This window comes from Acidovorax kalamii, from assembly GCF_002245625.1.
Classification (GTDB): Bacteria; Pseudomonadota; Gammaproteobacteria; order Burkholderiales; family Burkholderiaceae_C; genus Acidovorax; species Acidovorax kalamii.
In genome coordinates, this window is the sequence record NZ_NOIG01000012.1 from 1 (window position 1) to 113,130 (window position 113,130).

The following is a 113,130-nucleotide window of genomic DNA, read 5'->3' on the forward strand; positions in this document are numbered from 1 at the left end:
CACGGCGCGCGCCAGGGTGGTGCGGGCGGCATGCAGGTCGCCCCGCTCCTGCAGCGCACGGCCCAGGCCCCGCAGCGCAGCGGCCTGCTGCGCTGTGCCTGCGGGCGCCGCATCGGCCGCCTGGCGGTACAGGGCCAGGGCGGCGTCGCCCCGGCCCTCCAGGCGGTGCCAGTCGGCATCGGCCAGCAACAGCTCGGGCGCGGCGGGGGCGGCGGTGCGGGTGGTGTCCAGCCAGGCGCGGGCCTCGGCGGGGCGGTCCAGCGCCATCAGCAGCTCCGCACGGCGGGCGGCGATGCGCGGGTCTTGTGTGCGCGGCCAGGCAGCGGCCAGGCGGGCCTGGGCGGCGTCCATCTGGCCGTTTCGCAGGTCCAGGTCGGCCAACACCAGGGGCACCACGGCGCTGGCGTCGCCCCGCGCGGCCATCTGCTGCAGCTGGGCCTGCGCGGCATTCCACTGGCCTGCCTGCAGCGCTGCGCGCAGGTCGGCCAGCGCGGGTGCGATGTCGGGGCGCTGGAATTCGGCCCAGCGGGTGGTGTCCGTGGGGTAGGCCGCCACCCACTGCACCCGCTCGCGGGGGTTGACCAGCACGCGTTTGACGGGCGCCCGCCCCGGCTCCACAAAGCCCTGCTCGGCCGGGCCCAGTTGCACGCTGCCCTGGGCGTTGGACAGCTCCACCAGACCTGAGAGCACGGTGAGCGTGGTGCGCCCAGCCGCGTCCACCTCCACATCCCAGTCGGTGCCGCGCACCACGGCCAGGGCGGCGGGGGTTTGCAGCTGCAGGGTGGCCGGGGTTTTCTTGGTGCGGGCCCAGAGGCGCCCGGCTGCCAGTTCCAGCAGGGTGCGCTGGGGCTGCGACTCGCACAGCCGCACCTGGGCGCTGGCCGACATGCGGATCTGGGTGCGGTCGGCCAGCAGCAGGGCGGCGGACGACAGCGCCAGCGTGCGCATGTCGGCTCCCGCCCCGAGCTGCTGCGCCAGCGCGGCGGGGGACCAGGGCTCCACACCGGGCGCGCGGGTCTGGCCCTGGCCCGCCAGCGCCACGATCTGCGCTGCCGACGCGCCGGGCACGGGTGCGCCGCCTGCGCACTGCGCCCAGGCGGAGGCACTGCCCATCGCACCGAGCGCGAGGCCCAGACGGGTCCAACGGAAGAAGCGGCGATGGGATGGCATGGTGTGGCCTTTCATCGGGAGGTTCGGGGTCTTCTATTTGTCGATTGCACGGGCGCCAAAAAACGGTGGCGCGGCCGGGGCCTGCTCTGCGGCATCGGCCAGGGCCAGCACCCGGGCGTGGAGCTGATCGGCATGCAGCGCCCACTGTGGCGCCTTGCGGTGCGCGTGGGCCTGCCATTCAGCACAACACGCCAGGGCCGGGGCCCATTCGGCGGCTTGCAAATGGTGGTGCAGCGCCTGGCTCATGGCCACCAGCGTGGCGTCGTCGCACGGGGTGTACACATCCAGCCCCGTGCTGCGCCCGGCCAGCACCACGGTGTCGAGCCAGAGCAGGTGCGCGTGCTCGGGGGCCCCGGCGGGCAGGGCCGCACGCGTGGCGCCGGAGAGCAGGATGCTGGAGCCAAAGGCCTTGTTGGCCCCTTCGAGCCGCGCGGCGGTGTTCACTGCGTCGCCCACGGCGGTGTAAGTAAAGCGTTCGTGCGAGCCCAGGTGGCCCACCGCCGCCTCGCCCGTGTGCAGGCCGATGCGCAGCTGCACCTGCGCAAACGGTGTGCCCGCCCATTGCGCGCGCAGGGCCACCATCTCGGCCTGCATGGCCTGGGCGCAGGCCAGTGCGCGCGCCGCATGGGCAGGCTCGGGCAGGGGCGCATTCCAGAAGGCCATGACGGCGTCGCCAATGAACTTGTCGAGCGTGCCGCCATGCTGGTGCACGGTGTGGGTCATGCGCGAAAAATAGGCGTTGAGCGTCTGGGCCACGGCCTCGGGCGGCAGGCGCTCGCTGGCGGCCGTGAAACCGGCCAGGTCGGAGAACAGCAGGGTCAACACGCGGCGCTCGCCTTGCAGCACCGGGGCCGCGCCTTCGGCCACCAGCGCATCGACCACGGCGGGTGGCACATAGCGGGCAAAGTCTGCGCGCAGCTGCTCGCGGCGGCGGTGTTCGCGCCAATAGCTGTCAGCCGCCCCCACGTTGAAATGCAGCGCCAGGCCTGCCAGCGTGGGCAGCGCGCTCCACCACAGGCCCGCCACCAGGGCCCACCACCCGCCCGCCACGGCCAGCAGCGCCAGCACGGCGCTGAGCCATGCGGCCCGCGCCCCGCGCCAGCGGCGTGTGAGCGCTGCCACCGCGCCCACCGCCAGCACGGCCTGCACGAACGGCCCCAGGGGGTGCGCGGGCCGGATCCAGTCGCCAGCAAGCCCGTTGATCAGCGCCGTGGCATGCACCAGCACACCCGACTGGGTGCCCGCCCCCAGCATATGCAAGGGGGTGGCGAACTGGTCCACGCCGTCCACCGGCGTGTTCTGCCCCAGCAGCAGCACCCGGCCTTGCAGGGCGCCCGGCGCCAGCATGCGCGCGGGCTCCAGCGCCTGGGTGTAGTGGGCGTAGGGCAAAGGCAGCTCGGGCGCGTAGTAGCGCAGCAGCGCGCCCTCGGGCGGCGGAATGACCACGCGCCCTGCAGCCTCGGCCAGCACGCGCCACAGTGCGGCGTCGTGCCCCGGGGCGCGGCGCAGCACGCCGTCGCCATCCGGCTCGACGGCCACACTGCCAAACCGGGCATGGGGGAACACGGAGGGCACAGTCTGCCGGTATTGCGCCACCTGCGAGCTGGGCACCTCCACCTCGGCCGTGGCCAGCACCACGGGCAAACGCCCTTGCAGCGCCAGGGCCAGGGCCGCGTCGTCCTCGGTCGTCTGGGGTGCGGCAAACAGCATGTCGATGCCCAGCGCGGCGGCGCCTGCGGCCGATACGGCGTCCACCAGCTGCGCATGCAGGCGGCGCGGCAGGGGCGGGCTCATGTTCAGCGCGGCCAGGCTGGGCTCGTCGAGCCCCACCACCAGCACACCCACATCGGGCCGCACCGGGGCGGTGAGGCTGGCCAGCAGGTCGTATTCCAGCCGCTGCAGCGGGGCCCACACCGGCAGCGCCTGCAGCAGGGCCAGCAGGCCCAGTGCCCACAGCACCCGCAGCGCCCAGGCGCGCCAGGCGTCTTGTGTGACCGGTGATTGCGTGCCTGCCATCCCGCCCCCTCTTTGGCTGGCGCCACACGATGCAGCCCAGCATGGTGAACACACTGTAGTGCGTCCCCCGCCCCGTGCACAGCGGGGATATACGCAAACGTGCCCAGCGGCCGCTTCCTTGCACCCGGCCCTTAAACTGGACGCCTGGACTGATCTGGAGAACCCTATGAAACTGCTGTTTGCCTCGGTCTCTGTGCTGGCCCTGCTCGCCGGTTGCAATGCCACCCAGCCCCACCACCCCTCCGGGCCCATGGCCTCGGGACGGGACCGCACCTTCAGCGTGCCGGTGTACGGCCCCGACACCTCCCAGGCCTACGCCACCGCCAGCCGCGAATGCCAGCGCCTGGCGCTGCACGCCAAGCTGCTGCGCAACGACGGCTCGCGCCTGGTTTTTGAGTGCGTGAGCGAACTGCCCGACAAACCTTGATGCCCGCAGCCCGCACCGTACGCACCCGCCGTGCGGGCGCCCGTGGGGCCCTGATGGCTCTGGTCGCGCTGCTGGCGGGATGCCAGCACGCACCTCGCCCGGTGCCCCCGGCCGCCTCGACCTGGGTCAACAGCCTGGGCATGGTGTTTGTGCAAGTGCCTGCGGGCCGGTTCTGGATGGGGGGCGTGCCGCCGGTGGAGATGCTGGCCCAGACCTACCCGCAGCTGGAGAAAAAACGCTTCACCGACCTGATCGATGAAGCGCCCACCCATGAAGTGCACATCCGCCGCGCGTTCTACCTGGGCCAGCACGAGGTCACGGTGCGGCAGTTCCAGCGGTTTGTCGAAGCTTCGGGCTACCAGCCTGAATCCGAGGCCGATGGCACGGGGGGCTATGGCTACAACCCCCAGTACGACCCGGCCACCACCCAGCGCGGCGACGCGTTCGAGGGGCGCTTGCCCCGGTACTCATGGCGCAACCCCGGGTTTGCGCAGGGCCCGGACCACCCGGTCGTCAACATCACCTGGAACGACGCGCAGGCCCTGGCGCGCTGGCTGAGCCGCACCGAAGACCACCGCTACCGCCTGCCCACTGAGGCCGAGTGGGAATACGCCTGCCGCGCGGGCACCCGCACCCTTTATCCCCATGGCGACGATCCGCAAGGCCTGGTGCGGGTGGCCAACACTTTTGACCAGGACGCCGCCCCCCTGTGGCCACGCTGGCGCAATCATGCGCTGGCGGGCAGCGACGGTCATGCCTTTACCTCCCCTGTGGGCAGCTATGCCGCCAATGCCTTTGGCCTGCACGACATGCTGGGCAACGCCTGGGAATGGGTGGCAGACTGGCACGACGACAACTACTACGCCCACTCGCCAGAGGCCGACCCCCAGGGCCCGGCCGAGGGCGGTGTGCGGGTGCGCAGGGGCGGCTCGTGGCATACCTGGTCGTTTTATGCACGTTGCGGCTTTCGCAACTGGAACACGCCACAGACGCGGTATCCGCTGGTCGGCATGCGGCTGGTGCGCGAAATCGCCCCCATGGCAGCACCCCGGCCGCCATCGCCCTGATGGCGCCCCCTGCGTCTGCCACACACAACAAAGGGTTAACAAATGTCAAACCACCTGCCCACGCGCGCGGGGCCACTAGGCCAGGCGCGGGATATAGCGAATAATTCCCGGCTTCGATTTCGATGGGAGACACCATGCGCATAGCCGCTCTGGACGACGATGCGCTTCAGCTGGATCTGATCAAGCAGGCCACAGAGGCGATGGGCCATGTCTGCCACACGCATTTGACGGGCGCCGAGTTGCTGCGCACGCTGCGCCGCGAGACCTTCGACCTGCTGATCGTGGACTGGCACCTGCCCGACACCACCGGACCCGAGGTGGTGCGCTGGGTGCGCAAGAACGTGGCCGCACAGCTGCCCATCCTGTTCGTAACCAACCGGCAGGAAGAACGCGACATCGTCGAAGGGCTGGCCAGCGGGGCCGACGACTTCATGGTCAAGCCTGTGCGCATCGGCGAACTCAACGCCCGCGTAGCCGCGCTGCTGCGCCGTGCCTACCCCGACAACGCAGCCAGCGTGCTGGAGTTTGGCCGCTACCGGTTTCTGCCCGAAACCCGCGCCATCGAAATGGACGGTGTGCCCGTGGAACTCAAGAACCGCGAATACGACCTCGCGCTGTTCCTGTTCCAGAACATGGGCCGGTTGCTGTCGCGCGACCACCTCAAGGAAATCGTCTGGGGCCAGGTGGCGGACGTCATGTCGCGCTCGCTGGACACCCACATCTCGCGCCTGCGCACCCTGCTGGACCTGCGCCCTGCCAATGGCTTCATCGTCACGGCGGTGTATGGCGTAGGCTACCGTTTTGAAGCCGTCGAAGCCCAGCGCAAAGGCTGACCCAGACATGAAAGAACCCCGCAGGCCCCGCCACAAGCGGCCTCGCCTGTTCCGGTCCGCCTGAAGGAGACTTGACTTGACCCCCACCATCCCGCACATCCGCTGGACCCCCTGCACTGCCGCTGCGCTGGCTCTGGTGACCCTCACAGGCCTTGCAGCCCGGGGAGCACAGGCCAGCCCGCACTCCTCCCTGGGGGATGAGGTGGCCCACATCGTCAAGGAGGGGGACACCCTGGAAGGCCTGGCCCGGGACTACCTGGCCGCACCCCGGCAGTGGCAGCAGCTGCAGACCCGCAACAAGGTGGCCGATCCCCGGCGCCTGCAGCCGGGCTCGGTGATCTGGATCCCGGTGCGCCTGCAGCCCAGCGAGTCGGCCACGGTGCAGTTCGTGCAAGGTGCCGTCACGGCACAGGCGCGGGCCGGTGATGCTCCCGCACCTGTCAGCCCTGGCGGCAAGCTGGAGGAAGGCACGTCGCTGCAGGTGGGCCCGGAATCCTTTGTGGCCGTCAAGCTGGCCGATGGCACGGTGGTCCGGGTGCAGGCGCAGTCTGAGCTGCAGCTGCGGCAGTTGCGCCGCCGTGGCCGCGCGGGCAGCGTGCAGTCTGTGCTGGAGATGCACAAGGGCGGCGTGGAATCGACCGTGCCCCCCAGCAACGAACCCCTGCGCCGGTTCGAAATCCGCACCCCGCTGGCCGTGACCAGCGTGCGCGGCACCCACTTCAGCGTGGCCATGGCGGACTCGGGCCAGACCACGGCCTCGGTGCTCAACGGCTCGGTGGCCGTGCAGTCCCGGCGCGACACCGACAGCCACCCCGGCGCATCGCTGACCGCCCCCACCGCCTTGCTGGCGCCGGGCCAGGGCCTGGCCGTGGCCACCGATGGCACCGTGGGCCCAGCCCGCCCCCTGCTGCCACCGCCCGACACCTCGGGCATGCCCACCATGCTGGGCGATGCCAGCCTGCTGGCCATCGACCTGCCCACCACCCCGGGCGCCACGCGATATGTGGCCCAGGTGGCGCAGGACGAAACACTCACCCAGGTGCTGCGCCACGGCAGCTTTGCCGATGGGCGCCTGCGTTGGAAAACACTCGAAGACGGCCGCTATTACCTGGCCGTGCGGGCCGTGGACGAGGCCGGGATTGCAGGCCAGCCCGCCGTGCAGCCCTTCACCATCAAAACCCGGCCCGTGGCACCGCTGCACCAGTCCCCCGCGCCCGGCGCCGTGGTGCCCAGCGGCGCGGCCGAGCTGCGCTGCACCGAGGTGCCTGGCGTGCGCTGGTACCGCGTGCAGGTGGCCGCCGATGCGAAGTTCTCCGAGCCCCTGCGCGACGAACAGCGCCTGGACGAATGCCGCCTGCCCATTGGCGCCCTGCCCGTGGGCAACTACTTCTGGCGCATGGCCAGCGTTCAGCAGTTGCAGGGCGGCCAGGCCGACCAGGGCCCGTTTGCCCCGCCGCAACCCTTCACCGTGGCCGAGCGCCCGGCCACGCTGTCCCTGCAGGCCTTGCAGGCAGACGACGGCGAACCCACGGTGCGCCTGCACTGGCCGGCCCAGCCGGGCCAGCGCTTCCGGCTGCAGCTGGCCGCTGCCTCGGACGCAGCTTTTGCCCAACCCGCCCAGGACACAGTGCTGGACGCCCCCAGCTGGACTGGCAGCAACCTGCCCGCAGGCGAGTACCTGGTGCGCATCCAGGTGCTGGACCCCAGTGGCCTGGAAAGCGAGTTCTCGCAGCCCCGCAAAATCCGCGTAGGCACGGGCATCCGCACCGGCGCCGGGCTGCCGGTGTCCACCTCCAGCGGAGCGCCGGTGGGGCGCCCTTGAGCGCGCATTGCAGCCGCTGTGCCCTGGCGGGCACCGACGGCACATGCCCCTTTGCAGCGCCCCGCCCGGGCGCTAACACCGCCCCATGCTGAGCATTGCCCACAGCCGCCGCCGCAGGCGCCGCCTGGAATGGTCGGTGCTGGCCCTTGTGCTGCTGGCCCTGGTGGCATGGCTCAGCACGCCTGAGAGCCTGGGCCGGGTGAACCACCTCGTGCAGGACGCCGGGCTGCGCCTGGTCTCTCGCGCCCCGCACCCGGACATCGTGCTCGTGGCCATTGACGACCCCAGCATTGCCGCCATCGGCCGCTGGCCCTGGCGCCGGGCCCTGCATGCCGAACTCATCACGCGGATCTCGGCGCAGAACCCGCATGTGATCGGCATGGACGTGTTGTTCAACGAAGCCGACCTGGACTACCCCGAGGACGACCTGCTGCTCACCGACGCCATCCGGCGCAGCGGGCGGGTGGTGCTGCCCGTGCTGCGGCGCGGCTACGGCCCCACAGGCAACGCCACCGACCTGCCCTGGCCCGCATTTGCCCAGGCCGCCGCCGACCTGGGCCATGTGCATGTAGCCCCCGACGGCGACGGGGTGGTGCGCAGCCTGTACCTGCGCGAAGGCCCGGCCGCCGCGCCCTGGCACCACTTCAGCATGGCCCTGCAATGTGTGGCGCAGGCGCGGCAATCTGGCGCGGCGCCCTGCCCCCGCCCAGCAGCCCTTGCCGCCGATGCAGGCCCCTGGGAGCGCACCGACCGGGCCCTGATCGCCTACGCAGGCGGCCCCTCGCAGTTCACCACCTACTCTTACATCGACGTGCTGCGCGGCGCGGTGCCTCCCGATGCCTTCCGGGGCAAATACGTGCTGGTGGGCGCCGCCGCATCGGGGCTGGGCGATATGTTTGCCACGCCGGTCAGCCAGCAGTCGCGCCTGATGCCGGGGGTGGAGGTGGTGGCCCATGTGCTGGATGCACGCCTGCTGGACGAGCAGATCGTGCCTGCCTCGCGCACGCTCAATACCCTGTTCAACCTGGTGCCTGTGGCGGCAGCCCTGCTGGCCCTGTTGCTGATCGGCCCCCTGGCAGCGCTGCTGACCAGCGCAGCACTGGCCGTGGGCACCCTGGTGCTGAGCGTTTGCCTGCCCTGGTGGGCGGGCCTGCAGTTTGCCCCGGCGGCCGCCCTGCTGGGGCTGGTGCTGGCCTACCCGCTGTGGAGCTGGCGGCGTCTGAGTGCTGCGGCGCACTTTCTGCGGCTGGAGATGGAGAACCTGCAACGCCAGGGCCTGTCGATGCGGCTGCGCAGGCGCCCCGGGGACTCGGCCGATTTTCTGGAACGGCGCATCAACGCGGTCGAGCGCGCGTCGCGCCAGTTGCGCGACCTGCACCATTTCGTGAGCGAAAGCCTGCAGCAGTTGCCCTCGCCCAGCCTTGTCTGCGACCCCGAGGGCCAGATCCTGCTGGCCAACCGGGCTGCCCGCGAGCACCTGGGCGGCGGCGCAGAGGCCCCGCTGCAGGGCCAGTCGGTGGTCGATCTGCTGGCCGACCTGGTGCATGCGGGCAGCCGCCTGCCGCTCGTCACACTGGAACACCTGCAACAACGGTCCATGCTCGAGCACAGCGAAGGCACCGATGCGCAGGGCCGCAGCCTGCTGGTGCAGTGCAAGCCCTTCACCGACCTGGCCAACGCAGGCTGGCTGCTCACGCTGGTGGACCTGACCGACATGCGCCGCGCCCTGCAGCAGCGCGACCAGGCGATGCACTTCATCTCGCACGACATCCGTGCGCCCAACGCCTCCATCCTCACGCTGCTGGAGATGCAGCGCGCCTACCCCGGCCGCATGGCAGACGATGAACTGCTGCGGCGCATCGAGCGCTATGCACACGCGTCCCTGGGCATGGCCGAGAGCTTCGTGCAACTGGCCAGCGCGCAGGCACAGGAATACCGCATGGCGCCGATCGATCTGGTCGCGCTGCTGGCCGAAACCACCGACGACCTCTGGGCCTTGGCCCGTGACAAGCAGGTGGATGTGCGCACCATCGCCTCCCCCGACGCCGCCCTGTGCCTGGGGGACCAGGCCCTGCTGCGCCGCGCCCTGGCCAATGTGATCAACAACGCCATCAAATTCAGCCCGGAGGGCGGCGTGGTGCAGTGCGCCATCGCAGAACGGGGCCCGCACTGGGTGGTGTCGGTGCGTGACCAGGGCCCCGGCATTGCGCCCGAACTGCAGGACAAGCTCTTCACCCCTTACCAAAGGCTTCACGACCGCAGCCACCCTGCCGTGCAGGGCGTGGGCCTGGGCCTGGCGCTGGTGGCCACCGTGGTGCAGCGCCACGGTGGCAGCCTGGAGGTGGACAGCGACACAGGGCTCGGCGCCGAGTTCCGGCTGGTGCTGCCCCGCAGCGACCACGGGCCGGAAGGCAACGGCGGCTAAACCGCCCCCCAGCCTGCGGCACCTGCCGCGCCTACCGTACCTCCGGTGGAGGCAGATGCACCCAAATACTCCAGCACCGCCTGCCGGTCGCCCTGGAACACGATGCGGCCCGCCCGCTGGCGTTGCTGGTAGGCATACATCGGGTCATAGTAATCGCGCACCAGCGGGGCGATCCAGCCCCGGTGCAACGCGGGGTCTGCGTAGTCCTTTTGCCGCGCCAGCGCCGCCAGCATGGTCGCGCGCAGCGCCCGGTGCCGGTCGCCGCCCAGGCGCTTGGCGAGTTTGTCCAGGCTTTCGAGCAAGCGGGCCGCAAACAGATCGGTGCCCACCGCCTCGCCATGGGCCGCCACGAAGTCGGCGCATTGCAGCACCACATAGTCCTGCAGGATGCGTTCGACCCGGGCATCAAAGCCGTCGTCCAGGCACACGATGGGGGCTTGCTCCAGCCGCTGCCGCAACGCCAGCGGCACGGAGCAACTGCCCACATGCCGCCCCTCGTCTTCGATCACAAACGCTCCATGCCCTCGGTCGCGCTTTTTCAGCAGGTCAATGGCCAGCCGATTCTCGAAATCGATCTGCGAAGGCTGGCCGCTCACACGCTGGCCAAAGCTGGAGCCCCGGTGGTTGGCAAACCCCTCCAGGTCCAGCCCGTGGGCCAGTTTCGCAATCACCTCGGTCTTGCCGGTGCCGGTGAGACCGCCCAGCACCACAAAACCGCACTGCGCTGAGGCCACATCCAGGGTGTCGATGAGAAAGCCGCGCAGGGCCTTGTAGCCGCCCTGGACGCGGGGGTAGTCGATGCCCGCTTCGGCATGCAGCCACTGCTGGACTATCTGGGACCGCAGGCCGCCCCGAAAGCAATACAGCACGCCCCCCGGATGGTCCTGCGCAAACTGTGCCCAGGCAGCTATGCGGGCCTGTTTGGTGGCACCGGACACCAGCTGGTGCCCCAAGGCGATCGCCGCGTCCTGCCCCTTGTGCTTGTAGCAGGTACCCACCTGCTGGCGTTCGCCATCGTCCATCAGCGGATGGTTGACCACCCCGGGGAACGCGCCCTGCGCAAACTCCACCGGCGCACGCACGTCCATCATGGGCACACCGTTCAGGAACAGGTGCCGGTAGTCCGACAAAGCGGCCAGCATCAGCGCAACACCACGGCCAGGGCGCGCCGCTCCGTCATCTGGCCAATGGGCGCCAGCGCCAGGCCCAGCCCGCTTGCCACCGCCAGAAAATCGGCCTCGCCTTCGGGGCTCACCGCCACCAGCAACCCACCGCTGGTCTGCGGGTCGCACAGCAGGTGCTTCTGCTCTTCGGTCAGCGGCGCAATTTTGGCGCCGTAGCTGTCGAAGTTGCGCAACGTCCCGCCGGGCACGCAGCCCTGGTCCATGTAGTACTCCACCCCCGCCAGGCGTGGCACGGCGGCGTAGTCGATCTCGGCGCTCAGGCCGCTGCCATCGGCCATCTCGACCAGGTGCCCCAGCAGCCCAAAGCCCGTGACATCCGTCATGGCCTTGACCCCCGCCAACCGGCCAAACCGGCTGCCGGGTTGGTTCAGCGTGCACATCAGGTCGCGCGCCACACCCACGTCCTGCGGGCGCAGCCGGGCCTTCTTCTCGGCCGTGGTCAGGATGCCAATGCCCAGGGGCTTGGTCAGGTACAGGCGGCAGCCCGCCGTGGCGGTGTCGTTGCGCTTGAGGTGGCGCTTCTCCACCACCCCGGTCACGGCCAGGCCAAAAATGGGCTCCGGCGCATCGATGGAATGCCCGCCCGCCAGCGGAATGCCCGCCGCATCGCACACGGCCCGCCCGCCGCGCACCACCTCGCGTGCGACCTCGGGCGGCAGGACATTCACCGGCCAGCCCAGGATGGCAATCGCCATCAGCGGGTCCGCCCCCATGGCGTAGATGTCGCTGATGGCATTGGTGGCCGCGATGCGGCCGAAATCGAAGGGGTCGTCCACGATGGGCATGAAGAAGTCGGTGGTGGACACCACCCCGCGCTCACCATCCAGCGCATACACGGCCGCATCGTCGCGCGAGGTGTTGCCCACCCAGAGCCGGGGGTCCAGGTTCTGCGCCCCGCTTCCCGCCAGGATCACGTCCAGCACCTGGGGACTGATCTTGCAGCCGCAGCCTGCGCCATGGCTGTATTGGGTCAGGCGGATGGGAGGGTTTGTCGGCAGTTCTGGGGACATACAGGGTTCTTTCCGGGCATGAGGCGCAAACCGCGCAGCCCTCCATTCTGGCGATGAGGGCCCGGCGGCTCAACACGCCAGCCCCACCCCCCGTGCCCGTGAGCAATCCGCAAAAGCTGCTGGACGGTATACCAAGCTGGACATACCCCAGCCCGATCAGCCCCCTAGAATTGCACCAGGACGGTGCAATGGCGCTGCATGACTACCCCAGGCGATGGTCGCGCCTTGCAGGCCCTCGTCCCCCAACCCAGGCATTTCGCCAGCCCCCTCCCTCATTCATGCTCAGTCTTGACCTTCGCTCCCTGACCATCATGGCGGGTCTGATCGGCATCGTGATGGGGCTGGTCTTGCTGGGCTTGCGACGCAGCTACCCGCCGTCGATCCGGGGCATGCGGCTTTGGGGCGCTGCGCCCCTGCTGTGCGCCAGTTCCACGCTGTTTTATGGCCTGGACGGCGTGCTCCCACCCACCCTCGTGGCCCTGACGGGCAACGCACTGCTGCTGGTGGGCGTCACGCTGTTCCTGCTGGGAAGCGAGCAGCTGTATGGCCTGCCATCCTCAGGGCGCCGCTGGGCTGCGGTGATCGCGGCGGTTTTGCTCACCCTTGCCTTCTTCATGCATGCTTACCCCGACTACCGCATCCGGGTGCTGGTCTTCAGCGGCACCCTGGCAGCGATCGTGGCAGAACATGCGCGCCTGCTGGGCCGCCATGGCAGCCAGGACTTCGCCCCCCGCTTCACGGCCATGGTGCTGTGGGGGCAAGCGGCTGTGCTGGTCTGCCGTGCCATCTCCACCCTGTGGCTGGACCAGGCCGACACCCACCGCTTCGCACAATCCTTCGTCCAGACCCTCTACATCGCTGCCTTCAGCTTCTCGGTGCTGCTGGTCAGCATCGGGGTGTTGCTGATGGCCGGCGAGCGCGTGCGCGCAGAGTTTGAGCATCTGGCCACCCACGATTCCCTGACGGGGGCACACACCCGCCGGGCGGTGCTGGCGGCCTGCGCCGACGAACTGGCCCGCTGGAGCCGTTATGGCAAACCGTTTTCGCTGCTGATCCTGGACATCGACCACTTCAAGCGCATCAACGATACGCATGGCCATCTTGCGGGTGACCAGGTCCTCACACACTTCGTGCGGCTTGCCCATTCGCACCTGCGATCGGCCGACCGGCTCGGACGCTATGGGGGCGAGGAATTCGTGGTGCTGCTGCCAGAAACCGCCAGCGCCGACGCACAGGCCGTGGCCGAACGCATGCGCGCAGCACTCGACGCCACGCCGGAGGCCGCAGGACTGCCGCATTGCACCGTCAGCATCGGGGTGACCACGGCACAGCCCGGCGACAAGTCGGTCGATGCCCTGATCGCACGCGCCGATGCCGCCCTCTACGAGGCCAAGGCACAAGGCCGCAACCAGGTCCGGGTCGGCTGAAGAACAATTGGGAAGGGAAAACGTGGGCAAGGAGGCCCAGAAACCAGAAAGGGTTTGCTTCTATTTTCATAGCAGCAAACCCTTTGAATACTGGCGGAGAGGGTGGGATTCGAACCCACGGTAGTGTTGCCACTACGCCTGATTTCGAGTCAGGTACATTCGACCACTCTGCCACCTCTCCTGTGAGTCGAAGCTGCAATTATAGCAAGGTTTTCCGGCGCTCAGACAGGCGGCTCCCGCATGTTCCGTCTGCCTCAGCCGTGTCGGCGAACGATGTGCCCAGGCCCCAGGTCAGTGCAAGCTGTGGCACCCAGCATGGCGAGGTTGCGGTCTACCTCGTCGCGCAGCAGCCCGATGGCGTGCTGCACCCCGGCCTCCCCAGCCACAGCGGCCGCGTAGTTGAAAGGGCGCCCCACCAGCACCATGCGTGCGCCCAGCGCAATGGCCTTGAGCACGTCAGAGCCACGCCGGAAGCCCCCATCAATGAGCACCGGGAAAGCGGGCCCCACCGCTGCCACCACGGCCTCCAGCACGCGCATGGCGGACACGACGCCGTCGAGCTGGCGACCTCCGTGGTTGGACAGCACCACCCCGTCGGCCCCCAGGTTCCGGGCCTGCAATGCGTCGTCCACACTGAGCAGGCCTTTGACAACCAACGGCCCCTTCCAGCGGCGACGGATGGCCTCCAGGTGGTTCCAGCTGAGGTGGTCGCGCGCGGAGAAGTCGCGCAGCACTGAAGACGACACAATGGGCGCACCCCGCGTGGCAAACGAGTTCTCGAAGTGCGGCATGCCATGGTGCAGCAGCGTGCGCAAGAAGGTGCCAGCCACCCAGCGTGGCCGCACCAGGCCGTCCCACGCCAGGCGCAAGCCGGGCCTGAGCGGGGTTGAAAAACCCGTGCGGATGTTGTTCTCGCGGTTGGCCGAGATGGGAATGTCCACCGTGACCACCAGCGTGCGAAAACCTGCGCGCTCCACGCGGTCGATGAGCGCATCAACGCGCGCCTGGTCGCCGGGCAGATAGGCCTGGAACCAGGTGCCCGGGCTCGCGCGCGCCACGTCTTCCATCGGGATCAGCGAAGTGCCACTCATGACCGACACGATGCCTGCGCGCTGCGCCGCACGCGCCAGCACCAGATCGCCCCGGTAGGTGGACAACGCATTGATGCCCATGGGTGCAATGCCGAAGGGGCTGCTGTAGCGCTCGCCAAACAGCTCCACGGCCTGCGAGCGCTGCGAGACGTCGCGCAGCACACGCGTGGTGAAGGCGTACTCGCCAAACACCTCGCGGTTGTCGCGCAGCGAGGCATTGTCCTCGGCCGCGCCTGCGATGTAGCCAAAAATGGGCCGGGGCAGCCGCCTGCGCGCGGCGTCCTCAAAGTCGTGCAGCGACAGCATTCGGCGCAGCACAGCCGGGGGGCGCGGTAGTGGCGTTGCAGCAGGAGACAAGGGATCAGTGGCGGTGGTCATGGTGTGGACACGGGTACAAGCGTTCAGAACGCGTTCATGCGAGTCCCCACTCTAGGCAGCATTCGATGCGCATAAAAGCGAAATATCTAGAATGAAATTGTTCGCTTTTTCGACAAAAACCCATGCCACACCCTTCCATCAAGCAGCTCGAAGCCTTCTGGTGGGCCGCTACCTGCGCCAACTTCACCACTGCTGCAGACCGCGTGCATGTGTCGGTGTCGTCGCTGTCCAAGCGCATCGCTGAGCTGGAGTCGGTGCTGGGCCAGCCACTGTTTGACCGCAGCGGCCACCGTGCCGTGCTCACCGAAGCGGGCGAGCGCCTGCTGCCTGCAGCGCTTGATGTGCTCCAGGCCATGGCGGCGCTGGGCCAGGCGGTGGATGTACGCGCGGCACTGACCGGCCGGTGCCGTTTCGGGGTGGGAGATCTCTCGGCGCTCACCTGGCTGCCCGCGTTTGTGGCTGCGGCCCGGCAAGCCCATCCCCGCTTGGTGCTGGAGCCCCTGGTGGATGTGGGCAGCGTGCTGGAACGCCGCCTGGACGATGGTGAGCTGGACTTTGCCGTGATCGCCGGGCGCTCATCCCGCAGCAGCCTGCTGTCGCAGCCCATAGGCGCAGCCCACTTCACCTGGGCGGCCGCATCAGGCCTGCCCGGCGCGGGCCGGATGGGCGCAGGGGCCTTGCTGCAGCGCCATGCCCTGGTGACCCTCCCCCCCGGCGCGGGCACCACGCGGCTGCTGGACGACTGGCTGCTGGCGCACCGCGTCACAGCGCCTGAGCGCATCCTGTGCAACAGCTGGGGGGCCGTGGCGGGAATGCTGCGCGCGGGTGTGGGTGTGGGTTTTTTGCCGGCTGGCTGGGTCCACACCCTGGGCCTGCGTGCCGTGGGTGGGCGCACGCCGCTGGCGCCCCTGCACTACGCATACCAATGGCGGCGGGGCGATACGCGGGCGCTGGTGGCGGCGATGTTGCGCCTGGCCCAGGCACAGGTGGATTTTTCAGCCCCGCCTGCCCTGGCGGCCTGAGCCCCTGCACAAGGCTTTACTCGTTCCCATGGCACCCATACGCGCACGCCTGCATGAACGGGAAGTGAAAAACACAACGGGCCGCAAGGGCCCGCTGTAGGAGTCGATGAATCAGACAAGCCCGAGCGGACCTGCCGGGCTGTCTCACGCGGCCTCAGGCCTGCAGCACAGTCTGGCCGCCCAGGTAGGGGCGCAGCACCTCGGGCACCACCACACTGCCGTCGGCCTGCTGGTAGTTGTAGTTCCGGCACGCTTCGCTTCACTTTCGCGCTGCGAAAGTGAGCCTACACAGAAACTATCCGCTCAGGTCGGAGCAAGCTCCGACACTCCGCCCATGTATGGGCGGAGAACGGACGGAACCTCGACGGTTCCGTCCGCACGTTGATAGTTTTCCAACACCGCCACCAGCGTGCGGCCCACGGCCAGGCCGGAACCGTTCAGGGTGTGCAGCAGCTCGTTCTTGCCTTGTGTGTTCTTGAAGCGGGCTTGCAGGCGGCGTGCCTGGAAGGCTTCGCAGTTGCTCACAGAGCTGATTTCGCGGTAGGTGTTTTGCGCGGGCAGCCACACTTCCAGGTCGTAGGTCTTGGCGGCGCCAAAGCCCATGTCGCCCGTGCACAGGCTCATCACGCGGTAGGGCAGGCCCAGCTTCTGCAGCACGGCTTCGGCGTGGCACGTCATTTCTTCGAGCGCTTCGTAGCTCTTGTCGGGGTGCACGATTTGCACCATCTCGACCTTGTCGAACTGGTGCTGGCGGATCATGCCGCGCGTGTCGCGGCCGTAGCTGCCCGCTTCGGAGCGGAAGCATGGCGTGTGGGCCGTGAGCTTGATGGGCAGGTCGGACTCGGCCACCACCACGTCGCGCACAAAGTTGGTCAGCGGCACTTCGCTGGTGGGGATGAGGTAGAGCGCTGCGTTGTCGGGCACGGGCTCGCCGTCCTGGCCGCCCTTTTTGGCGGCAAACAGGTCGCCCTCAAACTTGGGCAACTGGCCTGTGCCCTTGAGCGAGTCGGCATTGACGGCGTAAGGCACGTAGCACTCGGTGTAACCGTGCTCTTGCGTCTGCACATCCAGCATGAACTGACTCAATGCGCGATGCAGGCGGGCGATGGAACCCTTCATCACGGTAAAGCGCGAGCCCGAGAGCTTGACGCCCATGTCGAAATCGAGCCCCAGCGGGGTGCCCACATCGACATGGTCCTTGACTTCGAAATCGAACTTCGCAGGCGTGCCCCAGCGGCGCACTTCGACATTGCCTGCTTCGTCGCTGCCCACGGGCACGGATTCGTGCGGCAGGTTGGGCACGGCCACCAGCATGGCCAGCAGCTCGGACTGGATCTGCTCCAGGCGGGCGGCGGATTGTTCCAGCTCCACCTTGCCTGCGGCCACCTGGGCCTTGACGGCTTCGGCGCCGTCCTTGTCGCCCCGGCTCATCAGCATGCCGACCTGCTTGGACAGCTGGTTGCGCTGGGCCTGCAGCTCTTCGGTGCGGGTCTGCAGCGTCTTGCGCTCGGACTCCAGGGCCTGGAAAGCGGACACATCCAGGAAGGCCTGGGGCTTTTTGCGGGTTTCCAGCCGCGCGATGGCGGTGTCGAGGTCTTTGCGGAGGAGAAGAATGTCAAGCATTGCAGGATTTTAAGGGGGTGGTCGGCCTGGGCTCAGGCGAGGTTTGCCGGGTCGAAGTTGGCGCCGCAAAGAATCAGGGCCACCGTTTCCTGCGGCTGGGGCTTGTAGGCGCTGGTTTGCAGCGCGGCCAGGCCCAGCGCGGCGGCGGGCTCCACGGCCAGTTTCAGCTCCTTCCACAGCCACAGCTGGGCCGCGCGGATGGCGTCGTCGGGCAGCAGCAGCGCGTCGTGCACATGGCGCTGGCTCACCTCCCAGCCAATGGCACCGATGCGCTTGGCACCCAGCGAGTCAGCGGCCACGCCGCCCACCTCCACATCCACCGGTTGGCCCGCAGCCCGCGCGGCATGCAGGGTGGGCGCGCGTTCGGGCTCCAGCGCGACCACATGGGCGCGGCTTTCCACCCACGCGGCCACGCCGCCGATGAGGCCGCCGCCGCCCACGCTGACCAGCACCGTGTAGGGCAGACGGCCGCCCTGCTCTTCCATCTCCAGCGCCAGGGTGCCCGCGCCCGCCACCACTTCGGGCTGGTCGTAGGCATGGGCCTGCAAGGCGCCGGTGGTCTTTTGGCGGGCCACGCAGGCTTCAAAGGCTTCGGAATACGCAGCGCCGGTGACGACCACCTCTGCCCCCAGGGCGCGCAGGCGGGCACGTTTGGCTTCGGGCGAGACCTCGGGCACAAACACCTCGCAGCGCACACCCAGGGCCTGGGCGGCCGCCGCCACCGCAATGCCGGCGTTGCCGCCCGAGGCGATGATCACGCCGCTCTCGGGCACCGGGTTGGCCAGCAGCCGGTAGAGCATGCCCCGCGCCTTGAAGCTGCCGCCCACCTGCAGGTGCTCCAGCTTGAGCCAGACCTCGGCACAGTCCACGCCCAACGACTTGCCAGACAGGCGCATCAGCGGCGTGGTGCGCAAAAAGTCGGGCTGGGTGGCCAGTTGGCGGCGGGCGGCGGCAATGGCGGCGCGGTCGATCATGCAGGGGCTCCGGATGGCAGGTGGTGTCAAAAGATGGGGCAGTGTAGGGGTTGCCCGCAACATGCAGACACAAGACTGACTGCACGCGCGCCCCACAACTGCCGATAACATGGACAGAGCAGCCCCATCAACGCCCGTTGCGGGCCTGCCTGCAGGAGGAAAGACATGTTCTTTGTGTTCGGCCCGTCGGGCCAGATGTACCGGGGCGGCCCGGAGAACCTGGCCCAGATCTCGTCGGTGCGGCGCGTGCAGCGGCCCCAGGCACTGCGCACCCGGGCGCTGGACCTGCCGGGGGAGCCCGTGCCCGTCTTCACCGCCCCGCCCCACGCAGCCACGGCAGAAGCCGCCACGCCCGCCGTGGTCAACCTGCGCCTGCAGGATGCCGTGAGCGCCTACGCACAAACCGAACAGGGCCCCCAGCATGCCCGCCAGCCGCTGACCCGGGTGAGCGACGTGATGACCCGAGGCGCGCTCAGCGTGCAGCCGGATGCCCGTGTGAACGACGCCTGGCAGACCCTGGCCGAGCACAAGGTGGCCCAGGCACCCGTGGTGGATGCATTGGGCCGCGTGATCGGCCTGCTGGTGCGCGCCGACATGGCGCCGCTGGACCTGCTGCCCGAACCCGGCGCCGTGAAGCAGGCCATTGACCTGGCCCGCCGCCCGGTGGCCGAGGTGATGGTGAGCCCCGTGCCCACCGTCTCGGCCGACACCGAGCTGCGCCGCGTGGCCGCCGTGTTGCTGGACACCGGCCTGCCGGGCCTGCCGGTGACGGACGAGGCCGGGGTGTTGTCGGGCTTTATCTCGCGCACCGACATCCTGCGCGCCGTGGCGGCCGACCCGCCGCTGGACCTGTGGAGCGGACCTGCCGTGCCGCTGTGACAAAAAATTTGAATAAAAATGGCCGCTACCGCGCGATGGTCAAGCGATGAAAGCTATCAATTCAGGAGCAAAAAAGGGCGCCTATGAGCGCCCTTCTTCTCGACTGAACCGTCTGACCGTCAGTGCTCAGTGTGCAGACGGCCCCGTCTCGGGCGTGCGCTCGCGGATCTCCAGTCCCGTGGCCGCATCGATCTTGAGCCCCTTGGGCAGCGGGAACTTGATGGTCTCCTCGATGCCCGCCATGCTGCGCACAGACACCGCGCCCAGCGCCTTGATGCGGTCGATGACCTGCTGCACCAGGATTTCAGGCGCGGAGGCGCCCGCCGTGAGCCCCACGCGCGAGCGGCCCTTGAACCAATCGCCCTGCAGCTCGTCGGCACTGTCCACCATGTAGGCGGTGGTGCCCAGCTTGGCCGCCAGCTCGCGCAGGCGGTTGCTGTTGGAGCTGGTGGGGCTGCCCACCACGATCACCACGTCCACCTGCGGGCTCAGCACCTTGACGGCATCCTGCCGGTTTTGCGTGGCGTAGCAGATGTCCTGCTGCTTGGGTTCGCGCACGTTCGGAAAGCGCGCACGCACGGCGGCCGAGATTTCGGCGGCGTCGTCCACACTCAGCGTGGTCTGCGTGACCACGGCCAGCTTCTCGGTCTGCGCGGGCTGCACACGGGCCACGTCTTCCACGTCTTCCACCAGGTGGATGCCGTGGTCGAGCTGGCCCATGGTGCCCTCGACCTCGGGGTGGCCCTTGTGGCCGATCATGATGAACTCGTAGCCCTCTTTGGCGAGCTTGGCGACCTCGACGTGCACCTTGGTCACCAGCGGGCAGGTGGCGTCAAAGATGCTGAAGCCACGCGCCTCGGCCTCTTGCTGCACCGCCTTGCTCACGCCGTGGGCGCTGAAGACCAGCGTGGCGCCCGGCGGCACGTCCGACAGCTCTTCGATGAAGATCGCGCCCTTGGCCTTGAGGTCGTTCACCACGTAGGTGTTGTGCACGATTTCGTGGCGCACATAGATGGGGGCGCCAAACTTCTGGATGGCGCGCTCCACGATCTCGATGGCGCGGTCCACACCGGCGCAAAAGCCGCGCGGCTCGGCCAGCAGGATTTCTTTCGGCGCCAGCATCACAGGATCCCGATCAGCTGCACTTCAAAGGTCACAGGCTGGCCCGCCAGCGGGTGGTTGAAGTCGAACAGCACCGCGCCGTCTTCACGCACCTGCATCACGGCCCCCGCGTAGCTGCCCTGGCCGTCGGGCGTGGGGAACTGCACCACATCGCCCACGTTGTACTTTTCGTCGGGGTCGCCCAGCTCGTTCATCAGCTTGCGGGCCACCCACTGCTGCATGTCGGGGTTGCGCTCGCCAAAGGCCTCGCCTGCAGGCAGCTCGAACGTGGTGCGCGTGCCTTCGGCCAGGCCCAGCAGACGCTGCTCCACGGCGGGCGACAGCTCGCCCGTGCCCAGCGACAGGGTGGCGGGTTTGTCGGCAAAGGTGTTGATCACATCGCCTGCAGGGCCCGCCAGACGGTAGTGCAAAGTGAGGAAAGAGCCCGGCTGGACGGTGGGCAAAGCAGCAGCGGTAGAGGTCATGACAGTCTCGATAAACTCCTGCGATTGTAGAAAACCGGGCAAAGCCCTACCGCCACCACCGCCGCTGGCGCGTCCCACCTCCTCGTTCCATGGCCCTCAAAGACCTGCCCGCCGACGCCCAGCCCCGCGAAAAACTGCTGGCGCGCGGCCCTGCCGCCCTGGCCGATGCCGAGCTGCTGGCCATCCTGCTGCGCACCGGCATCGTGGGCAAGGGCGTGCTGCAGATGGCGCAGGAGCTGCTGGACCCGCCCGGCATCGACCCGGACACCGGCGCCATCACCGGCGGCTTTGGCGGCATTGCCGGGCTGCTGCACACCAGCGCGGCCGACCTGGAACGCATCAAGGGCCTGGGCCCCGCCAAACGCGCCGAGCTGGTGGCCGTGCTGGAGCTGGCCCGCCGCGCCCTGGCCCAGCAGCTGCGCGAGCGCGAGGTGTTCGACTCGCCCGACACCGTCAAGCACTACCTGCAACTGCACCTGGCGGCCAAGGGGCACGAGGTGTTTGCGGTGCTGTTCCTCGATGCGCAAAACCGCCTGCTGGCGCTGGAGGAACTGTTTCGCGGCACGCTCACGCAAACCAGCGTGTACCCGCGCGAAGTGGTGCTGCGCGCCCTGCACCACCAGGCCGCCGCCGTGGTGCTGGCCCACAACCACCCGAGCGGCAACGTGCAACCCAGCCGCGCTGACGAGGCCCTGACCCAGACCCTGAAGACCACCCTGGCCCTGGTGGACGTGCGCGTGCTCGACCATGTGATCGTGGCGCCAGGCCAGGCGCTGTCGATGGCGGAAAAGGGCCTGGTGTGACCGCCCCTGCGCCCGCGCCGCCCCACCCGCCCACGGCGCTGCAAGCCGCGCTGGCACGCGCTGCGCGCACGGCGGCGGGCAGCCACGCCGCAGCCGCAGAGCCAGCCCCAGCGCCGGCCCCCACCGGACCCCGATCCACCCGGCGCGCAGGCCTGGCGGAGAAAAAAGCGGCGGCCAAGGCCGCCATGCGCCCGCTGCGCCACGCCCCCGCCACACCCGCCGCCGCAGACAGCCCTGCGCCACCCCGCCGTCGTGCCCCCCCGGCCCCGCGCCGCGCGGGCGAGCGCATCACCCAGCTGCAGGACCTGGCCACCGTGGCCCGCCGCCTGCGCGAAGAACAGGAACGCCGCGAGGCCGAAGACAAGGCCCGGCGCGAAGCAGCCGCCCGGGCCGAGGCCGAGCGCCACCTCTTCAGCCGCAGCGTGGGCCCCGTCACCCCGCTGCGCAACCCCAACCTGGCGCGCCTGCGCCGCCACCAGCCACCGCCGCTGCCGGTGCAGCACTGGCTGGACGAAGAACGGGTGCTGATGGAGTCGATCAGCGACGACTTCGACGTGAGCACCCTGCTCGACACCGACGACCAACTGAGCTTTCGCCGCCCCGGCATCGGCGTGGAGATCACCCGGCGCCTGCGTGCGGGCCATTGGAGCATCCAGCGCCAGCTCGACCTGCACGGCCTGCGCGTGGACGAGGCGCGCGAGGCGCTGGGCGACTTCATCCGCCAGGCCCACAAGGCGGGGCTGCGCTGCGTGCGCGTGGTGCACGGCAAGGGCCTGGGCTCGCCCGGCAAAAGCCCCGTGCTCAAGGGCCGCGTGCAGCGCTGGCTGGTGCAAAAAAGCGAGGTGCTGGCCTTTGTCCAGGCCCGGCCCATGGATGGTGGCGCTGGCGCGCTGGTGGTGCTGCTGCAGCCGGTGCTGCACAGAAACACATAAAAAAAGCCGCTACCGCCCGTCCATCAAGCGCTAGCAGCTATAAAAAGAGAAGCAACCCACTCCCATCCGGGGTGGCGCTGCTCTCTGCAGGCACTGCCTATTTGGACAGATCCACGGCGTACTTCGACACTCCCTTGCCCGATCCGTCATCGGCCGTCAGCAGCGTCACGTTCGCCAGCCCTGCGGCCTGCGCCACGGCCAGGGCATTGGCGCCCGAGCTGAACACCACCGGGCCCGCCACCGTGGCCTTGGCAAAGCGCCAGCTCTTGGCCGCACCGTGGGCCGCGCGGGTCACCGCCGGGTTCTTGCGGATGTAGTCGATCACCACGTCGCGGTTGGCATCCGGCGAGGCCCAGATGGTGCCGGAGCCGTCGAGCTTGTCGATGAAGCTCTTGCCGCTGGTGGCGCGGTAGTTGTTGGTGGCGATCACGAACTCCTGCGCCACATCGATGGGCTTGCCCAGATAGCTCAGCTTTTTGATGCGGCTGCCCACGGGCTGTGTCACGTCGATCTCGTACTGCACATCGGCCGTGGTGAACATGTCGAAGTTGTAGCCGGGGAAGCTGCTGATGAGCTGCTGCTCAGTGGTCTTGGCGGGGTCGATCTGGTTGAAGCGCTTGGCGGCGGCTTCGAGCCAGTTCTTGATGTCGCCACCGTTGACCTTCACCGCATACACCGTGTTGGGGTACAGGTACAGGTCGGCCGCGTTGTTGATGGCCAGCGGGCCCACGGCCACGTCGGTGTAGTCAGCGCCGCCCTGAAAGCCGCTCTTGAACGGCGCGCTCACCGACAGCACGGGCAGCTGCGCGTACTGCGGCAGGCTGGCCTTGATGTACGCCGCCACATAGGCCTGCTGCGCCTGGTTCACGATCTGGATCGCACCCGGGTCGCCCACATCGGCAAACAGCGTGCTCATGCGGAAGTCGGTCTGGCCGATGGGGGTCTTCACATACTGGATGGCCGCCTGGTGCTGTGGCTCGATCAGCGGTGCCACGGCCGGGTCTGCATCCACATACACGTTCGCACCCGCTGCGTTCTTGCTCTGGATGTTGCGCAGCTCGCTCTTGCTGGCGGACTTGTTGACCGCCCATTTCGCGCCGTCCCACTGCAGCGCCAGCTGCACCACACCCAGCGACTTGCCCCAGGAGCTGGCCATGACCGCAGGCACCCCATTCACGGTGCCCGCCTTGTGGTCCACGCCGGGCAGGTTGAAGCCGGGCGTGGCCGCCGTGTCGGGGAACACGCCGTGCTGGTGGCCCATCACCATCGCGTCGATGCCAGCCACTTTCGAGAGGTGCAGGCCGGGGTTCTCCATGGTGGGCGAATACGCCGCGCCATCCAGCCCGCCATGCAGCAGCGCCACCACAATGTCGGCGCCCTTGGCGCGCAGCTCGGGCACATATTTCGTCGCGGCCTCCACCGCGCCTTCGGTGCTCACCTTGCCTTCCAGGTAGCGCTTGTCCCAGTTCATGATGCCCGGCGTGGTGAAGCCGATCACGCCGATCTTGATGGGCAGCTTCACTTCCTTGCCATCCGTGCCCTTGGCGACCAGCGTGCGTTCGAGCACCGTGTAGGGCTGCACCAACGGCTTCTTCGTCTTGTTGCTGATGACGTTGGCCAGCACCATCGGAAAGCCCGCACCCGCGCATTTCTTGCTCGCGTCCACGCCATCCACCTCCAGGCCGCCACCCAGCACCTGATTGAGGAACGGCAGGCCGTAGTTGAACTCGTGGTTGCCCAGCGTGCCGGCGTCAAAGCCCAGCGCGCCCATGGCCTTGTACATCGAGAGCTGCTGCGTGCAGGGGATGGGGCTGATGGTGGCCTCGTAGTCGGCCAGCGCGGTGCCCTGAATGGTGTCGCCGTTGTCCACCAGCAGCGTGTTGGCAAACTCCTTGCGCGCTGCGCGCACCAGCGTGGCGGTGCGCTCGAAGCCATAGCTCTTGTCTTCGGCGAGCTTGAAATAGTCGTAGCTGCGCACGTTGAAGTGCAGGTCGGTAGTCTCCAGCACGGCCAGCGTGGCCGTGGCGCCCGCGTTGGTGTTGTCGCTGCCACTGCCACAGGCGGCCAGCGAGGCCGCAAGCGCCACCAGGCCCAGTGTGGCCACGCGGCGTGAAACATGCGAAGGAGAAATCAGAGAACCCTGTGTGCGTTCAGACATGAACAATCCCAGTTGGAAACAAGGGACCGAGTGTCTGGGCCGGGTTTGACAGCGGTGTGACGTGGAAAGCTGGCCGCAACACCCGCGCCGCATGCGACGGTCAGCGGGCCTTGCAGTGGCTCAATTGATGCGATGCACGTCGCCGTTGTGCGGCGAAGCGCTTTCGTGGAACAGGTCTTCGAGGAACTGCGCCAGCTCATGCTCTTCGACAAAATCGGGGATCACGAAGCCCGCGGGTGTCCGCTTGCCATCGGCCCCGACACGGTAGGCCTGCCACAGCGCGCCTTCGCGCCGCACCTCGACGATACGGCCGAAAACATGGAAACGCGGGTGGTTCATGGGATCAAAGCGTGTCAGGTGGGACGTGTGCGCTCCATGGCAACCGCCGACGGAGCAAAGCCCATTCTCGCAAAAAATTCGGCTGCACCTGGACGGCCAGCGCGGAGCACCCAGGTGGCTGCGGGCGCCTTGGCCACCGTTTTTTGCACCAACGCGCGCCCCAGCCCTTGGCCCCGAAACGCAGGGGCAACGACCAGCATGGACAGGTAGCCATTGCTCAGCCCGTCGGTAATGGCGCGCGCATAGCCCACCACCTCGTCCCCGTGCAGCGCCACCAGGTTGCATTGCGACGCAGCGACCAGCGCCTCGAACTTCGACAGAGTGCCTAGCCGGTGCGACCAGCCGTGCGCAAGCAGCAAGGCATACACCTGCGGAAGGTCCTGATCAACAAGGTCTCTGACCGCCATGGCCCCTAGCCCTGCAGCTCTTGCGGGTAGCCATCCCCGATCACCACCCAGGGGGCTTTGGAGTCCACGTGGATGTGCTTTTGGGGCGGCGTTTCGTAGGGCGTGTCCAGTGTGCCCAGTGGCACGGCCACCCAGTCAGCGTGGGCACCCTCGCTGTGCCACAGCAGGGGCGATCCACATCTCGAACAGAACGCGCGTGTGACCTGGGCCGAAGACTTGTAGGTGCGCACCATCGCCTGTCCCAACACAAACCGGTGGTGCTCACGCCGCACGCTGGCATAGCTGCCAAACGCCGCGCCATGCGCCTTGCGGCACATCGAGCAGTGGCAGTGCGAGGCGGCCTGCAAAAGTGCGGTGGTCTCGTAGCGCACGCCGCCGCACAAGCAGCTGCCACGGTGAACGGGTTCCGTCATGGTCATCGGGCTCTCCTGCGGTTTCTGCCAGGGGCCGTGCGCAGCGCCTGGCATCTGGCATCTGGCATCTGGCATCTGGCATCTGGCATCTGGCATCTGGCATCTGGCATCTGGCATCTGGCATCTGGCATCTGGTGCTGGGTGATCAGCGGGCCGTGGGTGCCACGGTGGCGATCAAGTCCACTTCCACCGTCGCGTTCTTGGGCAGCTGCAACACGCCCACCGAGGTGCGCGTGTGCGCCCCGGCGTCGCCCAGCACAGCGAACAAGACTTCAGACGCGCCATCGGCCACCTCGCTCTGCTGCGTAAACGAGGGCGCCGACTGCACATACACCGTGATGCGCAGGATGGACTGCACCGCATCGAGCGAGCCCAGCGCACGCTGCAGCAGCGCCAGCGCCCGCATCGCACACACCTTGGCGGCTTTTTGCGCATCGGCCAGCGAGGCCACGGCACCCGCCGCGCCCGTCACGACCACCGTGTCGCCCACGCGCGGAATCTGCCCGCTCAGGTAGACGTGGTGACCATCGCGCACCAGCGGCACATAGTTGCCGCCGATCTTGATCTCGCCATCGAAGCTGTAGCCCAGGGCCTGGGCCTGTTCCTCAAAACGCGCGTCGCGGGACATAAAAAACACTCCTCTTTTCACCACAAGCAGCGCACACCGTTGGGGGTGTGCACCAGCAAAACCAACGCGTTCGTCAGACCCCTTTGTTGCGCATCCAGTCGGCCGTGCCCATGAAGCTCTCCTTCAGGCGCGTGCGCAGCTCGGCGGGAACCCCCGTTTCGCCCATGGCCTGGTCCATGCAGGCCACCCACTGGTCGCGCTCCTTGATACCGATGGAAAACGGCATGTGGCGCATGCGCAGGCGCGGGTGGCCAAAGCGGCTCTGGTAGTGGTCGGGCCCGCCCAGCCAGCCGCAGAGGAACCAGAACAGCTTTTGCCGAGCACTGGCCAGGTCGCTGCCATGGGCGGCGCGCAGTTCGGCGTAGGCGGGCTCCAGGTCCATGAGGTCATAGAACCGCTCGACCAGCGCATGCACGCGGTCTTCGCCGCCGATCCATTCGAAGGGCGTGGTGGGTGGGGCGGCAGGGGACGAGGCTTCTGGGGTGCTCGATGCTTCAGAATTCATAACAAAACAGGCCTTTGCGCTTGTCCATCATACCCTTATAGCTATATTTTTAATAGCAAACAAAACAACCACCACCTACTCGGCCGCGCGTCGCAGGGTGTCCACCACGGGGCGCAGCAGCACCTCGCGCAGGCCCCACCAGCCGGCCGCCAGCGCCAGCACGGCGCCAGCCAGGGCACCCGCCAGCGGCACCCAGGGGGCGGCCGTCCAGGTGAAGTCGAACACATAGCGCGCCAGCGCCCAGCCCACACCCACCGCCACCGCGCTGGCCAGAAAGCCCGCCAGCAGGCCCACGCCCACCAGCTCGGCGCGCTGCACCTGGCGCAGCAGGCTGGCGCGGGCGCCCACGGCGCGCATGATGGCGTACTCGCGGGCGCGCTCCTCGCGTGTGGCGGTGACGGCAGCAAACAGCACCACCAGGCCTGCTGCAAGCGTGAAGGCGAACAGGAACTCCACCGCGCGGATCACCTGTTCCAGCACGCGCTGCACCTGGGCAATGGTGGCGCCCATGTCCACGTTGGTGATGTTGGGGAAATGGCGCACCAGGCCGTTGTCAAAGCCGTGGGTCTCGGGGGCACGGTAAGCCGCCAGGTAGGTCACGGGCACATCCTTGACCTCAGCCACCGGGTACATCACGAAGAAGTTGGCCCGCATGGAACCCCAGTCCACCTTGCGCAGGCTGGTGATGCGCGCCTCGTTCTGCACACCGCCCATGTCGAACAGCAGGCGGTCGCCCATCTTCAGACCCAGGGTTTCGGCAATGCCTTCTTCAACACTGATGGCGCCCTCTTCGCCGGGCGTCCACTGGCCCGCCACCACCTGGTTGTGCGGCGGCGCCTCGACGGCGTTGGAGAGATTGAACTCGCGGTCTACAAGGCGCTTGGCGCGGTCGTCGGTGTAGTCGGCCGGACCCACGGGCTTGCCGTTCACGGCCAGCAGGCGGCCCCGGATCATGGGGTACCAGTCGTAGCGCGCTACGCCGTTGTCCTTGAGCGTCTGCTGGAACGCATCCGCCTGGTCAGGCATCACGTTGATGACAAAACGGTTGGGCGCATCGGGCGGCGTGGCCTGGCGCCAGCTGCTGATGAGGTCGGTGCGCAGCAGCACCAGCAGCACCAGCGCCAGCAGGCCCACGGCCAGGCTGCTGACCTGCACCACGGCATAGGCCGGGCGCGCCGAGATCTGCCGCGTGGCCAGCACCAGCCAGCGGGGCGCGGTGCTTTCATTCACGCTGCGCCGCAGCAGCTTGACCGCCACCCACGACAGCCCCGCAAACAGGGCCACGGCCCCGGCGAAACCGCCCACGGCAATCAGGCCCAGCTTGATGTCGCTGCTCACGGCCAGCAGCAGCGCTGCAAACCCGGCCACGCCAATGCCCAGCACCGCCAGAGATGCAGGCTTGAGCCCGCCCACATCGCGCCGGATGACGCGCAGCGGCGGCACCTGGGCCAGCTGCAGCACGGGCGGCAGGCCAAACGCAAACAGCAGCGTGAGCCCCATGCCCAGGCCAAACGCCACGGGCCACAGGCTGGACGCGGGCAGGGCCGACTCCACCAGCCCCGCGAGCAACAGCACAAAGGCGTGGTGCACCGCATAGCCCAGCAGCACGCCCAAAGCGCTGGCAAACAGGCCCACCAGCGCAAATTCGGTGGTGTAGGCACCGGCAATGGTGCGCTGGCTCTGGCCCAGCACACGCAGCATGGCCGACGCATCGAGGTGGTCGGCCGCGAAACCGCGCGCGGCCAGCGCCACGGCCACGGCCGAGAGCAGCGCGGCCAGCAGGGCCACCAGGCTCAGAAACTTCTGGGCGCGGTCCAGCGTCTGGCGCATCTCGGGGCGGCCGCTTTCCAGCGACTCCACCCGCACGCCGTGCACCTCGGGCTTTTTGGCCTCGGCCACCGCCCAGTCGCTGAAGGCTTTGACGACAGGCGCGGGGCCCACCACGGCAAAACGGTAGGTCAGGCGGCTGGCGGGCTGCACCAGGCCGGTGGCAGGCAAGTCGCGCTCGTTCAGCATCACGCGCGGTGCAAAACTCATGAAGCCCGCGCCCCGGTCGGGCTCAATGACGATGATGCGCGCAATGCGCAACTGCGCATCACCCAGCAGCAGCTTGTCGCCCATGGCGAGGTTGAGCGATTCGAGCAGCGGGGCATCGACCCACACCTCGCCCGGCGCGGGGATGTCGCGCGTGGGCTGCTCCAGCGCGCCGGGGGCATCGGCCACCGTGAGGCGGCCGCGCAGCGGGTAGCCGGGCTGCACGCTCTTGAGCGCCACGAGCTTGCTGGCGCCGCCTTGGGCGTCGCTCGCGCGGCCCATGGTGGGAAAGCCAAGCGTGGTCACCGATTGCAATCCAAGTGCCTTGGCGCGCTCCACAAAGGCGGCAGGGGTGGGGTTGTCGCTGGCCACCACGGCATCGCCACCCAGCAGCTGCAAGGCATCGCGCTGCAGCCCGCCTTGCAGGCGATCGGCAAAAAACCCCACGGAGGTGAGTGCGGCCACCGCCAGCGTGACCGCCACGATCAGCAGGCGCAATTCGCCCGCGCGCAGGTCCCGGGCCAGGGTGCGCCAGCCAAGGCGCAGAAATGACAGGTTCATGGCATGGGACCTTAGCGCAAAGCGAACGGGCTGGCGGGCCGTGGGGTGTTTGGGTGGGGCGGGTTACGGGGCGCGGCTGGCAGGGGCTACCGCCACATTGCTGCCGCTGGCCTCGGGCTCCACCTGGGCCGTCTGCAGCCGCTGCTCCAGCGCCTGCAGCACCGGGGTGATCTGCTTGCCCACGCGGATCTGCGGGTTGGAGAAGCCATCGGCCTTGCCCGCCTCCACCTCGCGCTGCTGGATCAGCGGCACGGCCTTGGCAAACGCCTCGGTGAACGAGTGGGTCTGGCGCAGCTGCTCATGGAACACTGCGCGGCCAAAGAAGGTCAGCTCCGACAGCCTGCCGCAGCCATACGAGGTGTGCGTGGCGTCGGCCGCCGTCATGATGAGCGTGCTGTCGGTGGCCAGGGGTTCGATCCAGCCGCCCGAGTAGCAGGCCGACACCGCAATCACCCGGTTGCGGATGCCCGCTGCGTCCAGCGCCGCACGCAGCATCTCGGGCGTGGCGGGTGCCACCTGCAGCGGCCAGTGCGAGGCCGCCAGCGCATGGTCGCGTGCGCCGTGCGAGGTGAGGTACACCACCAGCAGGTCGTGATCGCGGTCCATGCGGGCTGCCAGCGCGGCCACGGCCCGCTGCAGGTTCTCAGGCGTGGCCCAGACGTGGGTGTCGGCCGTCTCGGCGTGGTTGAGCAGGTGCAGCACCCGGCCCTGGGCGTCAAAACGCTCCTGCAGCAAGCTGCTGACCATGGTGCTCTCGCGGCGGAACACGTTTTCGTCGGCATAGGGGGCGAACACCAGCCCATAGACATCGACCACACCGGGGCGCTCGGGCGCCAGCGCATTCACCTGCTGCTGCCACAGAGTTTGCTGCTCTTCAAACATCGCCTGGGTCAGCGCCAGCGGCACAGGCTCGGGCGCCTGCGCCTCGTCGGCGGCTGCAGCAGCTTCCGCCGACGCATCGGCCAGGGCCTGGACATCCGGCTCCCAGGGCTGGTCCTGGAACTGCCACATGCCCACCCCGATCACTGCCGCCATGGCCACAGAAAACGCCGCCGTGCGCCAGCGCGACTGGATGAAGCGTGCACTCACCACCACCAGCGTGGCCAGCACCCACAGCATGAGCACCCCATAGGCCACCCAGAAAACGATGGCCGCCACCGTGCCATCCCACAGGCTGGGCCGGTGCACGGCTGTCGCCATCAGGGCATACAGCACCAGCAAGGGCGCCAACGGGGCCCAGGCCGTCAACACATACCAGGCGGCCAGGCCCCCCGTGGGCGCGGGCACACCCGCCGACGCCACCGCTGCCGGGCTGGCAGTGGCATGTTGGGCCGGGGCCATGGCCCACCATGCCAGCCACAGCAGCACCAGCCCACTCCACATCGGCGTGAGCCAACCGCGCAAGTTGAACTGTGCGGGGCCCACCACCTCCAGCCGCGAGGCCGCCACCAGCAGGCCCGCACTGACCAGCGACAACACCAGCAACTGCCAGGGCGTGGGCGCAGCGGCGGCCGTGCGGGGCGGCAGGAACAACGCAGCCCGCAGGCCCTCGCGCATCCAGCCCCACAGTGACAAACCTTCGGCGGCGGCACCAACCGCAGCCTTCGGGGCCGCTGGCTGCTGCGCGGGGTCTTGCTGTAGACGATTCAGCGGGACTTCCACCTTGGAATGGGTCTCGGCAAGTTCGGGCCCCCACTGGCTGGGCAAGGTATCGGCCCAGGTGCTGCTGCTGGCGTTCAGGTCTTTCATGCGCGAATCATGCCATTGGGGCGTGAAGGATCAGGCACCAAGCCAAGTTAAACGTCCCCACCCGCCCTCGCCGCAGGCGCCACCGCCAGCTCCGGCTGCAACACCAGCCGCTGCGCGCCGCTGTAGCACACAAACCGGCGATTCGTCGCCCGCCCGATGGCGCACAAGCCCAGCTGCTGCGCCACCGCATGGCCCATCTGGGTCATGCCGCTGCGCGAGACCACGATGGGCACGCCCATCTGGGCGGACTTGATGACCATCTCGCTGGTGAGGCGGCCTGTGGTGTAGAAAACCTTATCGGCACCGGACATCGGCGTGGGTGTGGCAGGGGCGTTGTCCGCCGCCACTCCATCGGCCGCGGCGGTTTCCGGATTCATCCACATCCAGCCCGCAATGGTGTCAATGGCATTGTGGCGGCCCACGTCTTCCACAAAGGTCAGCAGCTCCTCGCCTTGGAACAAGGCGCAGCCATGCACCGAGCCAGCGGATTTGTAGGTGCTCTCCTTGAGTCGGATGGCGTTGACGATGCCGTAGAGCTGGGCCTGCGTCAGCTGCGCATCGGGCAGCGCAATGCGGTCTACCTCGTCCATCAGGCCACCAAACACGCTGCCCTGGCCGCAGCCGGTGGTGACCACCTTGCTGGCGGTGCGTTCCTCAATACGGGCAATGCCATGGCGCGTGTGCACAGCGGCGGCGTTCACCTCCCAGTCCACGGTGATGGATTCGATATCGAACACCGATTCGATCAGCCGCTGGTTGCGCAGATAGCCCAGCACCAGCAGCTCGGGCTGCGCGCCCAGCGTCATCAGGGTGACCAGCTCGCGCTTGTCCACATAGATCGTGAGGGGCCGCTCGGCGGGGATCTGCACCTGTTCGGCTTCGCCCCGTTCATTGACGACCTCCACATGGTGGGTGAGCGGCGCCTGGGCCTGGGTGAGGCGCGGCAGCACGGGAAGAGAAGGTGTTTGAAGAGACGGCGATGAGCGGTTCATGGAAGGAATATACGCACTCCCGGCATTGTCAGAGCCCTTTGAGCAGCCTCTCCAGGTCCTCCAGGCTCTTCTATGGTCAGCAACCCGTCTCAGCCACAAGAAGCCAGGCGCAAACACCCGACACCAGAGCCTGGAACCACCGCTGCCAGCCAGGCACAGGGCCGATGCCTCGCCAACGAGGGGAGAAAAAGCAGGCTGCGGCGGCATTCAAATGCTAGTCTCGGGCGACTGGGTCCTCCTGCTCGCGGTTTGGAGCGGCCTATCCCCCGCAGGTAGCGCAATTCGGGAGAGTTTCAATGCCATCAATGCGGCGACGAGTCGTCATTCTGTACAGCATCGGGCTGGCAGCCATCATGGTGCCCATACTGGCGGCCATTTTGCTGGCGGCTTACATGAGCGTGGACCGGCAGCGCGACCGGGCCAGCGCCATGGCGGCAGACATTCTGCACCGCTCTCACAAGGTGAGCGATCAACTGGCGCATGTCTTTGCTGAGCTGAGCACCCGCCAGACGCCAGAGCCTTGCGCGGAGCCAAACCTCAATCTCATGCGCAAACTGGTGATCCAGTCGAACCTTCTTCTCGACGTGGGCTACGTTGCGGATGAGCAGCTCGTCTGCTCCTCATTCGGGTCGATCGGCTATCGCCTGGGGCCCAAATCCTATGTGAGTGCTGCGGGCTACAACATCTGGACCCAGTTCGAACATCCGCTGCTTCCGGGGTCCAGGCTGGTCGTCACTGGTGACGCAAAGACGGGTTTCGCCGCGCTGGTGCATGAAGGAACTGTTCTTGATGGAGCAGCACTGGACAAAAAGCTGACCTACGGCGTGCTGGGAGTGGGCCGCAGGAAGGAAATTTTCCATAACGGGTTGTTCGATCCTTTGTGGTTTGACAAGATTGGCGACAAGTACGAGACCAGCTTCTTCGATGGCGCGGGCGTGGTCGCATGGAAGCGTTCAGACCGCTATGACTATGCCGCCTACGTGGCGATTCCGCGCAGTGAGATCGAGCACGATGGGTGGCGCGTATTGCTTGTGCTTCTGCCCATCGGCATCGGCGCAGCGGGGGTTCTGGCCTTTGTCGTCGCGCAATTGGTCCGCATCAACGGTGCTCTGCCTGCGGCCCTGCGCGTTGCACTGAAGCGCGGCGAGTTCTTCCTCGTCTACCAGCCCATCGTGGACTTGCGCACCAAGGAGTGGGTGGGTGCCGAAGCCTTGTTGCGGTGGCGCAAAAGCACCGGGGAGTTTGTCAGCCCGGATGTTTTCATTCCCGTTGCCGAGCGCAACCGCCTGATCGAGCGCATCACGCAAAGAGTCCTGGAGCTGGTCGCCTCCGATGCTGCGGATCTTCTGCGCAAGCGGCCGGATTTTCACGTGGCGGTGAACCTCTCGGCGCAGGACATCTGCAATCCAGACATTTGTGCCCGCTTGCGCGCAATCACCACAGCCATGGGCATCAACAACCAGTGCATTCATATTGAGGCCACAGAGCGGGTCTTCCTGCACGCGGAACAAGCACGAAAGTCCGTGGAAGCATTGCGCGCCCAAGGGCACTTGGTAGCGATCGATGATTTTGGTACGGGCTATTCCAGCCTTTCCTATCTCACCGAGTTCACGATGGACAGCCTGAAGATCGACAAGTGTTTTGTCGGCACGATCGGCCAGCACGCTGTGACGAGCCACGTCATCGGGCACATCATCGAGATGGCCAAGTCGCTGGAGTTGAAGATGATTGCAGAAGGTATCGAGACCGAGGAGCAGGCCGAGTATCTGCGTGCGCACGGAGTGCAGTTCGGACAGGGCTGGCTCTTCTCCAAACCCATGCCGATGCACGAGTTGGTTGAGCAATTGGCCTCGCGCCGCTCACCCGAACGACCTGTTGGCTCCTAGATGCGAGAGACTGCGCTCGGCACACTGCCCAGGCCTGGCCTGCCCCCCAGCACTGGCCGCAGGGAATAGCTGAAAACGCAGCCCCCACCCCCGGCAGCGAATAGTCACAGCACTGCTGGGGGACGCAATCTACAAACGAGCGGCCTTATGACAAATACCAAGTGACGCCTTGCGCAACGCATGCAGGGTGTCTGAAAAAACAAAAGCCGCGCCACCAGCGTGGACGCGGCTTGCAGCCCGACGGGCTGACTGGGAGCCAGAGCCCTCAGGATCAGGACTTGGACGCTGGCGTGGCCGCAGCTGCGGGCGTCTGGGTACTGGGCGGACTGCTGGCCGTGCCCGGCGGCGAATGGGCGCCAGCGGCTTCGGCAGGCTTGGCGGCGGGCGGCGTGTAGGCAAAGGGGCCGGGGTCAGCGCAGGCGGCCGTCCCTGCGGCGGCAGGCTTGGCCGAGGGTGTTGTCTTGCGGTAGTGCGCTGCCACCTTGTCTTGCGAGAGGCAGAGCTTGTAGTTGTCCACCTTGCCGGCCCAGGCAGTCTTGGCAGCGGCTTCTGCAGCCTTGGCGGCGGCCTCGGGCGACGGGGCGGGCAGCTTGGCGGATGCCAGGGTACACACACCTGCCGCGCACAGTGCCAGAGCCAGGGAGCGGGTAGTTCGTGTCGTCGTCATCATGGTGCGGGTCCTCATACCTGCGCGGGCTGCTGGCCCGCAGATGCTGTGACGGCATCGGCCGCTGGCTGGCTGGCGCTGCGCTGGCGCGGGATCTTGCCCGCCTGCACGTCGTCGTACCAAAGCTCATGGTGCTCCTTGGCCCAGCCTTCGCTCACGTAGCCGGTGCGCATGGCCTTGTAGGCGCCCTTCATGCCCACCGTGCCCATGTAGATGTGGCCACAGATCAACGCCATCATCCAGATGGCCAGGGTTGCGTGGATCATGTGGGCGATCTGCATGTCGCCACGCACGTCGCCAAAGCCGGGAATGAGCTTGTCGAGCACCAGGCCCGTGGCCACAACAAAGATGCCGGGGATGGTGATGCCCCACCAGAACAGGCCCTTCTCGCCCGCATTGAAACGGTGTGAAGGCACTTCGTGGTCGCCCTTGCCCAGCATTCCACCGCCCTTGGCCAGCCAGACAAAGTCGGCGCGGTTGGCGATGTTGTCCTTGATGAAGGTGAGGATGATCACCAGCAGCGACACGGCAAACAGCGGGCCCACGAAGTTGTGCACGTTCTTGAGCGCATAGGTCAACCAGCCAAACAGCGTGCTCCCCAGGATGGGCAGCAGGAAGAACTTGCCAAACGCCATCACGATGCCGGAGATGGCCAGCGCGATGAAGGCAAACGCATTGGCCCAGTGGGCCGCGCGCTCGAACGGGGTGAAACGCTCGATGCGGCGGGGACCGGTGCCGTCGGGGTGCTCATGCCCCAGCGGGCCCTTCACAAAGTAGAAGATGCCCAGGGCCAGCAGCACGATGGCAAACAGTGCAGCGCCGTAAGGAATGATCCAGTGGTTGCGCACCTGGCGCCAGGCCTCGCCCGCGTTGGTAACGCGCGAGCCGGGGTACTGCACAAACGGCTGGATCAGGTTGCCCGCCTCGGGCGCCTGGGTTGTGGGCAAGCTGCTGTAGCCCGTCACGCCCTGCCCCACCTGGCGCCACATGGGCGCGTTGTTGCCGGGCTGCACCTTGGCGCGCTCGCCGTTGGTCTGCTCGGCATACTTGGGGTCGGCGCTGGCGTCGGGTTTGACTTCGAAGATGTTCTGGCTCTGGATGCCACCGGGCGCAGGGGCTGCAGCAGGGGCCGCAGCCGCTGGCGCCTGCTGCGCAAACGCAGCACCACCTGACAACCCGGCCAGACCCGCCACCAGGGCCAAGGACCACACGATGTGTTTCATGGTGGGCCTCACTTCGTTTGGCTGCGGGTGTACTCGTTCTGGCCGTACTGCTGGCGGGCCTTCAGCTGGGCTTCCCAACTGGCTTTGTCACCCGCCTTCCAGCCCGGTTCGGTGAAGTTGCTGCCGGTGCCTGCATAGGGTGCGGCATCGCTGCGGATGCCTGCGCCGGTCTGCGGTTTTTCGCCACAGGCAGCCAAGGCGCCTGCGGCCAGGGCGGTGATGACAATGAGATGCAGGCGCTGAATCATGACTTGCCCCCTGCAGGCTGGCCTGCTTGTTGCGAACCGTAGGCCGTGCCCCAGCCCCACACTTCAGCGCCCTTGCCACGCTGTACCACACGGTTGCGGAAGATGTCTGCCACCACATCGCCATCCCCGGCCAGCAGCGCCTTGGTCGAGCACATTTCTGCGCAGGCCGGCAGCTTGCCTTCGGCCAGCCGGTTGCGGCCGTACTTTTCAAACTCGGCCTGGCTGCCATGGGCCTCGGGGCCACCAGCGCAGAAGGTGCACTTGTCCATCTTGCCGCGCACGCCGAAAGTGCCCTGCGACGGGAACTGCGGCGCGCCAAACGGGCAGGCATAGCTGCAGTAGCCGCAGCCAATGCACACGTCCTTGTCATGCAGCACCACACCTTCTTCGGTGCGGTAGAAGCAGTTGACGGGGCAGACCGCCATGCAAGGTGCATCGCTGCAGTGCATGCAGGCCACCGAGATGGATTTTTCGCCCGGCACACCGTCGTTGAGCGTGACCACACGCCGGCGGTTCACGCCCCAGGGCACCTCGTGTTCGTTTTTGCAGGCGGTCACGCAGCCGTTGCACTCGATGCAGCGCTCTGCGTCACAGATGAATTTCATTCGTGCCATGTGTGTCTCCTTGCGTGGCGCGATCAGGCGCGTTCCACGTTGCAGATCGTGGTCTTGGTTTCTTGCATCATGGTCACGCTGTCGTAGCCATACGTCGTTGCGGTGTTGACGGCCTCGCCGCGCACCACAGGCGCCGCGCCCTTGGGGTAGTACGCCAGCATGTCCGCACCCTGCCAGCGGCCCGAGAAGTGGAACGGCATCCACACCGTATCGGGGGCCACGCGCTCGGTGACCAGCGCCTGCACATTGAGCCGCGCGCCCGTGGGCGAGCTAAGCCACACACGCTCGCCGTTGCGGATGCCCCGGTCGGCAGCGGTCTTGGGGTTGATCTCGACAAACGACTCCTGCTGCAGTTCGGCCAGCCAGGGGTTGGAGCGGGTCTCCTCGCCGCCGCCTTCGTACTCGACTAGGCGGCCCGAACTCATGATGAGCGGGAACTTCTCGTGCACCTTGTCGGCCACGTTCTTCTCCTGCACGCTCTTGTACAGCGTGGGCAGGCGCCAGAAAGCTTTCCTGTCGTCGTGGGTGGGGTACTTGGCCATGAGGTCCGGCCGGGTGCCGTACAGCGGCTCACGGTGCTGCGGAATCGCATCGGGGAAGTTCCACACCACGGCACGCGCCTTGGCGTTGCCAAACGGATGGCAACCATGCTTGAGGGCCACGCGGATGATCGCGCCCGTGGGGTCGGTCTTCCAGTTCTTGCCTTCGGCCTTGGCCTTCTCGGCATCGCTCAGGTCGTCCCACCAGCCCAGCTTTTTCAGCAACACATGGTCGAACTCGGGGTAGCCCGTGGTGATCTCGCAGCCCACGGAGTGCGAGCCATCCTCGGCCAGAAGGTTGACGCCGTCCTTTTCCACACCGAAGTTGGCGCGGAAGTTACCGCCACCCTCCATCACATGCTTGGAGGTGTCGTACAGGTTGGGCGAGCCGGGGTGCTTGAGTTCGGGCGTGCCGTAGCAAGGCCAGGGCAGACCGAAGTAGTCGCCACCAAAGTCGTAGCCGGTTTCCTTGTCCTTGCCGCCCTTGGACTTGAGGGTCTTCACGTCGAACAAATGCATGTTCCGCATGTGGGCCTTCAGGCGCTCGGGGCTTTGGCCGGTGTAGCCAATGGTCCAGACCGACTTGTTGATTTCGCGCAGGATGTCTTCGACCACGGGCTCGTCCATGCCCTTGACCTTCTGCATCTTGTAGTTCTTGGACAGCTCGGCCGCAAAGCCCAGCTTTTCGGCGAACTGGTGCATGATCATGTGGTCCGAACGGCTCTCCCACAGCGGCTCGATGACCTTCTCACGCCACTGGATGGAGCGGTTGGAGGCCGTGCACGAGCCACTGGTCTCGAACTGCGTCGCAGCAGGCAGCAGGTACACCGCGCGGTTGGGATTCAGGTCTTCGGCCTTGCCGGGCATGGCGGCCATGGCGGCGGTGGCCGATGGGTACGGGTCCACCACCACCAGCAGATCCAGCTTGTCCATGGCCCGCTTCATTTCCAGGCCACGGGTCTGCGAGTTGGGCGCATGGCCCCAGAAGAACACGCCGCGCAGGTTGGAGTCCTGGTCGATCAGCTCGTTCTTCTCCAGCACACCGTCGATCCAGCGCGACACGGTGATGCCGCTCTTGGTCATCATCGCGGGCGAGGCGTACTGCTTCTTGATCCATTCAAAGTCCACACCCCACACGGCCGCGAAGTGCTTCCACGAGCCTTCGGCCAGGCCGTAGTAGCCCGGCAGCGAATCGGGGTTGGGGCCCACGTCGGTCGCGCCCTGCACGTTGTCGTGGCCACGGAAGATGTTGGTGCCGCCGCCGGTCTTGCCCACATTGCCCAGCGCCAGTTGCAGGATGCACGAGGCACGGACCATGGCATTGCCGATGGTGTGCTGCGTCTGGCCCATGCACCACACGATGGTGCCGGGGTTGTTGTCGTGCAGCATCTTGGCGACCTTGAACATCTGGTCTTCCTTGACGCCGCAGGCCTCTTCCACCTTGTCGGGCGTCCACTTGGCCAGCACTTCTTCGCGCACCTTCTCCATGCCATACACACGGTCGTGGATGTACTTCTTGTCTTCCCAACCGTTCTTGAAGATGTGGTACAGCAGGCCGAAAAGGAAGGGAATGTCAGTGCCCGAGCGGATGCGCACATACTCGTCGGCCTTGGCTGCGGTGCGGGTGAAACGCGGGTCCACCACGATCATCTTGCAGCCGGTTTCCTTGGCGTGCAGCATGTGCAGCATGCTCACCGGGTGGGCCTCAGCCGCGTTGGAGCCAATGTACAGGGCGACCTTGCTGTTCTGCATGTCGTTGTACGAATTGGTCATGGCGCCGTAGCCCCATGTGTTGGCCACGCCCGCCACGGTGGTGGAGTGGCAGATGCGCGCCTGGTGGTCGCAGTTGTTGGTGCCCCAGAAGCTCACGAACTTGCGCAGCAGGTAGGCCTGCTCGTTGTTGTGCTTGGACGAGCCGACAAAGTAAACACTGTCTGGGCCGCTGGCTGCACGCAACTCTTTCATCTTGGCGGTGATTTCGTTCAGCGCCGTGTCCCAGCTGATGCGCTCGTACTTGCCATTGACCAGCTTCATGGGGTAGCGCAGGCGGTATTCGCCGTGGCCATGCTCACGCAGGGCCGCACCCTTGGCGCAGTGGGCGCCCAGGTTGATGGGCGAGTCGAACACGGGCTCTTGCCGCACCCATACACCGTTCTCAACCACGGCATCGACCGCGCAACCCACCGAGCAGTGGGTGCACACCGTGCGGCGCACTTCGATCTTGCTGTCACCGATGGCGACCTTGGCGCCTTCGGCGGCGTTGGACTTCTTGACCAACGTGAGTTGTGACGCGGCAATGCCGACACCCACCCCCAGGCCGGAGCGGCGCAGGAACGAGCGCCGGTCCATGGTGGGCAGAGCCTGGGACAGGCCCCGGCGCAGGCTGTGAACAAAAGGCGATGCAGAGGCACTGGTGCTCTGCGCGGCGTGAGAGGTCTTCTTGGTCAGCAACATGGCAGGCCCCGGTCAGAGTTGGGTGGTCTTGTAGTACTGCTTCACATGCGCAGACAGGTGGTAGCCACCGCCCTTTTCGGGCGCGGGGCGGGGCGCATCAGAGACCACAGATTCGGACGGAGCCACATGGGGAAGTGCCACCACGGCTGCTGCTGCAGCCCCTGCGGTGGCGGCGCCGGCAAAGAAGCTGCGGCGTGAGGGATTCGGCTGGCGGTTCTGCATGGTTGTCTCCAGAATGGCTGGCAGCAATGGGGAGGCTATGAAAAGCTATTCATACAGTCTATGTCAGTGTGTAAAACACTGCAATCCAGCTTTACACCCCCCACTAAAGCACTCATCTTTTGTAGCGCTGACCACAGGCACGCTGCGGCCTCCCACAGATCAATCGAGCATGTCGAAGCCCTGTGCCTCCACGGACGCAAAGGCCCGCGTGAACTGGGCCAGCGCTGCATAAAAGCGCGCCTGCGGATGGGCTGCTAACACATCACAAAGCTGCGGAAGCCAGGGCTGCAAATGCGTTGCAAAAAAGTCGCGCTGGGCCGTCAGGTTGCAGACAGCTACGTCATCCCCCGCGATCAGATAACGCATCACCTCGCACAGGTAGGCGATGTGGTCCTCGGTCTCTGGCATGGCGTCGTCGCGCGCCAGGCCCAGGCGGTCCAGGTCGGTGCGCAGGCGGGCCAGGGGTTTTTCATTCAAGAAGCCGCTCAGGTAGTGCGATCCATACAGGTACACCTCGGGCTTGCCGACGCCGCCAAACAGGCGGTCAAACTCTTGCGCAATGGCCGCATCATCCTGCGCGCGTGCCGCACCCACCAGCTGCTGCCAGGGCTCCTGCAAAAAGCCACCATCGGCAGGTGCCTCGGTCACCGCAACGCGCAGGGCCGACATCAGCTCGGGGCTGGGCGCCGCGTAGTACAGCTGCGACAACAACCCATAGAGTTCGGCCCGCGCGGTTTCCTCGTCCAGCGCGGAGCTGCTGCCCGGGGATGTCAAAGAAGCAGAGGATGCGCTCACAGGTCGGTCACTTTCGTCTCGTTTTGTGCGGAATACAGATCAATCACGCGGCAGTCGCTGCACATCTTCAGGCGCTCCAGCGCCTCTCCCTGGAACATGGGGTGGCCCGAGAGCTTGCCCAGCATGGCCTCGATGGCCTTCACCGTGCCAAAAGGCTTGCTGCAGCGCACACAGGCCCAGGGCTTGGCTTCGTTGAGCACACACAGCTGCGCGCGCTCGGGTGTGAGCAGCAGGCGCGGCTGCAGGGTGATGGCGTCTTCCGGGCAGGTGGTGGCGCACAGGCCACACTGCACGCAGTTCTTTTCGATGAAGCGCAATTGCGGCAGCTGCGGGTTGTCCTGCAGCGCACTGGCGGGGCAGGCGCTCACACAGCTCAGGCACAGGGTGCAGCGGTCCTTGTTGACCTCGATGGTGCCCAGGGGTGACCCCACGGCGGGCAAGGCGATGGCCGCAGGCCGTTCGGCCACGGGCATGGGGGCCTGCTCGATGAGGTGGTCAAGTGCCATCTCCAGCGTGCTGCGCTTCTCTTGGGCCACCGCAAAACGTGCGGCCACGGCGGGTGTCTTCTGACGCGTCTGGCCCAGCCCTTGCAATGCGGCGTCTAACTCTGTGGGATGCGTGGCACGCAGCAACTGCACATGGGTGCCGGTGTACCCCAGCCCTCGCAGGATGGCCTGCGCAACGTCCATCTGGGCCTGAAGGCCGTCGAGATATTGCGGCGCTTCTTCGTCGGTGCAGAGCACCACGACCTGCGAGGCGCCGTAGGCGATGGCACTCAGCCACAGGTCTACCCCCGTGCTGGCCGTGTGCCACAGTGCCACCGGGATCACGTTGGCAGGCACGCCCTGCGCCAGCTTCAGCTGGGCAGCACGCCCCAGCTCCTCCACCAGCGCCTGGCCGCGCTCCTGGCTGTGCAGCAGCAGCACCGCATCCTTGCCACCGGCAGCCGCGTAGGTGGACAGCAGCGTCTTGAGCTTGGTGCCCTGCTCTGTCGCACGGGGGTAGGCATACGTCAGCGCGCCGGTGGGGCACACGGTGGTGCAGGCACCGCAGCCCACACACAGGTTGGGGTTCACCTTGATTTGCTGGCGGCCCTTGTCGCTGCTGATGGCTTCGGCGGAGCAGATGTCCACGCAGGCGTTGCAGCCCACGGTGGCGTTGCGGCTGTGAGCACACAACTTTTGTTTGTAGGCAAAAAACTTGGGCTTCTCGAACTCGCCCACCAGTTCGCGCAGCTTGAGCAGCGTGCCCAGGTCTCGACCGTCCCAGCGCAGGTAACCCTGCGGCAGCGCGTGCTGCAGGAAGGTGGGCGTGGCGGTGGGCGAACGCAGGTCCAGCACTAGGTCAAAACGCTCGGTCTGCGCTGTGGCATCGCGGGTGAAGTCGATGGCACCTGCCACCTGGCACACCTTGACGCAGGCGCGGTGTGACTGGCAGGCGGCCAGGTCGATCTGGTAATCCAGGCCGATGGCGTTCTCGGGACAAGCCGCCACGCAGGCGTTGCAGCGGGTGCACAGGTCCAGGTCGATGGGGTTGTCGGCCGACCACTGCAGCTCGAACGCGCCCAACCAGCCCGTGAGGCCCGTGATGCGCCCGCCCAGCACGGGGTAGCGCCGCGCCTGCGCGCCACCCGCATTGCCGGGGCCCTGGGTGAAAAGGGTCACATCCAGCACATCCGACACCAGCGCGGCGGCCTGCTCGGCCTGGTCCAGCGGGCCGATGATGAGCAAGCGGCCTGTGCTTTTGTAGGTGACGGTGGGTACCGGCTCGGGCTCCGGCAGATGGGCTGCGGCCAACAATGCAGCGACCTTCGGGCTGGCCTTGGCGGCGTCGCGGCTCCAGCCACCAGTCTCGCGAATGTTCACAAACCGGATGGGCGAGACCGCACCTTCGGTCTGCTGACCAAGGTCGGCAAACAGGCGCTGCTCCTGGGTGCAGGCCACCACCACCTCCTGCCCGGACTGGATTGCTTTCTGAAACGCCCCAGCGTCGCGGCGGCACAGGGTGGAGTGGAGGGTCAGGTCTTCATGCAGTGCCTCGCCCAACGCCTTGGCGTTGAGGGGCATCGTCTGGTTGCAGTCGCAAATGAGCGTCGTGGTCATTGTGGGTATGGCTGGCTGGCGTGACCACCGCATCCTGGGCAGGGCGCGGGGCCACCTCAGGCTCGCTGGAAGAAACGCTAGGAACAGCGTTGCATACCCGGGACTGTGCCACGTCTGCGGGGCCTTGCGCCTCCGCATCATCCCGAGGCTGACTGGCCGGCGGGGATATTGGGGCCACAGCAGCCGCATCCGGCGCCTGTTCGCCCGGCAGACCGGGTGCAGCGGCCGATGCCTTTTTCTCGTGGTCAAAGAAGCCGAGCGCATGTGCGCTGGCCATCTTGCGCAGCATGCCCGCGGGCAGCGGGTCGGGCTGGGTGTAGTCGCCGACGTAGATGTCCAGACCGTCCATCACATTGAAGTGCGGGTCGGCAAACAGCTTCTTCATGGCCAGGTTGCGCACCTCGGGCGACACCGCGCGGGACACGAATGGTTTGAAGTCCGATGCGGGGGTGAGCGCCTCGGCATCCGCCAGCGTGGGCGGTGGTGGCGCATCGGGTGCCGGGGTGACGGGGGCAGCTGGTGCAACCGCAGACACTGGCGCTGGCGACGGGCTTGGAGGCGCTATCTGCGGTGCAGGGGTGCGTGCAGGCGACGGAGGGTCCTGAACAGGCTTGCCCGCCTGCACATCCTGCTTGCGGCGCGACCAGCGCCCAAGGAATCCATCAGCCATGGCCGCCCCCTCCGCCTCCACCACGGAGCTTCTCCGTGGACACCGAGGCCGGGTTGCCAAAGCGGTCCTGCAAGGTGCGGAAGCTGTCCGGACGCTTGCGGCGCTTGGGCTCGGGCTGGTAATGCTCGGCCACAAAGGCACGCAGCGCCTCCACCACCTCGGGGTCGGCAGGCACCTGCTCGACCGTTTCCTGCGCGTCCAGCCAGCGGCCAGCGTCGTGATAGCTCAGGCTCACCGCCACGGGGCGGGCCAGGGGGATAGCACCGGTGCCTGTGTCTTCATCGCAGCGCCACATCACAAACCAGCAGGGGGCCGGAGAAGTGAGGTTGAGGTGGTAACCCTCGGCGTCGTCGCGGAACAGCTCCACGCGAAAGCCGGGGAACAACCAGCGCTGCTCGCGCTCGTCCTGGATCAGCGGCCGGGGTTCGCTGCCGAAGGTGGGTTCGTGGACCACCACCTCGGCCAGCGACCACCGCCAGGGCTGCCAGCGGTTGTCGATGTGTTCGCACCGCATGATCACGGCAACGTCGGTGTAGGGGCGCTCTGTCATGGGCGCTGACTGTACCCCCGGAGTCGCGCCATCGGCGGCAATGCCCGTAAAGCCCCCTTGCGCACCGTCAGCTTGCAGCGACTTCCAGCCGCTCCACGGCCACGGCGCAATATTTGAACTCAGGGATCTTGCCAAACGGGTCCAGCGCCGCATTGGTCAGCAGATTGGCTGCTGCCTCCGCGTACGCAAACGGCATGAACACCGTGCCGCGCGGCGTGCCGTCGTCGCGGCGCACACGCACCTGCACCCTACCGCGCCGCGAGCGGATGCCCACCAGCGACCCGGGCGCCACCCCAAGCCGCGCCAGTTCGTCGCCATGCAGCGATGCCGTGGCCATGGGCTCGATGGCGTCGAGCACGGTACTGCGCCGCGTCATGCTGCCGGTGTGCCAATGCTCCAGTTGGCGGCCGGTGATGAGCACGAGCGGAAAGTCGGCGTCGGGCTTTTCGGCCGCCGGGATCACGCTGGCGGGCACCAGCTGCAGGCGACCTGTGGGCGTGGGGAATTTGTCGATGAAGACAATGGGCTGGCCGGGGTCATCGGGCGTGAGGCAGGGGTAGGTCACGCTGGAGTCGCGCTCCAGCCGGTCCCAAGTGATGCCCTCGATACTCGCGTGCATGGCCTGGCGCATTTCGTCGTACACGGCGGCCACGCCGGATTCTTCCCCTTCGTAGTTCCAGCCCAGTCCCATGCGCTGCGCGATCTGCTGAATGATCCACAGGTCCGGGCGCGCGTCACCCGGCGGGTTCAGCGCGCGGCGGCCCATCTGCACCATGCGGTCGGTGTTGCTGGCGGTGCCGGTCTTTTCGGGCCAGGCGCTGGCGGGCAACACCACGTCGGCCAGCCACGCGGTTTCGGTCAGGAAGATGTCCTGCACCACCAGGTGCGAGAGGCTCCCCAGCGCGTGGCGCGCATGGTTCAGGTCCGGGTCGCTCATGGCCGGGTTCTCGCCCATGATGTACATGCCGCGCACCTTGTGCGGGTCGCTGTCCGGCGCCAGGGCCTTGTGCATGATCTCGACCACCGTGTAGCCCGGCGCTTCATCGAGCTTGGTGCCCCAGAAGTTTTCAAACCACGCATGCGCCCCGGCGTTGTCCACGCGCTGGTAGTTGGGGAACATCATGGGGATCAGGCCCGCGTCGCTTGCGCCCTGCACGTTGTTCTGACCGCGCAGCGGGTGCAGGCCCGAGCCGGGCTTGCCGATCTGGCCCGTGACGGCGCACAGCGCGATCAGGCAGCGCGCATTGTCGGTGCCGTGCACGTGCTGGCTCACGCCCATGCCCCAGAGGATCATCGATGCCTTCGCCGTAGCAAACGCCCGCGCCACCTCGCGCAGCGTCTCGGCCGGGATGCCGCACACGGGCGCCATGGCCTCGGGGCTGCAGCCCATCACGTTGGCCTTGAGCGCCTCGAAGTTGTTGGCGCGGTCCTTGATGAAAGCTTCGTCCACCAGCCCCTCATCGATCACCGTGTGGATCAATGCGTTGAGCATGGCCACGTCGGTGTCGGCCTTGAACTGCAGCGTGCGCCACGCGTGGCGGCCGATGTCCGTCACGCGCGGGTCGGCCAGCACGATTCTGGCCCCGCGCTGGGCGGCGTTCTTCAGCCAGGTCGCGGCCACGGGGTGGTTGGCCGTGGGGTTGGAGCCGATCACAAAGATCAGCTCGGCATGTTCCACGTCGTTCACCGGGTTGCTCACTGCGCCCGAGCCCACGCCTTCGAGTAGCGCAGCCACGCTGGAGGCATGGCACAGCCGCGTGCAGTGGTCCACGTTGTTGCTGCCAAAGCCGGTGCGCACCAGCTTCTGGAACAGGTAGGCCTCTTCGTTGCTGCCCTTGGCCGAACCAAAGCCCGCCAGCGCCTTGCGGCCGTGCGTGTCGCGCAGGGTCTTGAGCCGGCCTGCGGCCAGGTCCAGCGCCTCGTCCCAGGTCGCTTCGCGGAAGGTATCGCGCCAGTCAGCGCCATAGGGCCGTACCTCCTTGGGCACACCGGGCTTGCGGATCAGCGGCACCGTGAGGCGGTCGGGGTGGTGAGCGTAGTCAAAGCCAAAGCGGCCCTTCACGCACAGGCGGCCGTGGTTGGCCGGGCCGTCGCGGCCTTCCACACTGATGATCTTTTCATCGCGCACGTTGTAGGTGATGAGGCAGCCCACGCCGCAGAAGGGGCAGACCGAATCGACCTTGCGGTCCACCTTTTGGGAGCCGATGTGCGTCTTGGGGCTGAGCGCGCCCGTGGGGCAGGCCTGCACGCATTCGCCGCAGGCCACACAGGTGCTCTCGGCCATGGGGTCGTCGAGGTCGAAGACGATCTTGCTCTCCGCGCCGCGCAGCGCGTAGCCGATCACGTCGTTCACCTGCTCTTCGCGGCAGGCGCGCACGCAGCGGTTGCACTGGATGCAGGCGTCCAGGTTCACGGCCATGGCGGGGTGGCTGAGGTCAGGCGCGGGTTGCTCGCGGCGCAGGGCTTTGAGGGTCGGGCGCACCGAAACGCCCAAGCGATCAGCCCAGGCGCTCAGTTCACCGTGCTGCCCTACCGCTGGGGCATTTTTTGAATCAAATTCGCCTATAGCGCTAGATGCACATGCGCCAACAGCTATCAATTCAGGAGTATCTGGTTCGTTATCGTTCCATTGATAGCCCACGTCCGGCATGTCAGACAGCAGCATCTCCACCACCATCTGCTGGCTTTTGCGGGCGCGGGGGCTGGCCGCCTGCACTTTCATGCCTTCGGTGGGCGCGCGGCAGCAGCTGGGGGCCAGCGTGCGCTCGCCCGCGATCTCGACCACGCAGGCGCGGCAGTTGCCGTCGGGGCGCAGGCCATCGGTGTAGCAGAGGTGCGGAATCTCCACGCCGTGGCGCTGCGCGGCTTTGAGGATGGTTTCGCCAGGTTGGGCGGTGACGGGCTGGCCGTCCAGCTCAAAGGCCACGCTTGGAGTGTGGGGCAGCGCGCTCATGGCTGGCCTCCTTGGGGCAGTTGCTCCGCCAGCGGGCTGTTGCGCGGCTTGGGCAGGTCGCCCGGCCAGGGGCCCTCGCCCACCTCGTGGGCAAAGTACTTGTGGATGCAGCGGATGGGGTTGGGCGCAGCCTGGCCCAGCCCGCAGATGGAGGCATCGCCCATCACCTGCGCCAGGTCGTCCAGCAGTTCTTCGTCCCACTGCGGTGCCTGCATCAGCGTGGCCGCCTTGGCCGTGCCCACGCGGCAGGGTGTGCACTGGCCGCAGCTCTCGTGTTCAAAAAAGCGCATCACGTTCAGCGCCGCTTCGCGCGCGCGATCGTGCTGGCTGAGCACGATGACGGCGGCCGAGCCGATGAAGCAGCCGTAAGGCTGCAGCGTGTCGAAGTCGAGCGGAATCTGGTTGAGGCTGGAAGGCAAGATGCCGCCCGAGGCGCCGCCGGGCAGGTAGGCATAGAGCTGGTGGCCTTCCAGCATGCCGCCGCAGTATTCGTCGATGAGTTCCTGCAGAGTGATGCCCGCAGGTGCGAGCTTGACGCCGGGGTGCTTGACCCTGCCACTCACGCTGAAGCTGCGCAGGCCCTTGCGGCCGTGGCGGCCAAAGCTGGCAAACCACTGCGGGCCACGCTCCACGATGTCACGCACCCAGTACAGGGTTTCAAAGTTGTGCTCCAGCGTGGGGCGGCCAAACAGCCCCACCTGCGCGATGTAGGGCGGGCGCATGCGGGGTTCGCCACGCTTGCCTTCGATGCTCTCGATCATGGCTGACTCTTCGCCGCAGATGTAGGCACCCGCGCCGCGCCGCAGCTCGATGTGGGGCAAGGGGCACGGCGGCTCGGCACGCAGGTCATCCAAAGCCCGCTGCAACAGCGCACGGCAGCCGTGGTATTCGTCGCGCAGGTAGATATAGATGGCCTCGGTGCCCACGACCTGGGCGGCAATGAGCACGCCTTCCAGAAAACGGTGCGGGTCGCGCTCCAGGTAGGTGCGGTCCTTGAAGGTGCCGGGCTCGCCCTCGTCGATGTTGACGGCCATCAGGCGTGGCGCCGCCTGGTCGCGCACGATGCGCCACTTGCGCCCGGCGGGGAAGCCAGCGCCCCCCAAACCGCGCAGTCCTGAATCCTCCATCGCCGCGAGCACGGCCTCGGCATCCATCTCGCCGTTGACCAGCGCGGCAGCCGTCTGGTAGCCGCCATGGGCGCGGTAGGTGGCCAGGTCGGTGTGTGCGGGGCTGACGCCGTCCGGCTGCGCGGGAACGCTCCGTCCAGCCAGGCCAGCCACTTCAAAATTGATAGCTTCTGGCGCTTGTGGATGAAGCGCCAGAGTCCGATTGGGCTTTGAATTCACGGTGTCCAGCACCGCGTCCACGGTGGCGTGCGGCACGGGGCACTGGTGCACCACGGCCACGGGCGCTTGTTCACAGCGGCCCACGCAGGGCACCGCCTGCACTTGCACGTCGCCTTGCCCCGCGGCCTTCAGGCGCCCGGGCAGCGCAGCCAGCAGCTCGCGCGCGCCGGCCATGCTGCAGCTCAGGCTGTCGCATACGCGCAGCACCAGGCGCGGCGCCTGGGCTTCCTCGCCGCGCACGATCTCGAAGTGGTGGTAGAAGCTCGCCACCTCATACACCTCGGCCATCGGCAGGTTCATCTGCTTGGCGAGCGCCACCAGGTGCCGGTCGTGCAGCACGCCAAAGTGGTCGTTCAGGCGGTGCAGGTATTCAATGAGCAGATCGCGCCGAAAACCGGTGGCCGGGCGCGGGCCCAGCAGCTGCGCCACCTCGGCCATGGCTGCGTCTTCGGGCTGGCGGCCCTTGAGGCGGCTTTTGCGGCGGATGCGCTCGCGCATGTCGTTGACCGACACAGCGGCGACGGTGGGGGCTTCGGGGGCAAGATGCATGGACCGGGGGCGTGGGGGCATTGATCGGGTTGTATGCAGGCACCTGCATAGGGTGCCCGGGCCGCCGCAGTGTGGGCCAGGGGTGCTGGCGGCGTCAAATTGCCGATGCACATGGGGCGATCACAAAAACAAATGAAACAGCCGCGTTATCAGCGGTCTGTGAATCAAACACCGCAACCCGTGCGGTGATTGCTCAATCAGCGACCAGAAGCCCACTGTGCGCTGCGGCGTGCTGCAGCCAGTCAGGGTCCTGCGCCAGCGCCAGTGCCGCATCGAGGGCGCGCGTGGGCTGCACCTGCCGGTGCGACATGAATCCGATGGGCGTGGTCAGCACCGGGCCCGTTAGCGGCAGCGCCTCCAGCCCGTCATGGCCGCGCACGGCATCGACCAGTGCGCCGGGCAGCACGCTGCATACGTTGCCCGCCACCACGCTCAGCGCCAATGTCAGCACCGAATCGGTTTCCATGGCGGGCATGACCATGGCGCCTGCAGCGCGGAAGGCGCCATCGACCAGGCTGCGGTTGTGCATCTCGGGGGTGAGCAGGCACAGCGGCAGCGCCGCCGCATCGGCCCAGGCCATGGGCGGGCCGATCTGCAGCCCGCGCGCTGCACCTTTGGGCGGCCGGGGCGCGCGGCGCAGCAGAAAGTAGTGCTCCACATACTGCGGCCAGGCCCGCAGCGGGCCGCCGCGTGCGGGCATGCGTTCGGTGTAGCCCAGCGCCAGGTCCAGCGAAATGTTTTCCAGCCCCGCCTCCAGCGCCTGCGAGCTCATCGACAGCGCCACCGGCACGATGCCCGGGTGCCGCGCCTGAAGATGCGCCGCAAACCGCGCGAGGATGGGCATGGCCGTGGGCACAGCGCCCAGGCGCAGCGTGCCGCGCGGGTGGGCGGCGTCGCTGCTCAGGTCCTGCTGCAGCACCTGGTGCTCGTGCAGCATGCGCTGGGCGGTGGCCAGCACGCGCTCGCCCTCAGGGGTGAAGCCCTCGAAGCTGCGCCCCCGGCGCACCACCACCACGCCAAACTCCTTTTCCAGCGCACGCAGCGCGTTAGAGAGGGCCGGCTGCGTGATGTGGCAGGCCTGCGCCGCCCGGCCAAAGTGCCGGTGCTCGTGCAGCGCCACCAGGTAGCGCAGGGACGCGAGCAGGTTCATGGCGCGTAGGGGCGGCTCAGGCGGCTCGGGAGGATCAGGTGTTCTTGCTGATCGAGATGGTGGGGAACTTGCTGGAGAAGTCCTTGGCCTGCTGGGCGATCTTCACCGCCACGTCGCGCGCCACCTTCTTGTAGATGGCCGCAACTTCACCGTCGGGGTCTGCCACCACGGTGGGCTTGCCGCTGTCGGCCTGCAGGCGGATGCTCATGTTCAGCGGCAACGCGCCCAGGTAGTCCATGCCGTAGTCGGCGGCCATCTTCTTGCCGCCATCGGCGCCAAAGATGTGCTCCACATGGCCACAGTTGCTGCACACGTGGGCGGCCATGTTCTCGACGATTCCGAGGATGGGTACGCCCACCTTTTCGAACATCTTGATGCCCTTCTTGGCGTCCAGCAGGGCGATGTCCTGCGGGGTGGTGACGATGACGGCGCCGGTCATGGGCACGCGCTGGCTCAGCGTGAGCTGGATGTCGCCCGTGCCGGGGGGCATGTCGATGATGAGGTAGTCCAGGTCTTTCCAGTTGGTCTGGCGCAGCAGTTGCTCCAGCGCCTGGGTGGCCATGGGGCCGCGCCAGATCATGGCTTCGTCTTGGTCCACCAAAAAGCCGATGGACATGACCTGCACGCCGTAGTTCTCCAGCGGCTCCATGGTTTTGCCGTCTTCGCTTTCGGGGCGGCGGTTGATGCCCAGCATCATGGGCTGGCTGGGGCCGTAGATGTCGGCGTCGAGCACGCCCACGCTGGCGCCTTCGGCCGCCAGGGCCAGGGCCAGGTTGGCGGCCGTGGTGCTCTTGCCCACCCCGCCCTTGCCAGACGCCACGGCGATGATGTTCTTGACCTGAGGCAGCAGCTGCACGCCGCGCTGCACGGCATGGGCGATGACCTTAGTGGTGATGTTGACGGACACGTTGTCCACCCCCGCCACCCCCTTGGCAGCGGCCACCAGGCTGCGGCGCAGCTCGGGCACCAGGCTCTTGGCGGGGTAGCCCAGCTCCACGTCGAAGGCCACGTCGCCACCGGTGATCTGCACATTGCGCAGGGCGCGGGTGCTGACAAAATCCTTGCCTGTGTGGGGGTCCAGCACGCTGGAGAGAGCGGCCAATAGGCCCTGTTCGGTGACTGCCATTCAATTAACTCCTGTGGGGCCAGTAGTCTATTCCCAAGCTCCCGCCCCCTGGCGCTGAAGGACAATGCGCACCGCATTGCATCGTCGCACTCTCCCAAAAAGGCCTCCCGTGAAATTCAAGATGTCCGAAAACTCCCTGTTTGCCGTGCTGCTGCGCTCGCCGTGGTGGATCAGCTTTGTGGTGGTGGGCCTCATCACGCTGGCGGCCGGGGCGTTTTTGCCCAAGGAATACTTTGTGGTGGGCGCGCTGGCGGGTTTCCCCATCTTTGTGGTGGGCTGCATGGCCGCCTGGAAGCAATTGCGCGCCCCCAACCCCGCCAAGGTGGCCGAAATGCTCGACGCCGTGGCCAGCATGCCCTGGCGCAGCTTTGCCGACACCCTGGCCACCGCCTGGGAGCGCGCGGGCTACACCGTGGAGCGTCTGGGCACGGGCGGCAACAACGCCGCCGACATGCGCCTGACCCTGGGCGGCAAGACCACCCTGGTCAGCGCCAAACGCTGGAAGGCCGCGACCCACGGCGTGGAGCCCCTGCGCGAGCTGCAGGCGGCCATGGTGGCGGCCGACGCCTCGGCGGGTGTGTATGTGGCGGCGCTGGGGCAGGTGAGCGACAACGCCCGCATCTACGCCCGCGACCACGGCATCGTGGTGCTGCAGGGCGACGCGGTGGCGCAGTTGCTGCTCAAGCGCTGAGCGGCTGGGAAGGTGTTGCTCCATGCGGGTTTTCCCACATGAAACGCGTGGGGTGCCCCTCCACACTCAGGGCATCGGCCCGCATCCCGCTTCATTCCAGTCTTCATGCCCCCTTCTTCGGACACCCCGGGCGCAGCGCCCTCCATCCCCGCCACCGGCCTGCTGCTGACCGGCGGCGGCGCCCGCGCTGCCTACCAGGTGGGGGTGCTGGAGGCGATTGCCGACCTGCGCCTGGCCTGCGGCGAAGGCGATGGCCCCAACCCCTTTCCCATCATCACCGGCACCTCGGCCGGGGCCATCAATGCCGCCGCGCTGGCCTGCGGGGCTGACCACTTTGACCGCGCCGTGCGCCGCATCGCGCGCGTGTGGCGGCAGTTCCATGCCAGCCAGGTGTATGGCGCCGATTCGCTGAGCGTGATGCGCAGCGGTGCGCGCTGGCTCACGCTGGTATCGCTGGGCTGGGCGCTGGCGCGCTGGCGGCGCATGCGGCCCAAGTCGCTGCTGGACAACACACCGCTGGAGAAGCTGCTGGTCAAGATGGTGCCGCTGGTGCGCCTGCCCCGGCTGATCCGCAAGGGCCACCTCACCGCCCTGGCCGTGACGGCGTCCAGCTACAGCTCAGGCGAACATGTCACCTTTTTCGAAGCCGCCACGCCCGTCAAACCCTGGGTGCGCTCGCAGCGCAAGGCGGCCAGCGACCGCATCACGCACGAACACCTGCTCGCGTCCTCGGCCATCCCGTTCATCTTTCCGGCCAAGGGCATCGAGGTCGATGACCACATCGAATACTTTGGCGATGGCTCCATGCGCCAGTCGGCGCCCATCGCCCCGGCCATCCACCTGGGGGCCGAACGCATCCTGGTGATCGGTGCGGGCCGCATGCACGAGCCCAAGGGCGACGCCGCCGCCAACCCCACGGCCACCTACCCCACGCTGGCGCAGATTGCGGGGCATGCGCTGTCCAACATCTTTCTGGATGCGCTGGCCGTGGACGTGGAGCGCGTGCAGCGCATCAACCAGACCCTGTCGCTCATCCCCGAAGAAAAGCGCCTGCACAGCGCGCTGCGCCCCATCGAGCTACTGGTGATCGCCCCGTCACAGCGCCTGGACGCCGTGGCCGCACGCCATGTGGGCGACTTGCCGGGGCCCGTGCGGACCATGCTGGGCGCCCTGGGCGTCACATCCAACATGGCCGATGTGCGCGGCGCGGCGCTGGCCAGCTACCTGCTGTTCGAATCCGGCTACACCCAGGAGCTGATGGCCTTGGGCCGGGCCGACACCCTGGCCATGCGGGCCGAGGTGTGCAAGTTCTTTGGCTGGACGGACACGGGCGCCGAGGTACAGACCAGGCACCACGGGGAGCCGCCCGAGGCGCCCCGTGATTGAGCCCTAAGGCTTGTTGGGCAACCAGCCCAGGCCATGTGCGTGCAGGCTCTGCACATACAGCCGGTCGGCGGTCTCGGTGATGGCCGTGGTCTCGGGGTAGGCACCGCTCGGGTCCTGCAAGTCGGCCACCACCTTGCCATCGTCAGTGAACGCGATCACATGGCCGTAGGGCTGGGGAATGGGCCACAGCGCACGCGGCAGGCGCAGGGTCAGGCTGCGCAGCCAGGGCTTGCCTGCCATGTTGTCGATGGCCGCCCCACGCGGCTTGGCAAAACCCAGCCACACCTTGCCGCCCTGCCCGCGCATCAGGTTGTCGGGGTAGCCGGGCAGGTTGTCCAGCAGCACGCGGGCCTGGGAGCCTGGCTGGCCGATGTCGAGGTCATTCGCATCCACCGCAATCTTCCACACCCGGTATTTGCCGGTTTCGTTGACGAACAGGTGCTTTTCGTCCTGGCTCAGCGCCACGCCGTTGGCAAAGCTGATGCCCCGCGCCACCACGCGCGTGGTGCGGGTAGTGGGGTCGTATTCGATCACCCGGCCGGTGCTGGCCTGCTCCAGGATGTCGAGCACGCTGGCTTCAAACGTACCGCCCCAGTCCTTGGGGGCAAAGCGGGTAGAGGCGTCGCTCAGGTACATCTTGCCGTTCTGGGCCACCACCACGGCGTCGGCATAGCGGATGGGGTCGCCGCCCACCTTGTCGGCCAGCACAGTAACCTTGCCATCCGGCGCGATGGACAGCAGGCCCTTGATGGCATCGGCCGCAATCAGGTTGCCCGCCGCATCAAAGTCAAACCCCAGCACCCGCCCGCCGGTGTTGGCAAACACCTCCTGGCCCGAGCCGTCGGGGTTCATGCGCAGGATGTTGCCGCTGAGCACGGTGGTGTAGAGCTTGCCGTCCTTGCCGAATGCAATGTGCTCCGGACCCACCTCGCCTTTCAGGTCGATGATGTTCAGCCGGGCCAGGCGCTGGTTGGGGGCGTGCACGCCCTGGTAGCCGGGCGCGGCAGGCGCAGTCCATGCCACCGGCTGAATGGGCACGGGCCATGCCGCCAGGTACGCGGCCACCGCCACCACGGCACCACCCACGCCCCACCCCACCCGTTTTGCCCATGTGCTCGCCATGTGTTGTCTCCTGTTGATGGTTGGAATGCGGGGCATTGTGGCGCCATCAGGGGCCAACACGCACGCCCAGATTGGCACCTGCGCGACGTGGAGAGGCCTGCACAGCGCACGCCACGGCCAGGGATACTGCCGACCGCCTAAAATCGCGGGTTCCGCCTGAGAAAGCCGCTTTTCATGACGTCATCCGCTCGCAAACTCTTCGTTACCACCGCCCTGCCGTACGCCAACGGCAACTTCCACATCGGCCACATCATGGAATACATCCAGGCCGACATCTGGGTGCGGTTCCAGCGCATGCAGGGCAACGCGGTGAATTTTGTGGGTGCCGACGACACCCACGGCGCACCCATCATGATTGCCGCCGAAAAGGCAGGCAAGACGCCCCAGCAGTTCGTGGCCGACATCGCCGCAGGCCGCAAGCAGTACCTGGACGGCTTTCACATCAGCTTTGACAACTGGCACAGCACCGACGCACCCGAAAACCACGAGCTGGCCCGCCAGATCTACCGCGACCTGCGCGACCGCGCCGACGGCAGCCTGATCGAAGTGCGCACCATCGAGCAGTTCTTCGACCCTGAGAAGAACATGTTCCTGCCCGACCGCTACATCAAGGGCGAATGCCCCAAGTGCCACGCCAAGGACCAGTACGGCGACAACTGCGAGGTGTGCGGCACCGTGTACGCGCCCACGGACCTGATCAACCCCTACTCCACGCTCTCGGGCGCCAAACCCGAACTGAAGCACTCCGAACACTTCTTCTTCAAGCTCTCGGACCCACGCTGCGTGGAGTTTCTGCAGAACTGGACGCAGGACGGCAAGCTGCAGCCCGAGGTGGCCAACAAAATCAAGGAGTGGTTCACCGTCCGCACCAACCCCGACGGCACCACCAGCGAAGGCCTGGGCGACTGGGACATCAGCCGCGACGCGCCCTACTTCGGCATCGAGATCCCCGACGCGCCGGGCAAATACTTCTACGTATGGCTCGATGCGCCTGTGGGCTACCTGGCATCGCTGAAGAACCTGCTGGAAAAGCGCGGCGAGAGCTACGATGCCTACATGGCCGACCCGGCGATGGAGCAGTACCACTTCATCGGCAAGGACATCGTCACCTTCCACACGCTGTTCTGGCCCGCCATGCTGCACTTCAGCGGCCGCAAGACGCCCAACAACGTGTTCGTGCACGGCTTCCTCACGGTGAACAACGGCGAGAAGATGAGCAAGAGCCGGGGCACGGGCCTGGACCCGCTCAAGTACCTGAGCCTGGGCATGAACGCCGAGTGGCTGCGCTACTACCTGGCCGCAAAGCTGAGCGCGCGCAATGAAGACATCGACTTCAATGCCGAAGACTTCATGCTGCGGGTGAACAGCGACCTGATCGGCAAGTACGTGAACATCGCCAGCCGCGCGGCGGGGTTCTTGACCAAGCGCTTTGAGGGCAAGCTGACCAGCCACTTTGGTGCCACAGGCACAGACCTGCTGGCCGATGTGCGCGGCGCCAGCGACGCCATCGCGCAGATGTACGAAACCCGCGAGTACAGCAAGGCCACGCGCGAGATCATGCTGCTGGCCGACAAGGTCAACGCCTATGTGGACCAGAACAAGCCCTGGGACCTGGCCAAGGACGCGGCCAACAACGAGGCCCTGCACCAGGTGTGCTCGGTGCTGGTCAACGCCTTTGCCACGCTCACCCGCTACCTGGCCCCGGTGCTACCGGGCCTGGCCCAGGCCGTGCAAGGCTTTGTGGGGGTGAACATGCAGCAGTGGAACGCGGTGGGCGACGTGCAGGCCATCCAGCCCTACCAGCACCTGATGCAGCGCGTGACGCCCGAGCAGCTTGAGGCATTGTTTGAGCCCCCTGCGCCCGCTGCACAAGCCCAAACAGCTACAGAAACCGTAGCAGCACCTGGCGGCGAAGAGCTGGCCCCCACCATCACCATCGACGACTTCACCAAGATCGACCTGCGCATCGCACTGATCGTGAACTGCGAGCCGGTCGAAGGCTCCACCAAACTGCTGCGCCTGACGCTGGACGTGGGCGAAGGCCGCACGCGCAATGTCTTCTCAGGTATCGCCAGCGCCTATAAGCCCGCAGACCTGGTGGGTAAGCACACCGTGATGGTGGCCAACCTGGCGCCGCGCAAGATGAAGTTTGGCGTCTCCGAAGGCATGGTGCTGGCCGCCAGCCATGGGGACGAAAAAGCCAACCCCGGCATCTACGTGCTCAACCCCTGGCCGGGCGCCACCCCAGGCATGCGGGTGCGCTAAGAGCGGCTAACAAAACGCTTCTGGCGTCGTTGCAGCGTCTTGTCGTACTACTCGTACTGCCTGCGGCGCCGCGCCTAGCCAGAACCGCTTCGCTGAGTTTTGTGAGCCGCTCTAAACCCCGGGGGCCACGCGCCCCCAGCGCACCGGGTTTCTTCAAGCCGCGCCCAGCGGCGACAGCCGGGCCTGCGGCCCGGACCGCCGCAGGTACCACTCGGCCACCAGCAGGTTGGGCACCCAGCACAGCCAGGCGATGAAGGGGTAGGACACCTCGATGTCCACCCCCGCCGCAGCCCCCAGACCCAGGTAAATGCGCAGCGTGATGGCGGCCGCCGTGAGGGCATAGCTGCGCAGCATCCAGCGCCGGTGCTCAGCAAACCGCCGCTGCAGCGCGCAGGCCACGCCCCAGCCCGTGGCCACGACCCATGCCAGGCCCAGTGCAAAAAAACCAACGGCAGCCACCACACCCGTCATCGCATTCGCGGCCAAGGGCAGCGATGACAACCAGGCCACGGCAATCGCCAGCACATAGGCCCGGCCTGTCCACCGGTGGGCTGCCGGATACCGCTGACGCAGCGCCACCAGCAACTGCAACGGCCCCAGCATCAGCGCCAGCGACGCACTGACCGCATGCACGATGAAGGCATGGCGCGACAGCTGCAGGCTGGGCAGCTCGGACGGAAACGGCATGCCGGGCAACGCATACCGCAGCGAGACCAGGCCCACGGCCAGGGCCGACAGCGAGAGCAGGCCCCAGGCCAGGCTTGCAAGGGGATGGCGTGTTTTCATACAAAGAACTTTCTCAAGAGGATGGACATGCATCCACTCTAGGAAGCGTGACTCAGCCCGGCGTTAGCCCTGCCTTAGCGCGGAGTTAGCGCCGAGTGAGCGCCGAACTGGCTGCGAATGAGGCAGTGGGCGCCAGATGCACGCGCGCCACCAGGCCACTGACCCCATCGCTGCGTGCCAGCAGCTCCACCCTGAGGCCCTGGCGCAGCGCCGCCGCCCGGGTGATGGCCAGGCCCAGCCCGCTGCCATCGGCCGATGTGCCGGGCACGCGGAAGAAGCGGTCGAACACACGCTCCAGCAAGTCCGGGGGAATGCCCGGCCCCGTGTCCACCACATCCACCACCACGCTTCCTTCTCCGGGGCTTCCGGCGTGCCCCGCATCCAGCCGGTGCAGGCGCACTTCGACCGAGCCGCCTTCGGGCGTGTAGCGCAGCGCGTTGTCCAGCAGGTTGTCGAACACGCTGCGCAGGTCCACGGCCGAGGCCTGCAGCACCACCTGCTCGGTGCCGTCAAAACCCACCTCGATGCGCCGCTGGTCCGCCAGCGGCATCCACTGGCCCACGCTGTCGCGCAGCACGGCGGTGATGTCCACCGGGGCCAGTAGCTGCGCAGAGGCCGGAGCCTCCTGCCGCGACAGGCGCAGCAGCTGGCCCACCAGGTGCTGCGCGCGTCGCATGCCGGCATCCAGCTGGGCAAACTGCTGCTGCGCTTCGCCCGGCGGCACCCAGGGGCGCAGGTTTTCCATCTGCAGGGCCATGGCGGCCATGGGGGTGCGCAGCTCGTGGGCCGCGTCCTGCACAAAGCGGCGCTGGGCGGCAAAGGCCTCGCCCAGCCGCGCGAGCAGTGCGTTGAACGAGGCCACCAGCGGCACGATCTCCTCGGGCACCCGGCCTGCCGGGCCGAGGGGGATGGCGCCCAGGCTGCGGTCGTCGCGCCGGGCCACCTCTTGCGCCACCACCCGCAGCGAACGCGACGCACGCCCCACCACCCACCACAGCGTGAACAGCAGAGCGGGCACCAGGAGGGCCAGCGGCAGCAGCACATACAGGGTGCGTCCCCACACCTCCTCCTGCAGGAACTGCTCGCTTTGCAGCACCTGCACCCGCTGCTGGCCGGGCGCTGCCGGGGGCGCCGTGTACACCCGCCAGCCCTGCTCCCATCCCGCCCCCTGCTGCACCAGCCGGTGGCCCGGCGCGGCCTGCAGGGGCACGGCGGCGCGCGGGCTGGCACTGGAGGTGGCCAGCAGCTGGCCATCGGCCGACCACACCTGCACCACAAACGCGCCCCACTGGAAAACGCTTTCATCGCTCAGCACCGGCAGGGGCGGCGGCCCGTCGCCCCGGCCGCCGGGCACGTGGTAGCGCGCCAGCACCTCCATCTGGGTCTGCATGAAGGTGTGCAGCACCAGGCCATAGCTGGCGTAGAACGCCCAGCCCGCCACCACCGCGCCCACCACCACCCAGGGCGCCAGCCACGCCAGCAGCTGCCCACGCAGCGAGCGGAAGTGGTACCAGCGGCTGGGCGCACCGGTGCTTGTGCGGCCGGTCTCGGTGGCGGCCATCATGCCGCAGCCACCCGCCAGCCCAGGCCGCGCACATTGCGAATGGCATCGGGCCCCAGCTTGCGGCGCATGCCGTGGATGAGCACGTCCACCGCGTTGCTGCTGACCTCCTCGCCCCAGCCGTAGATGCGGTTTTCGAGCTGCTCGCGCGAGAGGATCGCGCCGGGGCGCTCCAGCAGCGCCTGCAGCAGCGCAAACTCGCGCGCGGTAAGGGCTTCGCGCGCACCGCCGCGCAGCACCTCGCGCGTGGCCAGGTCCAGCTGCACCACGCCATTGCCCACGATGGACTGGGCCACACCGCTGCGCCTGCGCACCACGGCACGCATGCGGGCCAGCAGTTCGCCCACCTCGAAGGGTTTGAGCAGGTAGTCGTCGGCGCCCAGGTCCAGCCCCTGGATGCGGTCGTCCAGCCCGTCGCGGGCGGTGAGCACCAGCACCGGCGTGAGGTCGCCGCGCGCACGGGCGCGGCGCAGCACCTCGGTGCCGTCCAGCCCGGGCAGGCCCAGGTCCAGCAACACGCAGCGGTAGTCGCCATCGGCCAGTGCACTGTGTGCCAGGGCGCCGTCGCGCACCCAGTCCACCGACCAGCCCGCGCCCTTGAGCGCATGCACAAGGCTGCGCCCGATCATGTCGTCGTCTTCCACCAGCAGTGCGCGCAACAGGTTCTCCTCTGATAAATCCGCCGCATGAGTCCACGGGCCCGGGCGGAGCCTAGCGCGCCATTCTTAGCGCCAGATGAGCGCCGCATGAAGACCCCAAGCCCCCGGCCCCGGGGCGCTAACTCTGGGCTAAGTCGGGCTTCCTACAGTCGCCCCGCCAGCCAGCCGACCCGCTGGCCGACCTTCCAGCGCAGTGCCGCCGCACGCTACCACCCCGGCGGCGGGGTGTCCACGCTGGCAAGCCCTGTACCCACCCGCTTCACACCCTTCTGAACCATGACACATCTCCCCGACACCTTGTCTTGCACCCCCCGCCGCCTGGCGGCCGTGGCCGCCCTGCTGACGCTGGCGGCGGCACCCGCCAGCCTGTGGGCGCAGCAGCCCCAGCAGCAGCCCCAGCAGCAGCCCCAGGAGCCCGCCTGGGGCCTGGGCCTGGCCGTGAGCGCCGACCGCAAGCCCTACCGCAGCTTTGACCACAAGGTGCAGCCCCTGCCCCTGGTCACCTACGAAAACCGCTGGATCAGCATCATGGGCCCGGGCGTGGACTTCAAGCTGCCCTCGGCGGGCCCCCTGGATTTGCGGCTGCGCTCCCGCTTTGGCTTCGAGGGCTACGAGGCCAAGGACTCGCCCCACCTGGCGGGCATGGCCGAGCGCAAGGGCAGCCTGTGGCTGGGCGCCGCCGCCACCTGGCACACCGGGGTGGTGGACCTGTCGGCCGAACTGCTGGCCGACGCCTCGGGCCACAGCAAGGGCCACCAGCTCACGCTGCAGGCCGAGCGCCGCTTCCAGGCAGGTGCCTTCGACCTCACCCCGCGCCTGGCCCTACAGCGCCAGGACCGCAAGGCCGTGGACTACTACTACGGCGTGGAGAAACACGAGGCCCGCCCGGGCCGCCCCGCCTACGCAGGCAGCGCGGCCGTGAACCTGCAGGCGGGCGTGCGCGTGGGCTACACCTTGGCGCCCCGGCAGTGGATGTTTGTGGATGTGAGCAGCACACGGCTGGGCAGCGCCATCAAGAACAGCCCGCTCGTGGAGCGGTCCAGCCAGCCTGCGGTGACGGCGGGGTTCTTGTACCGGTTCTGAGCCTGATTCGCCACCGGTCCGCGCGGGGCACGGCTGGGCATGGCCGGGCCCGTCAATGCCCCACGTACCGCCCCGGCCGGTGGCTGATCCACAAGAACCCGCTCATCACCAGCACCGCCAGCACCGAATACGCCACCCGCTCCACCGGCACCACAAACAGCGCCAGCAGCACCACGGTGCCGTCGATCAGCATCTGCACCTTGCCCGCGCGCATGCCATAGCGGGCCTGCAGGTACAGCGAGACCACGGTGGCGCCGCCCAGGCTGGAGCGGTGGCGCGCCAGAAACAGGCAGCCCGTGCCCAGCAGCAACCCGCCCAGCAAGGATGCGAACAGCGGGTTGAGGTAGTCCACATGCATCACGTGTGGGAACAGTTCGGTGAGCAGCGACAGCAGTGCCACACACACAAAGGTCTTGAGGGTGAACTCGCGACCCATGCGCGTCCAGGCGAACCAGTAGAACGGCAGGTTGACGACAAAGAACAACTTGCCGAACGAGATGCCGGTGACGTAATGCAGCAGAAACGCCACGCCCGCCGTGCCGCCCACCAGCAGCCCCGCCTGGTTGAACAGCATGAGCGCCATGGCCACAAACAGCGTGCCGGCAAACAGGGCCTGAGCGTCTTCGAACGCGCCGTGGCGCAGGGTGGCCGCCTGCGCGGCGGCGTCCACGGCGGAGCCTGGGGTGGGGGTGTCGGGCATGGGTAATTCAACCATCGTCGGCTGGCACAGAAAGCCTGTGCGCTGAAAAAAAGTGCATGGCAGCAGGTAGGCCGGGGTCAGCAAGCAACATGCCAAGCCCCGGCATGGCTACACCGGCGTGCAGGCCCGTGGCTCATTCGGAGTTCAAAACTTTCAAGCCTTTTTGGCCCTATGCGCCTGATAGCATTGACTTTTTAGCTATTAAATATATAGCATAACTCCATTACAAAGGGTCCGCGGCGCGGCAGCGCGGCATGCAAGCTGCTTGGCGCCTGGGGGTTGGCTCCCTACACTGAAACCCGTCGCCCCGCACCGAAAGCACCCGCCACCATGTCGCTGAGCTTCGCCTTCCACCCCCGCCTTATCGATGCGCTGCGCCGCTACGACAAAAGCCGCTGGCTGGCCGATGTGGGGGCGGGGGTCACGGTGGGCATCGTGGCGCTGCCGCTGGCCATGGCGTTTGCGATTGCCAGCGGGCTCAAGCCCGAGGCCGGGCTGTGGACGGCGATCATCGCGGGCTTTCTGATCTCGGCGCTGGGCGGTACCAATGTGCAGATTGGCGGGCCGGCGGGCGCGTTCATCGTGATCGTGTACGGCATCGTCGAGCGCTACGGCGTGGCCAACCTGCTGATCTCCACCGCCTGCGCGGGCGTGCTGCTGGTGCTGCTGGGCCTGTTCCGGCTGGGCACGCTGGTGCGCTTTGTGCCGGTGAGCATCGTGATCGGGTTCACCAACGGCATTGCGGTGCTGATTGCTCTGTCGCAGGTGAAGGACTGGCTGGGCCTGTCGATCGAGCGCATGCCGGGCAATTTTTTCTCGCAGGTGGGCACGCTGGCACAGCACCTGGGCAGCTTCAACCCCTACGCCTTTGGGCTGGGCGCGGCCTGCGTGGCCGGTTTGTTCGTGTGGCCCAAGCTCACGATGAAGGAATCGCCCGTGATGCGGGTGCTGGAGCAGCACACGGTGCGCAGCTTTGCGCGCGTGCCCGCGCCCGTGGTCGCCCTGGTCACGCTGAGCCTGCTGGCCTGGGCGCTCCAGCTGCCGGTGGAGACCATCGGCTCGCGCTTTGGCGGCATTCCGCAGGCGCTGCCGGTGTTTGCGCTGCCCGATTTTTCGTGGGAGACGGTGCGCCTGCTGGTCACGCCCACGCTGACCATTGCGCTCTTGGGCGCCATCGAGTCGCTGCTGTGCGCGCGTGTGGCCGACCAACTGGCCACCGACCCGCACCACAAGAAGCACGACCCCAACCAGGAGCTGGTGGCCCAGGGCCTGGCCAATATCGTGGTGCCGTTTTTTGGCGGCATGCCCGCCACGGGCACCATCGCGCGCACGGTGACCAACATCCGCTCGGGCGCCACCTCGCCGATTGCGGGCATGGTGCATGCGCTCACGCTGGCCGTGATCGTGCTGGTGGCCGCGCCGCTGGCGCTGCACATTCCGCTGGCAGTGCTGGCGGGCATCCTGCTGTTTGTGGCCTGGAACATGGGCGAATGGCACGAATTTGTGCGCCTCAAGCACTTCAGCAACCACTACCGGCTGCTGATGCTGGGCACGTTTTTCCTCACCGTGGTGTTCGACCTCACGGTGGCGGTCGAGGTGGGCCTGTTCATGGCCTGCGCGCTGTTTGTGCGGCGCATGAGCGCGCTGTTCCGCGTGGAGCGGCAGCCCGCCCCGGACACCGCCGCACCCCCCCGGCACCCGGCCGCCACCTGGCGCCTGCACGGCGCGCTGTTCTTTGGCGCCGCCGCCAAGCTGGACACCATCATCCAGGCCGTGGAGGCGGGCCCGCCCGGCCTGGACGTGGTGCTGGACGCGAGCGAACTGGTGGCGCTGGACACCACCGGGCTCGATGCGCTGGCCCAGCTGCTCAAGGCCGTGGCGGCGCGCGGCGGGCGCCTGCGCATCGAGCACCTGCACGAGCAGCCACGTTCACTCATTGAGCGATCGGGCTTTGGCGCGCGGCTGGCGGCACAGGACGATCTGGCCGTTTAAGCCGCGCTGATGGGGAAGGTCGCAGGCTGAAAGGCCCTACTTGCCGCCCTTGAACTCCGGCGCATCCATGTCCGCCCCGGTCTGCGTGCGCAGCACCACATGGTCGGGCCCGTGGACCACCGTGAACACCTTGGCCTGGTTGGGCGCTTCCAGGTAGCGCCAGTCCACCCAGGTCTCCTTCTTCAGCTCGTAGGGCGTGGACTTGGCGGGTTTGCCCAGCAGGCGGCGCACCTCGTCCATGCGCATGCCGGGCGACACGCGTGCAAAGGTTTCGGGCGTGAGCACCTGGCGCAGCGCGGTCATGCGGCCATCGGGGCCGATGGTGATCATGTAGTTGACCTGGCCCGCAGGCTGGCGGTTGTACTCGAAGGTGCGCGCGCCGCCGGGCTCGTCCCAGACGTTCTCGGGCGCGCCAAAGCGGTCGCGCACGTCGGCTTCGGTCGATACGCCTTCCTTCAGCTCGCTGATGCGCTGGGGGTCGCAGGCGGTGAGGGCGATCAGGGAAAAAGCGGCCGCTGCCAGGGCAGCGGCGCGATATATCAAGCGCATAAATTCGTCCCGGTAAAATCTTGGACCTTTGGTGCGTCACTGTGTCTGACGCGTTCCAAGAAAGAGATTCACAGTCCATGTCCATTTTCCGCCGCCCCGACTACCAGTCCGACGCCACCCAGTTCATCAACCAGCTCAAGGCCAGCCGCCCCGAGCTGGACCAGCAGCAGCAAGCCGGCCGCGCCCTGCTGTGGGACAAGCAGGTAGACCGCAAGATCTGGGGCGAGTACCGCGAGGGCCAGGTGGCCCAGAAGCCCTACGTCTACCAGACGAACGCGGATTAAGCACCAAATTGGCCTTCTGCGCCTGTCCATCAAGCGCTGATAGCTCATATTTTTATAGCACCCCATGACCACCGCGAGCGCAGCCGACACGGCCGATTCGCCGGACATGCCCGCCCTGGATGCGGCAGGCATGCCCGACGTGGTGGACCAGGTGGCGCTGGCGCGCCTGTATGGCGAGCCGCTGTTTGCGCTGCCCAACGACCTGTACATCCCGCCCGACGCGCTCGAAGTCTTCCTCGAAGCCTTTGAAGGCCCGCTGGACCTGCTGCTGTACCTGATCCGCAAGCAGAATTTCAACATCCTCGACATCCCCATGGTGGGGGTGACCAAGCAGTACCTGGCGTATGTAGACGAGATCCGCAGCCGCAACCTGGAGCTGGCGGCCGAGTATTTGCTGATGGCGGCGATGCTCATCGAGATCAAGTCGCGCATGCTGCTGCCGCCCAAAAAGCAGGAAGGCGGCGAGGAGCCCGAAGACCCGCGCGCCGAGCTGGTGCGCCGCCTGCTCGAATACGAGCAGATGAAGATGGCCGCCGCCCGCCTGGGGCAGTTGCCGCAGTACGGCCGTGACTTCCTCAAGGCCCAGGTCTACATCGAACAAAGCCTGCAGCCGCGCTTCCCCGACGTGCATGTGGTGGAGCTGCAAGAGGCATGGCGCGACATTCTGAAGCGCGCCAAGCTCGTCCAGCACCACAAGATCACACGCGAAGAGCTGAGCGTGCGCGAATACATGAGCATGGTGCTCAAGACGCTGCAGGGCCGCCGCTTTGTGGAATTTGAAGAACTCTTCGAGCCCGAAAAAGGCAGCACCGTGCTGGTGGTGACCTTCATCGCCCTGCTGGAGCTGGCCAAAGAGACGCTGATCGAGATCACGCAGGCCGAGGCCTTCGCACCCATCTACGTGCGCCTCGCCTATGTACCGGCATGACACCCCCTGAGCGGCTGCGCCGCTTCCCCCTCTCTCGCTGCGCGGGAGGGGGACGCCACCGGTGGCCTGGCAAAGCCAGCTCCACGGTGGCACTGGCCTGAAGCAGCGCCGTTTCCAACGGCAATTACGGACCCCTTATGGCATCCCACGACTTCGACGTTCTCATCGTAGGCAGCGGCCTCGCTGGCCTCTCGGCCGCGCTGCACCTGGCGCCCACCCACCGCGTGGCCGTGATCACCAAGCGCACGCTGCAAGATGGATCGAGCGGCTGGGCCCAGGGCGGCATTGCCGCCGTGCTGGCCGACGACGACAGCTTTGCCGCACACATCGAAGACACGCTGGTGGCCGGTGCGGGCCTGTGCGACCTGGCCACCACCCGCTTTGTGGTGGAGAACGCGCCCGCATCGATCGCCTGGCTGCGCGAGCTGGGCGTGCCCTTCACGCTCGAAGGCGACCAGCTGCACCTGACGCGCGAAGGCGGTCACAGCGCGCGCCGCATCGCCCATGTGACCGATGCCACCGGCGCAGCCGTGCAGCGCACGCTGATCGACGTGGTGCGCAGCACCCCCGGCATCACGCTGTTCGAGCAGCACACGCTGGTGGACCTGATCACCACGCGCAAGCTGGGCTTGCCGGGCCACCGCTGCCTGGGGCTGTATGCGCTGGACAGCGACACCGATGAGGTCGTCACCTTCCGCGCACCGCAGACCATTCTGGCCACGGGCGGCGCAGGCAAGGTGTACCTGTACACCACCAACCCCGACACCGCCACGGGCGACGGCATTGCCGCCGCCTGGCGCGCGGGCTGCCGCGTGGCGAACATGGAGTTCATCCAGTTCCACCCCACGGGCCTGTACCACCCGCACGAAAAGTCCTTCCTCATCAGCGAGGCCGTGCGCGGCGAGGGCGGGCAACTCAAACTGCCCCCCTCGGCCGGTGGCACGCGCTTCATGCTGGACCACGACCCGCGCGCCGAACTGGCCCCGCGCGACGTGGTGGCCCGCGCCATCGACTTCGAGATGAAAAAACACGGCCTCGATTGCGTGCACCTCGACATCTCGCACCAGAGCCCCGCGTTTTTGCAGGAGCATTTCCCCAACATCCTGGCCCACTGCGCGTCGCTGGGCATCGACATCACGAAGGAGCCGATCCCCGTGGTGCCCACCGCCCACTTCACCTGTGGCGGCGTGCTGACCGACCTGGCGGGCCGCACCGACCTTCCCGGCCTGTACGCCGTGGGCGAAGTGGCCTGCACCGGCCTGCACGGCGCCAACCGCCTGGCCAGCAACTCGCTGCTCGAATGCATGGTGTTTGCACGCGCCGCCGCGCAGGCCATCGCCGCAGCGCCGACCACAGAACTGCCCACCGTGCCCGCCTGGGACGACAGCCGCGTGACCGATGCGGATGAATCCGTCGTCATCTCCCACAACTGGGACGAGTTGCGCCGCTTCATGTGGGACTATGTGGGCATCGTGCGCACCAACAAGCGGCTGGAGCGCGCCGCGCACCGCATTGCGATGCTGCAGGGCGAGATCCAGGAGTTCTACGCACACTTCCACGTCACGCGCGACCTGCTGGAGCTGCGCAACCTGGTGCAGGTGGCCGACCTCATCGTGAAAAGCGCCCAGCTGCGCCGCGAAAGCCGGGGCCTGCATTTCAGCCGCGACTACCCCGAGGTGGCAGCGCCTGCCGCCCCCACCCTTCTCGTCCCTCCGGTGCCCCGATGACCTACAGCGTCAAAGAAATTTTCTACACCCTGCAAGGCGAAGGCGGCCAGGCGGGCACACCCGCCGTGTTCTGCCGCTTTGCAGGCTGCAACCTCTGGACGGGCCGCGAGCAGGACCGCGCGCAGGCCATCTGCCAGTTCTGCGACACCGACTTTGTGGGCACCGATGGCACGCTGGGCGGCAAGTTCGAAACGGCCACGGCACTGGCGGAATTGATCGCCGCCCAATGGCCTGCAGGCGCGGGCCACCGCCTGGTGGTGCTGACCGGTGGCGAGCCGCTGCTGCAGGTGGACCGTGAACTCATCGACGCCCTGCACGCGCAGCAATTCCGCATCGCGGTCGAAAGCAACGGCACCGTGGCCGCGCCCGAAGGCATCGACTGGCTGTGCATCAGCCCCAAGGCGGGCGCGCCCTGGGTGCAGCGCAGCGGGCAAGAGCTGAAACTCGTCTGGCCCCAGCCCGGCTTTGACCTGTTGGCGCTGGAGCAGGACACGCAGTTCACCCACCGATTCCTGCAGCCCATGGACGGCCTGCTGCAGCGCCAGAACACTGCCGCCTGCATTGACGCCTGCCTGGCCCACCCCGCATGGCGACTGAGCCTGCAAACCCACAAGCTCACCGGCATCCGGTGAGCGGCTTTCTTTTTTTGGTTCCCGTATGTTGTTCACCATCTCCCAGCGCTTCTTCTTCGACGCCGCCCACACCCTGCGCCGCGAAATCGAGGCCGAAGGCAGCCGCCGCGTGCACGGCCACACCTACCACGCCGAAGTCTTTCTGAGCGGCCCGCGCGATCCGGCCACCGGCATGGTGCTGGACCTGGGCCTGCTGCGCCGGGGCCTGGAGGTGGTGCGCGAGCAGCTGGACCACCACATGCTGGACGACGTGCCCGGCCTGGGCACCCCCACGCTGGAGAACCTGTGCGTTTTCATCGCCCAGGCCCTGCCCGCCGACCTGCGCCCCAGCGTGAGCCGCGTGCGCGTGTGGCGCGAAGCGCTGGGCGACAGCTGCGTGCTGGACTTTCCGCAGCCCTGATCGATCACGGCCCTGCCGCCGGCAGGCCCCCCATTCACAGACTTCACTGAAGGAAGCCGATGTTCCGCACCCTGCTCAAATCCAAGATCCACCGCGTGGCCGTGACCCAGTGCGAGCTGCACTACGAAGGCTCCTGCGCCATCGACGAGGACCTGCTCGACGCGGCCAACATCGCCGAGAACGAGCAGATTCACATCTGGAACATCAACAACGGCGAGCGTTTTGTCACCTATGCCATCAAGGGCCAGCGCGGCAGCGGCATGATCTCGGTGAACGGCTCGGCCGCACGCCGCGCTTCCGCAGGCGACCTCATCATCATTGCGGCCTTTGCGCAGGTGCATGAAGACCAGGTCGGCACGCACCGGCCGCAGCTGGTGTTTGTGGACGAGCACAACCGCCAGACCGGGCTGCGCCACGCGGTGCCCACCCAGGCCCTGTAACCATGCAGCCAAAACACGACGGGCTGGTGGCCCGCAGTCTGGCCGCCGTCTGGCACCCTTGCACCCAGATGAAGCGGCACGAAGCCCAGCCGCCCGTGGCCATTGCCCGCGCGCAAGGCCCGTGGCTCCATGGCACCGATGGCCAACGTTATCTGGACGGCATCAGCTCCTGGTGGGTCAACCTGTTCGGCCACAGTCACCCACACATCCAGGCCGCGCTGGTGGACCAGCTGGGCCAGCTGGACCATGTGATGCTGGCGGGCTTCACCCATGCGCCTGTGGTGGAGCTGTCCGAGCGCCTGGCCGCACTCACGGGCCTGGGCCATGCGTTTTATGGCAGCGACGGCGCAGCCGCCACCGAGATCGCGCTCAAGATGAGCGCGCACTACTGGCGCAACACCGGCCGCCCTGCCAAGAGCCGCTTTGTGGGCCTGGCCGGTGGCTACCACGGAGAAACCGTGGGCGCACTGGCCGTGACCGACATTGCCATCTTCCGCGAGGCCTATGCCCCGCTGGTGCGCCTGGCCGACACCGTGCCCAGCCCCGATGCACACGGCGCCGCCCCGGGCGAAACCGCGCAAGACGTAGCCCGGCGCGCCGCTGCGGCGCTGGAGGCATGGCTGCAGGAGCACCACAGCACCACCGCAGCCTTCATCGTCGAGCCCCTGGTGCAATGCGCCGCTGGCATGGCCCTGCACGACCCCGAATACCTGCGCCTGGCGCGTGCGCTGTGCAACCGCTACGAGGTGCACCTGGTGGTGGACGAGATCGCCGTGGGCTTTGGCCGCACGGGCACGATGTTCGCGCACCAGCAGGCGGGCATCCGACCGGATTTCATCTGCCTGTCCAAGGGCCTCACGGGCGGCACGCTGCCGCTGTCGGCCGTGCTGACGACGGACGCGGTCTATGCCGCGTTCTACGACGATGATGTGGCGCGCGGCTTTCTGCATTCGCACTCGTACACCGGCAACCCGCTGGCCTGCCGCGCGGCGCTGGCCACGCTGGAACTGTTTGAGCAACTGGACGCGCTGAACGCCAACAAGACGCTGGCGCAGCACATCGACACAGCCTGCAAGCCCCTCACACAGCACCCGCGTGTGCGGCATGCGCGGCGGCTGGGCATGATCTGGGCCTGGGATGTGGACACCACGCTGCCCGACTTTGCGCGCCGCTATCACCAGCACGCTATGACACGGGGGCTGGTGCTGCGGCCGATCGGGAAAACGCTGTATGCCATGCCGCCCTATGTGCTCGACGACGAGGCCGTGCAATGCCTGGCCAGCGGCGCGCTCGATGCGCTGAACGCCACCCTGCAGGAGGAAAGTTGATGATGGGATGTTTTGTGACCGGCACCGACACCGGTGTCGGCAAGACGCTGGTGTCCGCCGGGCTGCTGCATGCGCTGGCACGCCACCACCGCCGCGTGGTGGGCATGAAGCCGGTGGCGGCGGGCCTGGTGCCCTGGGGTGAGGACTGGGCCAGCGAAGACGCGATCGCGCTGCGCTCGGCCTCCACCCTGGCCGTGCCGCCCGCGCTGGACAACCCCGTGCTGCTGCCCGACCCGCTCTCGCCCCACATCGCGGCCGCACGGGCGGGTGTAGAGATCGACATCGCCGCCATCGTTGCGAGCTACCAGGCGCTGGCCGCCCAGGCCGATGCCGTGGTGGTGGAGGGCGCGGGCGGCTTCCACGTGCCGCTCACCGACACGCTCACGGGTGCCGACCTGGCCCAGGCGCTGGCCCTGCCCGTGGTGCTGGTGGTGGGCCTGCGCCTGGGCTGCCTCAACCACGCCCTGCTCACGGCCGAGGCGATTCACGCGCGCGGCCTCACGCTGGCGGGCTGGGTGGCCAACCGCATCGACCCGGAGATGGGCGCCGCCGACGAGAACATCGCCTACCTGCGCGCACGCCTCAACGCCCCGCTGCTGGCCGAGGTGCCCTACCAGGACCTGCCCGAACCCGGCAGCCTGGTGTTTGACCTGCCCAAGGACTGGCAATGACAAGCCGTACGGCACCCCAGCCCTCGTGGCTGGACGAGATTCCCGCGCGCCTGGCCGACATCGAGCGCGCCCACCTGCTGCGCCGCCGCCGCGTGGTGGAGCCTGCTGGCGGCGCCCGCCTGCGGGTGGACGGCCAGACCATGCTGGCTTTTTGCAGCAATGACTACCTGGGCCTGGCCAGCCACCCCGCGCTGTCCGAGGCGGCGCGCGAGGCCACCCACCACTTTGGCGTGGGCTCGGGCGGCTCGCCCCTGGTCAGCGGCCACAGCGCCGCCAACGATGCGCTGGAGCACGACCTGGCCGCCTTTGTGCAACTGCCCCGCGCGCTCTACTTCTATGCGGGCTATGCCACCAACACCGGCATCATCCCCGCGCTGGTGGGCGATGGCGATGCGCTGTTCTCCGATGCGCTCAACCACGCCTGCCTGATCGACGGTGCCCGCCTCTCGCGCGCCACCATCCACCGCTATCCGCATGCCGACCTGGCCGCACTCGAAACGCAGCTTGCCGCCAGCCCCGCGCGGCGCAAGCTGGTCATCAGCGACGCGGTGTTCAGCATGGACGGCGACCTGATCGACATCCCCGCCCTGCTGGCGCTGTGCGAGCACTACGACGCGCTGCTGCTGCTGGACGACGCCCATGGCTTGGGAGTGCTGGGACCGCAGGGGCGCGGCAGCCTGGCACAGGCCGGGCTGACGGGACCCAACGCTTCGCGACGCGTGCTCTACATGGCCACACTGGGCAAGGCGGCCGGTGTGGCCGGCGCATTTGTGGCGGGTGATGCTGCGCCCATCGAATGGCTGCTGCAAAAGACCCGCACCTACATCTTTGCCACGGCCGCTCCCCCCCTGTTGGCAAGCGCCTTGCGCAAAAGCCTGGAGCTGATTGCCGCTGCGGACGACCTGCGGGAGGGGCTGCGCCAGCGCATCGCCCAATTGCGCGAAGGCCTGGCCACGCTGCCCCCAGAACTGGGCTGGCACCTGCTGCCATCCCACACGGCGGTGCAGGCGCTCGTCATCGGCAGCAACGAAGCGGCCCTGGCCGCGATGGAAAGCCTGCGCCAGCGGGGCCTGTGGGTGCCCGCCATCCGACCGCCCACGGTGCCTGCAGGCACGGCCCGGCTGCGCATTGCGCTGTCGGCCGCGCACACGGCGGCAGATGTGGACGAGTTGCTGGCCGCGCTGGGGGCCCATGCCACCGACTGCGTGGCAGCTCTTCAACAAAAAGCCGCAGGCACCAGCGCGGCGCCTGCGGCAGCTATCGCCTGAACACAGCCTGATGGCTCCGCCGACCCCATACAAGCCGCAGGGTCGGCGGGGCACTATCAGGTGCTTTCCTTCACCACACGTCCGTTGAGTGGCTGCAGCGGCCGCGCATTCGCGTTGTAGAGCTGGCGGAACGCCTTGATCTGCTGCGCGCCCAGTTTCACGGGTTCCTTGAGCACCATCCATTGCACACCCTCGGAGCAGGGCGGCGTGGTCAACGAACCGGCAAAGCTGTAGTAGCCCTTCTTGGCAGGCAACAGGGTGCTGGCGTCCAGCGTGAGCCCGTCCACCGTCAGCTGCTCACCCACCCGCGGCAGGTGCGCAAAGATGGGCGCCCAGGCGGCATTCGTCTTGCCCGGCTGGATCAGCACGGCCACCACGCCCAGGCCACCGTCCGCAGCCTTGTGCACAAAGTGCGCCACCATGGCCGCGTGCTTGCCGCCAATGGCCTCTTCACTGGGGGTGTGGAAGTGGAACTGGAGCAGATCCATCGCCTTGCCATCCACCACCAGCTTGCTGCCCGCAGGCATGTTCACCTGCACAGTGTGTCCGTTGTTGACCAGCGTGGGGGCACCTGCGATGTACTGAAAGTCGAGCGCGGGCAGCGCCTCCTTCACGGTGTTGCGGATGTCGATGGGGCTTTGCGCCGCACCACGTGCACAGGCCTCAAAGCCAGGCTCCAGCGCGCCCCAGTGGGCGGCGCCGTGTTTTCCCTTGTATTCCCAGTGCCGGTGGGCGCCCTCGGCGCTGGCCCAGGTGGCGGCGCCCAGCACAAGTGCAAGCAGGGTGGATTTTTGAATCAGATGGAAGGAGGTCATGACTTCGAATGAACAAGGGATGGATAAAAAGACGCCACTGGCAAGCAGCAACGTGATCGTTGTGAGCCCTGCTTAATCGCAGCTTAAACTGGCTGGTGCCACTGATGGCCACAGGGTTGCTGACCAGCGCCGTCAGCGCCCCCACCCCATCGCTTTTGAACCGGGTCGAATCCCATCGACCGAACCGAGCCCCTCGCCATGCCGCACCTCACCATCGAATACTCTGCCAACCTGCCCCACTACCCCGAGGCCGAAACGCTGACCGCCCTCAACGCCACCCTGTGCGCCCACCCCCAGGTGCAGGACGAGGCCGACCTGAAGACGCGCTTCATCGTGGCCGACAGTTTCGAGATCGGCATTGCCCCCGCCAACCGCGCTTTTGTGCATGCGCAGCTGCGCCTGCTGGCGGGCCGCACGCCCGAGGCCAAGACCGAGCTGGCGGGCCGCATTGCCGCCGTGCTGCGCGAACGCACGCCCCGGCCGCAGGGCGTGATGGTGCAGCTGAGCGTGGAGATCGTGGACATGGACCGGCCGAGCTATGTGAAGGAACGGCTCTGAAAATTGGATAGCAGCCAGCGCTTGATCCACGGGCGCTGGGGGCCTATTTCATTCAAATTTTCTATTCACTCTCCAGCTCGGCGGCCAGCCAGCCGCGCAGGCTGTTGATAAAGGCCCAGCCCTGCACCCGGGGCACATCGGCCACACGCAGCACCGCCTCCACCACCCGGCCCTCGCGCAGCGCCACGGCGCGGCCCACGCCGGGCAGCAGGCCGCTGGACAGGGGCGGTGTCACCCACCGCCCATCGATGAGCGCGGCAATGTTGCCGAAGGTGCTCTCGGTGATCTCACCCGCCTCGTTCCACAGCACGGTGTCGAACACGCCGGGCGCGGTGGGCGCAAACGCCGCGTAGTGCGCGCGGCGCGTGGTCTTGTAACGCACAAATTCGCTGTGGGCTTCGGCAAAAGCACTCTTTGCCAGTTGCAAGCGCACGGGCTCCTGCGTGGGCAGCAGGGCAAAGGCCTCGGCCCGGGGCACGCCCGTGGCGCCCAGCAGCAGGCGCACGCGCCAGGCGCCGTCGGCATGGTCTGCCGCCAGTGCCTGCAGGCATTGCGACACGGCCGCCGCATCCCAGGGCACGCCGAAATGTGCAGCCGCTGATTGCAGGCGCGCCAGGTGCTCGTCCCGGTGCCGGAAAACGCCCCCCTGCAACGCCAGGGTTTCAAGCAGGTCAAAGGGCTGGCTCGCGCGCTCCACAAACGCGCGCTTGTGCTGCCACTCATTCCACTCGGCATCGGCCAATGCCCCCGAAGTGATGCCGCTGCCGATACCACAGGTGGCGCGAACGGTGTCCCCTTCAGGACGCAGCACCACGGTGCGGATGGGCACGTTGAAGGTCGCGGCCACCGCATGCTGGCCTTGCGCATCGGGCGGGCTGGCCGGGCGCACCACACCCACGGCACCGCAGTACACGCCGCGCGGCGCGCCTTCCAGCGCGTGGATCATCTGCATGGCGCGCACCTTGGGCGCCCCGGTGACGGAGCCGCAGGGGAACAGCGCGGCAAACACGTCCGTGAGCGTGGTGCCGGGCCGCGTGCGCGCGGTCACGTCCGAGGTCATCTGCCACACGGTGGGCAGGGCCTGGGTGGCAAACAGCACGGGCACACGCACGCTGTGGGGCTGCGCAATGCGCGACAGGTCGTTGCGCAGCAGGTCCACGATCATCACGTTCTCGGCACGCTCCTTGGGCGCCGTGCGCAGGTGCGCGGCCTGCTGCGCGTCCTCTTCGGGCGTGGCGCCGCGCGGGGCGGTGCCTTTCATGGGGCGGGCCAGGATGTGGCCGCCCCCGGACGCATCCTGCCAATCAAAGAACAGTTCGGGCGAGACCGACAGCACCTGCTCGCCCCCGGTGTCGATGTGCGCCGCATACCCGCCGGGCTGGGCGCGCAGCAGTGCGGCAAACAGGGCTGGGGCCGAGCCTTGCAGCGTGCCACGAAGGGGGGCGGTGTGGTTGACCTGGTACAGCTCGCCCGCCGCAATCGCCTGCTGGATCTGTGCCAGCGCGGCATCAAAAGGGGCGCGGTCGGGGCTGTCGTTCCACGTCACCTGCGCGGGTGGTTCTGCACCTTGGCCGTCATCGCACGCGGGCCAGGGCAGCGGCGCGTCGTACACCGCAAACCAGGCCAGCGGGCCGTCGGCCGCGTGGGTCAGCAGTGCCGCATCGAAGGCGGCAGCCGCCTCGTAACGCACGCAGCCCACACACCAGCGGCCTTGTTGCGCGGCCGCAAACACGGCATCCAGCACGCCACGCACCTCGTGCAGCGCATGGGCGGCCAGCACTTCGCGCGGTGTGCCAAAGGCGTGGCGCAGGCGCGGGGCGCCGGGGTCCAGCGGCTGGGTGAAATCAATGCGGGAAATCACAAACAAAAAAGGCCACTGGCGCCTGACCAGTGGACATAGTTAGCTATCAATAACAGAGCATCCGGTTCTAGAGAACCCTCAGGCGGCCCCCAGGTGCGGCACCAGTGCGCCGGTCGGCTGCCCGTTCTTGAGCGCCGCCGTGAAGGCCAGCATGCGGTCAATCGGCTGGCGTGCGCGCGGGATCAGCGCCGGGTCCACATGCACGGCGTTCGCACCGGTCTCCAGCACGCGGGCCACATCGGCCAGGCCGTTCATCGCCATCCAGGGGCAGTGCGCGCAGCTCTTGCAGGTGGCGCTGTTGCCTGCGGTTGGGGCTTCGTAAAACGTCTTGCCGGGGTTGAGCGTGCGCAGCTTGTGCATCATGCCGTTGTCGGTGGCCACGATGAACTCGGTGGCGTCCATCTCGCGCGCGGCTTTGAGGATGGCGCTGGTGGAGCCCACGGCGTCGGCCAGGGCCACCACGTCGGCAGGGCTCTCGGGGTGGACCAGCACCTTGGCAGCCGGGTGCTGCTGCTTGAGCAGCTCCAGCTCCAGCGCCTTGAACTCGTCGTGCACGATGCAGGCACCGTTCCAGAACACCATGTCTGCGCCCGTCTCACGCTGGATGTAGGCGCCCAGGTGGCGGTCGGGCGCCCACAGGATCTTCTGGCCTGCGGCTTTGAGCGCGCTCACGATGTCGAGTGCGCAACTGGAAGTCACCAGCCAGTCCGCGCGCGCCTTCACGGCCGCGCTGGTGTTGGCGTAGACGACCACAGTGCGGTCGGGGTGCTGGTCGCAGAACGCGCTGAATTCGTCGATGGGACAGCCCAGGTCCAGCGAGCAGGTGGCGTCCAGGTCGGGCATGAGCACGGTCTTTTCGGGGCTCAGGATCTTGGCCGTCTCGCCCATGAAGCGCACGCCGCTCACCACCAGCGTCTGCGCCGCATGGTCGCGGCCAAAGCGGGCCATCTCCAGCGAATCGCTCACCAGGCCGCCGGTTTCCTCGGCCAGGTCCTGCAGGTCGGGGTGCACGTAGTAGTGCGACACCATGACCGCGTTCTTTTCCTTGAGCAGGCGCCGGATCTTGTCCTTGAGCGCGACACGCTCAGCCTGGGTGGGCTCGGGCGGCACACGGGCCCAGGCGTGTTTGGTGGAGCAGACGGAGCCCGATGTTGCTTCGTCAGGCTGCTCGTATTCGACGTCGATGCGGTTCAGTACAGCGGTGCTCATGCCAGCTCCTGCAGGCGCATCGAGAAGTCCGTGGCCTTCACGTCCTTGGTCAGCGTGCCGATGGAGATGCGGTCCACGCCGGTCTCGGCCAGTTCGCGCAGGCCATCGAGCGTGACGCCGCCCGAGATTTCCAGAATCGCGCGGCCCGCATTGATGCGCACCGCTTCGCGCAGCATGGGCAGCGGCATGTTGTCCAGCAGCACCATCTTCGCGCCTGCATTCAGCGCCTCGGTCAGCTGCTCCAGGGTTTCGACTTCGATTTCGATGAATTGGGCCTGTGACGCCACCTGCTCGGCAGCGCGCAGCACGGCGGTCACGCCCCCAGCGGCTGCAATGTGGTTCTCTTTGATCAGCACCGCATCGTGCAGACCAATGCGGTGGTTGGTGCCGCCGCCCACGCGCACGGCGTACTTTTGCGCCAGGCGCAGGCCGGGCAGGGTCTTGCGCGTATCGACGATCTGGGCGCGCGTGCCGGCCACCACGTCCACATAGGTACGGGTCTTGGTGGCCACGGCCGAGAGCAGCTGCAGAAAGTTGAGCGCGGTGCGCTCGGCGCTCAGCAGTGCGCGGGCCTGGCCCTCAATCTCCAGCACCACCTGGTCGGGGGCGCAGCGCTGGCCTTCGGTCACATGCCAGGTGATCTGCACCGTGGGGTCGAGTGCGCGCAAGGCCGCTTCGGCCCAAGGGGCGCCGCAGATCACGGCGGCTTCGCGCGCCAGGATGCGCGCGCGGGCACGGCGGGCGGGGTCGATCAGGCCGGCGGTAAGGTCGCCAGTGCCCACGTCTTCGGCCAGGGCGCGGGCCACGTCGGCCCGGGCCAGGGCATCTACATCGTTGTCTCTCATGGGGGTCTTCGCGGGGTGTAACGCTGCTGTCATGGGCCGCGAGCATACCGGGAACGCAAAGGCCACTGTGCCAGCGCAGGCCCGCCCTGCCCGCGCCGCAAACCAATAAGTACACCCAGTATTGGTCGCATAGACTCGCGGCAATTTTTTGGCACCACCGCGCTCCATGACCGCCACCAGCCCTGTTTCTGCCACGCCCTACGGCACGCTGCCGCCTGCATCGCCCCTGCCCCAGCGCCGCCCTGTGAGCCTGCCGCGCCTGGCGCAGATGCGCGCAGCGGGCGAAAAAATCACCATGCTGACCGCCTACGACGCCACCTTTGCGGCCGTGGCCGATGCGGCGGGGGTGGAATGCATTTTGGTGGGTGACTCGCTGGGCATGGTGTGCCAGGGCCTGCCCAGCACGGTGGGAGTGACGCTGGACACCATGGCCTACCACACGGCCAGCGTGGCGCGCGGCCTGCATCGCGTGCAGGGCACCGCCTGGCTGGTGGCCGACCTGCCCTATGGCACCTACGCCGAAAGCCGCGAGCAGGCGCTGCGCAGCGCCTGCGTGCTGATGCAGGCGGGGGCGCACATGGTCAAGCTCGAAGGTGGCGGTTGGACGGCGGCCACGGTCGAATTCCTGGTGCAGCGCGGCGTGCCGGTGTGCGCCCACCTGGGCCTCACGCCGCAGACGGTGCATGCCCTGGGCGGCTACCGCGTGCAGGGCAAGACCGACGATGCCGCCCGCACGCTGCGCAAAGAGGCGCACGAACTGCAGGACGCAGGCGCCGCCATGCTGGTGCTGGAGATGGTGCCCGCCGTGCTGGCCGCCAACCTCACGGCCGAGCTGCCGCACTGTCACACCATCGGCATCGGCGCGGGCAACGGCACGGCCGGGCAGGTGCTGGTGTTGCACGACATGCTGGGCATGAACCTCGGGAAGATGCCGAAGTTCGTGCACAACTTCATGCAGGACGCGGGCAGCGTGCGCGGCGCCATGGAGGCGTATGTGCAGGCCGTGAAACAAGGGCGTTTCCCGGACAACGCTGTACACGCCTGGTAGCCCTTTTCCTTCCTTTCTCTGACCCCTCCGAACCCATGCTGATCGCCCGCTCCATTGCCGACCTGCGCCAGGCCCTGGCCCCCTACCGCCGCCCCGCCTTTGTGCCCACCATGGGCAACCTGCACGATGGGCACATTGCCTTGGTGCGCCAGGCCAAGCCCCTGGGCGATGTGACCGTGGCCAGCATCTTTGTGAACCGCCTGCAGTTCTTGCCGCACGAGGACTTTGACAGCTACCCCCGCACCTGGGAGGCCGACTGTGCACAGCTGCAGGCCGCTGGTTGCGATGTGCTGTTTGCCCCGCGCGAGACGGACCTGTATCCCGAGCCCCAGACCTTCAAGGTGCACCCCGACCCGCAGCTCGCCGACATGCTGGAGGGGCACTTTCGCCCCGGCTTTTTTGTGGGCGTGAGCACGGTGGTGATGAAGCTGTTTGCCTGCGTGCTGGGCGCCACGGGCGGCACGGCCGTGTTTGGCAAGAAGGACTACCAGCAGCTCATGGTGATCCGCCACATGGTGCGGCAGTTTGCGCTGCCCATCGAGATCGTGGCGGGCGAGACCTGCCGGGCGGCCGATGGTCTGGCGCTGAGTTCGCGCAATGGCTACCTGGGCCTGGAAGAGCGGCAAGAGGCCGTGGCCCTGTCGCAAGCTTTGCAGCGGCTGGCGCAGCAGTGGCTGGGCACCGCCCCGAGCGACCGCAACCTGCTGGAGACATTGGCCCTGGACGCCCTGCGCGCACGCGGCTGGGCGCCTGACTACCTCACCGTGCGCCGCCGCGCCGACCTGTTGCCCGCCACAGCCAGCGATGCGGCGGGCACGCTGGTGGCACTGGGCGCCGCGCGGCTGGGCAGCACACGGCTGATTGACAACCTGGAGTTTTGATTAGCTACTAATTTCATAGCTATCAGCGCTTACCCATCGCGCGGCAGGGGCCAAAAAGGCCTCAGACCCCGGATCAAATCCACCCGTTGCGGCCCAGCCACTGCACCAGCAGGCGGGTCACCACCTCGGGCTGCTCCATGGTCAGCATGTGGCCGCTGTCGGGCAGCAGGTGGTGTTCGGCGCCGGGCACCAGCGCCGCAATCTCTGCCGAGCATTCGGGCGGTGTGAGCTGGTCGGCCGCGCCACACACCACCAGCACGGGGCTGGCCACCTGCGGCAGATGCACCCGCGCATCGGGCCGATGGATCACGGCGCGGTTTTGGCGCACCAGGTGGTCGGGGCCCGCGTCCAGCACAAAGTCCAGGTAGGCCTGCACTAGGTCCGTGTTGGCGGCATTCACGGGGTGGAAGGCCAGGGCCACGTTGGGCTCGATGACCTCGCGCACCCGGCCCTGTTCAAACAGCTCAATGGCGCCTTCGCGCAGGGCGCGCATGTCGGGCGTCTCGGGCCGCGCGGTCGTGCCCAGCAGCGCGAGCCCTGCCACGCGCTGCGGCGCCTGGCGTGCGGCCTCCATGGCGACCATGCCGCCCATCGACGCGCCCGCCAGCACCAGCGGCCCCGCGTGCTGCGCCAGCAGCCGGGCGGCAAAGTCCTCAATGCGATGCAAGTTCACATCCTGGTGGGCGGTGGCGACCTCGGGGCGCAGCGCGGCGGGCAGCAGCGGCAGCACGCCGCGCCACATGCGTTCATCGGCGGCCAGGCCGGGCAGGAGCACAAGTTGGGGGGAGTGGGACATGGGTGAATCAAAGCATCACCAAGTTGGTGCGCGATCAGCTAAAGAGAGACAGCCCCGGCAGCGGGGCACGGACCGCACATTGTGAACAGCCGATGACCGCTTGTCACCGCCCCCGGAATAGTTGCCCGCGATGGCTCGGGACTTGCTAGCATGGGCTGCATATGCCCATCCACGCCGCGCTCCACCACGTCACGCATTACCAATACGACCGGCTGGTCGGCCTCGGGCCGCAGACCATTCGATTGCGGCCTGCGCCCCATTGCCGCAGCAATGTGATTTCGTACTCGCTCAAGGTCGAGCCCGCGCAGCACTTCATCAACTGGCAGCAGGACCCGTTTGCCAACTACCAGGCGCGGCTGGTCTTCCCGGAGAAGACGCGTGAGTTCAAGGTCACGGTGGACCTGGTGGTGGAAATGGCGGTGTACAACCCCTTCGACTTCTTCCTGGAGCCCGAGGCCGAGAACATCCCTTTCAAGTACAACAGCGATGTGCAGCAGGAGCTGGCGCCCTACCTGGCCACCGAGCCGATGACGCCGCTGGTGCAGGCGTATCTGGACAAGATCGACCGCAGCAAGCAGCGCACCATCGATTTCCTGGTCAAGCTCAACCAGCAGGTGTCGCAAGACATCCGCTACCTCATCCGCCTGGAGCCCGGCGTGCAGACGCCCGAGGAGACGCTGCAAAAGGCCAGCGGCTCGTGCCGCGACTCGGGCTGGCTGCTGGTGCAACTGCTGCGCCACCTGGGGCTGGCGGCACGGTTTGTGTCGGGCTACCTGATCCAGCTGACCCCCGACGTGAAGGCGCTGGACGGCCCCAGCGGCACCGACCACGACTTCACCGACCTGCACGCCTGGTGCGAGGTCTATCTGCCCGGCGCAGGCTGGATTGGCCTGGACGCCACCAGCGGCCTGATGGCGGGCGAAGGCCACATCCCGCTGGCTTGCACCCCCCAGCCCTCTGGCGCCGCGCCGATTGAAGGCGGCGTGGACAAAGCCGAGGTGGACTTCAGCCACGAGATGCGCGTGACGCGCATCTACGAATCGCCCCGCGTGACCAAGCCCTACACCGAAGACCAGTGGCAGGCCGTGCTGGCGCTGGGCGAGCAGGTGGACGCCGACCTGGTGGCGGGCGATGTGCGCCTGACCATGGGCGGCGAGCCCACCTTTGTGGCCGTGGGCGACCGCGACGCGCCCGAGTGGAACACCGACGCGCTGGGCCCCACCAAGCGCGGCTTTGCCACCGAACTCACGCACAAGCTGCGCGCCGAATACGGCCAGGGCGGCTTTCTGCACTTTGGCCAGGGCAAGTGGTACCCGGGCGAGCAATTGCCGCGCTGGGCGCTGTCCATCTGCTGGCGCTCTGATGGACAGCCCGCGTGGCAGAACCCCGCGCTGTTTGCCGACGAGCGCGACCCCTCGCACTACACCAGCGCCGACGCCGAGCGTTTTGTGCGCCACCTCACGCGCAAGCTGGGCATCACTGATCGCTACATCCAGCCAGGGTACGAAGACACCTTCTACTACCTGTGGCGCGAGCGGCGCCTGCCAATCAACGTGGACCCGTTTGACGCACGCCTGGACGACGAGCTGGAGCGCGCCCGCCTGCGCCGCGTGTTCGAACAAAAGCTCGACAGCGTGGTGGGCTATGTGCTGCCGCTGCAGGCGGGCGTAGGCAATGGCACGCTGGCAGGCAGCGTATGGAGCACGGGGCCGTGGTTCTTCCGCGACGACCGCATGCTGCTCATCCCCGGCGATTCGCCCATGGGCTACCGCCTGCCGCTGGACGCCCTGCCCTGGGTGAAGGCGTCGGACACCGATCACCTGATCCCGCAAGACCCGACTGCACCCCAGGGCCCGCTGGCCGCTGCGACCACGCTGCGTGCGCGGTATTCCGTTCCAGCGGGCCCTGTCACCGGCGACCGCGACCTGCCCTACCTGGCGGGCGCCACCGCACCGGGCGAGGCACGCCGCATGGCGCAAGGCACTGCGGGCGGCGAACACGCGCGCCAGGCAGGGCAACCCGACCCCCATGCGGGCGTGCAGCCCCCGGGCAAGTTCCAGTCGGCCGCAGGCCTGTCACGCACCGCCCTGTGTGTGGAGGTGCGCGACCCGCGCCGCGCCAGCGGCCCCAAGGCCGAGAAGGTGGGCGAGAAGTACGGCGTTTTGTACGTGTTCATGCCCCCGCTGGCACGCCTGGACGACTACCTGGACCTGCTGGCCGCCATCGAGGCCACGGCCGAAGAGCTGGGCATGAAGATCGTGCTCGAAGGCTACCCGCCGCCGCGCGACGCACGCCTGAAGGTGCTGGCCGTGACGCCCGACCCTGGCGTGATCGAGGTGAACATCCACCCCGCCAGCCACTGGAAGGAGCTGGTGCAGCACACCGAGTTTCTGTACCAGGCCGCGTGGGAGACGCGCCTGTCGGCCGAGAAGTTCATGACCGATGGCCGCCACACCGGCACCGGCGGGGGCAACCACTTTGTGATGGGCGGCGCCACACCGGCCGACTCGCCCTTCTTGCGCAAGCCCGAGCTGCTGGCCAGCCTGCTGCTGTACTGGCACAACCACCCGAGCCTGAGCTATCTGTTCAGCGGCCTGTTCATCGGCCCCACCAGCCAGTCGCCGCGCGTGGACGAGGCACGCAACGACCAGCTCTACGAGCTGGAGATCGCCCTGCGCGAGATCGAGGCCAACCGCGCGATCTACGGCCAGGACATGCCGCCCTGGCTGGTGGACCGCACGCTGCGTAACATCCTGGTGGATGTGACGGGCAACACGCACCGCAGCGAGTTCAGCATCGACAAGATGTTCTCGCCCGACAGCAGCACGGGCCGCCTGGGGCTGCTGGAGTTGCGCGCCTTTGAGATGCCGCCCCATGCCCACATGAGCGTGGTGCAGCAACTGCTGCTGCGCGCCTTGATCGCCCGCTTCTGGAAGGCGCCCTACCGCGCCCCCGCCGCCCGCTGGGGCACCGAGCTGCACGACCGCTGGATGCTGCCCACCTTCATCCAGCAGGACATGCACGACGTGGTGGCCGAGATGAACGCCGCAGGCTATGCATTCGACCCCGCCTGGTTTGCGCCGCAGTTCGAGTTCCGCTTCCCGATGGTCGGCACGGTGAAATCGATGGGCGTGGAGCTGACCCTGCGCAACGCGCTGGAGCCCTGGCATGTGATGGGCGAAGAAGGCTCTGCGGGCGGCACCGTGCGCTACGTGGACTCGTCGCTGGAGCGCATCGAGGTGCGCGTGACGGGCATGAATGAAAGCCGCCATGTGGTCACCGTCAACGGCCAGCCGCTGCCGCTGCAAAGCACCGGCACCACCGGCGAGTTTGTGGCGGGCGTGCGCTACAAGGCCTGGAACCCGCCCTCGGCCCTGCACCCCACCATTGGCGCGCATGCACCGCTCACGTTCGACATTGTGGACACCTGGATGAACCGCTCGCTGGGCGGCTGCCAGTACCACGTGGCGCACCCGGGCGGGCGCAATTACGACACCTTCCCGGTCAACGCGTACGAGGCCGAAAGCCGCCGCTTGGCGCGCTTCTCGCGCATGGGGCACACGCCGGGGCGGCTGGCGGTGCCACCTGCGACCATCGAGCTGCCGGGCAGCCGGGAGTTTCCGTTCACGCTGGATCTGCGGCGAAAAATGAGGCCGTAGAGAAGCCCCCCTGAGTCGCCGCGCGCCTTCCCCCCAAGGGGGACGACGCCCTCGCTGCGGGGCGGCCCTTGCTCGGCATCTCTGGCCTGGGCCGTGCCGTTTTCGACGGGGGTGGGTAACCCGCAGAGTGCCGGAGACCAAATACCCGAAAATCGAGTGCAGTGACAAACCCCAACGACCGCCTCTTGCCCACCGACCTCCCCGAAAGCGCGGCCCAGCTGGCTGCTGCGCTGGCGCCCACCGCTGCGGCGGGGCATTTTGACGAGCTGCGGGGCGCTGCGGCCCCCGCGCGCACGGCTCCCACCGACCGCATCGCAGGCGCCACGTCAGCTCCCATTTCAATAGCAAATAACCAAGGCCTGTCGCGCCCATGGGCCGATTTTTTTGAACAACTGGGGCCTGAAGGCTTCCCCGACCTGGATCGGCGCATGGCGAGCCTGCAGCGCCAGGTGCGCGACAACGGCATCACCTACAACGTCTATGCCGACGCCGACGGCCCGCAGCGGCCCTGGTCGGTGGACCTGTTCCCGCTGATCCTGTCGCAGCACGACTGGGCGCTTATCGAGCGCGGCGTGCTGCAGCGCGCCCGCCTGCTCGACCGCGTGATGGCCGATGTCTATGGCCCGCAGGAGCTGCTGCGCACGGGCCTGCTGCCCAGCGCGCTGGTGCAGGGCCACCCCGGCTACCTGCGCCCCATGCATGGCGTGCAGCCCGTGGGCGGCACGCACCTGCCGATTGCAGCCTTCGACATGGCGCGTGACGCGCAGGGCGGCTGGTGGGTCGTCACGCAGCGCACGCAGGCGCCATCGGGCCTGGGGTATCTGCTGGAAAACCGGCTGCTCATCTCGCGCCTGTTCCCCGAGGCGTTCAGCCAGATGCATGTGCAGCGCCTGGCCGCCACCTACCGCGCACTGCTCGACGGGCTGCGGCAGATGAGCCCGGCGGGGGCCGATGCGCGCATCGTGCTGCTCACGCCCGGCCCGTACAACGAGACCTACTTCGAGCACGCCTACTTGGCGCGCTACCTGGGCCTCACGCTGGTGGAGGGCAACGACCTCACCGTGCGCGACGCGCGCCTGTACCTCAAGACGCTGCACGGCCTGCAGCCGGTGCACGGCATCCTCAAGCGCCTGGACGACGAGTTTCTGGACCCGCTGGAGCTGCGCAGCGACTCGCGCCTGGGCGTGCCCGGCCTGCTGCAGGCCATCCGCGCGGGCAATGTGCTGGTGGCCAACGCGCCGGGCTCGGCCTTTCTGGAGTCATCGGCCATGCTGGGTTTCATGCCTGCGCTGTCGCGCCACCTGCTGGGCGAGGAGCTGGCCCTGCCCTCGCTGCCCACCTGGTGGTGCGGCGAACATGCAGCCCAGCAGGCCGTGCTGCCCCAGCTGCCCCACAGCGTGATCCGGCCCACCTGGCCCAGCCTGCAGCGCCCGCCCGTGCTGGGCGGCACCTTGTCGCCGCAGGACCTGGCCCGGTGGACGGAACGCATCCAGGGCCAGGGCGACGAATACACCGTGCAGGCCTACCTGCCGCTGTCGCAGATGCCCACCTGGCGCACCGAAGGCGGTGGTGGCAATGGTGGCGGTGGCAGCCACATCGCCCCGCGTTCGGTGATGCTGCGCGTGTTTGCCGTGTGCGACGGCCCCGGCTCGTGGCGCGTGCTGCCCGGCGGGCTGGCGCGCATTGCCACCGACGAGCGCGAGATCGCCTCGATGCAGCGCGGCGGCAGCAGCGCCGATGTGTGGGTGCAGACCGATGGCCCGGTGGACACCACCACGCTGCTCGCACACAACCAGAGCGCCCCGGCCGTGGTGCACCGCAGCCGCCAGGTGACCAGCCGCGCGGCCGAGAACCTGTTCTGGCTGGGCCGCTACACCGAACGCACCGAAAACGTCACGCGCCTGGCGCGCATTGCGCTGCAGTGCCTCAATGGGGAAGACCAGTCGTCCCAGCCGCTGCTGGCCTGGCTCAGCACCCTGGCCGTGGGCCAGGGCCTGGTGCTGCCGTCGGTGCCGCCCGCCACGCAGGCCCGGCGGGTGTTCGAGCGCTCGCTCATCGCCGGGCTCACCCAGCCCGCGCTGGTCACCAGCGTGGGCTACAACCTGCGCGGCATCCTGGGGGCAGCATCGGCCGTGCGCGACCGCCTGTCGCAGGAGCACTGGCACCTGATCGTGAGCACCGAAGCCGAGTTTTTTGCGCAGCGCCCAAATGGCAACGGCGGCACTGACGACGGCGACTATTCGCCGCTGGAGGCCCTGCGCCAGCTCGAAACCCTGAGCGGCCGCACCGCCGCCATGACAGGCCAGCAGACCGACCGCATGACGCGCGACGATGGCTGGCGGCTGCTGTCCATCGGCCGCCACCTGGAGCGCCTGGGTTTTCTGGCGGCGGCGCTGGAGGGCGGCCTGCAGACCGGGGCAGTGTTCGATGAAAGTGGCTTCGAGGCCATGACGGGGCTGTTTGACAGCACCATCACCTTCCACGCGCAGTACCAGCAGCGGCGCGACATGCCCGCGCTGCTGGACCTGCTGGTGATCGACCGCGACAACCCCCGGTCGCTGGCCTGGGTGGCGCAAACGCTGCGCGGGCGCATTGCCAAGATCGAGGCGGCTGCAGGCACGCCGGGCGAGTCGGCCGCCACAGGCATTCCCGAAGCGTCCGAGCTGTCGCTGGCGACCTTGTGCGCCCAGGACGCCGAGGGCCGGTACGCCGCACTGGAGCAATACCTGGGGGCTTGTGTGCGGGGCGTGATGGGCCTGTCGGATCTGCTGGCCACGCGCTATTTCACCCACTCGGCCGACGCGCTGCGGCACAGCGTGGGGGCTTGAAGTGCTCCCCCCCCTGATTCGCCTGCGGCACCTTCCCCCTCAAGGGGGACGCAGCCCTCGCTGCGGGGCGGCCCTTGCTCGGCTGCCCTGGCCTCGGGCGTGCCGGTTTCACACACAGCCTTCAGTCTCCAAGCCTGGATTCCTATGAAACTGCGCGTCATCCACGAAACGGTGTACCAGTACACGCCCGCAGTGCAGAACGCCCAGCACATGGCCCATTTGCGGCCACGCACCGGTGTGGTGCAGCGCGTGCTCACCCACGCGCTGCAGATCGACCCCGCCCCGGCCCAGTGCGAAGCCACGCAGGACGTGTTTGGCAACACCCGCGCGTTTTTCAGCCTGCCTTTTACCCACGAGCGGCTGCTTGTGCGTGCCGAGACCTTGCTGGAGACCACCCCGCCGCCGCCCGCCCCACCCGGCGAGCCCTGGGAGGCAGTGCGCGAGCGGCTGATCTACCGGCGGGGCATGCCCTACCACCCGGCCACCGAATTCAGCTTTGCCTCGCCCTACATCCCCCGGCACGCCGACTTTGTGGCCTATGCCCAGGCGAGTTTTTCGCCGGGGCGCCCGCTGATGGAGGCAGCACGCGACCTGATGGCGCGCATCCACGCGGACTTTGCCTACACCGCTCACGCCACCGACGCGGGTACGCCCGCACTCGAATCGCTGCGGTTGCGCCGGGGCGTGTGCCAGGACTTTGCCCATGTGATGATCGGCTGCCTGCGCAGCCTGGGACTGGCAGCCCGGTATGTGAGCGGCTACCTGCTGACCGCGCCCCCACCGGGCCAGCCCCGGCTGGTCGGCGCCGATGCCTCGCACGCCTGGGTGTCGGTGTGGTCGCCACCGGCCGGGCAGGACGGCGATGCGCCGGACAGCGCGGCGTGGTGGGACCTGGACCCGACCAACGACCGCGCTGCGGGCGAGGACTATGTGACGCTGGCCATCGGGCGCGACTATGCCGATGTGTCGCCGCTGCGCGGCGTGATCCATGGCGGCGACCACCATGTGCTGCAGGTGGGGGTGACGGTGGAGCCGGTGCCCGAAGCCACGGCCGCTACTGCTGCGGCCGCTGCACTGACTACACCAGACGCACCCCTCACACTGCCGCGGGCACCAGGAAATCCCGGCTGATCCGCGCGCCCAGGTCGTTCACCCGCTCCAGGAACTGCGTGAGGTAGGCATGCAGGCCGTTGGTGAAGATTTCGTCGATGCGCGCAAACTTGAGGTGCGCCAACAACCGCCCCGCATGCCGCTGCGTCTCGCCCGACTGGCTGCTGCCCAGCATGTCGAGGTTGCCCAGCACCTCCTTCATGCAGGCGTGCAGTGATCGGGGCATGTCGGCCCGCAGAATCAGCAACTCGGCCACGCGCTCGGGCGTGATCACGTCGCGGTAGACCTTGCGGTAGGTCTCGAAGCCCGAGACGCTCAGCAGGACGGCGCTCCAGTGGTAGAAGTCATGGTCCTGGTCCTGCGCGGTGGCCGCCCCCATGAAGTCGCTCTGCGCCGCGTGGAACTTCACATCCAGCAGGCGCGCCGTGTTGTCGGCCCGCTCCAGAAACGTGCCCAGGCGCATGAAGTGCAGGGCCTCGTCCTGCAGCATCGTGCCCACCGTGGCACCCCGCGACAGGTGCGAGCGGAACTTCACCCATTCAAAAAAATGCGCCGGGTCGCTCTCCAGCGCGCCACTGGCGATCAGCCGGTTCACCTCCAACCAGGTCTGGTTCTGGATCTCCCAGGCCTCGGTGTTGAGCGCGCCGCGCACGGCCCGCGCGTTCTCGCGCGCGGCCTGCAGGCAGGCCACGATGGACGAGGGATTGGCCGGGTCCTTGACCATGAAGTCGAGCACCTTGGCGGGGTTCACATCGCCGTGTTGGGCGGTGTAGGCGGGCAGCAGTTCGCTGATGGACAGCAGGCCCTGCCAGCCCTGCAGGGCCACGTCGGCGGACTGGGGCAACAGCGCGCTCTGGTGGTTCACATCCAGCATGCGGGCGGTGTTCTCCGCCCTCTCGGTATAGCGCGCCATCCAGAACAGGTGGTCGGCAGTGCGGCTCAACATGGGGATGTCCTTCCTGGGGTCTGTGTCGCTGCTCGCACCAAGCAAATTCCAGGCCCCAACCACCCATACTGAGCAAAAATAGGCGCTACCGCCTGCCCCTATTCACTTTTTTGCTATCTTTTTGATAACAGATGGCGCCACAGGTGCGGGGGCCTGCGGCAGTGTGGCCGCCGTTGCTGCGGGAGCCGCCGGCTGCTGGCCTGCGGCGCGCACCACGTCGTGCACAAAACGGAGCTTGGCGAGTGCCTGCTCGGCCAGGGCAAAAGGGTAGGCATCCAGTTGCCCGAGACTGCGCGTGAGGCTGTTGAGCAACAGCGTGAGGGGCACGAGGTGGCGCAGCATGCTGTCGAAGTCGGGCGCCGGGGAGCCAAAGGGATCGACGGCCCGGCTGTGCTGCGCGCCGTAGATGCCGGGCACGGTGACCTCGGTGGCGTAGCTGGCCGATGTCTCCAGCAGGTCGATCATGTGCAGGTAGTGGGCCCAGGTCTCGGCCCAATCCTCCCAGGGGTGGGCGGCGGCATAGGCGCTGACGTGGTTAGTGGCCCAGTCGCCGCCATCGTTGCCTTTGGCGTAGTGGGCCTCCAGCGCGGCGGCATAGTCCTGGCGCTCATCGCCAAACCGCTGGCGAAAGCCGTCCAGCCACCCGCCGTCCCGCACCAGCTGGTCCCAGTAGAAGTGGCCCGACTCGTGGCGCAGGTGGCCGATGAGCGTGCGGTAGGGCTCGCCCAGCGCAATGCGGCGGCGCGCGCGCTCGTCGTCGTCTGCCTCGGCCACGTTGAGCGTGATGGTGCCGTTGTGGTGGCCCGTGAGCACCGGCGGGCCTCCTGGCTCCTCGGCCAGTAGGTCGAACACGGGGCCGCTGCGCCCGGGCGCGGGCTCCAGGCCCAGGCGCGCCAGGCTGTAGAACAGCCGCCGCTTGGCGCTCTCGATCTGCATCCAGCGGCCCATGTGGGCCGGCTCCGACACATCGGGCATTGACCGGGTCTGGCGGCACGAGGGGCACAGCGCCTGCGCATCGCCAGCGGGCACCGCAAAGTTGCAGGCTTGGTGCTCGGTGTGGTTCTGGCACATGCGGTAAAGCGCGCCGCCCCCGCCTGGCCCCACCCGCTGCCACAGCCCGGGGCCCTGCTGCGGCGCAGGCGCCAGGGCCGCCATGACCAGGGCATCGGGCAAGAACGCCAGCGCATTGCCGCAGTGCAGGCACTGCACGCTGTCAAAAAACACCAGATGACCACAGTGGTCGCAATTGAATACCCGCATATGGATTGAGCTTAACCCCAGACGCCATGCGACAGTGGGCTCAATAGAGGGTCTTCCATGCCAATGGAACTCCAGGCCATGCCGCAATGGCAAAGCCGGGCCCGCTGATTCGTCTTGCCCTTTGCAATGGGGGTGGCTAATGCCAGTGCCCCCGCGCAAGGGCCGCCCCGCCGCGCTGGGGGCGTCCCCCTCCCAGATTGCGAAGCAATATGAGAGAGGGGTGAAGGCGCGCTGCGCCTCAGGGGGTGTCCTCGCTTACGGCCGCACAACAATGCTGTTACGCACTTCGCGCACATGTTTGGTGTTGCGAGCGATGCTTTCGGCCTGGTTCTTCTCGGCCTGCGACTTGGCAAAGCCCGACAGCTGCACCGTGCCGTTGAGTGTCTCCACGCTGATCGAGCTGGCCGATACGTTCTTGTCCTCGACCATCTTGGCCTTGATGGCAGTGGTGATGCCCGCGTCGTCCACATAGGAGCCCACGGTCTGTTGTTCGCGGGCCACCGAGCAGCCCGTGGCCGTGACGATGGTGATGCCGGCAACAGCGGCGAAAGCGAGGGCACGTGCGTATTTCATGGTGTTTTCCTTGTACAAGAATGGTTGGGAACGCGGGTGCAGGAACATGTGCAGTCTACCGGTCTGTGGCACCCTCCGTCACCGGTGGACTGTGGAGAAAAGCCGGGCCTTCGCCCGATGGCGCCGTGCTCAGTGGGTGCGGCGGCGGCGGGACAACCACAGCGCCAGGGTGGCCACGGCGGCGCCCGATGCAGCGGCAATCACCAGCGACTTGCCAGGCTGTGCTGCCACATAGCGCCCGGTGGCATCGGCGGCATGCTGGATCTGGCGGCGCGCACGGGCGCTGGTGTCGGCGCAATAGTCAATGCTGCGGGCCGCCAAGTCCTGGGCGCGGGCGGCCAGGTCGTCGATGGCGGGGTCGGCCCGACGGCGCAGGGCGCGCACCGTGTCTTCGGCCTGGTCCAGCGATTGGTCTGCTGCAGCGCGGGTGGCCAGCACGGCGTCTTGCGCGCTTTGCAACACGTTGTCGGCCAAGTTGCGGGCGTTGTCGGTCAGGTTGTGGGTTGCGTTAGAAAGGCTCATCAAAAGCTCCTTGGAAGCATGTATTGGGGTGATGCGGGTGATGGCCGCCGCTGCGGCCGGCAGGGATGGGTGCGGGGACCTACCCCTTCTTGAGCAGGCCCAGGACAAAGGTCACCACGGCCATGATCACAAACACGAAGAACAGGATCTTGGCGATGCCCACGGCGCCAGCGGCGATACCGCCAAAGCCAAAGAGCGCGGCGACCAGGGCGATCACCAGAAAGACGACTGCGTAGTGCAACATTTTTTCCATCTCCTTGTGGGTGGCCGGAACACCGGCGTTGGGATGGCGTGAGAACCTCAGCGCCTGCACTCCACTGTAGGCAGCAGGCCCTCCCACAGCTGCCGGTGCCCGGCGCGCGCGACTGTCGGCGCCTCTGCGGCGGCGCTGTAGGACAGAACGCCACAGCCGGCCAGTGCAGGCGCGCGACGGCGCAGCGTGCGCTGGGGCCCATGTGGCCCCCACGGATCGTGGCGGATTGATGGAGCCTGAGAGGCGGAGAGTCTTCAGTCGCCCAGGGCCGCGATGGCCTGCGCCGCCACAGGCGCGCGCTGCAGCGGCAGCACTGCCGACAGCAAGGTGCCATTGCCGGGGCGCGAGGTGAGCGCCAGCCGCCCCCCTGCCGCTTCGACCCGGTGGCGCATGCCCGCCAGCCCGTGCGAGGTGGGGCGCACGGTGGCGGGGTCGAAACCCACCCCGTCGTCGCGCACCTGCACCGCCACATGGGTGGGGTGGGCGTGCACCGACACCAGCACCTTCTTGGCCTTGGCGTACTTGCCGATGTTGGTCAGGGCCTCTTGCACCATGCGGTACACGGTGAGCTGGGTGGCATCGGGCAGTTGCACGGCCTCCAGGCTGGTTTCCACCTCGATGCCCGCACGTTCGGCGTACTCGCGCGTCAGGATCTCCAGTGCAGCGGTGAGCCCCAGGTTGGACAGGGACGAAGGGCGCAGGTCCTCGATGATGCGGCGCTTGAGTGCGATGCCGCTGTTGAGGGTGTCCGTGAGGTGTTTGAGGCGCTCTGCAACATCCGGCGCGGTGGCGTTGATCTTGGACTTGAGGCGGGCCACGTCGAGCTTGGCAGCGGTCAGCAAGGCGCCCAGTTCGTCGTGCAGCTCGCGCGCGAGGTGCCCCCGCTCTTCTTCACGCACCTGCTGCAGGTGGTTGGCCAGCTCCGACAGCGTGGCGGTGCGCTCGCGCACCAGACCCTCCAGGCGGTCCCGCTCGCGCTCCAGCAGCGCCTGCTCGCGCAGGTTCACGGCCTGCACGGCCTGGGCCTGGCGCAGGTACATGTAGAAGGCCAGCAGGCCAATCACCGTGACGGTGGCAATGCCGATGCGCGACAGCGTGAGCGACTGCTCGATCTGCTGCTGGCCTTGCGACAGGCGCAGGTCGCTGCGCGCGATCAGCTCCTGCGCATGGGTGCGAATCGCCTCCATGTGCTCCTTGCCCACGTCCGTGTTCAGGATGAACTTCCAGGCGTCTTCATTGCCCTTGCGGCGCAGGCGCAGGCTCAGCTCCATCTCGGCAAGCTTGCGCGAAATCTGCCGCGACAGCAGCGCAAACTCCTGCATGTCGTCCGGCGAGTTCATGAACTGGCTGCGCAACCGGTCCAGATTGGTCTGCACGGTGGCCACGGCCTTGTCGTAGGGTTCCAGGTAGGTCTCGTTGCCGGTCAGCAGGTAGCCCCGCTGGCCAGTCTCCGCGTCCAGCATGCTCTGCAGCAGCTTGTTCACATCGCCCCGGGTGGCCATGTTCTGCGCCATCTGCTCCAGCGCATCCTGCGACCGCATGTGCCCTGTTTCATTGATTCCCACCAGCACCATGGCGGCCAGCAAGGCCATGGGCAGGCTCAGCGCCATCTTGCGGACCTTGGGCAGCCAGCGCTGGGTGTTTTCCTGGAGATTCATAGGCTTATTCTGGATAATGGACCATCACCTGACATGGTTCTGTCTGTGCCTGCACATGCCGGACCGCCGCACACCCACACGCACCGGCAGCACAGCGGCTGCCCCACGAAAGAAACATCAATGATCAAGATTGGCATTGTGGATGACCATGCAATTGTTCGCTCCGGCCTGCGCCAGTTTCTGTCGGAGCATGTAGATCTGCGGGTCGAAGGCGAAGCCGCCAACGGCCGCGAAGCCATCGACCTGGTGCGCAACAAGGAAATCGACGTGCTGCTGATGGACCTGTCGATGCCCGGCCAGAGCGGGCTCGACGCGCTGGCCATGCTGCGTGCGAAGGCCCCCGACATGGGCATCCTGATCCTGAGCGGCTACCCCGAGGAACACTATGCGATCAACCTGATCCGCCAGGGCGCGAGCGGCTACCTGAACAAGGAGTGCGAGCCTGCAGAGATCGTGGAAGCCATCCGCACCATCGCGCTGGGCCGCCGCTACCTGACCCCCACCGTGGCCGAGTTGCTGGCGCAGCAACTTAACCGCAAGGACGATGCACCGCCCCATGAGCAGCTCTCGGAACGCGAGTTCCAGGTGTTCCTCAAGCTCGCCAAGGGGGAGACGGCTGGCGATATCGCCAAGTCGTTGTCGCTGAGCGTGAAGACTGTGAGCACCTACCGCACGCGCCTGATGGAAAAAATGAGTCTGTCGTCCAACAGCGACCTGACCTACTACGCGCTCAAGAACCGCCTGATTGATTGACATGGGGAGGCTTCGCCTGGGGCCTGGGTAGCCACGGGTCCAAGCGAGGTTGGCTGAAGCGGACAAGGTGAATTGGCACGGGCTCCAGCGGATGTGCTGCATTTCGCCCATGCGCCTGCAGCACAGGCGTCACGCGCCCGAAGGCGGGCTCAAAGAGCCGCTCGCGTCCACGCCGGGCGGGTGGCTGCTGTGCAGCACACAGTAGTCCACCAGCGCATCGATTTCATTGGACTTGTCGAACACGGCATCCACTCCCAGCTGCGCACAGCGCATGCGCACATCGGGAGTGGCATAGTTGCTCAGCACCACCATCTTCTGCCCCGGGCGGCGGGTTCGGCAGGCGGCCAGCACCCCCAGCCCGCTGCCTTGGCGCAGGAACAGATCGACGATGGCCAGATCCCACTGCTCGCTATGGGTGGAGAGCCACTGCGTCCCTTCGTCTTCGGTTTCTGCCACACCCACGGCTTCCACAGACGCCAACTCTTCCAGAGTCCCGATCAGGTTCTCACGGATGGTTGCGTTGTCTTCAACAATGTAGGTGCGCAGCTTCACAGACGGGTCCATGTTGGCGATCAGCGCAGGGGCACGCTGCTCTCACCCCGAATTTAAGCGTTGGGGTGTCCGGATTCTGCCAGCGGCCACAGGCTGGGGTTGTAGGAGCAGTCCTACCTACCGCGCCGCACACACCGGGCACTGTGGAGCACGCTGCACACGCAGGGTGTTCCACTCCATCGAGCGCCCGTCCAGCATCAGCAGCCTGCCCGCCAGCGAGGGCCCGATGCCTGCCAGCAGCTTGAGCGCTTCGGCCGCCTGCATCGCCCCCACCACACCCACCAGCGGGGCGAACACGCCCATGGTGGAGCAGCGCACCTCTTCAAATTCCGCGTCGGGCGCAAAGATGCAGGCATAACAAGGCGACTGTGCATCGCGGGGGTCCACCACGGTGATCTGGCCGTCAAACTGGATCACCGCGCCCGCCACCAAGGGCTTGCCGTGGCGCACACAGGCGGCATTGACCGCGTGGCGCGTGGTGTAGTTGTCGCAGCAGTCGAGCACCACCGTGGCGTCCTGCACCAGGCGCTCCAGGGCCGCCGCGTCCACCCGGGTCTTCAGCCGGGTCACCCGCACCTCGGGGTTGATGGCCGCAATGGCCTCGGCAGCCGAATCCACCTTGGGGAGCCCCACCCGCGCTGTGGTGTGTGCAATCTGGCGCTGCAGGTTGGTCAGGTCCACCACGTCATCGTCCACCAGGGTGATGTGCCCCACACCGGCTGACGCCAAGTAGAGCGCCGCCGGAGACCCCAGCCCTCCCGCGCCGATGATGAGGGCGTGCGCCGCCAGCACCCGCTCCTGCCCCTCGATGCCCATTTCATCGAGCAGGATGTGGCGAGAATAGCGCAGGAGCTGGTCGTCGGTCATGGGGAGTCGGGCGCCAAAAGGTGGCAGGGCAGAAACACGGAGAGGAAAGGAAAAAGGCTGGATTCCTCGCGAAATCCAGCCCGCAGAGCAGAGCGCGAAAGGCTCAATTCTCTTTCTTTTCTTCCTTGCGTTCCGTCAGGGTCTTGCTGACGAGCACCGGGCGGCCCTTGAGCTGGTTGAGCGCCTGCACCAGCTGGAAGTCCTTGTCGGTGCCGAACTCGGGGATCTTGCGGTCAGCGGCAGGCTTCTTGGCTTCCTCTTCCAGGCGCTTGCGGGCGTCCTCGCGGGCCTTTTCGCGCGCCTCGTCCTTCTTCTCTTCGCCCTGGCCGCTGCCCAGGTGCTTTTCAAGATCGGCCTCGCGCATGCGCAGGGCAGCAAAGGGACTGCCCTCTTCCGACTCGTCGATCATCACATCAGGCACGATGCCCTTGGCCTGGATCGACTTGCCGCTCGGGGTGTAGTAACGCGCCGTGGTCAGCTTGATGCCGGTGTCCGGCCCCAGGGGGCGCACGGTCTGCACCGAGCCCTTGCCAAAGGTCTGGCTGCCCATGACGGTGGCGCGCTTGTGGTCTTGCAATGCGCCCGCCACGATTTCGCTGGCCGAGGCTGAGCCTTCGTTCACCAACACCACCAGCGGCACGGACTTGAGCGCAGCGGGCAGGCGCTTGAGCGGGTCACCACCGCCACGTCGCTGGTAGTAGTCGGGCGAGGCCTTGTAGGTGGCCTTACTGTCGGCCAGCTGGCCGTTGGTGGACACCACGGTCACGTTCTCGGGCAGGAAGGCGGCCGAAATCGCCACGGCAGCATCCAGCAGGCCACCCGGGTCGTTGCGCAGGTCCAGCACCAGGCCCTTGAGGTTGGGCTCCTGCTTGTAGACCTCTTCCACCTTGCGCACGAAGTCATCCACCGTGCGTTCCTGGAACTGCGACAGGCGGATCCAGGCGTAGCCAGGCTCGATCACCTTGCCCTTGACGGACTGGGTCTTGATCTCTTCGCGCGTGATGGTGACGGGGAAGGTGCGGCCTTCGTCCTTGCGGAAGATGGTGAGCGTGACCTTGGTGTTGGGCTCGCCGCGCATGCGCTTGACGGCGTCGTTGAGCGCCAGACCCTTGACGGCGGTATCGTCAATCTTGGTGATCAGGTCGTTGGTCTTGAGGCCTGCGCGGAAGGCCGGCGAGCCCTCAATGGGGGAAACCACCTTGATCAGGCCGTCTTCCTGCGTGATCTCGATGCCCACCCCCACAAAACGGCCCGAGGTGCCTTCGCGAAATTCCTTGAAGGACTTCTTGTCGAAATACTGGGAGTGCGGATCCAGGCTGGACACCATGCCCGAGATGGCATCGGTGATGAGCTTCTTGTCGTCCACCGGCTCCACATAGTCGGTCTTGACCAGTCCAAACACGGCGGACAGCTGCTGGATTTCTTCCAGCGGCAGCGGTGTCATGGCACCGCGCGCCACGGTTTGCAGTGACACCGTGGTGAGCGCACCCGCCACCACACCCACTGACACCCATCCTGCAATCTTGAGTTTTTGGCCCATACAACACCTTTACCGCATCAAAACCAATATACACCTTGGAAGGGCCAAACCCGCCGCAGTTCCGCATGGATGCTCACTTTGGCGGCGATCAGCGGGGTTTTTCCCCGCCTTTACCAACGATTTACGCCTTGCCCTGCGAAGCCACGGCGGCGGCGGCCTTGGCAGCTGCCTCTGCGTCACCCAGATAGTAGTGACGGATGGGCTTGAGGTCGGCGTCGAGTTCGTATACCAGTGGAATCCCGTTGGGAATGTTCAGGCCCACGATGTCGGACTCAGAAATGTTGTCCAGGTACTTCACCAGCGCACGGATGGAGTTGCCATGCGCGGCCACCACCACGCGCTTGCCCGAACGGATGGCGGGCGCCATGGCCTCGTTCCAGAACGGCAGCACGCGGGCCACGGTGTCCTTGAGACATTCGGTCAGGGGCACGTTCTCGGCCGCCACATTGGCGTAACGGCGGTCGCCGCGCTCGCTGCGGGGATCGGTGGCTTCCAGCGCAGGAGGGGGGGTGTCATAGCTGCGGCGCCACACCAGCACCTGCTCGTCGCCGTACTGCTTGGCCATGTCGGCCTTGTTCAGGCCCTGCAGGGCGCCGTAGTGGCGCTCGTTCAGGCGCCAGTCCTTCACCACGGGCAGCCAGGTGCTGTCCATCTCGTCTAGCGCGTACCACAGAGTGTGGATGGCGCGCTTGAGCACGCTGGTGAAGGCCAGGTCGAACTCGTAGCCCTCGGCCTTGAGCAGCTTGCCCGCCGACATGGCCTGGGAAACGCCGGTGGGCGTCAGATCCACATCGGTCCAGCCGGTGAAGCGGTTTTCAAGGTTCCAGGTGGATTCGCCGTGGCGGATCAAAACGAGCTTGTACATGGTTTCCCCAGGAAAGGCGGGTCAAAAGAAAGCGGGCCAAAACCCAGCATTCTAGAATTACGCCGTTCGCCAACCCAAGGAAACTTCGTGAAATTCATTATCGACAACTGGTATCTGATCTTTGTTGCACTGGCTTCGGGCAGCATGCTGCTGTGGCCGGTCCTCAAGAACGCCAGTGGCGGCTCGCTGACGCCCGCACGCGCCGTGCAGCTCATCAACCGCGAAAAAGCCGTGGTCATCGACGTCTGCGAGACCGAGGAATTCGCCGCTGGCCATGTGGGCGGCGCCAAGAACGTGCCTCTGGGCCAGCTCGAAGAGCGCCTGCCCACCGTGGTCAAGAACAAGGCCCTGCCCGTGGTGCTGGTCTGCGCCAGCGGCGCCCGCGCCAACCGCGCCGTGGCCATCGCCAAGAAGCTGGGCTACGACAACGCCCAGGCCATGGCCGGCGGCCTGAAAGCCTGGCGCGAAGCCAGCCTGCCTGTGGAAAAAGCCTGATCCGCCCCCAGTTATTCGGTCAGCGCTACGCTTGCCGCTGGTTTTTCAGCCCCACAGGAAGAAAGAGGAAGGTTTGCCATGCAACCCGTGAAGATGTACACCACCGCCGTCTGCCCCTACTGCATCCGGGCCAAGCAGATCCTCAAGTCCAAGGGCGTGGAGCAGATCGAGGAGATCCGCATCGACACCGACCCCGCCGCGCGCAGCCACATGATGGAGATCACTGGCCGCCGCACGGTGCCGCAGATCTACATCGGCGACACCCACGTGGGCGGCCATGACGATCTGGTGGCGCTGGACAGCCGTGGCGAGCTGATGCCCCTGCTGGGCGCCGCCTGACTCCACCCCTGGGCGCTGCATAATGCAGCCCCATGTGCCCGCTGCGGGAGCTGCTCCCCGGCGGGTTTTGTTTTGCCGAAACCCCCTCGCAGAGAGACTTGTCAACCATGGCCGACCAAGAAAACCCCGTGTTCCAGATTCAGCGCGTTTACCTCAAGGACATGTCGCTGGAGCAACCCAACTCCCCCGCCATCCTGATCGAGCAAGAGCAGCCCAGCGTGGACATCCAGCTCGGCGTGGAAGCCACCCCCGTGGCCGAAGGCATCTTTGAAGTGTCCGTGACGGCCACGGTGCAGACCAAGATCAAGGACAAGACCGTGTTCCTGGTCGAAGCCAAGCAAGCCGGCATCTTCGAGATCCGCAATGTGCCCGAAGACCAGATGGGCCCCATCATGGGCATCGCCTGCCCCCAGATCGTGTACCCCTACCTGCGTGGCAACGTGGCCGACGTGATCAACCGCGCTGGTTTCCCGCCCGTGCACCTGGCCGAAATCAACTTCCAGGCCATGTACGAGCAACAGCAAGCGCAGGCCGCTGGCCAAGCTTCGCCCATCATCGCGCAGTGATGTAAACACCCCCTGAGTCGCTTCGCGCCTTCCCCCTCTCTCTGCGCGCTGCGCGCTACGGGAGGGGGACGCAGCCAGCGGCCTGGCAAAGCCAGTTCCGCGGCTACCGCGCCTGGGCCGCGCCGGTTCCACGGACGGCCGACAAAGCACAGCGCAGTGGGTCCTTGAAATTAATGCCATTTTTGGCCTCTATCGCCTGATACATAAGCGCAAGCAGCTATGAAAATCATAGTACTCGGCGCTGGCGCCTGGGGCACGGCCGTCGCCATGAGCGCGGCCCAGCACCCCGCCGGGCATGCGGTCACCCTCTGGGCCCGCGATGCAGCCCAAGCGCAGAGCATGCGCACAGAAGCGCAGAACACCCGCTACCTGCCGGGCATCGCCTTTCCCCCTTCTCTTTCCGTGGCCGATGGCGATCTGGGCACGCTACTGCCCGGTGCCGATCTGGTCATTGTGGCCACGCCCATGGCGGCGCTGCGCGGCATGCTGCAGGCGCTGGCGGGCTGCACCGCGCCCGTGGCCTGGCTGTGCAAGGGTTTTGAAGCCGTGCCTGCGGGGGCCGATTCAGCCTCTTTTGGGCTGCTGGCGCATGAGGTGCAAGCGCTGATAGCTCCCAATTTGATAGCAGGCGTATTCAGCGGCCCGAGCTTTGCGCAAGAGGTGGCGCTGGGCCAGCCCACCGCGCTGGTGGCTGCCAGCCCCCATGCGCAGGTGCGCGATGCGCTGGTCAACGCCTTTCACAGCCCCAGCGTGCGCGTGTATGCCAACGAGGACATCGTGGGCGTGGAAGTGGGCGGTGCGGTCAAAAACGTGCTGGCCATCGCCACCGGCCTGTGCGACGGGCTGGCGCTGGGGCTGAACGCCCGCGCCGCACTCATCACGCGCGGCCTGGCTGAGATGACGCGGCTGGGCCTGGCACTGGGCGCGCGGCCCGACACCTTCATGGGCCTGTCCGGCCTGGGCGACCTGGTACTGACCGCCACCGGCGACCTCTCGCGCAACCGGCGCGTGGGCATGCTGCTGGCACAGGGCCAGACCCTGGCGCAGGCGGTGGAATCCCTGGGCCATGTGGCCGAAGGCGTCTACAGCGCCCGCACCGTGGTGCAGCGTGCGCAGACCCTGGGTGTGGACATGCCCATCGCCGAGGCAGCAGTGGCCCTGCTCGATGGCCGCCTGCGCCCGGCCGAGGCCGTGGCCCAGCTCATGGGGCGCGGCCCCAAGGGCGAACTCTGACCTAGGCCGCGCCGGGGGTTCATCCCACCGACAGGCGCCGCAGCAGCCCTTCTTCATCGTCGGGGTGGAAGAAATACGGGTAAAAGCTGCGCTCATCGCTCGACAGCTGCGGCTGCCCGCCAAACTGGTTGATCAGGTTGCGCCCCTTTTCTGCGCTGATGTGCAGCAGCACGGCCGGTGCGCCCACCCGCTCGCACATGCGCTCCGGCCCCAGCAGGTCAAAACGCAGCATGCGCCGGTAGAACGGGGCATGGCGCGGGTTCACCTCGATGACCAGGTCGGTGGCGCGCCGGGCGCGGAAGGCCGTGATCCAGGCGATGTGAAAGATGGCGCCCAGCACATGCTTGGAGCGCACACCCGGGTCCATCGCGAGCTTGCCCATTTCGCAAATGCGCGCACCCCGCTGGCGCAGCGCAGCGATGTATTCGGGGTAATGCTCTTCTGCGGCCAGGTAGCCATCGTCCATGCGGACCGAGATCGTGCCCTGGGCCTGCCCGTCGATCTGCACCACCAGGCTGCTCATGTCGCAGTCGTGCGAAAGGGTGGCCTGCATGTTGTAGCCCCGGCTGGCATACATGCGCGCCAGCAGGCCCTGGCCCTTGCGCGAGAGGCGGATCTTGCAGGTCTTGGTTTCCGCCTGGCCCAGGCGGCTCAGGTACTCGCCGGGGTAGGCCAGCTCGACAATGGTCTGCTCTTCTGCGGGCATGACAGGCTCCGTGGACGGGGACTCGCGCCCCGGCACACGACAAGCCGGAGCGCTGGAAGCAGCCAGCGTAGCCGCATCCCGCAACACCTGCACCAACGGCCGAGGTGGCTCCCGACCAACGGTGGCGCCGCATTCGCCAATGGCAAGGCAGAGCCGCCCCGGCGGCCCACAGCCAGGCGTTACAGCCCGGCTTCGAGCGCCAGCAGCTCGTCCACCGTCTGGCGGCGGCGGATCAGGCGGGCCTGGCCGCCATCCACCAGCACCTCGGCAATCAAGGGCCGGGTGTTGTAGTTGGAGGACATGCTGGCGCCATAGGCCCCAGTGTCGTGGATCACCAGCAGATCGCCCACCTGCGCAGCGGGCAGGTCGCGCGGCAGCACCACGCCGCCATCGCCCTGGGTGAACACGTCGCCCGATTCGCACAGCGGGCCCGCCACCACGCTGGGCTGCTCTGCCGCCTGGGTACCATCGCGGCGCAGCACGCTCATGGCGTGGTAGCTGCCGTACATGGACGGGCGCATGAGTTCGTTGAAGCCGGTATCCACCAGCACAAAGTGGTTGTTGCCCGCGTTCTTGGTGGCGCGCACCTGGCCCAGCAACACGCCGGATTCCGCCACTAGGTAGCGGCCGGGCTCGATCTCCAGGCCCAGCTTGTGGCCCACGATGGCCTCGGCCTGCTGGCGCGCGGCGTCCCACAGGCCGTGGTAGTGCTGTGTGTCCACCACCGGGTCACCACTGCGGTAGGGGATGGACAGGCCACCACCGGCCGAGATGGCGTGCAGGTCATGCCCCGCCGCATGCGCAGTGCGCACCAGGTTAACCATGGCGCCACACACTTCCTGCAGGTGGCTGTAGTCCACGCCCGAGCCGATGTGCATGTGCAGGCCCACCAGCTTCAGGCCGTGCTGCTTGATCGCCGCCAGCGCCGCAGGCAGGTCGGTGTGCCAGATGCCGTGCTTGCTGTGCTCGCCACCCGTGTTGGTCTTGTTGCTGTGGCCATGGCCAAAGCCGGGGTTGATGCGCAGCCACACCGCATGGCCCGGCGAACGCGCGCCCAGCTGGTGCAGCATGTCGATGGAGCCTGCGTTGACCGGCACACCATGCTCCACCACGCAGTCGAGCGTGGCGGCGTCGAACAGGTCGGCGGTGAAGACGATCTCCGACGGCTCGCCCCCCGCCAGATAACCTGCCGCCAGCGCACGCAGGATCTCGCCGCGCGAGACCGCATCCACCTTCACGCCCTGCTCGCGCATGAGCTTGAGGATGTGGATGTTGGAGCAGGCCTTCTGCGCAAAGCGGATGGTCTCGAAATTGGACACCTGCGCAATGCGCTGGCGAATGGTGGCCGCGTCATACACCCACAGCGGGGTGCCAAACTGGTCGGCCAAGGCCCAAAGCTGGGCGGGGGAGAAGGGGTTGGACATGGAAGGCTCCGAAGGCAGAAGGCGTGAACGATGCGCGGATGATGCCGCCATCCACGTATTCAGTCGAATGCTTTGATTTACGCCATCCATTCAATATGGATATGCTCTGTACATGACTGGCATGACCGAGCCCCCACAGAATCACCGTACCGCCCACCGCATCACCCACCGCCACATCGAGGTCTTCCGCGCCGTGATGACCGCCGGCAGCGCCACGGGCGCGGCCGACCTCCTGCACAGCTCGCAGCCCACCGTGAGCCGCGAGCTGGCGCGGCTGGAGTCGCTGCTGGGCTATGCGCTGTTCGAGCGCGTGCAGGGCCGACTACGCCCCAACGCGCGGGCGTTGGCGCTGTGGGACGAGGTGCAACGCTCCTGGCAGGGGCTGGAGCGCGTGGTGGACCGGGCCGTGGCGCTCGGCCGGTCGGGTGCGGTGCAGTTGTCGGTGCTGTGTCTGCCCGCGCTCGCCCACGCGCTGCTGCCGGGCGCTGCTGCGCGCCTGATGCAGGCGCACCCGGGTGCACGCCTGTCTGTCACTCCACAGGAATCGCCCCTGCTCGAAGAATGGATGAGTGCCCAGCGGTTTGACCTGGGCCTGTGCGAGCAGACCACCGCCCCACCGGGCACGCGCGCCGAAGTGCTGCTGACGCTGGACGAGGTGGCCGTGCTGCCCGCCCACCACGCTTTGGCAGGTCAACCGGTGTTGCAACTGGCCGACTTTGCCGGTGAATTCTTTGTGAGCCTGTCGGCCGACGACCCCTACCGCCGCCTGATCGACGCCCGGTTTGCCGAGGCGGGCGTGGAGCGCACATTGCGCGTGGAAACCCACAGCGCCGCCGCAGTGTGCGCCATGGTCGAGCAAGGCCTGGGCATTGCCATCGTCAACCCGGTGACCGCCCTGGCCGCCGCCAGCGACCAGCTGGTGCTGCGGCCCCTGGCATTTTCAATCCCGTTCAGCGTGACGGCGCTGCTGCCGCTGTACCGCCCGCCCTTGCCCGAGGTGGCGCCCATGCTGGAGGCCCTGCGGGCCGAAGCCGCCGCCATTGCGCAGCGCCTGGCACAACAGGATGAATAGCTATTATTTATATAGCTAAAAACGCTTTACCACCGCGCGGAAACGGCCATTTTTTGTACAAAAAGCGGCACCAACCGCAGAGCCGGTCAGCCCGGCGCCGCCAGGCTGCGCACCTTGACGGCCAGCCGCTCTTCGACCGAGGGCGACACGAACTTGGTCACCTCGCCGCCCAGCACCGCGATCTCGCGCACAAAGGTGCTGCTGATGAACTGGTACTTGTCGCTGGGCGTGAGGAACACGGTTTCCACCTGCGGCATCAGGCTGCGGTTCATCCCCGCGAGCTGGAACTCGTAGTCAAAGTCGGTCACGGCGCGCAGGCCCCGCACCATAGCCTTGCCGCCGCGCGACACCACAAAGTCGCGCAGCAGGCCCGAGAAGGGCTCGACCTGCACCTGGGGATACATCTTCACGGCCTCGCGCACCATCTCGATGCGCTCTTCCAGCGAGAACAGGGTCTTCTTGTGGTGGCCCGCAGCCACGGCCACGATCACACGTTCGAACAACTGGGTGGCCCTGCGCACCACGTCTTCATGGCCCAAAGTGATCGGGTCAAAGGTTCCGGGGTACACGGCGAGCACGTTCTGGGCCATGGCTGGTTGTCTCCTGTCTGGCGAATGACGTTGGCCCCCGGCCCCCGGGGCATTCCCCCCGCAGGGCCCACCGGGCCGCGTGCGCGCATTATGCAGTGCAGTGCAACATGAACTAGCGGCGCCCATGCCAGGCCCGGCACCCCGAACGGGACAGAGCGCCCCCCAAGCAACCCCTCAGACCACGGGAATGTCCTGCAAGGACACCTGTCCCGGCGCCAGCAGCATCAGCCGGGCCACCAGCGCCACCAGGTCTTGCTGGCGCTGGGTGCGTGTCTTGGCCAACAGGGCGCTCATCTGGGTGCGCACCGTCGATATGCGGGAGCCACGTGCATCGGCAAAGTCCTGCGGGGTCTGCCCACGCATCAGGGCCAGCAGCAGGTCCGACTCCGACGGGCTCAGGCGGTAGGCCTGACGGGCCAGGGCCACGGCCGCCTCAGCGCCCAGGCTGCGCTCCAGCACCGCCCAGGCCACACCGGGGGCGCGGTGGTGCAGGCCCAGCGCGGCCAGATCGCTGAGCGGCAGCGTCACCAGCAGCAGACCGGCGTCTGGGCCAGGCAACTCCATACAGCCGCTGCGTCCCTGCAACGACTGCAGGAACAGCGCGCGCAGCGCCGCATCGGCCGTGCTGGCCAGCACTGGCCCGCGCTGCAGCGTGCGCAGCGCGATGCTCTCGGGCCGGGCACTCAACAGCCGGGCACGGGCATTGGCATGCAGCAGTCGGCCTGCGGTGTCAAAAAACAAAAGCCCCATGGGCATCTGCTCCATCAGCGACTCCAGGCCCTGGGTGCGCGCGCGCAGGGCCTGCATCTCACGGTGCAGATAGGCCGCGCGCTGCACGCCGCCGAACTCAGCCCGAAAGCGGCCCACCTCTTCAGGCGCAAAGCCCTCGTCGTCGCCCTGGCGGTACACCGACAGGAACAGATTGCCTACCGGGTGCGATGCGCCCTGGCTGCCGCCGAACATGCGGGTGCCAATGCCGTACTCGCGCAGGAAGTCACTGTAGATCTCGGTACGGCGAAAGCTGCGCATGGCCTGCACTGGCGCGTCCGTCGCCACCCAGACGCCCGCTGCAGCGCCCAGTTGCGCACGCTGCGCCATGGCGTCACCCCACAGCGGGTCTTGCAGGCGGTAGTGCGTGGCGTAGCGCTGCGCCGCCTCGGGTGTCACGCCCATGGCCAGCAACGCGGGCGCTCCGTCGCTCGATGGCGACTGCAGCCAGTAGTCAGCCACCGGGTGGGCGGCAAATTCCGCCCCCCACTGCGCCAACTGGTCCAGATCGCGGGCCAGGAAGGCGCCGCCGAGCAGGTCCGCACGAAAGCTGGCGGCATAACGGGCCAGGGCGTCGCCCCAACGCGCGTCGTCGGCGACAGAACCCAGCAGATCGCCCAAGGCTTGGTGCAACGGGGGCCTTTCAGAAAAAAACAGCGGATGGTAGGGGCAACGCTTCTGCACATCATCCCTCATGTGAACGACGTGTTGCGTCCAGGCACAGGCAGCGCTTGTCCTCCTTCAGGCAGAGGATGTGCGGCACCCCCTACCCGCCCTAAATTTCCGCCACAGCGCCAGCACCAGCCCCATGGTGCCGGGACTCTCCAGCGACATCCATCGCTACTTTTCAACGTTCACGCATTCACATGAAACTGCCTTGTTCCCGCCTTCTGCTGCGCATTGCGCTGGCGTCCGCAACACTCGCCGCCACAGCAACCCAGGCCGCCGTGCCTGCGCCCCAGAGGCAATATCTGCTGGACTTTTACGTCGCCACCAACGGCGCCGGCTGGACGACCAGCACCAACTGGAACGGAGCCCCTGGCACAGAGTGCACCTGGTATGGTGTGACTTGCGACGGCGGACAGAACACCGTCACCACATTGAACCTGCCCAGCAACAACCTGATGGGCACCCTTCCCGACTGGTCTGCGTTGCCCGACCTGCAGCAGATCGGCCTGGCCACCAATGCCCTCACGGGCGCCGTGCCAGCCATTTCGGGCTTGGCCTCTTTGGTCACCTTCGACGTGAGCTTCAACCAGCTTTCAGGCTCCTTGCCCAGCCCCGTTGGCCTGGGCCAGCTGCAAAACTACTATGCCTTTGGCAACCAGTTCACGGGCGCCATCCCCGCGCTGGCGGGGGCGCCAGCGCTGCTGCGGTTTCGCGCCTACAACAACCAGCTTACCGGTGCCATCCCCGCGCTAGCGGGCACCAACCTGGTGGACATCGTGCTCAACAGCAACCAGCTCACCGGCTCCATTCCGCCGCTGCCAGCCTCACTGACCATCCTGCGGGTCGAAAACAACCAACTCAGCGGCCCAGTCCCCTTAGCGCCCCCCGCTCTGGCGGTGGGCGCATCCACACTGTGCGCCAACAACATCACGCCGTCTGTCGATGCCGCGTGGGACAAGGCGTCCACCGTCACCCCCTGGTACACCGGCTGCGGCACCCTGCCCCCTGCCCCCGGCGGCGCCACCTCCATCCCCACGCTCAGCGAATGGGGCTTGATCCTGATGTCTCTGGCAGCTGCCGCATGGGGCATGGCGACATTGCGCCGCAGGAGCCATCTGTAGCCTTTCGAGCCTTCACCCATTACCCACAAGCGCCAAACGCTATACAAAACATAGCAATCTTGGGATGCTCCAGCCACCGGAGCAACCCCTGGTGCTTCCACGCCACATCGTTCACATGAACGATGGCACAGGCGGGCTCGCGGCCTACCATCCGCAGCCCGTTTTGCTGCACGGTATGCCCCGCCTGTGACCTCTGCGCCCACGCCCCCCGCCCCCATCCACGACGCCTTGTTCGACACCTCGGCCTGCCTCAACTGTGGCGCGCCGCTCACGGGGCCGTTTTGCGCGCACTGCGGGCAGAAGAAGGCGGCGCGCATGGGCACCCGCATGGTGCGCAAGGAGGCCTGGGAGCGATTCCGGTGGTTTGAGTGGAGCTCCATCCGCAACGCGCTGCGGGTGCTGCCGCAGCCCGGCACCATGGCGCGCGAGTATGTGCTGGGGCAGCGCAAGGACCACCCGCACCCGCTCACGCTGCTGTTCCTGTCCATCGGCTTTTTGCTCATCGTGCTGGGCCACACCGACTACCTGCGGCCCGATCTGCCCAGCGAGGCGGCGCAGCGCATGTATGCGCTGGTCACCGGGTACTCGAAGTGGTCGTTTTCGCTGGGGGCGGTGGCGGCTTTTTCCAGCATGTGGCTGGTGTTCCGGCGGCGCGGCTACAACCTGGCCGAGCTGCTAGCGCTCGCGTTGTACTGCCAGGCGGTGTTCATTGCGCTGCAGATGGTGAACCAGCTGCCGCTGGTGCTGGCGCACTCGCCGGAGTTGCTCAAGTGGCACAAGCAGTGGTCGCCCTGGTACATGACTGCGCTGCAGACGCTGATGTTCATGCTGGCGCTGCGGCAGTTCTTTCTGCTGGATCTGCGCCGCGACGTGGGCTGGCTGCTGCTGGCCGGGGCGCTGTTTGCCGGGCTCAAGTGGCAGGCCACCCAGCTCTATGCCCGGGGCGTGGTGGAGTTGGTGCTCTGGCAGATGGGCGGCTGAGCCACCCGGCGGCCGCTGAAAAATGTGAACCAGTTCACGATTGTGTGTCGGAGTGCCACCACATCCTTCACCTGAATGATGTTGCCCTGGCGGCAACGCACCTACGATCCGCCGCAGTTCAACCAAATCAGAAAAAAGGAGGCCGCCTTGGCCGGTCAGGAGTGGAACACGCAGCACCTGGGAATCCCCGGTTTTGAGGCCCTGATGGCCGAAAGCCTGGAGGCCCTGGGCGAGCCCGGCATGGTGGAGCGCCTGCTGCGCCGCCTGGGCGAGGCGCTGGGCAGCCACAAGGTGGTGCTGTTCTGCCCCCTGCCCGGCTCGGACGACCCGCTGGCAGCCTACCAGTGGGGCATGCCCGACGATTTTCTGGCGCGCTATGCGAACCTCATCCAGGGCTGCGACGCCTGGAGCGAGGCGCTGGAGCGCCAGCAGGGGCAGGCGCTGGCGCGCGGCGGATCGCTGAGCCAGCAGCTGGTCAGCACCCCGGCGCTACGCCGGGGCGCGTTTTATGCCGACTACCTCAAGCCCCTGGGCATTGATGCCATGGTCAACAGCATCGTCGAGGCCTCGCCCGAGGTCGGTATGCATGTGCTGGCGATGTACAACGACCTGGGCCAGAGCGAGTTCACGCCCGAGCAGTTTGCCCGCCTGCGCGCCGCCACGCCCTGGGTGCGCAGCCTCATGCGCGCCCAGCGCCGCCTGCAGCAGGCCCAGCGCCACACCAGCGCGCTGGAGCGCACACTGGACCAGCTGCCCCTGGGCGTGATGCATGTGAACCGCCGTGGCGAGCTGCGCTACCTGAACGAACACGCCCGTGCATGGCTCGGCATTGAAGACGCCTGCCGCATCCTGCTGCGCGGCGCCACAGGCTGGCAGGCGCGCCAGCCGCTGCAGCTGGCGCAGATCCACCCTGCGCTGGTGCCGCTGTTGGGCACCAGCCTGAGCACGCAGACACCTGTCTCCGCCCGCCTGCAGCCCCAGCACCCCGGCGCCCCCGCCACGCTGGTGGCACTGGCGGCGCCCCTGCGCGGCGGTACGGCCCCTGCCACGGGCGAGGCGTTGGCCCAGTTCATCCTGGTGCCCGAGACGCCCCCGCATGCGGGCGCCACCGTGTCGGTGTGCAGCGCGCTCTACGGCCTCACCCCCGCCGAAGCGGCCCTGCTGCCCCTGCTGCTGCAGGGCATGACACCGCGCGAAATGGCCGACACCCGCCAAGTGAAGATGCCCACCGTGCGATCACAGCTGGCCAGCCTGTATGCCAAGACCGGCACCCGGGGCCAGGCCGAGCTGGCGCAGCGCGTGCTGCGCGTGGCCGCGCTAGTGGCTTGACGTTCGTTTCTCTGTTTTTTTGTCTCTGTTCATTTTTGCGCGGCGCTGAACGCTGCATGAAAGGCCTCTGTCCATGACCTTGTCTCGCCACTCCCTGCCCCAGCTTCGCCAACTGCGCCCGGTCGCCCTGGCCTGCTGCGCCCTCGTCGGCCTCGCTGTCGGTGGCCTGGCCATGGCCCAGAAGACCGCTGCCGTGGCCAAGCCCAGCAAGGCGCAGCTGGTGGCCGACCTGGCCGCCACGCTGCAGGCCTGCTCGTACGACGGCAGCCCGCTGGCGTTTTCTCCGCCCGACCTGTCCAAGGGCGGCGGCACCGGCAAGCAGGTGGTGGCCGAGATCATGAAGTACACCGGCCTGCCCGCCAACTTTGTGGTGGTGGAGGGCAAGGTGCCCAACGCGGCCGCCGTGATCATGCAGGGCCCCGACCAGGTGCCGCGCCGCGTGATTGCCTACAACCCCGCCTTCATGGGCCAGGTGATCGAGGCCACCAAGTCCAACAACTGGGCGCCCGTGAGCATCATGGCCCACGAGATCGGACACCACCTCTCGGGCCACACCATCGTGCCCGGTGGCAGCCAGCCGCCCATCGAGCTGGAGTCCGACAAATTCAGCGGCTTTGTGCTCTACAAGATGGGCGCGCCGCTGGCCGACGCCCAGCGCGCCATTGCCACGCTGATCCCCGAGAAGGACGGCGAAACCCACCCCGGCCGCAGAAAACGCCTGGCCGCCATCGAGGCGGGCTGGAAGGAAGCCTGCGAGCTGCAGGGCGGCGGGCCGCAATGCTCCGGCGGGCTGCCGGTGCGCACGGCTGCGGCTGTACCAACGGCCGCGTCTCCCGCCCCGGCCCCCGCCACCCCGGTGGCCAAGGCGCCAGTTGCCACCCCATCGCCCTCGCCCGTGGCCGCACCACCCGCCAAGGCCCCGGCCCTGGCGGCCGCGCCTGCGGCCGAAACCCTGCCCAAGGCCGATGTGGCCGCCATCCCGTCCAAGGGCACGCAGTTCATCTACGACGAGTTCGGCATCCTGGACCCGGCCATCCGCGCGCAGTTTGAAAAGCAGATGTACGAGCATGCGCAGAAGACGGGCGTGGAAATCGTCACCCTGCTGGTGAAAGACCTGGGCGGCAAGAGCGCCGAGGACTACGCCCACGCCATGATGCGCCAGCTGCGCGTGGGCAAGCTCGACGTGGGCAACGGCGCCGTGCTGGTGGTGGCGCCCGAGCAGAACCAGGCCGCTGCCGTGCTGGGCGCGGGCGTGGCGCTGGAGATGCGCGGCCACGACAAGGCCGAGCAGCTCAAGCGCTGGACCAGCACGGCCTGGCCGCTGTGCAAGAAGAAGAACGCCTGCGGCGGCTGGACGGAGAACCTGATGCTCGCGGCCGACCACATCCGCCGCGACACCCGCCACGCCGACTGGACCATTGCCTACAACTCGCTGGGCGACCTGCACAAGGCCGATGCGGCGGAAAGCGGCAAATCCGTCAAGCCACAGGACAGCAAAACCTGGCAGAAGATCACCCGCCTGTCGGGCACCGTGGAAAACCTGAACCCGCCCACGGGCGTCAAGAGCGCGTATGTGGTCGAGTCCAAGTTGAAGGACGGCAAGAAGGCCGTGCTGATGCGCAGCGCCGAGGGCCTGACCACCATGCTCTACGTCGATCCGCGCACCGAGGCGATGATGCCGGGCGGCAAGCTGGTGCAGGGCAAGACGTACACCGTCATTGCACGTTCGGACTTCCTGTCGTGGAACCCCAAGGACACGCAGTCGCTGGACGTGCTGAGCTACGCCATCACGGAATAAGGCGCCATCCCACCCATGTCAGCCACCACCCTCACCCTGCTCCTGGCGGGCGCTGCCAACCTGCTGCCCGCGCTGTTCTTCATGTTCACCGCACTGGTGGGCAGCAACGGCATGAACTCCGCGCAGGGCGGACAGCTGCTGGGCACCCTGGCCGTGCTGCTGGTGCTGGGCTGGCTCGCTGCGCTGTGGCTGGCCCGCCACCTGGCGCACTGGTGCCAGGCACGCGGATGGTCCACCGTGGCCAGCGTGGCGGCCGCCAGCGGCGGTGCGGTGGTCACCTTCACCGTGCTCGCGCTGCTGTCCACCTTGGTGGCGCTGCTGTGGGTGGGGGCGTGAGCGGGCCGCGCTGCATCTGAAAGACCCAAGCAATCACGCCAGCAAAAAAACACTGAGGGACACACCACCATGCACCATCGCCTTCTCCCAACCCGGCGCCGCACCGCTCTCGCACTGCTCGCAGCATCCATGCTGCTGGCCGCAGGCACGCAGGCCGTACACGCCGCCGAACATTTCTGCGGCCAGCGCACCGCGCACCACATCGACAAGGCCCTGGGCGCCGCCTCTGAGCGCAGCGGCGGCGTGACGGTGGACTTGATCGATGCCCAGAACGCCGCCTACGCCGCCTGGGACAAAGAGCTGAATCGCATCTACGCCCAGGTGCTGAAAGCTGCTGGCCCCGGCCGGCGTGACACCCTGCGCGCAGCCCAGCGCGCCTGGCTGGCGTTTGACACCGCCCAGGGCCAGTGGGACAGCGCCGTGTTTGCCGACCAAGGCAGTTCGGCCGCGCTCAACATCGGCGGCGCTGCACTGGAGCGCCGACGCGCCCGCGTGTGCAAGCTGACTGAAGACCTGGACAGCCTGAAGGATTCGCAATGATGCGCCGCACCTGGCTGCAGCGCCTGCCCCTGTGGGCGGCCGTGTTGGCGCCATTGCTGCGCCCCACCGGAGCCCATGCGCAGGGCAACGCCCAAGTGTGGCTGCGCGTGCGCAACAGCAGCCAGGAGGCCTTCACCCATGTCTGGCAAGGCCTGCCGCAGCAGGGCACGGATGTGGACCTGGGCCCGCTGCTGCCGGGCGACACCAGCCGCTGGCACGCGCTGCCTGCCACGCTGGCGCACTACCGCAAGACCCGCATCCAGATCGGCCAGCGCCAGTTCACCCACGTAACCGACACCTCCTTCCCCGGTGGCCGCACCACGCTGGCGCCGGGCCACTACACCTTCACCTACACGCTCGAAGGCGGCGCGCTGCGCCTGACCGTGGCGGCGGAGCCCGGCGCCTCCGGCACCGACCGGTCACATCAAAAACAATAGCAACAAGCGCTTACCAGACGCGCGCAAAGGCCGAATTTCATTCAAGAAAGCCGCCCATGAACCCTCTCAGCACCCTGCACCCGGCCCGCATGGCGCGGCTCTCGGCCCTGGCGGCCGCGCTGCTGGCGTCGGCCTGCGGCGGCAGTGACACGAACACAGCCGAGCCGCCCGCGCCCGCCCCTGCGCCCATCCCGGGCAACGCCACCACGCCGGCACCCGCGCCGCAGCCAGGCAGCCCACCGGTGGCGCCTTCGCCCACATCGCCGTCGGCACCCGCACCAGCGCCCTTTCCGACACCGTCGCCAACGCCCGCACCCAGCCCTGCGCCCGCGCCCACCAGCCCGGCCTGGACGGTGGTATCGGTCAACACCACACTCGCGCCCCTGCCCATTGCCAGCGACCTCACCCCCAACCCTGGCCGGGGCTACCACCGCTGGCGCGCCAACCCGGCCGCCGTGCCGCTGGGCGATTCGGCGCCGCCGCTGGCCGCCTTCCAACGCTACCGCTGGAACGAGCTGGAGGGCGCCACGCCGGGCCAGTACACCCTCAGCAGCCTAGTGGCCGCACGCGATGCGGCGCGGGCGGCGGGGCAGCAGTTTGCGTTCCGCCTCCAGGCCATGCGCGGCTATGGCACCGAGACGCTGGACGTGCCCACCTACCTCTATGGCGCAGGCACGGCGCGCCCCGAATGCACCGCCCCCAACCCGGCCTGCGTGTGGGCAGCCCCCATGCCCACCACCGTGCCACCCACCCCGCCCACGCTGGTGCCCAACTGGAACCACCCCTACGTGCTGGCCCGCATGCAGGCGCTGCTGCAGGCGGTGGCGGCGGCGCTGGGCGACACGTCTGACCTCGCCTGGATCGATGTGGGCCTGTATGGCCAGTACGGCGAATGGGCGCAGAGCAGCACCAACGTGGTCTACACCCCGGCCGTGCAGGCGCAAGGCATCGAGGCAGCCACCAACGCCACCAAACGCAGCATTGCGCAGATGCACTTCTACGTGTTCCCACATGCGCAGCACGCGATGTTCATCCCCTACTCCAACCTCGATGCGCTGCAGTACGGGCTCTTCCAGCAGACCACCACCACGCTGCCCGTGGGCCTGCGCTGGGACTGCCTGGCCCAGGCGGGCTACATGAATCAGTGGACCAACCGCCCGGCCGACTGGGCACTGATTGCCGACCGCTGGAAAACCGCGCCCTGGGTGGCCGAGTTCTGCCCCTTTGGCCCCGGCAGCGCGCAAACCAACGCCGCCACGGCGCTGCAGCAGGTGCGCGACTTCCATGTGTCCACCGTGGGCAATGG

The 113,130-nt window shown here is 67.4% G+C and carries 102 protein-coding genes and 1 tRNA gene (1 of these 103 only partly in view); 45 read left to right on the top strand and 58 right to left on the bottom strand.

Annotated features, from left to right (window positions below; all coding sequences use genetic code 11):
* Positions 1–1,170 (bottom strand): FecR family protein (locus CBY09_RS19510; RefSeq protein ID WP_165773946.1); only part of this gene is annotated, 1,170 nt, incomplete at its 3' end.
* A gap of 33 nt (positions 1,171–1,203) precedes the next feature.
* The gene (locus CBY09_RS19515) at positions 1,204–3,186 is read right to left on the bottom strand and encodes an adenylate/guanylate cyclase domain-containing protein (RefSeq protein ID WP_165773947.1); all 1,983 of its coding nucleotides are present in this window, start codon (positions 3,184–3,186) and stop codon (positions 1,204–1,206) included.
* Positions 3,187–3,352: 166 nt separating this feature from the next.
* Here CBY09_RS19515 and CBY09_RS19520 point away from each other — a divergent pair, with 166 nt between their 5' ends.
* The 5 genes from CBY09_RS19520 to CBY09_RS19540 all read left to right on the top strand — a co-directional run bounded on the left by CBY09_RS19520 (position 3,353) and on the right by CBY09_RS19540 (position 9,760).
* A complete protein-coding gene (locus CBY09_RS19520; protein ID WP_094291478.1) occupies positions 3,353–3,613 on the top strand; it encodes a hypothetical protein in 261 nt (86 codons plus the stop codon).
* 53 nt (positions 3,614–3,666) lie between these two features.
* Complete coding sequence (locus CBY09_RS19525; RefSeq protein WP_094291479.1) at positions 3,667–4,680, top strand: formylglycine-generating enzyme family protein; 1,014 nt, start codon at positions 3,667–3,669, stop codon at positions 4,678–4,680.
* A gap of 134 nt (positions 4,681–4,814) precedes the next feature.
* The gene (locus CBY09_RS19530) at positions 4,815–5,513 is read left to right on the top strand and encodes a response regulator transcription factor (protein ID WP_094291480.1); all 699 of its coding nucleotides are present in this window, start codon (positions 4,815–4,817) and stop codon (positions 5,511–5,513) included.
* Positions 5,514–5,589: 76 nt separating this feature from the next.
* Complete coding sequence (locus CBY09_RS19535; RefSeq protein WP_240515794.1) at positions 5,590–7,335, top strand: FecR domain-containing protein; 1,746 nt, start codon at positions 5,590–5,592, stop codon at positions 7,333–7,335.
* Between the two features lie 85 nt (positions 7,336–7,420).
* Positions 7,421–9,760 (top strand): CHASE2 domain-containing protein, encoded by a 2,340-nt coding sequence (locus CBY09_RS19540; protein WP_094291249.1) that lies wholly within the window; start codon positions 7,421–7,423, stop codon positions 9,758–9,760.
* Here CBY09_RS19540 and mnmH read toward each other — a convergent pair.
* Complete coding sequence (gene mnmH, locus CBY09_RS19545; protein WP_094291250.1) at positions 9,757–10,902, bottom strand: tRNA 2-selenouridine(34) synthase MnmH; 1,146 nt, start codon at positions 10,900–10,902, stop codon at positions 9,757–9,759. The genes CBY09_RS19540 and mnmH overlap by 4 nt on opposite strands.
* Positions 10,902–11,954, bottom strand: a complete 1,053-nt coding sequence (gene selD / locus CBY09_RS19550; protein WP_094291251.1) for a selenide, water dikinase SelD — start codon at positions 11,952–11,954, stop codon at positions 10,902–10,904. The genes mnmH and selD overlap by 1 nt, the downstream gene beginning before the upstream one ends.
* 278 nt (positions 11,955–12,232) lie before the next feature.
* Between selD and CBY09_RS19555 the strand changes: the two genes are divergently transcribed.
* Positions 12,233–13,381 carry a GGDEF domain-containing protein gene (locus CBY09_RS19555; RefSeq protein ID WP_094291252.1) on the top strand — a complete coding sequence of 383 codons (1,149 nt, stop codon included), beginning with the start codon at positions 12,233–12,235 and terminating at the stop codon, positions 13,379–13,381.
* A 91-nt stretch (positions 13,382–13,472) separates the two neighbouring features.
* On the opposite strand, the gene CBY09_RS19560 is transcribed toward CBY09_RS19555, so the two are convergent.
* Together CBY09_RS19560 and CBY09_RS19565 are read right to left on the bottom strand one after the other, a co-directional pair.
* Positions 13,473–13,562: transfer RNA gene (locus CBY09_RS19560), tRNA-Ser, on the bottom strand.
* Between the two features lie 73 nt (positions 13,563–13,635).
* Entirely contained in the window at positions 13,636–14,850 is a 1,215-nt protein-coding gene (locus CBY09_RS19565) for an alpha-hydroxy acid oxidase (RefSeq protein ID WP_094291253.1), read from the bottom strand.
* A 122-nt stretch (positions 14,851–14,972) separates the two neighbouring features.
* On the opposite strand from CBY09_RS19565, the gene CBY09_RS19570 reads away from it, so the two are divergent.
* Complete coding sequence (locus tag CBY09_RS19570; protein WP_094291254.1) at positions 14,973–15,872, top strand: LysR family transcriptional regulator; 900 nt, start codon at positions 14,973–14,975, stop codon at positions 15,870–15,872.
* A gap of 303 nt (positions 15,873–16,175) precedes the next feature.
* Here CBY09_RS19570 and serS read toward each other — a convergent pair whose 3' ends face one another.
* Positions 16,176–17,495, bottom strand: coding sequence for a serine--tRNA ligase (gene serS, locus CBY09_RS19575; protein ID WP_094291255.1), 1,320 nt, complete (start codon positions 17,493–17,495; stop codon positions 16,176–16,178).
* A 32-nt stretch (positions 17,496–17,527) separates the two neighbouring features.
* Positions 17,528–18,469, bottom strand: coding sequence for a threonine/serine dehydratase (locus CBY09_RS19580; protein ID WP_094291256.1), 942 nt, complete (start codon positions 18,467–18,469; stop codon positions 17,528–17,530).
* Positions 18,470–18,634: 165 nt separating this feature from the next.
* On the opposite strand from CBY09_RS19580, the gene CBY09_RS19585 reads away from it, so the two are divergent.
* The gene (locus CBY09_RS19585; RefSeq protein ID WP_094291257.1) at positions 18,635–19,348 is read left to right on the top strand and encodes a CBS domain-containing protein; all 714 of its coding nucleotides are present in this window, start codon (positions 18,635–18,637) and stop codon (positions 19,346–19,348) included.
* Between the two features lie 126 nt (positions 19,349–19,474).
* On the opposite strand, the gene ispH is transcribed toward CBY09_RS19585, so the two are convergent.
* Both ispH and CBY09_RS19595 read right to left on the bottom strand, forming a co-directional pair.
* On the bottom strand, positions 19,475–20,470 hold the full coding sequence (gene ispH / locus CBY09_RS19590) for a 4-hydroxy-3-methylbut-2-enyl diphosphate reductase (protein ID WP_094291258.1): 996 nt from the start codon (positions 20,468–20,470) through the stop codon (positions 19,475–19,477).
* Entirely contained in the window at positions 20,470–20,934 is a 465-nt protein-coding gene (locus CBY09_RS19595; protein WP_094291259.1) for an FKBP-type peptidyl-prolyl cis-trans isomerase, read from the bottom strand. The genes ispH and CBY09_RS19595 overlap by 1 nt, the downstream gene beginning before the upstream one ends.
* Positions 20,935–21,023: 89 nt before the next feature.
* Between CBY09_RS19595 and radC the strand changes: the two genes are divergently transcribed.
* Complete coding sequence (gene radC, locus CBY09_RS19600) at positions 21,024–21,737, top strand: RadC family protein (protein ID WP_094291260.1); 714 nt, start codon at positions 21,024–21,026, stop codon at positions 21,735–21,737.
* A gap of 185 nt (positions 21,738–21,922) precedes the next feature.
* Positions 21,923–22,669, top strand: coding sequence for a Smr/MutS family protein (locus CBY09_RS19605; protein WP_420807468.1), 747 nt, complete (start codon positions 21,923–21,925; stop codon positions 22,667–22,669).
* 97 nt (positions 22,670–22,766) lie between these two features.
* Here CBY09_RS19605 and CBY09_RS19610 read toward each other — a convergent pair whose 3' ends face one another.
* The 9 genes from CBY09_RS19610 to CBY09_RS19655 form a co-directional block, all read right to left on the bottom strand.
* Positions 22,767–24,827 (bottom strand): bifunctional 2',3'-cyclic-nucleotide 2'-phosphodiesterase/3'-nucleotidase, encoded by a 2,061-nt coding sequence (locus tag CBY09_RS19610; protein ID WP_094291261.1) that lies wholly within the window; start codon positions 24,825–24,827, stop codon positions 22,767–22,769.
* A 120-nt stretch (positions 24,828–24,947) separates the two neighbouring features.
* A complete protein-coding gene (locus tag CBY09_RS19615) occupies positions 24,948–25,166 on the bottom strand; it encodes a DUF7661 family protein (protein ID WP_094291262.1) in 219 nt (72 codons plus the stop codon).
* A 14-nt stretch (positions 25,167–25,180) separates the two neighbouring features.
* Entirely contained in the window at positions 25,181–25,573 is a 393-nt protein-coding gene (locus CBY09_RS19620; protein WP_165773949.1) for a GNAT family N-acetyltransferase, read from the bottom strand.
* A 5-nt stretch (positions 25,574–25,578) separates the two neighbouring features.
* On the bottom strand, positions 25,579–25,986 hold the full coding sequence (locus CBY09_RS19625; protein WP_165773950.1) for a GFA family protein: 408 nt from the start codon (positions 25,984–25,986) through the stop codon (positions 25,579–25,581).
* 145 nt (positions 25,987–26,131) lie between these two features.
* A complete protein-coding gene (locus tag CBY09_RS19635; protein WP_094291265.1) occupies positions 26,132–26,614 on the bottom strand; it encodes a RidA family protein in 483 nt (160 codons plus the stop codon).
* A gap of 73 nt (positions 26,615–26,687) precedes the next feature.
* The gene (locus CBY09_RS19640; protein WP_094291266.1) at positions 26,688–27,119 is read right to left on the bottom strand and encodes a group II truncated hemoglobin; all 432 of its coding nucleotides are present in this window, start codon (positions 27,117–27,119) and stop codon (positions 26,688–26,690) included.
* Positions 27,120–27,194: 75 nt separating this feature from the next.
* Entirely contained in the window at positions 27,195–29,714 is a 2,520-nt protein-coding gene (locus CBY09_RS19645; RefSeq protein WP_094291267.1) for an ABC transporter permease, read from the bottom strand.
* A gap of 63 nt (positions 29,715–29,777) precedes the next feature.
* A complete protein-coding gene (locus CBY09_RS19650) occupies positions 29,778–31,463 on the bottom strand; it encodes a C13 family peptidase (protein ID WP_094291268.1) in 1,686 nt (561 codons plus the stop codon).
* 47 nt (positions 31,464–31,510) lie between these two features.
* Positions 31,511–32,455 carry a formate dehydrogenase accessory sulfurtransferase FdhD gene (locus CBY09_RS19655; RefSeq protein ID WP_094291269.1) on the bottom strand — a complete coding sequence of 315 codons (945 nt, stop codon included), beginning with the start codon at positions 32,453–32,455 and terminating at the stop codon, positions 31,511–31,513.
* 296 nt (positions 32,456–32,751) lie between these two features.
* Between CBY09_RS19655 and CBY09_RS19660 the strand changes: the two genes are divergently transcribed.
* Positions 32,752–34,341, top strand: coding sequence for an EAL domain-containing protein (locus CBY09_RS19660; RefSeq protein WP_094291270.1), 1,590 nt, complete (start codon positions 32,752–32,754; stop codon positions 34,339–34,341).
* Between the two features lie 271 nt (positions 34,342–34,612).
* Here CBY09_RS19660 and CBY09_RS19665 read toward each other — a convergent pair whose 3' ends face one another.
* The 14 genes from CBY09_RS19665 to apbC form a co-directional block, all read right to left on the bottom strand.
* Positions 34,613–35,011, bottom strand: a complete 399-nt coding sequence (locus CBY09_RS19665) for a hypothetical protein (protein WP_420807465.1) — start codon at positions 35,009–35,011, stop codon at positions 34,613–34,615.
* An 11-nt stretch (positions 35,012–35,022) separates the two neighbouring features.
* Positions 35,023–36,231, bottom strand: coding sequence for a formate dehydrogenase subunit gamma (locus CBY09_RS19670; protein ID WP_094291271.1), 1,209 nt, complete (start codon positions 36,229–36,231; stop codon positions 35,023–35,025).
* Positions 36,232–36,239: 8 nt separating this feature from the next.
* Entirely contained in the window at positions 36,240–36,479 is a 240-nt protein-coding gene (locus tag CBY09_RS19675) for a hypothetical protein (protein WP_094291272.1), read from the bottom strand.
* Positions 36,476–37,093: a formate dehydrogenase FDH3 subunit beta gene (fdh3B, locus tag CBY09_RS19680; protein ID WP_094291273.1), complete on the bottom strand. Its 618-nt coding sequence runs from the start codon at positions 37,091–37,093 to the stop codon at positions 36,476–36,478. The genes CBY09_RS19675 and fdh3B overlap by 4 nt, the downstream gene beginning before the upstream one ends.
* Before the next feature lie 23 nt (positions 37,094–37,116).
* Positions 37,117–40,086 (bottom strand): formate dehydrogenase subunit alpha, encoded by a 2,970-nt coding sequence (locus CBY09_RS19685; protein ID WP_094291274.1) that lies wholly within the window; start codon positions 40,084–40,086, stop codon positions 37,117–37,119.
* Positions 40,087–40,098: 12 nt separating this feature from the next.
* A complete protein-coding gene (locus CBY09_RS19690) occupies positions 40,099–40,308 on the bottom strand; it encodes a twin-arginine translocation signal domain-containing protein (protein WP_094291484.1) in 210 nt (69 codons plus the stop codon).
* Positions 40,309–40,467: 159 nt separating this feature from the next.
* The gene (locus CBY09_RS19695; RefSeq protein WP_094291275.1) at positions 40,468–41,103 is read right to left on the bottom strand and encodes a TorD/DmsD family molecular chaperone; all 636 of its coding nucleotides are present in this window, start codon (positions 41,101–41,103) and stop codon (positions 40,468–40,470) included.
* Complete coding sequence (locus CBY09_RS19700) at positions 41,100–43,169, bottom strand: 4Fe-4S binding protein (protein WP_094291276.1); 2,070 nt, start codon at positions 43,167–43,169, stop codon at positions 41,100–41,102. Before CBY09_RS19700 ends, CBY09_RS19695 begins: the two co-directional genes overlap by 4 nt.
* Entirely contained in the window at positions 43,129–43,875 is a 747-nt protein-coding gene (locus tag CBY09_RS19705) for a DUF3306 domain-containing protein (protein WP_094291485.1), read from the bottom strand. The genes CBY09_RS19700 and CBY09_RS19705 overlap by 41 nt, the downstream gene beginning before the upstream one ends.
* Entirely contained in the window at positions 43,868–44,425 is a 558-nt protein-coding gene (locus tag CBY09_RS19710) for a DUF3305 domain-containing protein (protein ID WP_094291277.1), read from the bottom strand. Before CBY09_RS19710 ends, CBY09_RS19705 begins: the two co-directional genes overlap by 8 nt.
* 67 nt (positions 44,426–44,492) lie before the next feature.
* Positions 44,493–47,378, bottom strand: a complete 2,886-nt coding sequence (gene fdhF / locus CBY09_RS19715; RefSeq protein ID WP_094291278.1) for a formate dehydrogenase subunit alpha — start codon at positions 47,376–47,378, stop codon at positions 44,493–44,495.
* A complete protein-coding gene (locus CBY09_RS19720; protein WP_094291279.1) occupies positions 47,375–49,273 on the bottom strand; it encodes an NAD(P)H-dependent oxidoreductase subunit E in 1,899 nt (632 codons plus the stop codon). The genes fdhF and CBY09_RS19720 overlap by 4 nt, the downstream gene beginning before the upstream one ends.
* Positions 49,274–49,466: 193 nt before the next feature.
* Positions 49,467–50,423, bottom strand: a complete 957-nt coding sequence (locus CBY09_RS19725; protein WP_094291280.1) for a LysR family transcriptional regulator — start codon at positions 50,421–50,423, stop codon at positions 49,467–49,469.
* 34 nt (positions 50,424–50,457) lie between these two features.
* Positions 50,458–51,549: an iron-sulfur cluster carrier protein ApbC gene (apbC, locus tag CBY09_RS19730; protein WP_094291281.1), complete on the bottom strand. Its 1,092-nt coding sequence runs from the start codon at positions 51,547–51,549 to the stop codon at positions 50,458–50,460.
* 121 nt (positions 51,550–51,670) lie between these two features.
* On the opposite strand from apbC, the gene CBY09_RS19735 reads away from it, so the two are divergent.
* Both CBY09_RS19735 and CBY09_RS19740 read left to right on the top strand, forming a co-directional pair.
* Complete coding sequence (locus CBY09_RS19735; protein WP_094291486.1) at positions 51,671–52,240, top strand: restriction endonuclease; 570 nt, start codon at positions 51,671–51,673, stop codon at positions 52,238–52,240.
* A 105-nt stretch (positions 52,241–52,345) separates the two neighbouring features.
* Complete coding sequence (locus CBY09_RS19740) at positions 52,346–53,626, top strand: patatin-like phospholipase family protein (protein ID WP_094291282.1); 1,281 nt, start codon at positions 52,346–52,348, stop codon at positions 53,624–53,626.
* 3 nt (positions 53,627–53,629) lie between these two features.
* Here the strand turns inward: CBY09_RS19740 and CBY09_RS19745 are convergent, their stop codons facing one another.
* Positions 53,630–54,748: an SMP-30/gluconolactonase/LRE family protein gene (locus CBY09_RS19745; protein ID WP_165773951.1), complete on the bottom strand. Its 1,119-nt coding sequence runs from the start codon at positions 54,746–54,748 to the stop codon at positions 53,630–53,632.
* Between the two features lie 174 nt (positions 54,749–54,922).
* Between CBY09_RS19745 and metG the strand changes: the two genes are divergently transcribed.
* Positions 54,923–57,013: a methionine--tRNA ligase gene (gene metG, locus CBY09_RS19750; protein WP_094291283.1), complete on the top strand. Its 2,091-nt coding sequence runs from the start codon at positions 54,923–54,925 to the stop codon at positions 57,011–57,013.
* Between the two features lie 153 nt (positions 57,014–57,166).
* On the opposite strand, the gene CBY09_RS19755 is transcribed toward metG, so the two are convergent.
* From CBY09_RS19755 to CBY09_RS19765, 3 genes are all read right to left on the bottom strand, one after another.
* Complete coding sequence (locus CBY09_RS19755; RefSeq protein ID WP_094291284.1) at positions 57,167–57,799, bottom strand: DUF2306 domain-containing protein; 633 nt, start codon at positions 57,797–57,799, stop codon at positions 57,167–57,169.
* 85 nt (positions 57,800–57,884) lie between these two features.
* Entirely contained in the window at positions 57,885–59,363 is a 1,479-nt protein-coding gene (locus CBY09_RS19760) for a sensor histidine kinase (RefSeq protein ID WP_240515795.1), read from the bottom strand.
* Positions 59,360–60,019, bottom strand: coding sequence for a response regulator (locus tag CBY09_RS19765; protein ID WP_094291285.1), 660 nt, complete (start codon positions 60,017–60,019; stop codon positions 59,360–59,362). The genes CBY09_RS19760 and CBY09_RS19765 overlap by 4 nt, the downstream gene beginning before the upstream one ends.
* Before the next feature lie 276 nt (positions 60,020–60,295).
* On the opposite strand from CBY09_RS19765, the gene CBY09_RS19770 reads away from it, so the two are divergent.
* Positions 60,296–61,102 (top strand): MipA/OmpV family protein, encoded by an 807-nt coding sequence (locus CBY09_RS19770; protein WP_094291286.1) that lies wholly within the window; start codon positions 60,296–60,298, stop codon positions 61,100–61,102.
* Between the two features lie 52 nt (positions 61,103–61,154).
* On the opposite strand, the gene CBY09_RS19775 is transcribed toward CBY09_RS19770, so the two are convergent.
* Positions 61,155–61,802 carry a YitT family protein gene (locus tag CBY09_RS19775; RefSeq protein ID WP_094291287.1) on the bottom strand — a complete coding sequence of 216 codons (648 nt, stop codon included), beginning with the start codon at positions 61,800–61,802 and terminating at the stop codon, positions 61,155–61,157.
* Between the two features lie 330 nt (positions 61,803–62,132).
* Between CBY09_RS19775 and CBY09_RS19780 the strand changes: the two genes are divergently transcribed.
* Positions 62,133–63,794, top strand: coding sequence for a SulP family inorganic anion transporter (locus CBY09_RS19780; RefSeq protein ID WP_094291288.1), 1,662 nt, complete (start codon positions 62,133–62,135; stop codon positions 63,792–63,794).
* Between the two features lie 36 nt (positions 63,795–63,830).
* On the opposite strand, the gene CBY09_RS19785 is transcribed toward CBY09_RS19780, so the two are convergent.
* Complete coding sequence (locus CBY09_RS19785) at positions 63,831–64,343, bottom strand: outer membrane protein assembly factor BamE (RefSeq protein ID WP_094291289.1); 513 nt, start codon at positions 64,341–64,343, stop codon at positions 63,831–63,833.
* A 77-nt stretch (positions 64,344–64,420) separates the two neighbouring features.
* On the opposite strand from CBY09_RS19785, the gene CBY09_RS19790 reads away from it, so the two are divergent.
* The 9 genes from CBY09_RS19790 (at position 64,421) to bioF (ending at position 72,021) form a co-directional block, all read left to right on the top strand.
* Positions 64,421–64,627, top strand: coding sequence for a DUF3460 family protein (locus CBY09_RS19790; protein ID WP_094291290.1), 207 nt, complete (start codon positions 64,421–64,423; stop codon positions 64,625–64,627).
* A gap of 64 nt (positions 64,628–64,691) precedes the next feature.
* Entirely contained in the window at positions 64,692–65,555 is an 864-nt protein-coding gene (locus CBY09_RS19795; RefSeq protein WP_240515796.1) for a segregation and condensation protein A, read from the top strand.
* Positions 65,556–65,692: 137 nt separating this feature from the next.
* Positions 65,693–67,282: an L-aspartate oxidase gene (gene nadB / locus CBY09_RS19800; RefSeq protein ID WP_094291291.1), complete on the top strand. Its 1,590-nt coding sequence runs from the start codon at positions 65,693–65,695 to the stop codon at positions 67,280–67,282.
* Complete coding sequence (gene queE / locus CBY09_RS19805; RefSeq protein WP_094291292.1) at positions 67,279–67,914, top strand: 7-carboxy-7-deazaguanine synthase; 636 nt, start codon at positions 67,279–67,281, stop codon at positions 67,912–67,914. Before nadB ends, queE begins: the two co-directional genes overlap by 4 nt.
* A 25-nt stretch (positions 67,915–67,939) precedes the next feature.
* A complete protein-coding gene (locus tag CBY09_RS19810; protein ID WP_094291293.1) occupies positions 67,940–68,314 on the top strand; it encodes a 6-carboxytetrahydropterin synthase in 375 nt (124 codons plus the stop codon).
* 59 nt (positions 68,315–68,373) lie between these two features.
* The gene (gene panD / locus CBY09_RS19815; RefSeq protein WP_094291294.1) at positions 68,374–68,754 is read left to right on the top strand and encodes an aspartate 1-decarboxylase; all 381 of its coding nucleotides are present in this window, start codon (positions 68,374–68,376) and stop codon (positions 68,752–68,754) included.
* Positions 68,755–68,756: 2 nt separating this feature from the next.
* On the top strand, positions 68,757–70,082 hold the full coding sequence (bioA, locus tag CBY09_RS19820; RefSeq protein WP_094291295.1) for an adenosylmethionine--8-amino-7-oxononanoate transaminase: 1,326 nt from the start codon (positions 68,757–68,759) through the stop codon (positions 70,080–70,082).
* Complete coding sequence (gene bioD, locus CBY09_RS19825; RefSeq protein WP_094291296.1) at positions 70,082–70,753, top strand: dethiobiotin synthase; 672 nt, start codon at positions 70,082–70,084, stop codon at positions 70,751–70,753. The genes bioA and bioD overlap by 1 nt, the downstream gene beginning before the upstream one ends.
* Positions 70,750–72,021, top strand: coding sequence for an 8-amino-7-oxononanoate synthase (gene bioF, locus CBY09_RS19830; protein WP_094291297.1), 1,272 nt, complete (start codon positions 70,750–70,752; stop codon positions 72,019–72,021). The genes bioD and bioF overlap by 4 nt, the downstream gene beginning before the upstream one ends.
* Positions 72,022–72,077: 56 nt before the next feature.
* Here bioF and CBY09_RS19835 read toward each other — a convergent pair whose 3' ends face one another.
* Positions 72,078–72,836, bottom strand: a complete 759-nt coding sequence (locus CBY09_RS19835) for a carbonic anhydrase (RefSeq protein WP_094291298.1) — start codon at positions 72,834–72,836, stop codon at positions 72,078–72,080.
* Positions 72,837–73,034: 198 nt separating this feature from the next.
* On the opposite strand from CBY09_RS19835, the gene CBY09_RS19840 reads away from it, so the two are divergent.
* On the top strand, positions 73,035–73,394 hold the full coding sequence (locus tag CBY09_RS19840; RefSeq protein ID WP_094291299.1) for a 5-carboxymethyl-2-hydroxymuconate Delta-isomerase: 360 nt from the start codon (positions 73,035–73,037) through the stop codon (positions 73,392–73,394).
* Positions 73,395–73,455: 61 nt separating this feature from the next.
* Here the strand turns inward: CBY09_RS19840 and CBY09_RS19845 are convergent, their stop codons facing one another.
* The 3 genes from CBY09_RS19845 to nadC all read right to left on the bottom strand — a co-directional run bounded on the left by CBY09_RS19845 (position 73,456) and on the right by nadC (position 77,309).
* Complete coding sequence (locus CBY09_RS19845; protein WP_094291300.1) at positions 73,456–75,261, bottom strand: chorismate-binding protein; 1,806 nt, start codon at positions 75,259–75,261, stop codon at positions 73,456–73,458.
* Between the two features lie 72 nt (positions 75,262–75,333).
* Positions 75,334–76,464, bottom strand: a complete 1,131-nt coding sequence (gene nadA, locus CBY09_RS19850; RefSeq protein ID WP_094291301.1) for a quinolinate synthase NadA — start codon at positions 76,462–76,464, stop codon at positions 75,334–75,336.
* On the bottom strand, positions 76,461–77,309 hold the full coding sequence (nadC, locus tag CBY09_RS19855; protein WP_205734178.1) for a carboxylating nicotinate-nucleotide diphosphorylase: 849 nt from the start codon (positions 77,307–77,309) through the stop codon (positions 76,461–76,463). The genes nadA and nadC overlap by 4 nt, the downstream gene beginning before the upstream one ends.
* Before the next feature lie 166 nt (positions 77,310–77,475).
* Between nadC and panB the strand changes: the two genes are divergently transcribed.
* Positions 77,476–78,357, top strand: a complete 882-nt coding sequence (gene panB, locus CBY09_RS19860) for a 3-methyl-2-oxobutanoate hydroxymethyltransferase (RefSeq protein WP_094291303.1) — start codon at positions 77,476–77,478, stop codon at positions 78,355–78,357.
* 35 nt (positions 78,358–78,392) lie between these two features.
* Positions 78,393–79,238 carry a pantoate--beta-alanine ligase gene (gene panC, locus CBY09_RS19865; protein ID WP_094291304.1) on the top strand — a complete coding sequence of 282 codons (846 nt, stop codon included), beginning with the start codon at positions 78,393–78,395 and terminating at the stop codon, positions 79,236–79,238.
* Between the two features lie 73 nt (positions 79,239–79,311).
* On the opposite strand, the gene CBY09_RS19870 is transcribed toward panC, so the two are convergent.
* Positions 79,312–80,034, bottom strand: coding sequence for an alpha/beta fold hydrolase (locus CBY09_RS19870; protein WP_094291305.1), 723 nt, complete (start codon positions 80,032–80,034; stop codon positions 79,312–79,314).
* A gap of 161 nt (positions 80,035–80,195) precedes the next feature.
* On the opposite strand from CBY09_RS19870, the gene CBY09_RS19875 reads away from it, so the two are divergent.
* The 3 genes from CBY09_RS19875 to CBY09_RS19885 all read left to right on the top strand — a co-directional run bounded on the left by CBY09_RS19875 (position 80,196) and on the right by CBY09_RS19885 (position 87,652).
* Positions 80,196–83,693: a transglutaminase family protein gene (locus CBY09_RS19875; RefSeq protein ID WP_094291306.1), complete on the top strand. Its 3,498-nt coding sequence runs from the start codon at positions 80,196–80,198 to the stop codon at positions 83,691–83,693.
* A 161-nt stretch (positions 83,694–83,854) separates the two neighbouring features.
* On the top strand, positions 83,855–86,521 hold the full coding sequence (locus CBY09_RS19880; protein WP_094291307.1) for a circularly permuted type 2 ATP-grasp protein: 2,667 nt from the start codon (positions 83,855–83,857) through the stop codon (positions 86,519–86,521).
* A 144-nt stretch (positions 86,522–86,665) separates the two neighbouring features.
* Positions 86,666–87,652, top strand: coding sequence for a transglutaminase family protein (locus tag CBY09_RS19885; RefSeq protein WP_094291308.1), 987 nt, complete (start codon positions 86,666–86,668; stop codon positions 87,650–87,652).
* On the opposite strand, the gene CBY09_RS19890 is transcribed toward CBY09_RS19885, so the two are convergent.
* The 6 genes from CBY09_RS19890 to CBY09_RS19915 form a co-directional block, all read right to left on the bottom strand.
* On the bottom strand, positions 87,618–88,577 hold the full coding sequence (locus CBY09_RS19890; protein ID WP_094291309.1) for an alpha-E domain-containing protein: 960 nt from the start codon (positions 88,575–88,577) through the stop codon (positions 87,618–87,620). The two genes, CBY09_RS19885 and CBY09_RS19890, sit on opposite strands and share 35 nt — an antisense overlap.
* A 102-nt stretch (positions 88,578–88,679) precedes the next feature.
* On the bottom strand, positions 88,680–89,837 hold the full coding sequence (locus CBY09_RS19895) for a zinc-binding metallopeptidase family protein (protein ID WP_094291310.1): 1,158 nt from the start codon (positions 89,835–89,837) through the stop codon (positions 88,680–88,682).
* 255 nt (positions 89,838–90,092) lie between these two features.
* Positions 90,093–90,410 (bottom strand): BON domain-containing protein, encoded by a 318-nt coding sequence (locus CBY09_RS19900; protein WP_094291490.1) that lies wholly within the window; start codon positions 90,408–90,410, stop codon positions 90,093–90,095.
* 129 nt (positions 90,411–90,539) lie between these two features.
* Positions 90,540–90,932, bottom strand: a complete 393-nt coding sequence (locus CBY09_RS19905) for a hypothetical protein (protein WP_094291311.1) — start codon at positions 90,930–90,932, stop codon at positions 90,540–90,542.
* Between the two features lie 79 nt (positions 90,933–91,011).
* Positions 91,012–91,176, bottom strand: coding sequence for a DUF1328 domain-containing protein (locus tag CBY09_RS19910; protein WP_082836264.1), 165 nt, complete (start codon positions 91,174–91,176; stop codon positions 91,012–91,014).
* Between the two features lie 263 nt (positions 91,177–91,439).
* Positions 91,440–92,843, bottom strand: coding sequence for a sensor histidine kinase (locus CBY09_RS19915; protein ID WP_094291312.1), 1,404 nt, complete (start codon positions 92,841–92,843; stop codon positions 91,440–91,442).
* A 120-nt stretch (positions 92,844–92,963) separates the two neighbouring features.
* Here CBY09_RS19915 and CBY09_RS19920 point away from each other — a divergent pair, with 120 nt between their 5' ends.
* Entirely contained in the window at positions 92,964–93,596 is a 633-nt protein-coding gene (locus tag CBY09_RS19920) for a response regulator (protein WP_094291313.1), read from the top strand.
* Positions 93,597–93,725: 129 nt separating this feature from the next.
* On the opposite strand, the gene CBY09_RS19925 is transcribed toward CBY09_RS19920, so the two are convergent.
* The 4 genes from CBY09_RS19925 to gpmA form a co-directional block, all read right to left on the bottom strand.
* Entirely contained in the window at positions 93,726–94,148 is a 423-nt protein-coding gene (locus CBY09_RS19925) for a response regulator (protein WP_094291491.1), read from the bottom strand.
* Between the two features lie 117 nt (positions 94,149–94,265).
* On the bottom strand, positions 94,266–95,015 hold the full coding sequence (locus CBY09_RS19930; RefSeq protein ID WP_094291314.1) for a HesA/MoeB/ThiF family protein: 750 nt from the start codon (positions 95,013–95,015) through the stop codon (positions 94,266–94,268).
* A 103-nt stretch (positions 95,016–95,118) separates the two neighbouring features.
* Positions 95,119–96,555, bottom strand: coding sequence for a S41 family peptidase (locus CBY09_RS19935; RefSeq protein ID WP_094291315.1), 1,437 nt, complete (start codon positions 96,553–96,555; stop codon positions 95,119–95,121).
* Between the two features lie 121 nt (positions 96,556–96,676).
* Positions 96,677–97,420, bottom strand: coding sequence for a 2,3-diphosphoglycerate-dependent phosphoglycerate mutase (gpmA, locus tag CBY09_RS19940; protein ID WP_094291316.1), 744 nt, complete (start codon positions 97,418–97,420; stop codon positions 96,677–96,679).
* Between the two features lie 87 nt (positions 97,421–97,507).
* Here gpmA and CBY09_RS19945 point away from each other — a divergent pair, with 87 nt between their 5' ends.
* The 4 genes from CBY09_RS19945 to CBY09_RS19960 all read left to right on the top strand — a co-directional run bounded on the left by CBY09_RS19945 (position 97,508) and on the right by CBY09_RS19960 (position 100,053).
* Positions 97,508–97,915 (top strand): rhodanese-like domain-containing protein, encoded by a 408-nt coding sequence (locus CBY09_RS19945; RefSeq protein ID WP_094291317.1) that lies wholly within the window; start codon positions 97,508–97,510, stop codon positions 97,913–97,915.
* Positions 97,916–97,993: 78 nt separating this feature from the next.
* Positions 97,994–98,254, top strand: a complete 261-nt coding sequence (gene grxC, locus CBY09_RS19950) for a glutaredoxin 3 (protein ID WP_063458839.1) — start codon at positions 97,994–97,996, stop codon at positions 98,252–98,254.
* A 107-nt stretch (positions 98,255–98,361) separates the two neighbouring features.
* Positions 98,362–98,820 (top strand): protein-export chaperone SecB, encoded by a 459-nt coding sequence (gene secB / locus CBY09_RS19955; protein WP_094291318.1) that lies wholly within the window; start codon positions 98,362–98,364, stop codon positions 98,818–98,820.
* Positions 98,821–99,039: 219 nt separating this feature from the next.
* The gene (locus tag CBY09_RS19960) at positions 99,040–100,053 is read left to right on the top strand and encodes an NAD(P)H-dependent glycerol-3-phosphate dehydrogenase (protein ID WP_094291319.1); all 1,014 of its coding nucleotides are present in this window, start codon (positions 99,040–99,042) and stop codon (positions 100,051–100,053) included.
* Positions 100,054–100,072: 19 nt separating this feature from the next.
* Here the strand turns inward: CBY09_RS19960 and CBY09_RS19965 are convergent, their stop codons facing one another.
* Complete coding sequence (locus tag CBY09_RS19965; protein WP_094291320.1) at positions 100,073–100,759, bottom strand: N-acyl amino acid synthase FeeM domain-containing protein; 687 nt, start codon at positions 100,757–100,759, stop codon at positions 100,073–100,075.
* A gap of 179 nt (positions 100,760–100,938) precedes the next feature.
* On the bottom strand, positions 100,939–102,183 hold the full coding sequence (lysA, locus tag CBY09_RS19970; protein WP_094291321.1) for a diaminopimelate decarboxylase: 1,245 nt from the start codon (positions 102,181–102,183) through the stop codon (positions 100,939–100,941).
* Positions 102,184–102,295: 112 nt separating this feature from the next.
* On the opposite strand from lysA, the gene CBY09_RS19975 reads away from it, so the two are divergent.
* The gene (locus CBY09_RS19975; RefSeq protein WP_205734179.1) at positions 102,296–103,255 is read left to right on the top strand and encodes a LysR family transcriptional regulator; all 960 of its coding nucleotides are present in this window, start codon (positions 102,296–102,298) and stop codon (positions 103,253–103,255) included.
* Positions 103,256–103,341: 86 nt separating this feature from the next.
* Here the strand turns inward: CBY09_RS19975 and coaD are convergent, their stop codons facing one another.
* Together coaD and CBY09_RS19985 are read right to left on the bottom strand one after the other, a co-directional pair.
* On the bottom strand, positions 103,342–103,845 hold the full coding sequence (gene coaD / locus CBY09_RS19980; protein WP_094291322.1) for a pantetheine-phosphate adenylyltransferase: 504 nt from the start codon (positions 103,843–103,845) through the stop codon (positions 103,342–103,344).
* 174 nt (positions 103,846–104,019) lie between these two features.
* Positions 104,020–105,246: a helix-turn-helix transcriptional regulator gene (locus tag CBY09_RS19985; protein WP_240515797.1), complete on the bottom strand. Its 1,227-nt coding sequence runs from the start codon at positions 105,244–105,246 to the stop codon at positions 104,020–104,022.
* Positions 105,247–105,479: 233 nt separating this feature from the next.
* Between CBY09_RS19985 and CBY09_RS19990 the strand changes: the two genes are divergently transcribed.
* The 8 genes from CBY09_RS19990 to CBY09_RS20025 form a co-directional block, all read left to right on the top strand.
* Entirely contained in the window at positions 105,480–106,403 is a 924-nt protein-coding gene (locus CBY09_RS19990) for an IPTL-CTERM sorting domain-containing protein (RefSeq protein ID WP_094291323.1), read from the top strand.
* A 186-nt stretch (positions 106,404–106,589) separates the two neighbouring features.
* Complete coding sequence (locus tag CBY09_RS19995; RefSeq protein ID WP_094291324.1) at positions 106,590–107,384, top strand: DUF3667 domain-containing protein; 795 nt, start codon at positions 106,590–106,592, stop codon at positions 107,382–107,384.
* Between the two features lie 147 nt (positions 107,385–107,531).
* Entirely contained in the window at positions 107,532–108,713 is a 1,182-nt protein-coding gene (locus CBY09_RS20000; RefSeq protein WP_133066313.1) for a helix-turn-helix transcriptional regulator, read from the top strand.
* 73 nt (positions 108,714–108,786) lie between these two features.
* Positions 108,787–110,511, top strand: coding sequence for a TPM domain-containing protein (locus tag CBY09_RS20005; RefSeq protein ID WP_133066314.1), 1,725 nt, complete (start codon positions 108,787–108,789; stop codon positions 110,509–110,511).
* 15 nt (positions 110,512–110,526) lie between these two features.
* On the top strand, positions 110,527–110,847 hold the full coding sequence (locus CBY09_RS20010) for a hypothetical protein (protein WP_094291327.1): 321 nt from the start codon (positions 110,527–110,529) through the stop codon (positions 110,845–110,847).
* A gap of 69 nt (positions 110,848–110,916) precedes the next feature.
* Entirely contained in the window at positions 110,917–111,387 is a 471-nt protein-coding gene (locus tag CBY09_RS20015; protein WP_094291328.1) for a lysozyme inhibitor LprI family protein, read from the top strand.
* Positions 111,384–111,824: a hypothetical protein gene (locus tag CBY09_RS20020; RefSeq protein WP_094291329.1), complete on the top strand. Its 441-nt coding sequence runs from the start codon at positions 111,384–111,386 to the stop codon at positions 111,822–111,824. Before CBY09_RS20015 ends, CBY09_RS20020 begins: the two co-directional genes overlap by 4 nt.
* 56 nt (positions 111,825–111,880) lie before the next feature.
* Positions 111,881–113,130 carry the 5' portion of a DUF4832 domain-containing protein gene (locus CBY09_RS20025; RefSeq protein WP_094291330.1) on the top strand. 454 nt of this gene lie beyond the right edge of the window, so only the first 1,250 of its 1,704 coding nucleotides appear in the window; its start codon is at positions 111,881–111,883; its stop codon lies off the right edge, out of view.

Bases quoted from the DNA above. Each gene is read 5' to 3' on its own strand.
- CBY09_RS20015 (WP_094291328.1), top strand. From the start codon at position 110,917: ATGCACCATCGCCTTCTCCCAACCCGGCGCCGCACCGCTCTCGCACTG.
- apbC (WP_094291281.1), bottom strand. From the start codon at position 51,549: ATGGCAGTCACCGAACAGGGCCTATTGGCCGCTCTCTCCAGCGTGCTG.
- CBY09_RS19745 (WP_165773951.1), bottom strand. From the start codon at position 54,748: ATGGCGAGCACATGGGCAAAACGGGTGGGGTGGGGCGTGGGTGGTGCC.
- selD (WP_094291251.1), bottom strand. From the start codon at position 11,954: ATGTCCCCAGAACTGCCGACAAACCCTCCCATCCGCCTGACCCAATAC.
- CBY09_RS19875 (WP_094291306.1), top strand. From the start codon at position 80,196: ATGCCCATCCACGCCGCGCTCCACCACGTCACGCATTACCAATACGAC.
- CBY09_RS19650 (WP_094291268.1), bottom strand. From the start codon at position 31,463: ATGAAAGACCTGAACGCCAGCAGCAGCACCTGGGCCGATACCTTGCCC.
- CBY09_RS19645 (WP_094291267.1), bottom strand. From the start codon at position 29,714: ATGAACCTGTCATTTCTGCGCCTTGGCTGGCGCACCCTGGCCCGGGAC.
- coaD (WP_094291322.1), bottom strand. From the start codon at position 103,845: ATGGCCCAGAACGTGCTCGCCGTGTACCCCGGAACCTTTGACCCGATC.
- CBY09_RS19775 (WP_094291287.1), bottom strand. From the start codon at position 61,802: ATGCCCGACACCCCCACCCCAGGCTCCGCCGTGGACGCCGCCGCGCAG.
- CBY09_RS19785 (WP_094291289.1), bottom strand. From the start codon at position 64,343: ATGCGCTTGATATATCGCGCCGCTGCCCTGGCAGCGGCCGCTTTTTCC.
- CBY09_RS19580 (WP_094291256.1), bottom strand. From the start codon at position 18,469: ATGATCGACCGCGCCGCCATTGCCGCCGCCCGCCGCCAACTGGCCACC.
- CBY09_RS19740 (WP_094291282.1), top strand. From the start codon at position 52,346: ATGCCCCCTTCTTCGGACACCCCGGGCGCAGCGCCCTCCATCCCCGCC.
- panD (WP_094291294.1), top strand. From the start codon at position 68,374: ATGTTCCGCACCCTGCTCAAATCCAAGATCCACCGCGTGGCCGTGACC.
- CBY09_RS19810 (WP_094291293.1), top strand. From the start codon at position 67,940: ATGTTGTTCACCATCTCCCAGCGCTTCTTCTTCGACGCCGCCCACACC.
- fdhF (WP_094291278.1), bottom strand. From the start codon at position 47,378: ATGAGCGCGCTGCCCCACACTCCAAGCGTGGCCTTTGAGCTGGACGGC.
- CBY09_RS19595 (WP_094291259.1), bottom strand. From the start codon at position 20,934: ATGACCTCTACCGCTGCTGCTTTGCCCACCGTCCAGCCGGGCTCTTTC.
- CBY09_RS19990 (WP_094291323.1), top strand. From the start codon at position 105,480: ATGAAACTGCCTTGTTCCCGCCTTCTGCTGCGCATTGCGCTGGCGTCC.
- CBY09_RS19935 (WP_094291315.1), bottom strand. From the start codon at position 96,555: ATGGGCCAAAAACTCAAGATTGCAGGATGGGTGTCAGTGGGTGTGGTG.
- CBY09_RS19525 (WP_094291479.1), top strand. From the start codon at position 3,667: ATGGCTCTGGTCGCGCTGCTGGCGGGATGCCAGCACGCACCTCGCCCG.
- CBY09_RS19665 (WP_420807465.1), bottom strand. From the start codon at position 35,011: ATGATGACGACGACACGAACTACCCGCTCCCTGGCTCTGGCACTGTGC.
- CBY09_RS19620 (WP_165773949.1), bottom strand. From the start codon at position 25,573: ATGGCGGTCAGAGACCTTGTTGATCAGGACCTTCCGCAGGTGTATGCC.
- CBY09_RS19530 (WP_094291480.1), top strand. From the start codon at position 4,815: ATGCGCATAGCCGCTCTGGACGACGATGCGCTTCAGCTGGATCTGATC.
- CBY09_RS19660 (WP_094291270.1), top strand. From the start codon at position 32,752: ATGCCATCAATGCGGCGACGAGTCGTCATTCTGTACAGCATCGGGCTG.
- CBY09_RS19755 (WP_094291284.1), bottom strand. From the start codon at position 57,799: ATGAAAACACGCCATCCCCTTGCAAGCCTGGCCTGGGGCCTGCTCTCG.
- metG (WP_094291283.1), top strand. From the start codon at position 54,923: ATGACGTCATCCGCTCGCAAACTCTTCGTTACCACCGCCCTGCCGTAC.
- gpmA (WP_094291316.1), bottom strand. From the start codon at position 97,420: ATGTACAAGCTCGTTTTGATCCGCCACGGCGAATCCACCTGGAACCTT.
- CBY09_RS19915 (WP_094291312.1), bottom strand. From the start codon at position 92,843: ATGAATCTCCAGGAAAACACCCAGCGCTGGCTGCCCAAGGTCCGCAAG.
- CBY09_RS19675 (WP_094291272.1), bottom strand. From the start codon at position 36,479: ATGATTCAGCGCCTGCATCTCATTGTCATCACCGCCCTGGCCGCAGGC.
- CBY09_RS19540 (WP_094291249.1), top strand. From the start codon at position 7,421: ATGCTGAGCATTGCCCACAGCCGCCGCCGCAGGCGCCGCCTGGAATGG.
- nadB (WP_094291291.1), top strand. From the start codon at position 65,693: ATGGCATCCCACGACTTCGACGTTCTCATCGTAGGCAGCGGCCTCGCT.
- CBY09_RS19905 (WP_094291311.1), bottom strand. From the start codon at position 90,932: ATGAGCCTTTCTAACGCAACCCACAACCTGACCGACAACGCCCGCAAC.
- CBY09_RS19965 (WP_094291320.1), bottom strand. From the start codon at position 100,759: ATGCCCGCAGAAGAGCAGACCATTGTCGAGCTGGCCTACCCCGGCGAG.
- CBY09_RS19605 (WP_420807468.1), top strand. From the start codon at position 21,923: ATGCGCCCGCTGCGCCACGCCCCCGCCACACCCGCCGCCGCAGACAGC.
- CBY09_RS19840 (WP_094291299.1), top strand. From the start codon at position 73,035: ATGCCGCACCTCACCATCGAATACTCTGCCAACCTGCCCCACTACCCC.
- CBY09_RS19555 (WP_094291252.1), top strand. From the start codon at position 12,233: ATGCTCAGTCTTGACCTTCGCTCCCTGACCATCATGGCGGGTCTGATC.
- CBY09_RS19920 (WP_094291313.1), top strand. From the start codon at position 92,964: ATGATCAAGATTGGCATTGTGGATGACCATGCAATTGTTCGCTCCGGC.
- radC (WP_094291260.1), top strand. From the start codon at position 21,024: ATGGCCCTCAAAGACCTGCCCGCCGACGCCCAGCCCCGCGAAAAACTG.
- CBY09_RS19635 (WP_094291265.1), bottom strand. From the start codon at position 26,614: ATGTCCCGCGACGCGCGTTTTGAGGAACAGGCCCAGGCCCTGGGCTAC.
- CBY09_RS19520 (WP_094291478.1), top strand. From the start codon at position 3,353: ATGAAACTGCTGTTTGCCTCGGTCTCTGTGCTGGCCCTGCTCGCCGGT.
- nadC (WP_205734178.1), bottom strand. From the start codon at position 77,309: ATGAGAGACAACGATGTAGATGCCCTGGCCCGGGCCGACGTGGCCCGC.
- CBY09_RS20005 (WP_133066314.1), top strand. From the start codon at position 108,787: ATGACCTTGTCTCGCCACTCCCTGCCCCAGCTTCGCCAACTGCGCCCG.
- serS (WP_094291255.1), bottom strand. From the start codon at position 17,495: ATGCTTGACATTCTTCTCCTCCGCAAAGACCTCGACACCGCCATCGCG.
- CBY09_RS19835 (WP_094291298.1), bottom strand. From the start codon at position 72,836: ATGACCTCCTTCCATCTGATTCAAAAATCCACCCTGCTTGCACTTGTG.
- secB (WP_094291318.1), top strand. From the start codon at position 98,362: ATGGCCGACCAAGAAAACCCCGTGTTCCAGATTCAGCGCGTTTACCTC.
- CBY09_RS19900 (WP_094291490.1), bottom strand. From the start codon at position 90,410: ATGAAATACGCACGTGCCCTCGCTTTCGCCGCTGTTGCCGGCATCACC.
- CBY09_RS19885 (WP_094291308.1), top strand. From the start codon at position 86,666: ATGAAACTGCGCGTCATCCACGAAACGGTGTACCAGTACACGCCCGCA.
- CBY09_RS19890 (WP_094291309.1), bottom strand. From the start codon at position 88,577: ATGTTGAGCCGCACTGCCGACCACCTGTTCTGGATGGCGCGCTATACC.
- CBY09_RS19795 (WP_240515796.1), top strand. From the start codon at position 64,692: ATGACCACCGCGAGCGCAGCCGACACGGCCGATTCGCCGGACATGCCC.
- CBY09_RS19720 (WP_094291279.1), bottom strand. From the start codon at position 49,273: ATGCATCTTGCCCCCGAAGCCCCCACCGTCGCCGCTGTGTCGGTCAAC.
- CBY09_RS19710 (WP_094291277.1), bottom strand. From the start codon at position 44,425: ATGACAGAGCGCCCCTACACCGACGTTGCCGTGATCATGCGGTGCGAA.
- bioA (WP_094291295.1), top strand. From the start codon at position 68,757: ATGCAGCCAAAACACGACGGGCTGGTGGCCCGCAGTCTGGCCGCCGTC.
- CBY09_RS19870 (WP_094291305.1), bottom strand. From the start codon at position 80,034: ATGTCCCACTCCCCCCAACTTGTGCTCCTGCCCGGCCTGGCCGCCGAT.
- CBY09_RS19780 (WP_094291288.1), top strand. From the start codon at position 62,133: ATGTCGCTGAGCTTCGCCTTCCACCCCCGCCTTATCGATGCGCTGCGC.
- nadA (WP_094291301.1), bottom strand. From the start codon at position 76,464: ATGAGCACCGCTGTACTGAACCGCATCGACGTCGAATACGAGCAGCCT.
- CBY09_RS19790 (WP_094291290.1), top strand. From the start codon at position 64,421: ATGTCCATTTTCCGCCGCCCCGACTACCAGTCCGACGCCACCCAGTTC.
- CBY09_RS20020 (WP_094291329.1), top strand. From the start codon at position 111,384: ATGATGCGCCGCACCTGGCTGCAGCGCCTGCCCCTGTGGGCGGCCGTG.
- CBY09_RS19895 (WP_094291310.1), bottom strand. From the start codon at position 89,837: ATGCGGGTATTCAATTGCGACCACTGTGGTCATCTGGTGTTTTTTGAC.
- CBY09_RS20010 (WP_094291327.1), top strand. From the start codon at position 110,527: ATGTCAGCCACCACCCTCACCCTGCTCCTGGCGGGCGCTGCCAACCTG.
- CBY09_RS19570 (WP_094291254.1), top strand. From the start codon at position 14,973: ATGCCACACCCTTCCATCAAGCAGCTCGAAGCCTTCTGGTGGGCCGCT.
- CBY09_RS19615 (WP_094291262.1), bottom strand. From the start codon at position 25,166: ATGAACCACCCGCGTTTCCATGTTTTCGGCCGTATCGTCGAGGTGCGG.
- CBY09_RS19760 (WP_240515795.1), bottom strand. From the start codon at position 59,363: ATGATGGCCGCCACCGAGACCGGCCGCACAAGCACCGGTGCGCCCAGC.
- CBY09_RS19930 (WP_094291314.1), bottom strand. From the start codon at position 95,015: ATGACCGACGACCAGCTCCTGCGCTATTCTCGCCACATCCTGCTCGAT.
- fdh3B (WP_094291273.1), bottom strand. From the start codon at position 37,093: ATGGCACGAATGAAATTCATCTGTGACGCAGAGCGCTGCATCGAGTGC.
- bioD (WP_094291296.1), top strand. From the start codon at position 70,082: ATGATGGGATGTTTTGTGACCGGCACCGACACCGGTGTCGGCAAGACG.
- queE (WP_094291292.1), top strand. From the start codon at position 67,279: ATGACCTACAGCGTCAAAGAAATTTTCTACACCCTGCAAGGCGAAGGC.
- lysA (WP_094291321.1), bottom strand. From the start codon at position 102,183: ATGTCCAACCCCTTCTCCCCCGCCCAGCTTTGGGCCTTGGCCGACCAG.
- CBY09_RS19700 (WP_094291276.1), bottom strand. From the start codon at position 43,169: ATGCCCCTCAACGCCAAGGCGTTGGGCGAGGCACTGCATGAAGACCTG.
- grxC (WP_063458839.1), top strand. From the start codon at position 97,994: ATGCAACCCGTGAAGATGTACACCACCGCCGTCTGCCCCTACTGCATC.
- CBY09_RS19610 (WP_094291261.1), bottom strand. From the start codon at position 24,827: ATGTCTGAACGCACACAGGGTTCTCTGATTTCTCCTTCGCATGTTTCA.
- CBY09_RS19515 (WP_165773947.1), bottom strand. From the start codon at position 3,186: ATGGCAGGCACGCAATCACCGGTCACACAAGACGCCTGGCGCGCCTGG.
- CBY09_RS19960 (WP_094291319.1), top strand. From the start codon at position 99,040: ATGAAAATCATAGTACTCGGCGCTGGCGCCTGGGGCACGGCCGTCGCC.
- CBY09_RS19625 (WP_165773950.1), bottom strand. From the start codon at position 25,986: ATGACGGAACCCGTTCACCGTGGCAGCTGCTTGTGCGGCGGCGTGCGC.
- CBY09_RS19910 (WP_082836264.1), bottom strand. From the start codon at position 91,176: ATGTTGCACTACGCAGTCGTCTTTCTGGTGATCGCCCTGGTCGCCGCG.
- panC (WP_094291304.1), top strand. From the start codon at position 78,393: ATGCTGATCGCCCGCTCCATTGCCGACCTGCGCCAGGCCCTGGCCCCC.
- CBY09_RS19690 (WP_094291484.1), bottom strand. From the start codon at position 40,308: ATGCAGAACCGCCAGCCGAATCCCTCACGCCGCAGCTTCTTTGCCGGC.
- CBY09_RS19725 (WP_094291280.1), bottom strand. From the start codon at position 50,423: ATGAACCTGCTCGCGTCCCTGCGCTACCTGGTGGCGCTGCACGAGCAC.
- CBY09_RS19770 (WP_094291286.1), top strand. From the start codon at position 60,296: ATGACACATCTCCCCGACACCTTGTCTTGCACCCCCCGCCGCCTGGCG.
- CBY09_RS19735 (WP_094291486.1), top strand. From the start codon at position 51,671: ATGTCCGAAAACTCCCTGTTTGCCGTGCTGCTGCGCTCGCCGTGGTGG.
- CBY09_RS19640 (WP_094291266.1), bottom strand. From the start codon at position 27,119: ATGAATTCTGAAGCATCGAGCACCCCAGAAGCCTCGTCCCCTGCCGCC.
- CBY09_RS19975 (WP_205734179.1), top strand. From the start codon at position 102,296: ATGACTGGCATGACCGAGCCCCCACAGAATCACCGTACCGCCCACCGC.
- CBY09_RS19585 (WP_094291257.1), top strand. From the start codon at position 18,635: ATGTTCTTTGTGTTCGGCCCGTCGGGCCAGATGTACCGGGGCGGCCCG.
- CBY09_RS19670 (WP_094291271.1), bottom strand. From the start codon at position 36,231: ATGAAACACATCGTGTGGTCCTTGGCCCTGGTGGCGGGTCTGGCCGGG.
- bioF (WP_094291297.1), top strand. From the start codon at position 70,750: ATGACAAGCCGTACGGCACCCCAGCCCTCGTGGCTGGACGAGATTCCC.
- CBY09_RS19705 (WP_094291485.1), bottom strand. From the start codon at position 43,875: ATGGCTGATGGATTCCTTGGGCGCTGGTCGCGCCGCAAGCAGGATGTG.
- CBY09_RS19685 (WP_094291274.1), bottom strand. From the start codon at position 40,086: ATGTTGCTGACCAAGAAGACCTCTCACGCCGCGCAGAGCACCAGTGCC.
- CBY09_RS19565 (WP_094291253.1), bottom strand. From the start codon at position 14,850: ATGACCACCGCCACTGATCCCTTGTCTCCTGCTGCAACGCCACTACCG.
- CBY09_RS19655 (WP_094291269.1), bottom strand. From the start codon at position 32,455: ATGAACCGCTCATCGCCGTCTCTTCAAACACCTTCTCTTCCCGTGCTG.
- ispH (WP_094291258.1), bottom strand. From the start codon at position 20,470: ATGCTGGCGCCGAAAGAAATCCTGCTGGCCGAGCCGCGCGGCTTTTGC.
- mnmH (WP_094291250.1), bottom strand. From the start codon at position 10,902: ATGCTGGCCGCTTTGTCGGACTACCGGCACCTGTTCCTGAACGGTGTG.
- panB (WP_094291303.1), top strand. From the start codon at position 77,476: ATGACCGCCACCAGCCCTGTTTCTGCCACGCCCTACGGCACGCTGCCG.